Genomic DNA, 115,343 nt, shown 5'->3' on the forward strand with positions numbered 1-115,343 from the left:
TATGTAGCCGCGAGCAGTTGATTTTGCTCCTCAAAAATACGAATCCATGGTAATGCTGCATCCAATGGGTTTTGTCTAGATACAATGCCACGTCGACCATCTGATAATTTTAAGATAACACCATTTGGATAATGAACGACAGCTCTTTTTAACGCTTTTACGATGCGAGCATCATATAGCGTACCGGAGCCTGCCTCTACAATAGCTAGTCCTTGTGAAGGAAGCATTTTTTCACGATATACTCGATTCGTTGTAACCGCGTCAAAGACATCGGCAACGCCAATAATCTTGGCAAATGGATGAATTTCAAAATCAACTAATCCTCGTGGGTAGCCACTTCCGTCAATACGCTCATGATGTTGAAATGCACAATGAGCCACTAGCAATGATATAGAATGTAAATTGCGTAATAAATCAAAGCCATATCGGGCGTGCATTTTCATCGCTTCAAATTCTTCATTGGTTAGGCGACCTGGTTTTGTTAGGATATCTTTTGGTACCATTAGTTTACCTACATCATGTAGTAATGCACCAATCCCTACTAACCGTAAATCCTCAGCAGAGTAGCCGAGCTCTTTGGCAATGGCTATCGAGTATAGTGTCACTTGGAAGGAGTGTTGATATAAATACTCATCAAATAAATAAGCATCTGTTAATATCGTTAAAATTTCATCATTTCCAGTAACAGCAGAAAGTAGTTCATCTACAATCGAGACAATTGTTTTTGATTGTTGATCTAATATATAAGAGGCATTTACTGAATTTAAACCATCGATTGATTGAAATGAATCTTTAATTGTTGTAATGACTTTATTTCGCATCGCAGGTGGAACAGTTTCTTCTACCTCAATGCCCTCCGAAATATCATCGTCAATGTATAGGTAATGTGTATTTAACTGTTGAAGTCGCTGAATAATTCGGTCATTAATGATGACATCCTTCTTTAAAAGCGGATGCCCCGCCTCATTCCAAATGGTTCTGCCTAATACCATTCCTTCTTTTAATACATCGATTGAAATTAATCGCATGATTTCTTCCCCAATCTATTCTTTAAGCTAACACTATTACTTAAAGAAACTTTGACCATAATCTATCATAATGTTTCGTAAAAATTCTGGTAATATATATTGCTTCTTTGCATATTTGAAACTTGGATAAAAATATCCAAAAGTAAACAAATCTAATGTTACAAGTTTATAGATGTGATCATCATTTGCCAGCTTTCCATTAATTAATAACTGACGATTGTCGTTCATGGAAAAACCATATGTCAATATTTTTCCAAAAATCACACCTCTAAACCCTAATCCCTTTAATTCAATATAGGGCCATTCTTCATTCTTGGATTGCATATAAATTTCCTTCATTTCCGTAACGGATAATTCAATTGTACATAAATTAATAGGATGTGGAAAAATCCGATGTAAATCTAATGCAGTCACAGTTCCTTTTGGAAGGCCATCTAAAAATATTCCAGCATTAAACAAGGCACAGTCAGCACCACTTTTTTCTAAAATAGCATGTGCAAATAAATCAGATAGCTGTGAGTAGTGGAACCATTCCTTATTATAAGATTTCTTCGTCGTAAATACTGGCGTATCCAATATTCTAATTCCCTCATCCTCTAAGGATTGTACAAATTGCTGCTCGTTATGGATATTTGGCAAGTCCTTATTATGAATTAAAGTATCCTTTTTTTCAACAATTTTCCTCATTTTTTTATCGTATTCGATAACAAGATGTCCTGTATATTGTCCAAATTTACCTCCACCTGTCAATAAAACACCATTGACGCGTTTCCCTTCTGGCAAGACATGATGTGTATGTGAACCGAATATAACGTCAATTTCTGGACATTCCTCCGCTAATAGCTCATCTTCGGTTATCCCTAAATGTGATAGGCATAAAACAATATCAACCTCTTTACGTAGTTGATGGGCTAAACGAAGAAGTGTGCTGCGCGCTTCAACCATCTGCCAATTTAACGCCTCATAATACACTTCAAACATAGCCGTGGCTGCAATTATCCCTAGCTTCGTCCCCTTCTCCGTTGTAAGCACAACATAGGGCTTCAGCCAGGCTGGATTTCTCCCCTGATATGCATCAATATTACCTACAACAACATCAAAATTTGCATCATCGTATAAATGAAAAAGCTCATCATGAGACAATGTAATGCCCTCATTGTTCCCAATTGTCACTACATCGTATTCTGCTTCGTTGAGTAGTTGTACATTCCCCTTACCGATTGTCGCTTCGGTATAAATATTAGAGCGATCTAAATGATCCCCCACATCAAACAAATAACTCGTTTCCCCTATTCTCGCTAGACTGTTGCGCTTCTCTTTCACATAGCTTTGCATTCGTGGCCAATACTTAAAATGACTATGCAAATCATTTGTGTGAAAAATATGGATTTTTTCAAGCATTAAAGCCACCTCATTTTCATTAGCTAGTATAGCCGATTAAGCCAATATCCCTTCAACAATGGAACGAATTCCTAATAGTAATAAAATAATTCGAAGAACCATTACAAGCGTATCTGATTTAATTTTTTTATTTAACGCCGCACCTAGCTTCGCCCCAATAAACGCTCCTGGAATCACAGGAATTGTATAAAGCCAAGGAACATGCCCTAAATATACATGGCTTGCCGTATTAACAAGTGACGTTAAAAAGACTAAAAACATCGAAGTTGCTACTGCTACATGTGGTGGAAATAAGAACAATATAATCATAGCCGGCACAATCATTGAGCCTCCACCTATACCAAATAGTCCTGAGGCAAAGCCCACTCCGAATGTAAATAAAATCGCAAACCAAATCGGATATCCGTAGACAAAGGTTTTCCCTTCGGCATCAGTAAATTCTTGTTGCAGACCATTTTTCACAAACCATTTTACAGGCTTTAATTTGTCGCGTACAAGTAAAATAATCGATAAAATAATAAGCAAAATACCAAAGTATAAATTGAAGGATGGTAAATCTAATCCTTTATTAACCCATGCGCCCAAAATAGAGCCTGGAATACTGCCGATAAAAAATATATAGCCAGTTTTATAATCCACCGTTTTTGATTTCATATAACTTAATGTGGAGGCAAGTCCTGTAAAAATCATCATTACAACAGATAAACCAACTACTTTTTGTGGTGTTATATCTGGAATCATTCCAAGGTTTAAACCAATATATAAAGTTGCTGGCACTAATACCACGCCACCACCAAGCCCAACCAATGAGCCAAGGAGACCAGAAAATAATGCAATAATTATTAATAAAATAAACGCCATTATAATTCCCCTTCAAACATGTTTAATTGTTTAGGCGCTAACCCAACATCTTTAATATTCAAAATAGCCTGTAATTCCTTCGCGTTTTTCGCTGCATGATTACCTGAATTGTTATTAAATAATATAAAAAGGTCCTGCACCTCTGTCTCAAGCTTGAGAATTTGCTGTCCAAGCTGTTGCAATTCTTCTTTATTATAGTCATATAAAAAGCGCACTTTGCGCCAATTTTCTGCATTCCCTGTGTTGCGCCAACCATGTATATTTCGACCATGGATACGCACCAGCGCCTTATTGGCAGTCACTTTAGGATAAAAGGGAACCGATCCTATACCCGCCTGTGGCTCATCACAAATCGTATGAATAAATTGATGCTCTCGTAAAAAGTCCATTGTTTGTTGTACTACATTATCTCCATACCATGTTTGATTGCGAAACTCGATAGCCACTTCGAAATCCTTTAGTTGTTGACGAATATACAATAAATATTGAACATTTTTCGACTGACAATCAAACCAAGGTGGAAACTGAGCTAAAACCATTCCTAGTTTTCCAAAACGTTTAAATTCATGGGCACATTCAATAAAAGCATTGAACATATCATTCTTTGATTCAAAAGGAATATCTCCTCTCAAATGTCCCGTCATGCCTTGATAGGCCTTCACTACAAAACGAAAATTCTCCGGTGTATTCTCACACCATTTACAAACATTCTCTTTGGATGGTATGGCATAAAAGGAAGTATCTACTTCCACCGCTAAAAAATGACCTGTATAATCAAATAATTTATCCTTTGAAGTAGTCACTCCACTATAAAGTGAAGGGTGATCGCCCCATCCAGTTAATCCAACTACAATCATGTGACATCCTCCTCTATCTACAACATAATCATAGCATACAGTCTTCTCATACAATTAATTATCCTGTAAAAAATCTAGCTTTTCACAAAGAAAAAGCATGAGTCCTTATACGATTGAACTCATGCCAAACAAGTTATTTATCAAGATTTTGTTGGATTGCCTCTAAAAAAGTAATACGACTAAACGCTGGTCCACCTTCCATTAGTGGGTCCACAACATTAACAAATACTTGCTCATTTTTAAAAGCATTGATATTTTGGATAATTGGATTCTTTTTAAAATCTTCTAACGCATTAGGAGCATCCGCATTTTCATCGGTTGAAAACTGCAAAAATAAATAATCTGGATTCATATCCGCTAGTTGCTCAACAGAAATCGCTTCTTGTGATTTCGCCTTAGCTATTTCAGCAGGAACCTCTAAACCAAGCTCACCATATATAACAGGATTCAAAAATACTTCTTTTGGATAGACATAAGCTTGTCCTCCACGAATTCGAATGGCTGCTACTTTTTTGCCTTCTAGCTTTTCTGTTAAGCTAGATTTTGCTGCTTCAATATCCGCCTTGTATGTAGATAATATTTTTTCTGCCTCTGCTTGCTTGCCCGTTAATTCAGCTAATAAGTTAAAATTAGATTCCCAATTCGTAGAAATATGCGAAACTAAAATGGTCGGAGCGATTTTTTCTAATTTACTTTGTACTTCCTCTGGAAACTTTGTTGAGCCTAAAATCACATCTGGGTCTAATTCTAATATTTTTTCAAAGTTTGGCTTAATCTTCTCCCCAATCGATTCTGCCTTATCTGTAATAGCAGCGTACAACTCAGGGAATTTACCACCAACCGCAATTGCTCCTACTGGATGAACATCAAGAACAACCATATCTTCCATGGCCTCCATCGCACCCGTAACAACAATTCTTTCGACCTTTTCGGGCACTTCATAGCTTTCTCCAAGATAATCAATGGTTCTTGTCCCATTTTCATTGCCAGAATCATCTTGTGTTTGTGATACTTCCTCTTTCGTAGAATTTGTGGACGTATCTGTTTTCTTCTCTCCGCATGCAGCGAGGATTAGCATAAATACCGCTATCATACTAATAAATAGAAACTTGTTTCTCATGTACTCATCATTCTCCTTCTCTTAATTGATATTGATTCTCATTATCATTTTAGTATGTCTCATTATAAAAATCCACTATTATTGCAAATATATTAAGAAATTTTTTTCCATACAAAAAAAAACCCTTGCCACAATCATAGTTGTGACAAGGGTTAATTAATAAAATATTCGATAGAACCTTCCTTTTTCATAAAATTCAATTAGACCAAAGGGTTATAATAAAGGGCTTAATAAGTCCCTAACCTGATGATTGATAAAAGCTTTGAACTATTGCTTACTAAAGGGATAAGGCTTGCGGTGCTTCTTCTCCTTTTCTAAGCATTTATTCTCCCATCACAAAAAGCTTGAAAATAGATACTCCTAGAGCTTTAATTGAGTGCCCCTTAAATTTTATCGAAGGATATAAAAGCATCCTCTACTTCCTCATAGAAAACGTAAAAAAGGAGCAGATATTAGAATCTGCCCCTTTTATTTTAATTTTATCCGATAGAACCTTCCATCTCGAATTTGATAAGACGGTTCATTTCTACTGCATATTCCATTGGTAATTCTTTTGTGAATGGCTCGATGAAGCCCATTACGATCATTTCTGTCGCTTCTTCTTCAGAGATACCGCGAGACATTAAATAGAATAATTGTTCTTCAGATACTTTTGAAACTTTAGCTTCATGCTCTAAAGAAACGTTATCATTCAGAATTTCGTTGTATGGAATTGTATCAGAAGTTGATTGATTATCCATAATCAGCGTATCACATTCAATGTTGGCACGAGCACCGCTAGCTTTAGGACCGAAACGAACTTGTCCCATATACGTAACCTTACCACCTTGTTTAGCAATCGATTTAGAAACGATTGTAGAAGATGTGTTAGGTGCCATATGAATCATTTTTGCTCCAGCATGTTGATGTTGACCTTTACCTGCTAATGCAATAGATAATGTCATACCACGAGCACCTTCACCTTTTAGGATACATGCTGGGTATTTCATTGTTAATTTAGAACCAATGTTACCATCAATCCATTCCATTGTACCGTTCTCTTCAACAACTGTACGTTTCGTTACAAGATTGTATACGTTGTTTGCCCAGTTTTGAATTGTTGTATAACGGCAGTAGGCATCTTTACGAACAACAATTTCTACAACAGCTGAGTGTAAAGAGTTTGTTGTGTAAACAGGGGCTGTACAACCTTCAACATAGTGTACATGCGCGCCTTCATCCACAATAATTAGCGTACGTTCGAATTGCCCCATATTCTCAGAGTTAATGCGGAAGTAAGCTTGTAAAGGTGTTTCAACTTTAACACCTGGTGGTACATAAATAAATGATCCACCTGACCATACAGCTGAGTTCAATGCCGCAAATTTATTATCTGTGTATGGGATTACTTTACCCCAATATTGTTTGAAAATTTCTTCGTTTTCGCGTAATGCTGAGTCTGTATCTTTGAACACAATACCAAGATCTTCAAGGTCTTGCTTCATATTATGATAAACTACCTCTGACTCATATTGTGCAGATACACCCGCAAGATATTTTTGTTCTGCTTCCGGAATCCCTAATTTATCAAAAGTCGCTTTGATTTCGTCAGGTACTTCATCCCATGATTTTTGTGTAGCTTCTGATGGTTTTACATAGTACGTAATTTCATCAAAGTCTAAATCACCAAGATCGCCACCCCATTGTGGCATTGGTTTTGCATAGAATGTTTCAAGTGCTTTTAAGCGGTACTCCAGCATCCACTCTGGCTCTTGTTTCATATTTGAAATTTCACGGACGATTTCTTCAGTTAAACCACGTTTTGAACGGAAAATTGATACGTCCTTGTCATGGAAACCGTATTTGTAATCGCCGATATCAGGCATTTTTTTAGCCATCTTTTCTCCTCCGTTCATTGAGATGTATTGTTCGAGGTATTCGACCCTTGCCTTGAGTGAAAGTATGTCACTTTCACCCAGCCGACAAGGCAGTATGATTTATTTCACACCTTTTTCCATTGCTTTCCAAGCTAATGTTGCACATTTAATACGTGCAGGGAATTGTGAGACACCTTGCAGTGCTTCAACATCCTCTAGGTCATATTTATCGCTATACTCTTCACCCATCATCATTTTAGAAAAAATATCAGCAAGCTCTAAAGCTTCATCTACCTTTTTCCCTTTAATCAGTTGAGTCATCATAGAGGCAGAAGACATAGAAATTGAACAGCCTTCACCTTCAAATCTGGCATCCTCTACAACACCGTCAGTCACTTTTAATGTTAAGTGAATACGGTCTCCACATGTCGGATTGTTCATATCAATCGTTACAGCTTCACCTTCTAAAGCACCCTTATTACGAGGATTTTTATAGTGATCCATAATGACTGAACGATATAGTTGATCTAAATTATTAAAAGACATCGCCAAAATACTCCTTCGCAGAACGTAACCCTGCGACAAGACGGTCAATATCCTCCTCTGTATTATACAGATAGAAGCTTGCACGCGCTGTCGCTACTTGCTGAAGACATTTCATTAGTGGTTGTGCACAGTGATGACCAGCACGAACAGCAATACCATTCATATCAAGCACCGTTGCCACATCATGTGGATGGACATCATCTAAGTTAAATGTCACAAGTCCACAACGTTTCATTGGGTCACGTGGGCCGAAAATTTTTAAACCGTCAATTGTTTCAAGCTGATCCATTGCGTAGCCTACAAGCTTATGCTCATGCTCTGCAATATTATCTAACCCAATCTCAGTTAAGAAATCAATAGCGGCACCTAATCCTATTGCACCTGCAATAATAGGCGTTCCACCTTCAAATTTCCACGGTAATTCCTTCCACGTTGAATCATATAACCCTACAAAATCGATCATTTCGCCACCAAATTCAATTGGCTCCATCTTTTCAAGGTGTTCCTTTTTACCATATAGTACACCTATTCCAGTAGGACCGCACATTTTATGCCCAGAGAACCCTAAGAAATCTACATCCAAATCTTGCACATCGATTTTCATATGCGGAGCAGCTTGAGCTCCATCAGCCACCATAACAGCACCATTAGCATGTGCAATTTGGGCAATTTCTTTGATTGGATTAATAGTTCCAAGTACGTTTGATGCCATTGACACCGACACAATTTTTGTTTGAGGTGTGATCGTCGCACGTACTTTTTCTAAACTAATCGTTCCATCAGCTTCTAGCTCAATGTATTTCAATGTCGCCTTTTTTTCTTTGGCTAACTGTTGCCAAGGAATAATATTGGAGTGATGCTCCATTTGAGTAATGACGATTTCATCACCCTCAGCAACATTTGCACGTCCATAACTGGCTGCTACTGTATTTAAGGCTGTCGTTGTTCCACGAGTAAAAATAATTTCTTGTGTTGATTGAGCATTAATAAACTTACGAACCTTTTCACGTGCACCTTCATATTTATCTGTAGCACGGTTTCCTAATGTATGCACACCACGGTGAACATTGGAATTATCGAATTCGTAATAAGCTTTGATTGCTTCAATTACTTGAACAGGTTTTTGAGATGTCGCTGCACTATCAAGATACGCAAGTCTATGACCATTAACATCCTGATTTAAAATTGGGAAATAGCTTTTAATGTCTTTATTCATCATTAGCGAACTTTCCTTTCAATAACCTCCGTCAGTTGCTTTTGAACGCCCTCAATTGGTAATTGCGTAACAACTGGCGCAAGGAATCCATGGATAACAAGGCGCTCTGCTTCTGCTTTCGAGATACCACGGCTCATTAAATAGTAAAGCTGTAATGGATCTACTCGACCAACAGATGCTGCGTGTCCTGCTGTTACATCATCTTCATCAATTAATAAAATTGGGTTTGCATCCCCTCGAGCTTTTTCAGAAAGCATTAATACACGTGATTCTTGTTGTGCATCTGCTTTCGTTGCACCATGTTCGATATAGCCAATACCATTAAAGATAGATTGAGCTGCATCTTTCATGACACCATGTTTTAAGATATGCCCGTTTGAGTTTTTACCCCAGTGACGAACCTCTGTAGTGAAGTTAAGTTTTTGTTCTCCACGACCAACAACTACTGTTTTTGTATCTGCATGAGAACCGTCACCAATTAGATGAGTAATATTTTCTGAGATTGTATCTGAGTCATTCATTAAACCAAGAGCCCAATCTACTTTTGCGTCACGCGCTAAGCGTGCACGACGATTTACATATGTCGTAAAGCCTTTTGCAAGTACATCCACTGCTCCATATGTTACTTGCGCATTATCTTGGACAACTACTTCCGCAATAATATTTGCTTGGCCTTTTGCTTCTTCAACCGTTGAAATATATGTTTCCACATATGTTACAGCAGAATTTGCTTCTGCTACTACTAATACATGGTTGTATAATGATGCTTCAGCATTATCGTTTAAGAAAACAACTTGAAGTGGTTGCTCGATGACTACATTTTTTGGTACGTAAACAAATACGCCACCGTTAACAAGTGCTGTATGAAGCGCTGTTAACTTATGCTCATCCACTTTAACAGCTTCAGTCATAAAGTATTTTTGAACAAGCTCACCATGGTCACGAACTGCTGTAAAAATATCTGTAAAAATAACACCTTTATCAGCAAGCTCTTGTGATGTTTTAATGTAAGCTGGTGTATTATTGCGTTGAATATAAAGGTTTTCTTGCACTTCAAGGTCAATTAACCCTTTTGCTTCTTCAGGTAAAGCATCCAATGATGGAAATGCCTCACTATGAACTGTAAATGCTGGGAAGTTCATGAAATCCCATTTCGTAATATTAGTTCTATCTGGTTTTGGCAAATCTAAACCAGTTACTTTGTCTAGTGCTGCCGCGCGAAGCTCTGTAAACCAAGTTGGTTCACCATTTGCTTCTGAGAACGAGCGCACGTCCTGTACTGTTACAGGCAAGTTAAGTTCCACTGTCATGCTAGTTCGTCCTCCCTCTTATGCTTCTTGTTCTTCTGTTTCTTCTTCAATACCTAATTCTTTTTTGATCCAGTCATAACCTTCTGCTTCTAAGCGTTGTGCAAGCTCTGCACCACCTGATTTCACAACACGTCCTTGCATCATTACGTGTACATGGTCTGGTGTAATGTAGTTAAGAAGACGTTGATAGTGCGTAATCATTAAGCAGCCAAAGCCTTCACCGCGCATTGCGTTGATTCCTTTAGATACTACTTTAAGTGCATCAATATCAAGACCAGAGTCAATTTCGTCTAAAATAGCGATCGTTGGTTTAATCATCATTAATTGAAGAATTTCATTACGCTTTTTCTCACCGCCAGAGAAACCTTCATTTAAATAACGTTGTGCCATATCTTCGTTCATTTCTAGGAATTCCATGTTTTTATCTAATTCACGGATAAACTTCATTAATGAAATTTCATCGCCCTCTTCACGGCGAGCATTAATAGCTGAACGTAAGAAATCAGCATTTGTAACACCAGCAATTTCAGAAGGATATTGCATAGCTAGGAATAAACCAGCTTGAGCACGCTCGTCTACTTCCATCTCAAGTACATCTTCGCCATCAAGCTCAACAGTACCTGAAGTAACTTCATATTTAGGGTGACCCATAATAGCAGAAGCTAGTGTTGATTTACCAGTTCCGTTTGGTCCCATGATTGCATGAATTTCGTTTGTATTAATTGTAAGATTTACGCCTTTTAAAATCTCTTTCCCGTCGATAGCAACGTGAAGATCTTTAATAACTAAAGTTGACATGAAATTACCTCCATAGTGTTCAGTGAATGGGTCAACCATTCCTTAATTATCATCATTCTAATCTTAACTGAAAATCGTTCTCTATGCAAACCATTTCAATTACTTTCCTTCTACTCAAATAAAATCTTGAAAAATAAAGGCTTTGTAAGCATTTTCAGATTATTACTATTTGGAATAGATATTGAGAATAGACTTTCTTCATTTTCAATGAATTATCTCTAATTGAGAATTGATTTCATCTAGCTACATAGTGGAAACCTCATGAAAAGGGCTAATTGTAGAGGTTTTATGACAAATTTGCATAAACAACCATAACTATACTATAACCTATTTCATTAAAATGGAATCAATTAAAATGAAGATATTTTCAAGGCAATCTCTTTTACACCCAAAAAAATTCTATTATACAAGAATACTGAATACTTAAACTTTTTTCTGTATTTACAGTCACTTTTTATCTTCAATACTATATAATTGAGCTATAATCAATCTTATTTTTAGATTAATAGAGGTGAAATGTTAGTGGAGTTACGTCAATTACGCTATTTTGTGGAGGTTGCTGAACGCGAGCATATATCAGAGGCCGCTGAGCATCTTCACGTAGCTCAATCAGCCATTAGTCGGCAAATCGCAAATCTTGAAGATGAATTAGGTACTCCGTTATTTGAACGAGTGGGTCGTAATGTGAAATTAACCCCGATTGGGAAGACATTTCTTGAACATACCATTACAGCATTAAAGGCCATTGATTTTGCTGCCAAACAAGTAGAAGAATATCTTGATCCTGCTAAGGGCTCTATTAAGATTGGCTTTCCAACAAGCTTGGCTAGCTATGTACTTCCAACCGTTATCTCAGCCTTTAAACGAGAGCATCCAAATTTACAATTTCAGCTACGACAAGGATCTTACCGATTTTTAATTGATGCTGTCAAAAATCGAGAGTTAAACCTTGCCTTTTTAGGTCCGCTTCCTCCTAAAGATGAATCTATTGAGTCGACTATATTGTTTACAGAAAATATTGCAGCTCTTCTACCTGCCAATCATCCATTAGCGAAAAGAGAGAGTATCCAGCTCGCAGAATTGAGAAATGATCTATTTGTGTTATTTCCAGATGGCTATATATTACATAAAGTGGCAATGGATGCCTGTCGTGCTGCAGGATTTTTGCCTAATATTATTTCAGAGGGTGAAGATTTGGATGCACTTAAAGGCTTGGTAGCAGCTGGAATAGGCGTTAGTCTGTTACCAGAAAGTTCACTTTATGATTCTGCTGCTCGCTTTACTGTAAAGGTGCCCATCGAATCACCTTCCATCCCAAGGACGGTTGGCATTATTTCTCCAGTCAATCGAGAAATCGCTCCATCAGAAACCATTTTTTTAAATTTCGTCAAAGATTTCTTTTCACGTCTGTCCCAATTTCAATAAAAAATCGCCTTAACTGGCGATTTAAACTGTAGGCAAAAGCCATCGAGAAGTTCACTCTCGATAGCTTTTGTTGAAATTCTCTTTATTGGTGATTTTTTTGGGGAGACGAACGCTCTCCAGTTTCTTGCTCACTAATCCACTGTAATGTTTTGACACCTAATCCACCTGCACGCCACAACACTACATCATGATAGCTTTTCCTTTGGACATATTTGACCCATTTTTCAAGTGTTTCTTGGTCAGCATACCAAACCTCATGACTAACATTGCTAGAATCTGTATACGTAAAATAAACTGCTCCACTTGCTTTATCACGTTTTTTATTTGCGTTTGTTTCAGCTAATACTTTCTCAGCCTCAAGCTCCGTTAATGCAACTGTATTCCCTTGAGCTACCCAATCGAAACCACCTGTGGCAAAGGCGATGGCTAATTTTTGATTGGATTTTTTGATTTTTTTTATTAAATCATTGAGGAAGGTAAAAGTAGCTTTCGCACCTGGACCACTATGATAACCATGTACATTATAGGCCATTACAGTGTAGCTAGGCCCATTTGGTAGCTTCACATCAAACGGAAAGCTTGGCTCTAACACGACATGCAGTGTAACATTCTTTTTGGCAAGCTCTCGGTAAAGCTCCTTTAAAAATTGAACATATTTTGAAAGGTCTTCTTTAGCTATCTTTTCATAATCAATTTCGATGCCATCCGGTTGGTATTGATCAACTACCTGCAAAATATTATTGATATGCTTTTTTCTTGCTGCGGAATCCTGTAATAGCCTATGCAAAAGTGTACTATCCTTTTGAACAGATGAAGCATTATCTGTCACATAATCATTAATAAGCGTTAGGATCACATGATGTGATTCATTGTATTGATGCTGTGTCTGTTGCAACATATCGACTGCACTATCCGTTAACAACAATTCATCTTGATGATTAAAATATGCACCAAAAACGCGTATATCTTGTAATCCTTGTTGAGAATTTTGGACATCTTCTAAGGCTAATTGATTTTGCCATTCAGGTAACCACATAGATAAACGGAGCTTTGCTTTATCTTTCAATTCTTCCTTTGCTATAGCCGGTGGTTCTTTACTATTACTACAAGCAGTGATAAATATTAGGGCTATACAGATAAATAATATAAAATTTTTCACTTGTTTCAAATTTCACCCCAAATTAGAAGGTTTCTATAAAGAAATCCACGACATGATTAAACAATGTTGTACTTTTATACTTAACCTTCTCGAAATTCGTATATTGGTTTGTAAAAATGGTTTGATCTTTTCTATCTGTAATTAAAATATCTTCTATTAATGTATCGTATATATCATCTGCATACTGTTCATGGGACGTATCTTTATGACTAAACAACGCCCCAAATCCTATTTGTGATCCATGAAGGCTAGGATTAATTTGAATAGTTTCAGATAATACATTATCTACATCTATGTTTATTTTATCCTTATTTACTGCAATGTTAAATACTCTATTTTTTCTTAAGTTTCTTGGGTATTCTTCTTCAACAATCCGCGATCCCTTTTGGGTATCCTGATACGTATAGACGGTCGCCTTATTAAATGCATACTCCTCTTCATTCCACTTAATCTCATTCAACGGAAAACGAGCCTTTTCCACAATGTCTGAAGCTGGTAATTTTTCACTCACTACAAGCTCATTATCGATTAAGGCAATGCGTAAATAGCTATTTGTTTTATCATCATAATTTACGTAGAATGCTTGTTCACCCACAACATTCCCTTTAAATGTAAAACCTACATTATATTGTTGTGGCATTGTTTCCTTTAAAAGAATCCTACCTTCACTAGAAGGAGCAGATGTTAATGTGACCTTATTATTATCAAATTCTGCCGCCCCATTAATTGTATGCCATTTTTGGGCTAAAGCAGGATCTCCTATTTTAAACTCTACATTTTGATTACTAGCCTGTCTGATTTTCATCATTACATGATTGGTTGACCAATAGGGAGAAACTTGTAATCGATTCAAGTTATAAAGATCACTATCTCTATCATTATAGGCACTCAATTCTAAATTAAAGTGCATAAGAAACTTGTCTTTAATTTCCTTGTCATTGGCACTCTGCACCAGTGGGTCCATATTGTTATACAATGAATTAGCATGCATAATGGCATAGGCTTTGGGAACTTTCCCAAACTCTTGCTGATAGATATCCTGCATAAGCTTGTAATCTTTCTTAATTCGAATTTCCATCTCTTGTCGAGTTTCACTTGGAATCATATATTGATTACGAATAAAATCCATTAAATAATGGTTATAATATTCGATTGTTGTTTTATTTGGTATATTATTTTCATCAATCATACCTAAGGACTGCCCTTTATCATTAAAAATATTAATATAGGTTAGTCGGTACCCGTTAGAGCCTAATTCCCAATAGCCACTTTTCTCCATCAACTTCAAATCTTTTGGTTTTAAAAATTTTTGATCACGAGTATCCATTTTATTGGCATACGTAAACATCGTAGCCTTGTAATTTAATTTTTCCATAATATTTTGTGCGAAAATACTAGAATCCGTACGTCCATCCTCAAATGATAAGAACAATGCTTTTTCAGGTAATGGTTTGTTCTTTTGATAAAAATCCAATATATCCTTTTGTGTAATAGTTTGATAGCCTTGTTTTTCAAGCAATGTTAATTGTTCTTCTAAATTCTTCTTTGACACATATTTAGGGGAGTCATTTCTACTCACCCCAAAATAGGAAAGTGCAATAAATCCTTCTTTATTGTTTAACGGTACTGCCTCAGCAAATCTCTTGTCTGTCAGAAAAACGGCTTTAATTAACACGACTGCTAAAAAGAGAACAACGATTAATTGTATGATCGAGCGTATAATTTTCCTTCGATTTTTTTTAGCTGGCTGTAAAATTACATTTTTCTCTTTCATTCCTTCTCACCCATTTTTCTAATTTTCAACATTGAAAATCGGGATTTTCGTAATTTTTGCTTTTCCATTTTCTTTTCTTTTGCCAAAACGTCTTGTGGTGTTTCCCTTGTTCCCCATGTTGATTTCCAAAATGTTACCCATGCAACTGGCATTTGCCAGAGCAAAATAAATTCATAATACAGAACGAAGATAAACCCGAATAACCATAATTTACTTTTTCTAAAGAATAGATGAGCCAAACTCATTAGCATGGCCATTAAAAGTAAGCCTAATAAAAAGGTAGTCGGAAAAACGCCATACATGATTGGCACATAGATTAAGTTGTAGACGACGACAATGGGTGCTGCAATTGGCACAATTAAACCTATGATGAAGAAAAGGAACATGAAGGGTTCTTTTTTCCACATAAATAAAAATGCTCGTAAAGATTCTCTTAGCCAAGAACGTTTCCATCTCATTTGCTGAGATAAAAAAACCTTTGTATCAGAGGGGACAATCGTCGAACAAATAGCATTATCCTGATAACCTGTTCGATGAGTTTTCAAAATGTAGTTTGTCATACTACGATCATCACCAAATGTAGCAGGCTGCCCAAGAAATTTTTGATTGAGCCAAGCTGTTTCATTTTTTAAAATAAGTTCTTTTCGATAACAAGCTAAGGGTCCTGATAAGCAAGTCACCGTATCAAACCAAGATTCAGCCGCTTTCATTATACGAAAGGCAATATAATAACGCACTGTCTGTAGTTTGGTCAGGGCATTAGTAAATTTATTTTCTACCTCTGTCCGACCAGCTACACCACCCATTTTAGGATCTTGGAAAGGCTGTACTAAATTGCGAATTGCATGTGGCTCCAAAAAACTATCTGAATCCACAAAAACCACTAAGTCATGTTTGGCTTGATGAACACCTGCTACTAGCGCTTCACGTTTTCCACCATTTTGAGGAAGCTTAGAAAACTTTAAGCGATCCGTCGTTTTAAAACGCCCTCCCTCAAAATGAATAAGATCAATCATTTCCTTAGCTTTTTCCTCCGTCCCATCCGTAGAGCAATCATCCACGACAATCACTTCTAACTTATCTACAGGATAGTACTGATTAATACAGCTTGAAATCGTTCGGTGTATCCATTCTTCCTCGTTAAACACAGGGATAATTATGGATACACCTGGCTCATAGTGCGGGTTGATTGGTACATTTTTATAGAAAATACCAAATAGGTATCTACTTAATAGAAACGTTGCCGCAATAATACTATAAAGATATAAAAATTTATTAAACCTAAAATAAATAACACTTTCAGCTCTCATCAGCATGACAATAAGAGTGACGACCAATAAGAATAAACTCGCCATAAAAACAGAAATGCCCCACCGCTTTTTTACCATATATTCATTTAAGGGTTGGAGAAATTCACAAGCAAAGTAATACAGCGTTTGACCATCCACCTCTTTAGTAAAATGTCTGACCACCTTTGCCTTTAACTTTACTTTTGCCTCATATCCCTCGGGCATTGCGCCCCCTGGAATCGTAAAATTCATTTCTAAAATTTCATCTTTTAATAATTGTTGAGGCTGTTGAGAATATACAAGGATTCCCGTAACTGAAATATCTTCCGCATAGTATTTGTCTGAACTTCTTTTATGCCTTGCTCTTCTCACCAGTACTTCAAAATGAGTTTCATAGCGTAAGCTAAGCTGTTGGAGACGATAAATTTCATTGACATCTGTCGGATCAATTTCTTCTTTCTGATAAGATGCACCTCGACGATTGACAAGGTTCCGGACATTTTCGGGATCAGGAATATTTGATAGAATCCGACGGTCTGATCGCGGTACTGTTAAAACCTCTTTTTTCGTTTTTATCATTTATTCACATCCCTATTTGCATCTTCTTCAATCCAAGTTGACATTTTACTAAAGCTATAACCATCTTGTTGCAGCTTTTCAATAATTAATGGAAGTGCCTCAACTGTTTTAGTTCCATCTAAGATGTGCATGACAATAACCTTTCCTGGCGCTGCTCTAGATATGACCCGATCATAAATATCCTGAGCACTGTAATCTAAATTCCAGTCAAAAGAAGCAATGTCATACATGGCAATGGTTTGAATTCCTGTAGCAGTAATCACTTTAGCAGTTCGCTCATCCATGATTCCTTGTGCTGGTCTAAAATAAAGTAAAGGTGGTTCCTGTAACGCATAAGTGAGTGCCTTATGGGCCTTCACTAAATCATCCTGTATTTCCTCTGGCGTCATCTTAGTAACATCTAAATGGTAATAGGAGTGACTTGCTACTTCATGACCTTCCTCTTGTATTAACTTTGCTAATTGTGGATTTTTCTCCACCCCACTACCGATTAAGAAAAATGTACTTTTAATATTATATTTTTTTAAAACATCTAAAACATCTTTCACTTGCTGTTCATGTGCCCAGTCATCAAAGGTAATGGCAATTTCTTTTTTAGATGTCTCTTTTCGATAAAATAAATGTGGTTCGATATTTTCATAATTTAAGTTAGGTTTGATTGCATCATGACCTGCTATTTCTTCTAACGACTTTGTTAAATAACGCTCATCTAACAAATCATTTAAAGTAGTAATTGTGTAATCATGCTCTTTTGCTAATTGTGCTAGTAAAGGAATGGTATCTATAATGGCAGGATTAATATAAGTATTAAGATGAATAATAGAGCCTCTATCAATATATTTGTCAATATAATCAATCAATTCTTGGGCACTTTGCATTTTTCGATCAAGTGGATTAATAGATAATCCTATCACTGCATTCATATCCAGTGCAGCAGCCGCTAAGCGCATATTATCTGTAATATCACCGGAACGACTTCGAACATATTTCGGCTTATATCCTAAATGCTCCTCAAATATTTGATTCGTTAAATAAATCTCCTCATAGGTTTGATCATAGTCTAAAGCGGTGACATCTGGAAATGACAAGGTACCGTTTTGGACTTCATGGCCTCTTTTTAAAATGTCTTGAACAAGCTCCGGCTCCTGTGCCACTCGTAGCCCCTCTAAGAAGAAGGTAGCTTTCATATTAGATTCATCTAATTTCTTCAGTAGTAGCTCCATTGTTTGATTATCCGCAAAGCCATTAAACGTTAGAGCCACTTTTGGCTTAATAATATCGGCATGGCTGATTGAATCACTCATCGTACCATCAGATTCCTTAATCTCTATAGTAGAATCAATTGGTTGAATAGTTTTTTGAGGAGTGGATTGACATCCTGCTAAGAACATCAGGAGTAGAAGCCCACATATTTTTAGCTGTTTCATGACCCACGAACTCTCCTTATAACTTGTAATAATATTTATTCTTAAATAAAAAATGGGTATTACGTGTATCAAAAATTAATGACGCTTGTTGATCAATTAATGAATAATCAATGTTGGAATGGTTGGTTAAAATCAATACTGCATCTGCATCTTTAATAATTTTTTCTGTTAAAGGAACTGTATTGAATATGGATTGTTCTACTGGGAATGTTTGAATATAAGGGTCGATAATCTGTAATGAGCACTGATTATCTAGTAATTGTTGAATGACACGTAGTGCGGGAGATTCGCGTGAGTCATTTATTTCCGGCTTATACGTGACACCAATAATAACAATTTTTGCTTGGCGCAGCTCGGTATTTTGAATACGTAAGTACTGCTCAAGCCTCTCCACAACAAAGTTAGGCATCGAATCATTAATTTTATCTGCTGCTTCAATTAATGTTGCTGAGACACCATGCTGTTGACCCGCCCACAATAAATATTTAGGGTCCACAGGGATACAATGTCCACCGACTCCTGGGCCAGGTTTAAATGGCATAAATCCATAAGGCTTTGTTGAGGCGGCATCGATGACTTCCCAAATATCAATGTTCATTTTATTGCAAATTTGACTTAGCTCATTGACAAGAGCGATGTTGATTTGGCGAAACGTATTTTCCAATAATTTCTCCATTTCGGCAACTTTCGGACTTGTTACCGTATATACACTAGTATGAATGACTGTTTCATAAAAAACCTTTGAAACTTCCAAGCATGTGGAAGTGACACCGCCAACAACTTTGGGTGTATTAGAAACTGAAAAATTACTATTACCAGGATCCACTCGTTCTGGTGAATAGGCTAAAAATAAATCTTGACCAACAGCAAAGCCATGTTTTTGCAAAATAGGCTGAACAATTTCCTCTGTTGTCCCAGGATAGGTCGTACTTTCAAGAATGACTAGTGCATTTGCATTAATATGGCACCCAATATCGTGAGCTGCTTCTTCTATATAGGAAATATCAGGAGTACCATCCTCAGTTGTAGGGGTTGGCACACAAATGATGACAACATCAACAGATGCAAGTTTGGAAAAATCATAGGTTGCTTCAAATTGATGTTCCTTTAATAGTAGTTGTATATTTTCTTTCGGGATATCAGCTATATAGCTTTCACCGTTTTGCAACAGGGCGATTTTTTCTTGATTTTTATCAAAGCCTAAAACATGAAAACCTTTTTGAACAATTTCAATGGCAAATGGTAGACCTACATAGCCGAGGCCAATTACCCCAATTGTCGCTTTTTTTGTTTGAATTTTATTTAATAAAGCTGAGCTCATTGATTTCGTGTTTATGTTCATAACAATAACTCCTTTGGCTAAACTTTCATGTAATTTTTATCGCCATTTTTCCGTTTTCTATTCATTCTACTTATATATGCCGAATATTCTGCAACGTAATAGGTTATTTCTCATTGCCATTTTAACCAAACCCCTTTCATCTCCACATACTTAAGTATGATTTTTTTTGTCAAAATAGATGATTAAAATCTAAATTTCACAAAAAACTTTTCTAACAATTATATAGTACTACTTGCAACTAAACAATTTCTAAATAATTCCTTCATTCACGATAAAACACCTACTTTATTAGTATTTAGAACAAAAAAATTCATTATTTATTCAAATTTTTAGTAAATATATTCAGAGTCTTTTTATAGTGTAGATGAAAAAGATGCTAAGTAACACTGAATAATGTTAATAAATAGAAAATTAACATTTTTTTCTTTCTTGAAATCTCTAAAAAATCCCTCCAGCATTGGTTTTAACCGATACTGGAGGGATTAGGTAGAACAATACTTTGAAATATGTAGAATAGGCACTACATGAGCTGTTGTAAATAATTTACATAGCTATTTTTATTTCCTCGGAAATCGACAACCTGTAAATAGTCACTATCCGAAAGCAGTCAAAATTCAGTTAAACAGCTTCAAAGAAAAAGAGTACATAAGTAATTCACTACTTACGTACTCTTTTGTTTAGATTATTGAACAGGTACTACTGCACCTTTCCATTCTTCTAAGATAAAGTCTTGGATTTCTTTAGACGTTAATACTTCTAATAATGTTTTAATTTCTGGTCTTGATTCATCACCAGCACGTACTGCGATGATGTTTACGTATGGCGACTCTTTGTCTTCAAGAGAAATCGCATCTTCGATTGGGTTTAAGCCATTATCAATAGCAAAGTTAGAATTGATCAGCACTGCGTCCCCTTCGTCGTTTTCGTACATTTGTACAAGCATTTCTGGTGCAGTATTCGCATCAAATTTAAAGTTTTTAGGATTTTCTTCTATATCCTTAATTTCTGCTGCTGTTTTATCAATACCATCTTTTAATTTAATTAAGCCCTTAGCTTCTAATAATGACAGCATACGACCATGATCTGATACTGAATTAGAAAGTAAGATTGTTGCACCTTCAGGCAGTTCCTCTAAAGATTTATATTTTTTAGAATAAATACCGATTGGCTCAATATGAACACCACCAGCATTGACGAAGTCATAGCCATTGTCTTTAATTTGCAACTCTAAATACGGAATATGTTGGAAGTAATTTGCATCCAAATCTTTTGATTCTAAATCTTGGTTTGGTAGCACATAGTCTGTATATGTTTCTACTTTTAGGTCAATACCTTTCTCAGCTAAAATCGGTTTTGCTTTATCCAAAATTACTGCATGTGGTGTATTAGAAGCTCCCACTGTTAAAGTAACGTTTTCTTTACTATCTGTTTTATCACCAGATGCTGAATTTGCATCCTCTTTTTTATCAGTACCGCAAGCTGCTAAAGCTAGTACAAGTATTGATAAAAATAATCCTGCTAATAACTTTTTCATTTATGACACTCCTTTTATTTTGATAAAAATATGTTAGCGGCAAGAACCGGAATAACCTCAGTTTTATTAACGTTTATCAATTTTTTCTGTAATGAAATCACCAATCCATTGGATGATAAAGACTATTACTAAGATCAAAATAGTTGCCATTAATGTCACATCTTGGCGATTTCTTTGGAATCCGTCTAAGAAGGCTAAGTTTCCAAGACCCCCTGCACCGATTATTCCTGCCATTGCTGTATAACCGACAAGTGCTACAGCCGTAACTGTAATACCTGAAATAAGTGCTGGTAAGGATTCAGGGATCAGAACTTTCCAAATAATTGTGGCTGTTTTAGCCCCCATTGAACGAGCTGCTTCAATAACACCCTTATCAATTTCTCGTAACGCAATTAATACCATACGCGCATAGAACGGAGCTGCACCGATAATTAAAGCTGGTAAAGCAGCATTAGCTCCACGGATTGTACCTAGTAAAAACTTAGTGAATGGAATTAATAAAATAATTAACACGATAAATGGGATAGAACGGAATATGTTAACGAGCGACCCTGTTAAAAAGCTAACAATTTTATTAGCCCATAACTGATTCGGACTTGTTAAAAATAGGACGATCCCAATGGCTAACCCAAGAATAAATGTAATAACTGTAGAAATGGCCGTCATATATAATGTTTCATACGTAGCCTGCCACATGCTATCCCAGTCTACATTCGGAAAGAGATTAGTTAGCATCTGCAATCACCTCCGTTTGTACTTCCACTGTATTTAAATAGCTTAAGGCTTCAGTCACGTTTGCTTTGGACCCGTCAATTTGCACAATGAGGGTACCATATGCACCATTTTTCGTTTGTGAAATATTTCCGTGTACAATGCTTACTTCCACATCGAATTGCTTTACTAGATGTGAAATAACTGGCTGTTCTGTTTTTTCACCAACAAAAATCAATTTGACAAGTTGTCCAGTTGGATAATTTGCTTTGATTTGTTCTACTGTATCCTGTGTTTCCTTTGTATTTGTAATTTGAGCTACAAATTTCTTAGTAATGGCAGCCTGAGGAGCCTGGAAAACTTGCAATACTTCTCCACGCTCTACAATTTCGCCTGCCTCCATCACTGCTACACGATGACAAATCTTGCGAATGACATGCATTTCATGAGTAATGAGGACAATCGTTAACCCTAAACGTTCATTAATATCCACCAGTAAATCAAGAATGGCATCTGTTGTCTCAGGATCTAGTGCAGATGTTGCCTCATCACATAGTAAAACCTCTGGATTATTTGCTAATGCTCGTGCAATCCCTACACGTTGCTTTTGTCCACCAGACAGCTGCGATGGATATGCTTGCTCGCGACCCTCTAAGCCAACAAGTGCTATCAATTCCTTCACCCGTGCCTCACGTTGAGCTTTTGATACACCTGCAATTTCTAATGGGAAGGCAATGTTTTCTGCAACTGTTCGCGACCAAAGTAGGTTAAAATGTTGAAAAATCATACTAACCTTTTGTCTAGCTGCTCTAAGCTTTTGACCTTTAATCGATGAAAATTCTTGATTGTTCACCGTTACTGTTCCTGCTGTTGGTTTCTCTAAACCATTAAGTAAACGAATCATGGTACTTTTACCAGCGCCACTATAGCCGATAATGCCAAAAATTTCACCCTTATTAATAGTAAGGTTAACATCTTTGACTGCCGTTAATTCGCCATTTGCTGTTTTGTATTTCTTCGTTATATTTTGAAGCTGTATCATAGCGAATACTCCTTTTCTTATATAAAAAAACCCCTTCACTCATAGACAAGTAGAAGGGGTCACGTATTATACGTTGAACCGTTCTCTCATCTTTCAAAGAAAAATCTTTGGGTGATTTGGCACCTTTTCACTATGTGATGGTTGCCGGGCTTCATAGGGCACTTCCCTCCGCCGCTCTTCATAAGAGTTCGATATATTTAATGTTTTAGTAATATATTTGTTACTTTACCACGCTAATAAAGTTCAGTCAATTGATTTTTTTAACAATTCGTACAAAAATGGTACGGATTGAAAAGCATAAATCTTTTCTGTCACTTTGCCGCCATCACAAACAAGTAAACAAGGGACGCTTTCAATTTGATGTTCAATAGCAATTTGCTCCAAAAAATTAATATTTGCTTTCCCTAGTTTTAGGTGAGGTAATAGTTGTTCTACAATTGACATCATTTTCGATGCCACTGCACAAGTACCACACATCTGTGTATATAAATAAAACGCAGCTTTTTCTCCCGACTGTAAAGCCGTCTCCCACTGCTCTTTTGACCATTCTTCCATTTAGTTCACGCAACCTTACAAAATATATTCATTATGGATTGAGAAATGCGCACGCAGTAAAATCATTGCTAACACTTTTCTTGGTGTCGTTTCTACTTCCTTATATGTCGGCATTGTACGTAAATGCTCTGCTTCCGGATAATGTCTGTCCATTAAAGCGCGTAGCTTATCGCCTGAAGTATCAGCATCAAAAAAAGTAAATAGCTCGTAGCCCTCATAGGGGTCTATTAGCTCCTCTAATTGATGCACTCCAATTGTTCCATTCGTACATAGTATTGTAACATTCTCGTTCAAAATTGGCTCAATTTGTAGCTTATCTGAGCGTCCTTCTACTATCAAGCATTTCCCATCGAACATTACGCCACCTCCATTTAGACATACCCACTTATACATTATTATATAATAAAAAACGCCGGTAGTTTCCGACGTTTTTTTGATTATGGCTTGTCTTATTCTGCAGTCATCTCTTCGTATTGTTCTGCTGTCATAAGTTTATCAACTTCTGATGCATCAGCAGGCTCTACGACGATCATCCATGCTTTTTCATATGGTGATTCATTTACGAATTCTGGGCTATCTTCTAAATCTGCATTTACTTCCACTACAGTACCTGAGATTGGTGCATACAATTCAGAAACAGTTTTTACTGATTCTACGCTACCGAATGGATCATCTGTTTTGATTTCATCGCCAACTTGTGGAAGTTCAACGAAAACGATATCTCCTAATTCAGATTGTGCGAAGTGCGTAATACCGATACGTACTTTTCCATCTTCTACTTTTACCCATTCATGCTCTTCAGAGTAACGTAAGTCTTTCGGTGTGCTCATGCAAAAAACCCCTCCATAATTATGTAATATATTCACTTTCAGTGTGCCATACTTCTCCTATAAAAACAAGGATAAAAACGGTTATAACCAAGCTTGCTCAAAATCGGATTCTTTAAACCCTAAAGTTACTTTTTTTCCATCTGTTACGATGGGACGTTTTATTAACATACCATCCGTAGCAAGTAGCTCAAGCTGTTCTTCCTCAGTCATATCAGCTAGCTTGTCCTTCAAACCAAGGTCACGATACTTCATGCCAGAAGTATTAAAAAACTTCTTCAAAGGTAGTTCACTTGCTTGCCATAAAGCTGTTATTTCATCCTTTGTTGGTGGCTGCTCTACGATATGTACCTCTTCATAGGAAACGTCATGATCATTTAACCACTTTTGTGCTTTTTTACATGTTGTACATTTTGGATAATGGAAAAATTGAATCGTCATAAAAATGCTCCTCTGCTCTCTTTTTCTGTAGTATACCATCATAATCATTTAGAATGGTGGAACTTCGCTCATTTACGTAAGTCTATCCATCGGTTTTGTATTTTTATCCGTTACTTTCACAAATTTATCTGGAACAAAAAAAACTAGCTACCCATTTACGGATAGCTAGCGTTTTTCATACGATTAAACGATATATTTTTCTGCTTCAATTAATTTCACAGATGCTTCACGTTTCTTCGTAATTAGGTTGTATGGATTGTTACGCGTTAATTTCCGTAATGCAGATAAAGTCATACGTGCTGCATCACCATCTGCGGACGCAAGAATTGTATCTTTTGCTTCTTTTTCGATTTCAGCAAATGCTTCTTGGCAGAAAATTTGAGTGTATAGCAATTTTTGATGTGCTTTTTCAACGCCATCACGAGCAATCGCTTTTTCTGTACGTAATACAGCTGATTCCATTGCAAATAATTGATTAGCGATATTAGCAATATTCACTAAAACTTCTTGCTCTTGATCTAACTTCGCACCAAAGCGTTGTGCTGCTAAGCCTGCCGCTAATACAGCAATCTTCTTGGCATTTTTCACTAAGTATTTTTCCTGAGCTAGTGGCTCTGTACCGATATCCTCCGGCATTAACATCAGAAGCTCTTGCTGTAGATTTTGCGCAACATGTAATAATGGCAGCTCACCTTTTAGTGCCTTTTTCATAAATGTACCTGGTACAATCATGCGATTAATTTCATTTGTACCTTCAAAAATTCGATTAATACGAGAATCACGGTAAATACGCTCTACCTCATATTCAGCCATGAAGCCATAACCGCCGTGTAACTGTACCGCTTCATCTGCAATATAATCTAATGTTTCTGATCCAAATACTTTAGCAATTGAGCATTCAATCGCATACTCAGCGATAGCACCTGCAATCACTTTTCCTTCCTTTTGCTCCTCTGGACTTAGCTGGCTTAAACGATCTTCAAATAAACCAACAGTACGATAGTTTAATGATTCGGATGCATACAATTGAGAAGCCATCGTTGATAATTTTTCTTTTGTAAGGTTGAAGTCAGAAAGCTTTGTTTTAAATTGCTGACGTTGGTTTGTATATTGTACCGCTAACTCAAAAGCACGTTTTGATCCACCAATTGTTCCAACCCCAAGTTTATAGCGACCGATATTTAAAATATTGAAGGCAATGACATGCCCACGACCAATTTCGCCTAATAAATTTTCTACTGGCACTTCTGCATCTTCTAACACTAGTGTACGAGTAGATGAGGATTTAATCCCCATTTTCTTCTCTTCAGGACCCACTGAAACACCATTGAATGCACGTTCCACAATAAAGGCAGAGAACTTGTCGCCATCAATTTTAGCGTAAACAACAAATACATCTGCAAAGCCCGCATTTGTAATCCATTGCTTTTCACCATTTAAAATATAATGTGTGCCTGCATCGTTTAGTTTCGCAGTTGTTTTTGCCCCTAAAGCATCTGAGCCTGATCCCGGCTCTGTTAATGCATAAGCAGCAATTAATTCACCTGAAGCAAGCTTAGGTAAATATTTTTTCTTTTGATCTTCGTCACCGAATAGCACGATTGGTAATGAGCCAATTCCAACGTGTGCACCATGGGTGATGGAGAAACCACCTGCTACAGACATTTTTTCTGCAATTAATGCTGAAGAAACTTTATCTAAGCCTAGTCCTTCGTATTCTTCAGGAACATCTGCTCCTAGCAAGCCTAATTCACCAGCACTTTTAAGGAGACGTACTGAATGCTCAAATTCGTGGTGCTCTAAATTTTCAACTACAGGTAAAACTTCATTTGCTACATATTCTTCTGTTGTTTTGGCAATCATTTTATGCTCGTCAGTGAAATCTTCTGGTGTAAACACACGATCTAATTCCACATCTTCAATTAAAAATCCGCCGCCTTTAATGAAATCCGTTGTTTTTTCAGTCATATAAATTCCTCCCAATATATCTATTTTGATAGTCTAATCCCCTATTGAATGATGCCTCTTCCAAATCTGTGATATTTGCTAGAGGCTTAATCTTTATTCAGCATCTTCTCCAACCATATAGAGAAGATTTCTTACACTACAAACCTCTTGCTGAGTAAAGACAAACATATATAGAAAAGCTTGAAATATACATGCTCGGAGGCAACCGGAAACAGTACACCTCAAGCTGATCTAGTGAAAATTATAGAATTTCAAATACTCCAGCAGCCCCCATGCCGCCACCAATACACATAGTTACTACACCATATTTTTTGCCTTGACGCTTTAATTCATGAATAAGTTTTAGTGTTAAAATAGCACCCGTTGCACCAAGTGGATGTCCTAATGCGATAGCTCCACCATTCACATTGACCTTATCTTGGTCAATGCCTAAATGACGAACAACCTGTAAAGATTGGGATGCAAATGCTTCATTGATTTCCCATAGATCAATAGCATCTACTGATAAACCTGCTATTTCTAATGCTTTCGGTACCGCCACAATTGGACCAATTCCCATTACTTCAGGTGGTACACCACCTACTGCAAAGCCTAGGAATTTTGCCATTGGTGTTAAACCTTGCTTGACAGCCTCTTCACGATCCATCACCAATACAGCTGCTGCACCATCGGAAGTTTGAGAAGCGTTCCCTGCTGTCACACTCCCTTTCACATGGAAAGCTGGACGAAGTTTCGCTAAGCCTTCAACCGATGTACCAGGACGGACACCTTCATCCATGCTGAAAGTGAATTTTTTCACTTGTGGCTTATTGTTCTCGTCAACATAATGTTGTTCCACTTCTATTGGTACAATCTCATCATTAAATTTACCTTCTTTGATCGCCTTTTCAGCAAGTTCATGTGAGCGAACAGCAAAAGCATCTTGATCTTCTCGACTTACATTGTACTGTCGAGCTACTTCCTCAGCTGTATGCCCCATTCCCATATAATATTGTGGAGCTGTTTCAGCTAATGTTGGATTTAAGCGGGGTGTGTTCCCCACCATTGGCACCATACTCATTGACTCTACTCCACCAGCAAGAATGGCCTTTGAATGCCCTAGCATAATTCGTTCAGCTGCATAGGCAATCGCCTGTAGACCTGAAGAGCAAAATCTATTAATTGTTAGAGCCGGAGTTGTATCTGGTAATCCGGCAAGTGCACCGATACTACGAGCTACATTCATCCCTTGTTCTGCTTCTGGCATAGCACAGCCTAAAATTAGATCATCTATCGGTCCCTCATAGCCTGCTCTTTTTAATGTTTCTTTGACAACGGCAGCACCAAAGTCATCTGGTCTTACTGTTGCTAAAGAACCTTTTTTTGCTTTTCCAATTGGAGTTCGTGCTCCTGCTACAATAACGGCTTCACGCATCGTATAATCCCCCTTTGTTTCATGTGCAAGTTTTGTCTATTTCGTCCATTAGTTACGAAGTGGTTTCCCCTTTAACAGCATATGTTGCATTCTTTGCTGTGAAAGTGGATCAGCAACAAGGCTAAGGAATGCCTCACGCTCTAAGTTTAATAGATACTGTTCATCGACTAATGTGCCATATGGAACCTTACCACCCGCAATAACATAAGCTAGCTTTTTAGCAATTTTCAAATCATGCTTACTGATAAAGCCTGACTCATACATACCTTGCGCACCAATGAGTAATGTACCGTAGCCTGATGCACCAACCACAGGAACTTTTGTTGGCACAGGTGGTTGATAGCCTGCTTCGTAAAGTGCCAAAGCCGCTTGCTTCGCGTCATATAATTGATGATCTTGGTTAACAGAAATCCCATCTGCGAAGTTTAAGAAGTTATTTTCACGTGCTTCCTCACCAGATGTTGAAACCTTCGCCATCGCAATTGTTTCAAATACTTTATTTGCAATATGTTGATAGTCTATCTCAACACCATTTGGTAGGCCCTTTAGGAATTTTTGATAAAGCGCTTTATTACCTCCGCCGCCCGGAATTAACCCAACGCCTACTTCCACTAATCCCATATATGTTTCCATCGTTGCCTGGATATGTGCAGCAGGTAAACAAACCTCTGCACCGCCACCTAATGTCATCGCAAACGGTGCTGCCACAACTGGCTTACGTGAATATTTAATTTTTTGCATCGCATCTTGGAATGCCTTAATGACAAAATCTAGTTCAAAGATATTATCATCCTGCGCCTCGACTAAAATCATTCCTAGATTTGCTCCAACACAGAAGTTTTTCCCCTGGTTTCCAATAACTAAGCCCTTATAATTAGCTTCTACCTCGTCGATTGCAAAGTTGATCATTTGAATAATATCTAAACCAATAGCATTCGACTGGGAATGGAATTCTAATAATGCAACTCCATCACCTAAGTCTATTAAACTAGCACCTGTATTAGATTTAATTACGCCATGTTTTTTCTTATACCGTTTTAAATCAATTTCCTTTTCATTAGCAGGCACTTTGATATACTCCGAACCATTATAGTAAGCCAAGTCACCATCGATATCTGAATAGAAAGTTTCAAACCCATTTGCTAACATCTCTTTTACAAAGGCAGGTACTTCTCGACCTTCTGCCTCCATTTTTGTTACAGCTTCTTTCACGCCAATAGCATCCCAAATTTCAAATGGTCCTTGTTGCCAGCCAAAGCCCCATTTCATCGCATTATCAATAGCTACAATATCATCTGCAATTTCACCGTATAGCTGAGCAGAATAAATTAATGTAGGAGCAAATATTCCCCATAATAATTTACCTGTACGATCTTTTGCATATGTTAAAGTCTTCACTTTATTAGCCAATCCACGAGTTTGTTTCGCCATTTCAATGGAAGGTGTCTTTAATTTTTTCGCAGGACTGTAGGCCAAAGTTGTTGGGTCAATTTCATGAATCTCTTTTCCTTGCTTTATGAAGAAGCCTTGGCCTGATTTGGCACCGAGCCAACCATTCGTGACCATTTTTTGCAAAAATTCTGGGACAGCAAACACCTGCTGCTCCTCACCTGTTGTTTGATCGTATACATTTTTAGCTACATGAATAAATGTATCTAATCCAACAACATCGAGCGTACGGAACGTTGCCGATTTAGGACGGCCAATAAGCGGACCTGTCACGGAATCTACTTCCCCAACTGAGTAACCACCTTTTAGCATTTCCTGTAACGTGATGAGTAACCCATAAGTGCCGATGCGGTTAGCAATAAAGTTAGGTGTATCCTTTGCAAGCACAACGCCCTTACCAAGCACATCTTCACCAAATGTTTTCATGAAGCTTACTACTTCAGGTGCAGTTGTATTAGCTGGAATCACCTCTAATAGTTTTAAATAGCGAGGCGGGTTGAAAAAGTGTGTGCCAAGAAAATGCTTTTTAAAATCATCTGAGCGTCCTTCTGCCATCGCATTAATACTAATGCCAGAGGTATTTGAGCTAATAATTGTTCCAGGTGTACGAACAGCATCGATTTTTTCATACAGACTTTGTTTTATAGGTAAGTTTTCTACAACAACCTCAATAATCCAATCTACATCTTTTAGTTTCCCTAAATCATCCTCAAAATTGCCGACCGTTAGTAGTGATAAATTTTTCTTAGAAGTAAGTGGTGCTGGCTTTTGCTTTAATAACTTTTGCAAAGCTCCGTTTACAAGACGATTTCTTACAGCCGGGTGCTCTAAGGAAAGACCTTTTGCCTCTTCCTCATGCGTTAGTTCCTTCGGTGCAATATCTAATAGTAATGTTGGTATACCGATATTAGCTAAATGTGCTGCAATTCCAGAGCCCATCACCCCAGAACCTAGAACAGCAGCTTTTTTAATGTTATAAGTCACAAGCAATTCCCCCTTATTCTTCCATTGAATGAATAGCCATTCATTTTTTAGTCAAAAAAATATCAAGTGTACCTTAGTGGATTTTTGTCCCTCTGCTGAATGAATATTTACTAAATTCAATAAGCACAACTAAGGTTTATCTCCATTTCAAAACATTGCTAATGAATGAAGATAAAACTACTTTTCTGTTTTTAGTGTAGATTATTTTGTCTAATTTAGCAATCTTTTTTCAAGAATTATTTTTGCAATATACATCTTTTTTTGTCGTTTACGAGCTAAATGAAGACAATAAGTAGCGATGACTATAGCCAAACAGAAAACTTTCAGGATACGCGAAAAATGTGTAGAATGGTAAGCAAGGAGAGTGAATACTTAATGAAAACAATTACTACTGCAGAACAATTTAATGAATTAATCAATGGCAACCAAAAAGTACTAGTGAAATTTTACGCTGGCTGGTGCCCAGATTGTACACGTATGAACATGTTCATCGATCCAATCATTGAAGAGTATAACCAATTTGATTGGTATGAGCTAAACCGCGACGAGCTTCCAGAAATTGCAGACAAATATGATGTAATGGGCATCCCAAGTTTATTAATTTTCCAAAACGGTGAAAAGCTTGCTCACTTACACAGTGCCAATGCAAAAACACCTCAACAAGTAACGGAATTTTTATCTGCTCAATAATAACAATAATGAGAGCTGCATTTCTTCATGAAATGCAGCTCTTTTTGAAAGGAAATACCATTATGCGCCAACAATTGGGACTACACGGAAAATCACAATATGATGCATCGATTGCGCCAAACTATCGTAATTCTGCTTGTGGTCCTACTACAGTACACGTTATTTTAAATTATTTGAATGGGTCAGCTCCTTCAATTAATGAACTCTATAAACAGCTTGGTAGTACAAAAATTGGTTTATTCAAATGGCGATTGATTCGCAAATTACGCCAATTATATCCATCGTGGGATGTTCGTACTTGTTCATTAAAAGAAGCTTTGCAGGAAATTGATGCAGGGCGTCCAGTTGCTATGCGCTTTGATCGTTATTTTAGTTTTCGTTGGCGGGATCAAACCTCTACTTTCGCCTATCATTGGGTACCGCTAATTGGCTATGACATTAAAGATGATAAGCTATGGTTAATTTTTCATGATAACGGTACATCAAATTGTGATAGCCTCATTCGTCAGGCACTCTATCAAAACAACGAAAAAGTATTATCCTTCGTGAAAATGGTTCCTCACTAGAGCAAATATCGATTAGCCTACTATTTGCTCTCTATTCTTTTCCTTAAAAAAAAAAGCAGAGCATATGAATATACTCTGCGATGGTTGATTAAATAAGCGAATACAAAGAACGGGCATGCTTGGCAATAAGCGTGTAGCCTCTCTCTTCGATCTCTTTAAATATTTGCGGCTCATAGTTTGGTAATACAAGGCTTGAAAGGTCTGCTTCAATAGGTACATCGGTTTGAATCGTTGCGAGCTCATGCGATAATTTCAGCATATCTATATTGTCTTGGATTTTAGTTCGTTGACCTGGCTTTAATTCACCGAGCGACGCTAGTACACTATCAATCGAGCCATATGTTTGAATTAATGTGAGTGCTTGCTTCGGACCAATACCTTTAACGCCTGGATAACCATCACTTGTATCTCCCATAAAAGCTTTCACCTGTGCAAACTGCGCTGGCTCAATACTATATTCCTCTTTAAAACGTCCATGTGTATAAATATCATATTCTGTGTAGCCTTTTTTCATAAAAGCAATCTCTGTAGAGGGTCTTAAAAGTTGAAGTAAATCTTTATCCCCACTAATCACAGTAATATCAGCCTCGTCCTGCCATTTGCTAATCATAGAGCCAATTAAATCATCAGCCTCCATGCCCTTCACGCCAAAATTTTTCCAGCCCATTTGTAGGGATAAATTTTTTGCCATATCGAATTGAGGCAACATTTCCTCTGGTGGAGCTGGACGATTTGCTTTATAGCCATCAAATAAATCATTGCGGAATGTATGTGCCCCCATATCCCAGCAAACTGCCATATGTGTTGGCTTCATTAAAGATTGTGCAGTTAGTACATGTCGTACAAAGCCTTGTGCTCCATTCGTTGGTGTGCCATCCGCCAAGCGAATAAAGTGACCCATGGCAGCCGAAGCGAAAAATGAACGGAATAACAATGCCATACCGTCAACAATCAGTAGTTTTGGTTTTGTTGTCATCATAAATTTCCTCTCTATAACCGTACAAGTTTGTATAAATTTTTTATACCTATTGAATAGTATAGCAAACTTTCAACAATGAGCATTGTCAATACACGGCAATATGCTTACTTACACTGTCACTTTTCCTTTTTTTGAGATGCGATTGCGATGATCAAGCTGAATACCTGTTAGCCATTGTAAAAATGCCGTCACACCAATTTTAACGGTTTCTGGACGTAGCGTTCCTTCCTTAGGATCTGCATAAACAAAATCAATATGGCGAACCCCTTCATTTTCACCTATAAGTTTGAGGATATCGAATAATTCATAGGCTGTTAGACCGCCTGGTGTGGCAGCGGGGACATCTCGTGCAAACATAATATCAAGTGCATCTAGATCCACTGAAACATAAATTCGATCAACCTCATACATAAGCTGACGTAACATTTCACGTATTGTGAGCTGAATACCATCACGTCGCATTTGCTTTAATGTAATCATATGAATGCCCTGTTCTCTTGCATAATGAATCATTTCAGGGGAATTGAAAAAACCATGCAATCCGACATTATATATATGTCTCCCTTCCACAATCCCTGAGGCAATCAATTGATGGATCGGAGAATCTTGAGCCAGGCCAATTTCCTCTTGGTTTCTTGCATCTAAATGTGTGTCAATTTGAATGATGCCAATACGATCCTGCGGAAAGGCATTTTTTATTCCTTTTAATGAACATGCAGTAATAGCATGGTCTCCCCCAATCAAGCAAGTAAAGCTTTTTTGAAAAGCTATACTCAAATTTTCTGCTGCAGCCTCGATGGCAGATTCAGAAAGCATTCTATCTTGTTCATGAATCGCCACATCGCCAATATCAACGACTGATAGTGCGCGTAAATTTATTTGCTCATCTAAGTTATATGATTGAAAGCTAGGCCATACTTTACGAAACGCAGTTGGATATTGTGCTTTTGCAGATGCTTCTCCTGCATACGATAACAGAGCCCCATACACAACAATATCCACATCATTTGGGTTTGGATTTGTTTGCTGCTTAATCCATTGATGCATGGCCGATCCATTCTCTTGCTTCCATTGGCATTCCGGTTCTATAAACATATACATCTACCACCTTTATATCTTTTCTATTCAAGTTAAATTAACCTATATTTTCTCACATGCCCCTCAAATGTCCTATCCAATCTTCTCTCTATCTAATAGTACCATTCGTACATTCATCTTCGTCATTGTTTTTCTCTTTTCCTCTTTTCTTTTAAATTTTCTATTGGAAACATAAAAAAGCAAACTAGAAATCAGTTTGCTTCAAATTTCTCTATGAGTTGGCGCTTTGTTCAGTGAAGATTTCATTAGGCTACTTTTGTTGTTTGGAATGATTTTCACAAAGTTCAGCTACCTCATACATGGAATAGCTTTGAAAATTGTATTGACTGCGTAATTCTTGAAAATAAAGTAATAGCTCCTCTAACATGGCTAAATTTTTAGCTGTATTCTTCCCAAAATTATGAGGATGCCACCATAGATGGTAAAAGGCTTGGGCCTTTGCAGCCTCGAGCATGCTTTCCTTTATGCGTTTTACCTTTGAACCCTCGAATACGTGCAACGGACGAAAATAGGGTCTTAAAAAGGCACTTGAACGAATATTAATCAGTTGCTCGCCTCGCATTTCCTCCAATGTTGCCATATGATGGCCAGTAAGATTGATATAGCTATCTAGCCATTTTTTCGCTCCCAAAAGTCTGCCTTTTTTCGTAAACTTTTGAGCATCATACAATGGATGATTTTCAGTTCCTCTGTAACAAACATAGCCCGCTTCTACACATGCTTTAAAATAGTCAATATTCACTTGATTTCTTGGAAAAACAATGGACTTCATTGGCGAAATATAACCCTCGCTTATGGTCATTGTTGCGTCTAAATCTGCATAAAAGGCAGCTTCTGTTTGACCTTTTTCCAAGCAATAATAATGAGAAAAGGTATGGCTACCTATTTCCTGATGTGGTGTACGTTTAATCTCCTCTATTAAAGATTTACCAAAATGTAAGAGGTCCTCTTGTTCGTTTTCGCCTACTTTAGCTAGCTGGCTATGTGCTGCATAGCGCATATTTTCATACTTAACAGGGATACCTCGTAAATAATGAGCCATTTCAGCCTTAGATTCTGCAAACAATAGTCCGACTGTCGCCCAAGTTGCATGAATGTCATATTGCTCAAATAACGCAAGTATGCTGGGCAAGGCTTTCCGTACACCATATAGGTTTTTATTGTATTGTCCATATCGAAATACATCATGGACGCCCCAATTCAGCTCAAAATCTAATGAAATAACGAGACCCCCACCATTCATGTTGCTACTTCCTCCATTTTTGCACGCCTAGTAACAGTGCACGTATTTTTGATTGGGTAATGTAGCCTGAGTAAACATTGACAACCTGTCCACCAAAGCTTAGTTTGAAGGCACGTACATTTCGATTATCCGTTAATTCACCCATATCATATAAAACAAAACCTTGCTTCTTAAAATGAAGAAGATTATGCCAGATTAAAAAACGATTGGCATAGCGGTGTGGTCTCTTTAAATGTGGAGATATGGCTGACGCCGCACAAGTCGCTTCATAATAAGACATCGCTTTATTCCCATGTACAATATCCAGTCGATAGCATAATGTTTGTCCACAAATACTTTGAATTTCAGATAATAATAATGCTCCCTGTTTGTTGAGAAGCATGATCGTTTCCATTTGAGATTTACCAATACCCTCAAGCTTTTTTCTTTTAGCAAAATGATTATAAAATTGCTGAAAAGCTCGTAAGTTTTCGACGGAAGGTTCTTTATATAAAATAACTTGATAATATTCTTTATGTGCGCGTCGTAATATTTTACGATTTCCTTCAGAAAGTGCTAAATACAATGACAGCTCATGCCCTTGGAGATCAATATGAATTGTTTCACTTCTAACAAGCTTTCGACTTGGGACAAGGGAATTTGTATAGCCTATTACTTTCATGGATTTTCGAACATTGGCTGGCTTTTCTAGAAAATAAAAATGCTGCATCGCAATATTCCACCGCTTACTTTTAATGGACAGAATGAACATCGCCCCCACTCTCCGTATTTTTTTGTACATGTTGTCGCTCAAAACGAGCTACTTTATAATGTTTCATTCGAGTAATAGGTTTATAGCCTAGCTGTACTAAGCGCTTCCGTTTTCGCCATTGCCAAAAGCTTGCCGTTACCCACAATGTTTGTCCAGGTTTGATTTTTCTGAAATAGGCCGTTATAATATCGATTTGCTTGAACATATCATAGGCTAAAAAATAAGTTTGCTTCGGTAATGCTTCTACTATTTGCAGTGAATCGACACGCCAATTTGTAGCGTGTAATGCGAATGCTGGCTTATTTGTCTCTGCAAAGGAGTCCTTATAAACCGTGTACCCTTTATAATAGAGAGAAATGACTTCTTCCTGATCAAGTTGCATCGCTTCCTGAATAGTCATTTCCTCAAATAAGTTGCCCACAGGTTGCTGTGGTGACACATCCTCTGCTGGAGATAATTCATAGAGCTCCACTTGCTTCAAACGAATAAACCTATCTACGAATTGTTGTCCATATTCTAGCCAATCTTTAAGCTTTCCATACTTTACTAAATAGCGGAAACGTCCAAGTGTGTTACGCTTCCAGTCTACAAATCGTTGATTACTTTTTACGTATTCCTTAAGCCACTCCTTCAGTAGCAATGAACCTGTCACTAGCCTCGCACGTCTCGTACCGCTACTGGCAAGCATTCGTCTAGTAAAATCGATATTCGTACGCCAATCAAATTTATAAGGCTCATAGCCAATACTCATATCAAATAGGCGATAATTAGCAGCGAAAGTTCGCTGAATAGATTCCTGATTGACTATACGTCCCGGACCAAATACATTAAATGTCGGTTCGTGAGCCAGCGCATAGGTTACATAGCGTCCACGACAATAAAGTCCATATGTGAAAGCAATCCACTGATTTTCAAAGACAAGTGCATCGACCTCTACTTGGAGCGCCTCCCCATGAAGCATTGTTAAGCGCTCAAAAAAGTCTCTTTTCTTCCCTTTTGTAAAGTCACTCGTATCCAGTTTTTTTGCCCATCGTCGATCAAATAATCGAAACATTTGCCATAGCTCGTCCTGTGCGGGGACTCGCCTTGTTAATGCCCCTAGCTTTCGTAGCTTTCTTTCGCGCCGATCAACACCATGCATTTTTCGGCGTTGCTGGAAATGTTGGGGAAAGTCTACCTCGGAAAAAGCGAGATATGGAGTGACCACACGGAAGATACTTGTTCGTAACTGTCTTTCCACGAAATATTGTTCGAGGACTTTAGTAGACTCTTTACTTTCCAACAAGCCATGCAGTGAAAAAATTACGTGCCGATGTTTTTTTAGAAGCTCATCGAACACAAAGGTTGTTGTGTCCATTAACCATTCTTTTTTGGCAACAACCCCTGTATAATTGGCAATACTTTCACCCGCAAAGGTATACACCCTAATCCCCCATCGACTAGTCACCGTAAAGGGGAAAAAGGCCAAAATGATTCCTTTATGTTCCACAGCGAAGAGCTCTACTCGTTCTTTTCGCCCTACTATTTGCCACCAATTATAAAACCAAGCAAATTCAATAAATGGATTATCATTGTTCTCTTCCTCTAAAATACCATCCCAAATTTCCTTGTACCACATGAGCTCATCATCTGTTCTAATGCGTATTAATTGCAATTCAATCCCCTTTCTTTACGAGTTCTGAAACAGCTTGCTGATAGACCATTAATGTTTTTTGGTACATCGGAGTAAACGTAAAATGCTGTAAATAACGTCGTTCGCTCGCATTACCCATTTTTTTACTTAAGGTAGCATCCATTAATAAATAGTGAAGCCTCTGCTTCAATAATTCTTTATCCTCACGCTCCACTAAAAAACCATTGTCATGATCCACCACTAACTCTTTAACACCACCCACATTTGTTGCAACTATAGGGAGACCTATACACATCGCTTCAATAATAGAGATGGGCAAGCCCTCCCAATCTGACAACAAAACAAATACATCACTTTTCTCTAAATAGCTGTGTACGTCTAATTGATCACCCAAAAATGTTATGCGATCTGTTAAATTATGCTGTGCAACAAATTCTTCTAAAGCTGGCCGTAGAGAACCATCTCCAATCAATTGAAGCTGCCATGGAACATCTGTCAGTTCTGCTAACGCCTCCAGCAATAGATCCTGTCTTTTTGGCACTTCAAAACGAGCAACCATCATTATGACAGGCTGCTCCGTATATGTCTTTTCTGTTGATGAATTTCTATCTATTGGGGCAATACCATTATGAATAGTTAGCAGTTTATGAGCTGGAGCAACCTTTTTCATGAGTGCTAGCTCCCGATCATAATCAGATACCGTTATTATTTTTGTGGTGAATCGTTGAACCGATTTTTCCATTCGATAATAAAGCACCTGTTTCTTTTGAGGAACACCTTCTGTAAAGCTCCAACTATGTGCGGTAAAAACAGTCGGGATACGCAGTAAACTTCCCACTATACGACCTATCACACCTGCCTTGGACGAATGTGTGGCAACCACATCAGGTTGTATGCTTTTAATGACGGCTCTTAATTGCCAAAATGCTTGGAAATCCTTTGTTAGATGAATAGCACGTTGCATAGCTGGAATACGAATAACCGTAATTTTTTCCTCTTGTAAGCGCCAAAGGGATGGCTGATAGGAGCCTGTCACGACAGTCACTTCATGACCATCTCGCTTGAGCTGGATCGCTAATGCCTCCACATGCTTTTGCGCTCCACCGATTTTATCCATTCGTGTAATAAACTGAACAATTTTCAGTACGGCCACTCCCCATCATTTAATAGGCACCCGTTCTTGCTACTACTACATAAAGAGTTTTCAAAACAATTTGGATATCCATCCAAAAGGAGTAATGATCCACATATTCAATGTCATATGAAATTTTTTGTCCATGGGAAATATTAGAACGGCCGTTAATCTGGGCAAGACCTGTTAAACCTGGTTTTACCTCTAGTCTCCTGGCCTGTAAATTGTTATAGGCATTTGTAATGGTTGGAACCTCCGGACGAGGCCCCACAATGCTCATTTCTCCTTTTAATACATTTAACAGCTGAGGAATTTCATCAATACTTAGCTTTCGAAGGACAGCACCTACTTTGGTAATCCGTGTATCCTGTTCTACTTTAAAAAAATAGTCGTCTGGAATACCATCGGTACATATAGCTGGCATATTGACTGGAACTGCCTGTATACACATTGTGCGTAGCTTCCAAATAACAAAGCGGTGATGATCGAGGCCAGTTCGTATTTGTTTAAAAAAAATGGGGCGACCTGTTGAAATGAGTAAAATGAGGAATACAGCTAGCATTAGAGGGATTGTCATAAAAAGTAATAATAATGCCCCGATAATATCAAATATTCTTTTGCCATACTGACCATAGAATGTGAGATTCTTAGTTGTCGGAACGTGCACTTCACCATCCTTTGCATTTTTTTACTACTTAACACTATATATTCATTTTGAACATTTCTAGAACTATTTTAAGAAAAGTGCTTCTAGATGAAAAAAAGAGTTATACCAGCGGCACTTGCTGAATAACTCCATTTTTCTTATTATATGCACGCTCCTAAGATTTGGGCATCACATTCAATTACTACATTGCCTTTTAATGCTTTGCTAATCATACATGTTTGTTCCGCTTTTTGTGCGAAGCGAGCAATTTTTGTTTCAAGTTGTTCTGTTAAATTGGCAATTACTATTGTAGGCTTATGAACAATTTTTTCATAAGTAAACACACCATTTACTACACTGACATACCCTTCAGATTGCAGAGATAAATCGTGTACAGCCACTTCTGATCTTTCGAGAAGAGCAGCTAATGTAATTAAATAACAAGTCGCTGAAGCCCCTAATAACATTTCATCCGGATTTGTACCAATGCCTGGTCCATCCATCTCCTGAGGAATAGAAATTTGCGTTTTCAGATTGCTAGCATTGATAGCTCCCGTACCATTTCTTCCATCCGACCAAGTTAAGTCCATTGTAAATTTATGCTGAACCATTTTAAACCCTCCTTTACATATGTATGACTATGAAGAAAAATGCCCATTCTCCAAAGAAGACGAGCAGTTCTCCGTCAATAATGTTTAGCAAGACGCTTGAACGATAATAGCGCATCCACTTTCGATACTGCTGTCTATAACTCTACCACATTCTAAACGGTATGCTCGAAATAAGTGGATCGTTTTGAAATAGGAAAATTTTACTTCGCTAAACAAAAGATAACTATTATTTTACAAAAAACAATGTGACAAATTTTATGGTAGAATAGAATAAATAATTCTTTAGGAGATTTTAAAATGATTTTAACCAAGCAAGAAGCAATTCAGGCACTTAAAAAGAACAAATTTATCGGTTTTACTATTGCAACAGGTAATATTATTATGAAAAAGATGAATAAAACCGATTATAATATTTTTGTTTTTGAAGAAGGAAAAGAGAAGCCTTTACGTTATGTTGGCTCGATTATGAACGTTATGGCAACTATGAGTGATAAAGCATCGAATAAGGATTTTGTCATTGTAGAACAGCTTCCAACTCAAAATAACGTTGCTGAAACACAAGCATCAGAAAACGAAGTGACAGTCGAAGAGAAAGCTGTAGCATCAAAGGTAGAAGAAGTAGAAGTCGTTGATGAGACAGAAGAAGTTGTTGTAGCTGTTGATGAAACAGAAGAGAGTCGTGCTATTGCAGGCTATGAAGATCTATATAAAATGACGGTAAGTGGTCGCATTATTACGGTACGTGAAAATCGTCCATTAGCTCGTTGTAATGATGAATACGGCTTCCATATTGCACGACTTACAAAGGACGGAAAGGCTTCCAGTCATAATGTCTTTGAACTGTGGAAGCAAACATTCCCTGAATTAGAGCAAACTCAATTCAAAGGTGCTTTAAAAGCAAAATACGGGACAGGTTGTAAGCTAATCGATAAACCTGGTATCCATTTTTAATCTAATTCACTAAAATGTCTCAACAACAACCCTCAGTTGAAAACACTGAGGGTTTACTGTTTATAAATGAAATTCTTTTCGCCAATTGAACAACTTAACGATGTTAATTTGAGCCACTTTATGAAATCCAGCATGCATCAGCTTTCGTCGTCTGCGCCTCTCATACCATGGAACTAATGTACAGACGGATCGCCCTTCACTTTGCACTTCCACAACTATTGCCTCTAATAGCTGAGTGTCATATTCTCTGATGAAAGACATATTGGCGGATAGCTCATACGTATAGCCACTCTCCTCTTCGCGTGCTATTTGATCGTGCCTTCTATATACGATTTGATCTCCATCGCCAAAAAATTGATTTCCCTTATAAAAATGCGCTATATAAGCAGGCCGCTTATTCATTGTCATCATATCCTTCATTTGTAGCTCTTGAAAGGACCTATATCCTTGATCGTGTTTTTGCTCCGCGATATAGATGTCTACTATATAAATAGCTACGATTCGTTGAAGGGCTCCTTTTATTACTCGGAACCATTCTCTTATTCGAGCATGCTTTAGAAAATACAACAATTCCCCTAACCTGTCCCTCTTCCATTTCACAAGCTGGTGATTGTTTGTTAATTTCCCTTTTACTCGATCTCTTAATACCATCCATGACCGAATAAGGCGCTCAGTAGTGCCTTTCGTACTCATAATAAATTTTCGTGTAAAATCAATATCGGTATACCATTGAAACTTATAGGGCTCATAGCCACTACCAAAATCATAGTAACGGAAGCCTAAATCACGTGCCTTGAACATATTTTCCTTTTCTATTAAACTGCCGGGGCCAAACCTATTGAAATCAGGCTCATGACCCATAGCCTGACAAAAATTACGATCTCTACAGCATAAATCAATGGTAAAGCCAATCCAATGCCCTTCAAATTGCAAGCTATCAACCTCGACTCTAAATGCTTCATTAGAGACATCGGTCAAACGTTCATAAAACAATCGAGTCTGTGCTTCGGTAAATCTGCTTTTGTCCAATTTCTTGCGCCATCTTCGCTTAAAAAGCGTAAACATTTCTTGAAAATGACTGACGCCAACATCCTGAAAGTCAACGTGCCCAAGTAGTTTTAATTTCTTTTCATAACGCTTAATACTTTTAAACGTCTTACGATGCTTTTTCAAAAAATCATCAAGTGTCATTGATTGAAAATCTATAAATGACGTTACGGTTCGAAATATAGAATAAGGCATCTGGTATTCTATCGCATATTTCTCAAGCTCTTGGGAAGTATCTTTACTTTCAATTAGACCATGAAACACGAGCAAATAACGCTTGTATTTTTGCGTGAACACCTTCAATATATAATGAATAGCCCGCTCCAGCCATTGCTGCTCTGCTATCACTTCCATATAAGCCGCATACCCTTGTCCTAAAAAACCAAAGTGATGAATTTTACCGAATCCCACAGAATGAACTAACGGAAAAAATGCCACTGCCGTACCTTGATGTTCGACTATAAATATTTCTACATTATCATGTATACCAAGCGTTGCCCACCATGTCGTCACCCATTCGTATTCAATAAAAGGATTATTATTTTTTTCCCGTTCAAGTATATCTGACCAAGTACTTCGATAGGGCTCTAACGTTTTCATTGAAGTGATTATTTTATAATCTAGCAACGCACTGAATCGCTCCCTTTTTCGTTATCATCACCACTTATTCAGTAGCCACTATATTCCAAGCAAGCAAATATTAGAACAGTCCATCAACGTGAAACCCTCCCCATTCAATTGAATAGGAAGGGTTTCGTCCACACTATACCTTTAGAAGTGGTTCCTCTATTTTGTTTACAGCATTGGCCATATGTGTAGTCGCTACATAGCTAAGTGTCATGCCAGGTCCAATCGTTGCGCCTGGTCCAGGATAGGTTTCTCCCATAATAGACGCTGAGCAATTACCTGATGCATACAAGCCCTCTATTGGTTGACCATCCTTTTTCACAACACGAGCAAATTCATCCACTACTAATCCACCCTTTGTACCAATATCTCCAGGATAAAGACGCAAAGCATAAAATGGAGCTTTCTTGAACTCTGCTAAATTAGGGTTGGGTAATGTCGGGTCTCCGTAGTAATTATCATAAGCACTATCGCCCCGATAAAAATCATCATCATGCCCATTCTGTGCAAATATGTTAAAACGATCTACCGTTTCTACTAAGCTTTCTACTGGCACATTCATTTGCCTCGCAAGATCCTCAATCGTTTCGGCACTTTTCACGATCCCATGGTCATACCAGCTTTTCGGGAATGCTTGTCCGGGAAACAGACCTGTAAAAATATAACGGCTTTTAGCAGTAGCACCAATAAGAATCCATGAAGGTACAGCCTGTTTCGTCTCCTCCTGATGCTTGTACATTGTATCTACAAACTCATGATAAGGTGCTGCTTCATTGACAAAACGTTGCCCTGCACTATCTACAACCATCATATTTGGAACGCCCCGATCAGCCACAAGGAAGAATGGTTGTCCTTGTGGATCTATAACAGAAGGTGCTCCCCATACTTTATCCATTAAATCGAGGGTAGCTCCAATTTTCACACTAGGCTCAATGATATCCCCTGTTTGCCCCATAGGTGAAGAAGTCCACGCAGCATTAGTAGGAGCAGGCAAATATTTTTCACGCAGTGCCTGATTATGTGAAAAGCCACCTGATGACAAGACAACGCCTCGCTTTGCCTCTATCCGCTGCTCTTGTCCATCACGTTCAACTATCACACCAACAACTCTTCCATTATTCATGATGAAATCTATAAAAGCCGTTGATAACCAAAGCTCTCCATTTGCTTCGGCAAGTGATAATCGTAGACGTGCCACTAATGCTTCACCTAGCGCTACTAGTTTGCTCTTTGTTACCTTGGATTTCACTAAACGCATTCCTAATTTCAACGCAGTCGTTTTCCCTTTGAATGTTCGCGTAATCATATTGACCTTATGAAACTCGTAACTATTCATCGTAAAGCCTTTGGTGGATAGAGTTGCTCGACGCATATGATAGGCCAGTGAGCCCATTTTTGTTAAATCAAAAATAAGAGGTTCAATGGAGCGTCCCTGCGACAAACCGCCCAATTTTTCAGGATAATAATCGGAATAGCCTTTGGCATATCGGAAGCGCATATGATTCGTTTTATTGTATAAAAATCGCAACATTTCTGGCCCTCTTGTAATATAAGCTTCCTTTAACGCTTCAGGCACACGATCACCTATTGTGGAATCTAAATATTGGCGTGCAAGTTCATGTGTATCTGGGACACCTTCACCTTTAATAACATGATTATTGGGAATCCATAAGGCGCCACCAGAAATTGCAGAAGCACCACCGTAACGATCTGTTTTTTCAATCACTACTGATTTCAATCCTTGTAATTTTGCTGTTAAACCTGCTGTCAATCCCGCTGCTCCAGAGCCTACTACAACTACATCAAAACTTGCATCCCACTTCATTCAACCATTCCTCCCCTATGAGCTAAATCGATGAATATAATCTTCCTATTAAAAAGTATAGAATTAAACCAATTTTCAGTCAATTTAATATGTTCGCCATTTTCCTACATAAAGCTGGCATTCCATGTCAAGAAGTTTGCTACAAGCATATTCAACTTTACTTAGCATATATTTGGAAAAACGACTTTAAGTTTATGATGAGGCGGGGGATTTTACAGGTGAGTGCAATGATACTTGGTGGATTTCTATTTTTCAGTGTGAGCATTGGTGGCGCAATTGCCTGGATTTTCTCTAAGCTATTTCAACATACAACTCAAGGGCTGTCATTATTATGTGGAGGTTTTCTAGTAGGCTTACTCGTTCTAGATATCATTCCTTCTTCATTTCAAATCTATCAATCATTTGGAATTATACTAGGGATTTTTATTGGCTATTTCATTTTCCAACTATTAGATACTGTATTTCATGCTTCTCATGCGCAAAATCCCTCTGTCTCTCTACTAACCCTTGCCATGATTATTCATACCATACCGATTAGTCTTACTGTCGGCAATTTACTTGGCAATGCAGCACTAAGTATTTCTCTCACAGCCTCCATTATTCTTCACCATGTTCCTGAAGGTTTTGCCCTATCCACCGCACTCATTGCTCAAGGCGAAAGACTATGGAGACTTTTTATTTATTTCTTTATCTTTTCTATTTTTTTTAGTATTTTTATTTGGTTTGGGCAATATTGGGCCTTACCCGAAAAGGCACAGGGTATCTTAATGGGCATTTCTATAGGTTTGATTGCCACAGCCAGCATTTCTGAATTCATTTTGCATCAACTAAAGTATGTCTCGTTTAAATCATTTTTTATGTATCTCATTTTAGGCTATATGCTAAGCTATATTTTCCATACACTAGTTGAATAGGATACGAGTTGTAAAAGAAAAAATGACAAATAAAAAGCAATCCATCATCAAAAAGTGGATTGCTTTTTATTTTTATTCCTCGTCACTTAATTTCTTTAATGCAAGTGTAAGAATTTTTGAAAGCTTCTGCACGAATAAGATTTCCTTTCAGATTAAACTTACCATTCGTACCATTTAAAATGCCTAATTGCTGCAATATGCCAATAGCCTCTACTGTTTCCTTGTAACAGGTTTTTTTGGCTCAAACTTACTACCATCGAAAATATCAATTAAGCCATACTCTTCTAAAACTTGCCCATTTGGATTAAAAGTTGTGGCAGATGAGCCGTTAATAATATCCGCTTGATAGAGCAATTGAATAGAACTCTCCGCCCAATGTCCAATTGCATCCTTGAAATACCCACCTGGTTTTAACTCCACATCTGCACGGGCAAAAACTAGCAACATCATTTAAATCTGCGCACTAATTACATCCCATTTGTTTGCTGTATAGATTTCGCTCTTAAAGCCATTTCCAGTTTGGATAATTTTAATTTGAATTGCATTACCGATTCTCCTTTTGGATAAAGGTTTGTACCATCTTTATAAGATTGAAGAATTGCCTCTAGTGAAATTTTTACTTTATATTCGTATTCGTTGTGACGATTGTAACTTCATTATTTTCAAAGCCTACTTTAGATAGCAATACTATTATTGCTAAGACATGGACAGCTTAGTTGCTGTTCTTTTTTATTTCTACAGTTATGTTTAGTCGATATTGGGTACATACTTGAAAAGGAGGAATCCCACAAACTTTATATCATTATAATAATAGTAGCTATTATTTGATTTTCTATTACTTAAAGAAGTAGTATGGGATTGTAACGAAGGATTTTTTACATATCCACACTATTATATTAATGTAACAATTTCAAAGGAGGAATTTCGATGAATTATCAAAACATTACGGTCGCAGGTAGCGGCGTCTTAGGAAGTCAAATTGCTTATCAATCTGCTTTTAAAGGTTTTCAAGTAACCATTTACGATATTAACGACGAGGCGTTGAAAAATGCACAGGATCGCATTACAAAATTGAAACCACTTTATCAACAAGACTTAGGAGCTACACAAGAAGAAGTAGATGCTGCCTATGCTCGACTAACATTTAAAAGCGACTTAGCACAAGCTGTTGCCGATGCTGATCTTGTAATTGAAGCAATCCCTGAAGTTGTCCAAATTAAAACGGAATTTTATACGACCCTTGGCAAAGTAGCACCTGCAAAAACAATTTTTGCGACTAACTCCTCTACTTTATTACCTAGCCAATTTGCAGAAGCAACAGGCCGTCCTGAGAAGTTTTTAGCGCTACACTTTGCCAATACTATTTGGAAAAACAACACAGCTGAAATTATGAAACACCCAGGCACAGATATGAATGTATTCGATGAGGTTGTTGCATTTGCACGTGCAATCGGCATGGTTCCACTACCATTATATAAAGAGCAACCGGGCTATATTTTAAACTCCTTGCTCGTACCATTTTTAGATGCCGCTGAATCTTTATTAGTAAAAGAAGTGGCAGATCCAGAAACAATCGATAAAACATGGATGATCGGCACAGGCGCACCACTTGGCCCATTTGCCATCTTAGACATCGTTGGTATCAACACTGCTTATAATATTGTTGAAGCAAAAGCAACGGCTACTGGTGATGAAAACATGAAAAAGCTAGCCAACCTACTGAAAACAGAGTATATTGAAAAAGGTAAGCTTGGTCGTGCAACAGGAGAAGGATTCTACACATATCCAAACCCAAGCTTTGCTGAACCAGATTTCTTAAAAGGTTAATGAAGAAAGAGCAATTGTCCACAAACAAGGATAATTGCTCTTTTTTTTGGCTTATGTGAAGAAATCCCAAAAGCTAGGAGTATTGATGAATTCCTTAGTCGCAAGTTTTTCAATAATCTTTAATTTAATCTCCTGTTCCAAGTCTTCTCTTTCCTGATAGCTTGTCTGATGGAGACATTGTTTAATTTTAGGTGAAAAATTCTCAATGAATAGAAGTGACTCCTCATTATAGTTATTTTCCCTGTCCATCCGTTATCCCTCCTCTTTACGAAGCTTTTGTTGTAGTTTTTGTAATGCCTTTCGATGAAGATTCGATATATTTTGGGATGTTGTTTGTAATGCTTCAGCAATCGCCTTTATCGAATAATCTTTAATATAAATCATTTCTAAAATTTGAAGCTGCTTATCCGTTAAGCTCTTCAAGGATTGAAATAGCTCTTCATTTTCAACAGTATCTAGTAATCCTTCTTGAATGATTTCGTCCTTTCTCATCATCCCTGTCTCAAATAGTCCATCGTCTACAATTAATAAAAAACGGTCTTGCAGTCTTCTCCTTTTTTTATCAAAATCCAAGCTATAGAAATAAATTAAATTACTGACATATTTTATTTTTTGAACATTTATATAATGTAATTGAAACGTCTCATCAACCCTTTTCATATTACAATCGGTTGGATATAAAATCGCTTTTTCAACTAAATAAAGATTTTTAGCATTAGCCAAAAAGCTTTTGATAATTGGATTTTTTATCTGTTCCATATTCCTGTAAAAAAACTCTTCGATCTTGTAGTTATCGTTTTTCATCATCATCACTCCTATCTATCCGCCTTCTTGCTAAATAAAGTGACTATCATATATCTATTATAAACCAAAATAAGAACAAATGTTCCCGAAAATCAAATTCATATTGATTTTATTTAACTTAAAATCACTTTTACATACGTAAGACACAATATTGGTGGAGGAGGAAGATGTTATGCTAACACTCGAAAATATTCAAATGTGGATAAACCTAATTGGTAATTCAGGATTCCCAATTGCCATCACCATCTATCTCTTTGTGCGATTTGAAAAAAAAATCGAAAATTTAGAAGCTGTCATCATAAGAAGTTTAAATAAAAATGAGGAATAGTAAAAAAATACGGCAGCATCCTTTTAATGAATGCTGCCGTGTGATTTCGCATTGCTCGTGCATACAATATATGTAAAAATAAATATTTCTGTGATGGGAGGGGATTATGATTACTCACAATACAATGGTATCAGCCGATATAGCCATGACCATTTTTTTCATGCTAGGCATTACTTATAATTACTTTTATGATTCATTCCCCATTCAAATTGAATACTTGGGCAATCTTGTATTTTGGCTGATACTCCCATTATCAATCATTATTGTTGTGCTAAGCATATGGTTACTAAAAAAGAAAGTAAGCATGGTTAGCTCTTTATTAGCACTTTTTTTAGCGGTCATTACTATATTTATTTTATGGTTATATTGAAGTTCGCATACAAGCCTTTGAAGATTTGATTACTTCAAAGGCTTTACATATAGAACCATATAATCTTCATCAAAGCATTGCTGGTCTATTTTTAAAGCTCTCTTCTCTGTCCCAAATACTTGAAAACCTAATGATGTGTACAGTCCTTTTGCCGAATCATTAGAAGATACTACGGTTAAATTGATTTGCTCTACATCTGCTAATTGTTTTCCTTGATTGATTATTGCTTGCATTAAACGTTTACCTAAGCTAAGCCCTCGCTTTTTTGGAGACACATAAACGGCAAAAACACTCGCTTTATGCTTTAGCTTCATTTTGCTTTCCTGCACCAATGTAGCAACCCCAAACAATTCATCCTGATCAAATGCTCCAAAGGTAAAAGAACCTTGCGCTTCCAGTCTACTTGCAAACAACTCAAGCGTCATATCTTTTTCCTCTTCAAAGCTTGCACCAAATGCCTCAGGATTTGTTTGTAATCCCTCTAATCTTAATGTCCGATAAGACTCAGCATCTTGTGCTGTTAATAACCTAATTTCCATATATCTTCTCCCCCCATTTTTATTTATCGACTAACAACGTTTTGAAAACGGAAAAAAATTTCTAGAATAACATCCGTAAAAACTGTTCAAAATGCACGCCTGCCTCGCGAGGCACTTGCTCCTTGGAAGTCGCTTCAATAGCAGCCGCTAAAAACGTCTCTGCTAGCTTCATGGACTCCACTAAATCCTGCCCACGCATCATGCCGCCCATAATAACAGACGCAAATAAATCACCCGTGCCCGAGTAGCTTTCACCATTATAGTCACGAATACTATGGAAAGAACGGTTCGCATCGATAAACATATTCCCGACATAGCGCTTTCCCTCCACTACAGGTGGATTTAAGCCAGTAATAATGACATTTGCACCTGTGGTCAGTTGGAGCTGCTGCCCCGCTTCCTCTATTGCCTGAATATAATCTATTTCATGCTGATAGCTTTGCAACCTCTCAAACGACAAGCCTGTGAGCAAACAACATTCCGTAACATTAGGCGTAATAATATCTGCACACTTTACTAGCTCCTTCATCCGTTCCAGTAAGTCGCCCGTAAACATTTTATATACCTCACCATGATCGCCCATTACAGGATCAACTAGCAAGGTCGTATCCGTTGAGTGAAACACGCCTAAAAAACGGAAAATATTATCTATTTGCTCTTTACCTGTGACAAAGCCCGTGTGAATACCGTCAAAGCTAGCCCCAAGTTTGCTCCACTCATCCACAAAGTAGTCCATCTTTGAGGTTAAATCCTCACAATAAAAGCTGGAATACCCTGTTTGTGCCGTTAGAATGGCAGTTGGCAATGGCACAGCCTGCGCGCCCATCACAGATAATACAGGCATTGCAGCCGTTAGCGAGCATTTCCCAAAGGATGACATATCCTGAATTACAGCCACTTTTTTCATCATACATTCCACCTAACTCATCCTGATTATACTCACCTCATCGTATCACAATTAGAAAGATGCGAAAATATCCTCCAACTGACCTCTAACTATTTTATAAAATTGACACTTTTATAACAGTCAGTCCTTTGCTAAAGTAAAAATCATCAAAATATTCATCATAGTGAGGAAGATAAAGATGCAAAATATACAAAGATCATCTTATACAAGACCACGCACGAAAACATTTGATTTAGTCATTACAGCCATTTTAGCGGCACTTGTTTTCGTTGCTACCATGTTTATTAATCTTAAACTACCATTTGGTCAAGGTGGACTAATTCACTTAGGGACATCGATGCTGTTCATCTCAGCCATTTTATTTGGACCAAAAAAAGGAGCACTTGCGGGAGCCATCGGAATGGGCTTATTCGATATCGTAGGGGGCTGGTTAATTTGGGCACCCACTACTATTATTTCACGCGCATTACAGGGCTTTATCGTTGGTAAAATTGCCTGGTCAAAAGGATATAAAGGCGACCATATTGGTTTAAACATTTTAGGGGCTGTAGTATCCATGCCCGTAATGATTGCCGTCTATTACATTGGGCAAGCGATTATGTTCAATAGCTGGATTGCACCGTTAGCATCCATTCCTGGTGATGTTATTCAAAACATTGTTGGCCTAATTATCGCTATCCCCGTATGTGTCGTACTGAAAAAAACACCCTATTTCAAAAGGAATTTTTAATAAAAACACGCCATCTTGCTCCTTTATTTTGCAGCACGAATGGCGTGTTTTCTTTGCTTATAAATAGAAAAACAGGTGATTTTCAGGATAAAGTGAAATTCGTCTCGATCATTTTCATACTATATGGTGGAGGTGGTAAAAATGCCAAGAGTAAAATACCGTGATGCAGACGTTGCTTTAATGGCAAGGATGATGCGAGCTGAGGCTGAAGGTGAAGGACAGCAAGGTATGTTGTACGTGGGCAATGTGATTGTCAATCGAGCTGTCGCATCTTGCTTGGACTTCAATGATGTGAGAACTATCGAGCAAGTCATTTATCAAGTACAAGGGGGAAACTATTCGTTTGAAGCCGTTCAAAAAGGCAATATGTTTTACCAACGTGCAAGGGAAACGGAAAAAAGATTAGCCAAACAGAACTTAGACTTCTGGCGTCAGCACCCAGCCAAATACGCCCTTTGGTACTTCAACCCATATGCCCCATGTCCCCCAACATGGTACGGTCAACCATTTACAGGTCAATTTAAAAACCATTGCTTCTATGAACCTGCACCAGATACTTGTGAAAGTGTTTATATGGGGTAGCTCGTAAATTCTATTAGTTGGCATAGCGTTTTTTAATTTAATAACCACTCGACTAACTACTAGCAAGATTATGTCACTGTATGATACTGCAGGAAAAGAAATAAAAGGGAACATCTAAGGTCCAGATGTTCCCTCATACATTTACAGATAATATAGAGTAGTGACACTAAAAAAATAATTATTTAATCTTGGAAACTTGTTAATATTCCATCTTCAAAATAAAGGTATTGTCCATTTCCATACACCCATTGTTCATAAGTTCCATATTCTGTTACAGTTCTATTCACATCATAAGGTTCACCCCAAAGTGATGCTAATACTTCCTCGTAGGTCATTCCAAGCGAAGGATTACTCCCTCTAGCGCTTTCAATTTTTTCTTTTCTTTCTTTTTCTGCATTAGATATTCTTTCCATAGTAAATAAATTATTTCGGTATTCTCTTTCTATCCAATTCCAATCGTCTAGAGATATTGGTCCAAATGTTAATGGACTGGCATATGAGGTATTTGTAATTCCTGCTACTATTTCCTCTCTCATTCTCCCATGATATTCAGGGTCAACAGCTAGTGCTAAAGCTCCCGATGCCTCATAGGAATTCTGATCAGTTTGTAAATATTGAGCATACTTATACATCGCTGAAAAATCGGCATTATCTTCTAGCCCTTTTGCATGATCATATAATTCTTGTACTTTTTGGAAGTCATTATTTCTAACTGCTTGTTCCATTTCATCTAATCGTAACTCTTTTTCTTGTTCTACAAATTTTACAACTTTAGTCCAATCATCACGATTCAAGTTGATTCTCATTCTGTTATATTTCGAATCCAAGAATTCAAAATTTTTTTCTTGGATTAATTGGTCTACAAATTTAGTGCCTACTGCTCTTACTTTATCAGTTTCTGATTCTGATAAATCGATTGTTTCCATTTTAATTAAAAGGTCCTCATACTTTTTTTCTTTCAGAAGTGTTTCTAATGTTAAAATTTCTGCCTCAATTTTGCTTTCATTATCTTCTTTTACAGTTTTTTCACCACTACATGCTGATAAAATTAATAGCAATCCAATTCCGATAGTAAAATGTTTAACTTTTATCACTGTTAATAACTCCTTTTCGCTGTACTCAATATGTATAATTCATTTACTAAAAACTCATTTGTATAAAATGAGTAAAAAATATCCCTACTACTAATAAGTACAATGTCTAATTATTTCAAAATCCTAAATATTAAATACGTTACAAATTCCCATATATGTCGAACCAACAATACAGTTAAATTATACCAGGACTATTATAATAGCCCAAGTATGATTTACAAAAAGTATAAAAAAAGGGAATGACCTATATTAAGGTCTTCCCTCAAATTCGTATGCCCTAGTTTAGTAATGATATTGTTTTAATTACCTGTTCTCACAAACTTTTCTTTCAATAACAGTACTCCCATCAGGCCAATGGCGGAAAATACAACTGGGATGATAAATCCATAGTAGTACCCATCTCCTAAATAACCTGAATTCGATTGAAAATAATCCAACACATAGCCAAAAATAATTGGTAGTAATGCAGCGCTTAAAAAGCCTCCTGTATTCGCAAAACCAGAAACGATACCAGACTCAGTGATAGGAAAAGTTTGACGAACAGCCGCGAACGTTAAGGCACTTGCTCCATACCCAAAGCCGATGATGAAGAATAGTACGATGAGCCAGAAAATGGACGGTTGCCCTTTATACAAAAGAAAGGAAAACCAACTCAATAAAACAGCGATATGAACAACAATATATGGTCTTTTAATCGTTTCTAACCAACCTGCCAGCCAACTCGTTAAAGGAGCCCCGATAAGTGCTCCAATAAGACCAACCATAATTAGCTGACTCGCCTCTGACCGTGTCATCTCATACATATTGATTCCATAGGGCACAGCCCATGAACTGATAAAGCCAACATATCCCCCAACAACCCCGAAATGGCAAAAAAATAATGCCCAAGCTTGTCGATTTAAAAATATTCTTCGCAATAAAACAGACGTTTTTTCTCGTTGTACTACCTCAGGTTCAACTATCGCTTTTGCTGAAAAGATACGTTTCGTATTTTTAACAAGTACAAAATAAAGAAGAACACCACATACACATAATAAGAGTCCTGTTGAAAAAAATGAAATTCTCCAACCAAATAGAAAAATCAAAGTAGCAAAGGGCACCGTCGCCAATAAGAAACCTAGACTCCCTGTCATACCAGCAAAGCCTATTAAACGCACAAATTCCTTCTTCTGAAACCATTGTGCCAAAATAAGCACCATATTCACCCAAATAGTTGCATCGCCTACACCCGTAAGTATTCTAGAAAAAAATAGGATAAATTCATGTGTACCTAGACTATATAGAATCGTGCCTAGCCCTGTAAGGATGGCACCTATTATAAGAAAAAAGTTCGGCCCAAAGCGATCAGCTAAAACCCCCATCGGAATTTGTAAACTCGTATACACAAAAAACTGGATACTCGTCAATAGCCCAATCGTCGATGCCGTCACCCCAAAATCCCTCATCAATTGGTCTGTAATTAACCCCGGAGCAGTTCGTTGACTGGCCATTAACAAATACGTAAACAATACAGCAACAAACACAACCCATCTATACCTGTGATGTTGTTTGTTCAATAATCACTACTCCTATTAGTTTTTACTTTATGTATATGAATTGGTCGATGGGGGAAAGACCTGTTTCTTGTCGTAGTGTATACGCATGATTTTAAAGGATACCGAAAACGCACCCCGTCTACACTTTTGTCATGACTGGAGTGCGTTCATGCTCATCTATACTGCTGGCTGAGGCTGTGTTGTACTTACATGTACAGCAGGTTTACGATCTTTCCAAGGCATGGCTTCTTCTAACTGTCTACCAAGCTGTAATAATGTTAATTCATCTGCAAATTTACCTGTCATTTGTAGTCCAATTGGTAAACCTGATTGACTTTCTGCCAAAGGCAATGATAATGAAGGCTGCCCTGTAGCATTAAATAAATTTGTAAATGGCGCATAGGTGAATATTTGCTCCGTCCATTCAACAGCTGAAATGTTAGGATTATTCGCATTTAATTCGCCAATTTTAGCAGGCAATGTACCGATTGTTGGGCTCAATAAAATATCGTAGTCTTCAAAAAAGCCTGCTACTTGACGAGAAACAAGGGCATTGATATTAATGGCATCTAATAATTCGGATGCTTTTAAATTGCCACCATATTCATAGCATTTCCAAATGGCCGCTTCAATATTATCCGGAGAGACTGCTTTACCTGTCCCCTCTGCCGCACCCTTAATCATTTTATAAATATTGGCTGTCCAAATATCGACCGTAGCCTTTGTATATGTCGCTTGTTCATATTTCGGACGTGCTTCCACTACTTCATGCCCTAAGTCCTTTAAAACTTGAATGGTTTTATGAACAGCTTCTATACATTCTGGATCTACAAATGCGCCAGAATTCGTTTCAGTTGTCCATGCAATTTTTAAAGGGCGGACATTTTCATGAATTAATTGTCCATAAGGAGCATGAGTTACTTCTAATTTTGAATAGCTCCCTACATCTGGGCCTGCTACTTGATCCAGTAAAACCGCCACATCACGAATCGTACGGGTCACTGCAAATTCAATGGCAATCCCATTTAAAGGCTCGCTATTGAAGGGGCCAGTAGGAACTCGTCCACGCGTCGGCTTTAATCCAACTAACCCACTACAGGATGCGGGAATACGAATGGAACCGCCACCATCATTCGCATGAGCAATTGGTACAATACCACTTGCCACAGCGGCTGCTGACCCTCCACTCGAACCACCAGGGCTATGGTCTAAATTCCATGGATTCCGTGTAGCACCATAAATAACTGCTTCAGTCGCTGCATTATAACCAAATTCAGGCGTTGTCGTAGTCCCCGCTAAAATTAAACCGGCTTTTCTAAAACGCACCATTAACTCACTATCTACAGGTATTACTGTATTTTCGCCTATACGGCTCCCCATACTATGCGGGACGCCCTCCGCATGTAAGACAAGCTCTTTAATTAAAAACGGAACACCTGCAAATGGGGCATTTTTATCCACCTTTTCAATGGCTTTGTCCGCTTGCTCCTCTAACACACTGACTACTGCATTAATAGATGGATTTACTTTTTTGATTCCTTCTAACGCAAGATTTTTGAGCTCTTGTGGTGTTACCTCTTTTGATTTTACTAGTTCTGCTAAGCCTATTCCGTCATATGAAGCATACTCATGTAAATTCATATCATCACCTCATGTAGAATTAATCTTACAACCATAATGTACTGAATATTCTAAAATATTTATATTACCCAAAAGGATAATTGTTCTCAAAATAGAATATAAGTGCTTAATAGAGAAATGAGGTGTTTTCATGTTTTATGAAGGTGATGTAGAAAAAATTCTTAAGGCGAGTTATCATATTTCCAACTTGAATGTGAAACAAAGTAATGAGAGCTTTAAACATGAATTGTTACATACATTAAACCAACATCTCGGTTATCATCATATGTTATTTTGGGAACTGTCAAATAACGAATTAAAGACACCTGTACTTCTTAACATCGAGGTTCATACGATTAATGAATATTTACACCTATATAAAAATTTTGACCCACTACATCCTCAAAATATAGATACACAGCATGCCATTCAGTTGCTCAATAACAATAAAGCCATGTGCCTTCAAAAACAATCACATTATAAAGACGTATTTTTAAGAGAGAACCGTTATGAAGATGAAATGGCATTGTACTTAAAAGTAGACGATAGACATGTTGCTGTTATCGGCTTTTTAAGAAAAATAGGCGAGAAATTATTTAATGAAAAAGATGTTTTAATGTTAGTGTATTTGAAAAGAAATATAGAAAATATGTACGCCTTACATTTACATTCACAGCCCTCTATTCTGTTTGAAATGACGGCACGAGAAAGAGAAGTGCTGAATTTTGTTTCCAAGGGTCTGAAAAATGTAGAAATTGCCCAGCAATTAATCGTCAGTGAAAATACAATTAAAAAACATCTTCAAAACCTCTATCGAAAATTTCAAGTAACAAATCGCACCCAGCTACTAGCTAAATGTTTGAAATATATGGACCATGTTTAATGTCGAGAATATAGAACAAAAAAACACCAAAAGACCTAAACCATATGTAGAATTATAATGGATGGTGAAAAATCAACTACACTGGATGGTCTAAAAAATATTAAACCCTTTAATATAAGTCATGTGGGTAGCTGAACATCCCCACAGAGCTTTTTAGTAGGGAAACATATTTTGAAGCCGGAGATGATATATTTATGGACTATGCAAAATTAATAGACCACACATTACTTTCACCTAATACGACAGAAAAAGAAATCATTCAATTATGCCAAGAAGCAATACAATACGGCTTCGCATCTGTATGCGTGAATCCTACATGGGTAAGCTTATCTGCAGATCTATTACGTGAGTCAGATGTGAATATATGCACAGTAATAGGATTTCCTTTAGGTGCAAACACGACTGAAGCAAAAGTTTTTGAGACTTTAAATGCTATTGGTAATGGGGCTACAGAAATCGATGTAGTATTAAATATTGCAGAATTAAAAAATAACAAAAACAATATGCTAGTGGAAAAAGAAATTGCAATGGTGGTAAACGCTGCAAAAGGAAAAGCGCTAGTAAAAGTGATTATAGAAGCATGTCTATTAACGGATGAAGAAAAAATTCGTGCATGCGAATTATCCGTAAAAGCTGGCGCCGATTATCTTAAAACCTCCACAGGTTTTTCACTGCACGGCGCAACTGCTAAAGACGTTGCGATAATGAGACAAGCAGTCGGACCAAATGTTGGCGTAAAAGCATCAGGCGGTGTAAGTAACATGGAAGATATCCAATTAATGATAGATGCGGGAGCCTCAAGAATAGGCACTAGCTCGGCTGTAAAAATTTTTAGTTAAAATGTGAAAAAAACCGTCCAAATGGGCGGTTTTTCATCACTTAGCTGACTCGTCTCATTTTCAGATGAACTCACAATTTATCTGACCTCTTTCAAAAATTCTCTTAAGCCTTCAACGATTTCGTTTGCCTTAGTACGATATAAATAATGATCCCCATCAAATGTCACCACTTGCCCATAGACAGAATCTTTTATTTGCTTATGATGCTCGGGTACCCACCTGTCAGTGACTGGATGATCCGCTTGAATAAAGAATATAACAGGTAGATTTTTGGGGAATGACAAACTTTCAGCTGCTTTAAAATTTTCATACATCATTTCAGCCTCATTTAACTGAGTGGAATTATACATGTTCTTATGCTTAAGCATTCTCAACTGTTCCTTTGTTTTTTCATCATACGATAGTTCGGCGTATGGGTCATCACCTAGCTTCACCTGCAATCGAGCTAAACCCGATTGTTTAAGAAACTTTATAGTTCTAATGATGGAAGAACCAATCTTTTTCTCACTGATTGATGGAACACTGCTATCAAGCCCAACAAATGCACTCACTTCATTTGGATATGTATTCACATAATCCAGTCCATAAAGACCCGAAATCGAGTGGCCCATTAAAATATACTGTTCAATCTGAAGCTGCTGTAATGCTTCATGCACTTCACTAACTATATTTTTGGTACTCCGTTCCTTCTCGGTTGAATCACTTAATCCATAACCAAAGGGCTCCACGACAACAACTTTGTAAAATGGAGATAGTTCATCTACTAAAGGTTGAAAATCAAGCCCTGGTGCCGCCGTTCCATAACCAGGTAAAAGCACGACCGTTTCCTCGCCCTCGCCCTGAATGAAAAAATTCATATTTTTCCCATCTACTGTTACAGACTGACCATATGATTCTATTTTTCCTTGCTCTATTTTGTTGCAGACAATATTAACTACGAATACAATCAATAAAAAGAGTACTAGCGCTATCACTAAACCCGCTATGATTTTACCTATAATAGTTATCGTTTTTTTCATTCTATTTGCACGAGACTATAAAACCGCAAGTGCAGACCGCTTTAACTGCTCGTGCCACTCCTCCCTTTCATCATCAACTTCTTATCCGGCCACTTCCGCAAACCGTTTAGGATAGCTTACAAAATGAAGATGTCCTCCCTATGACAACAATATGAACGGAGTATGAACAAATTAAAAATGCTGGGGCGTGTGAAATCAATTAATGAGGAATAGATACCTGAAAAATAAACTCTACGATCAATTGAAAAAAACATAGGGAGATTTTAATCTTCCTATGTTTTCATTCATATTATTGATCTGCTTGTTCTTGCTTCTTTTTCAAATACTCTGCACGTATTTTCTCAAGTTGCTGCTTTTTATCAAATTGAGCAGGCTTGTGTTTTTCATGATACTTCGCCACAGCCGCCTTACCTTTAGTATCCAATTGATATTTCCCCATTTTGGTTCACCTACTTTTCCTGTCTTAAAGAAAATCTATTCAACAAATATAATATACCTTATTTTGCTCATGTATACATTTTTACTTTATTGATGTACCGCCTAACCATGCATATATCACCTTCATTTTCTGTAGCAACTGTATCCCCGTCTACAGCCTATTTTCCTTCAAAATAAAACTAACCAGTGAGAACCATCTATATAGTATCGAACGCTTAACAATACTCTAGTATGAATTAGAAAACGGCATTTCAACAGTATATTAATATGTTATGTAAACAGATGAGATTACAAAATCTTAGATATTATGAAAGATGTTTGTTAAAAAATCACATCATTTTCACACTAAAAATGTCAATCTATAAAAGATTGATGAATGAATAGACGTTTGCAGGACAATTAGCCTCATATAAAAAATAATTTCGATACCATTGAATTATGAAGATTACTGTCGAAATATACCTATATATAGTTGTGGGAGGAAGCAAATGATGAAGAAAAATTTACGGTTACGAAGCATCTCTGGGAAGTTAATGCTACTAATCACAATTATTATACTTGTAACAGTTGTGATTATCGGCTCAACAAGCTATTTGGTTGCCAAAGATCAGCTCTTAGAATCAGGTCAACGAGAACTCCAAAGCATTGTCAAAGGGGCCTATACTTCAATAGAATTGATTAATGAAGAAGTGGAAAATGGCAAAATAACACTAGAAGAAGGAAAAGAACAAGCCAGAATTATTCTAAATGGACCCGTCAATGAGATGGGAGAGTACGATTATCAAAAGTCCAATTTTACTTACAAAGAAAATGGCTATATATTAGCTTTTGACGAGGATTTAGTGTTACAACTCCATCCTTCTAAAATAGGTGGAGCTCCTGCCGATGACCTTAACAGAAGTAATCGTGAAATGATCATTGCAGGCGGCAAGTCCAAAAATGAATCAGATCGCTTTGTCATTTATTCTGATAAACAACCAGATGGTTCTTTTAAAGATAAAACAGCCTATACAGAATATTTTGAGCCTTGGGGTTGGACTATTGGAATTGCTGTCTTTCAAGATGAATTTTATGAAGGGTTAAACATTTTACAATATATTATTTTTGGTGCAACAGTCATACTTATTATTTTAAGCTCACTGGTGTTTTATTTAGGTATTCGGAAGAAATTAAATACTTTAAAAGAAGTAGCTGAAGCCGCAACAAAAATTGCTGATGGTCATATAATGGTTACCCATCTACCTGAATCAAATGACGAAATTGGACAACTTGCTACTGCTTTTAATAAAATGTCACAGCAATTACGCACGCTCGTCGAAAAGACTAAAAATACAAGTGAACATTTATTGGATTCAGCGACTAACTTATCAGCTGTTTCAGAAGAAACATCTGCTAGTAGTGACGAAGTTGGTAGAGCAATTACTGAAATTGCTACTGGTACACAGGAACAAGCCAATGATTTGGACAGCATAAACCAAACAGTAGAGCTATTATCAAGTTCTATAGAAACCACGGAAAAACAAAGTAAAGTTATGTACGACATTACAAAACATGCAGAAAAAATATCATCCGAGGGAATTGAAATAGTACAACAATTACAACAGTCCAATACTATTTCACTAGCAGCCTCACAAGAAGTCAGTGATGAAATTAAAAAATTAAATGATCAAATAAATCAAATCACACAGGTGATGGAAACCATTGAAACAATCGCAGAGCAAACCAATTTACTAGCTTTAAATGCGAGTATTGAAGCTGCAAGAGCAGGTGAATATGGTAGAGGATTCTCAGTGGTTGCCGATGAAATAAGAAAACTAGCAGAACAATCGAAAATGGCCACCCACCAAGTACAAGGAGTGGTTTCATCCATTGTTTCAGAAACGACTAAAACAGTTGAAACTGTAGAAGGAACAATGGAGACTGCTAAAAAGTTAAATGATGATGTAGTCCTAACACAAAGTAAATTCAATCAGATGTCTGATTCTGTTAAACAAATTGTAGAATCCATATTAGCCGTTAATAAAGAAATGGACGTGATGACATCCTATAATAAGTTGATGAGTGAAGGAATCGAAAGTGCGTCCAGCGTATCAGAACAAACGGCCGCTTCCGTACAGGAAATTGCTTCTTCCATCGATGAGCACATTAAAGCAATTACGGATGTAGCTCATGCTGCTGAAAAACTAACGGAATTAAATCGTGAATTAAATTCTTTAATGGAGCGATATACTATATAAAGGCTAGCGATGTTATGAACATTGAACATGGTCTAATCCGATAAGGATAACCGGTTTAAATACTTTACCATTACTGAAGGGATTCCAGAGTGTTTGGAGCTTTTGATGAAACATACACTAGATTGTTAAACAAAAGCATCGAATCAAATGATTCGATGCTTTTATTTTTTGGTAGGTTGACACGTCAATTTTTAAAAATGAAATCCATATTCTTTTGGTGTTGTTTAACACTGTGGCTCTCTTGTTGAAAAACAACTTTTTTATTAATAATACACTTTTTTATTGAATTACCTAAGAAGTGAATAATATTCAACTATAAAATTCTAAAAAGTATAAACTTTCCATAGAAAATTTATGCTTTAAGTCACATGGGTGTCCATGAAATCCAATAAGTTTGTATGATGATGGAGACGGCGGGAATCACACCAACTGTCTCGAAATGTTGTTAAATCAATGGTTGCGGGGGAAAGCTATTTTATTGACTATGATTTTGACTATATTCAATAAAAGTACATGTTTATTCGCTAACGGCTTACTATTAAGCTGTATTTATTTTCTCTAATACAGCTTAAATTACTACTCCTCTTTCTATTTATGTATAGGCCTTTCCTTCAATTTCTCTATATCGTTCTTCGTCACATCCATGGAATGCATCATTTCTAGCCCTACTGATATTCATCATCTCATTAAAATCTTCATCTTTTAAAATTTTGCAATTTTAATTTAACTCCATAGTTCCACCATTTAATTTTATCAATTGCATTTAGCTAAATTTAAACTCATTGCATGATTGATACTAAACAAATTTTTTTAATCTGTCTAATAGTATGATTATTATCATTAACACTAAAATCATTTTTTGATTTGATTTTGACATCAATATATTCTTTCAACTGATTTTTAAAGCTTTTCCTAATATACCTATACAGTAGTATGCTGCTTTCCGCTTAAAAATGAGAGTACCTGGCACCTTACTTATACCCAAAATATAAATTATCAATTTATTGTAATTTTTATAATTACATGTAAAATCAAACTGTAGAGTTTTCAAATCAACTCCTTTATCAAAAAAATTATGAGGTGATTTAATGTATGTAAATGCTGCTTTAGTGGGAAGAACAAAAGTTGGGAAAAGTAAATTCGCAGGCATGTTTGCAAAAAGTTGCGGATTACTGGAAATGATTTTTTCTAAAAAGGGTAAAGATACTACTGATTATAAAGTTGAGTATTCTTTGTGGAAAAAGGACATCAAAGTTTCTCCAAAAGTAACTATCAGGTATAAGGATGGAGAAGGAAAATATCAACATTTAGATATCGATTTAACAAAAGACAATGTAGAAGAGATATCTAGACAGATTGATATAATTCATAAAAAATATGGCATTCAAGAAATTTCAGTTTATGATGAGTTTAGTCCATTTGCATTAAAAGTTTTACCTGATAAATGTAACTTTTTAAGATTAATAGACACACGTGGCTTATCTGGAGAAAACTCTTTAGTAAATATTCCTCCGGTTGATTTATATTTTGTAATACTTGAAGATGCAAATGAAAATGAACTTATCGATTCTTTAAGCAAAATTAAACACTTACTTGTGGGCTCAGATGTTGTATATCTATATCGTGAAGGTACACGTATTGATAATGAGGCTGATTATAATGAAGCACAAGGAGATTTAAAGCCTGCCATTGATGATTATGAAAAAATTATTAATAATATCATAGAGGACAAAACCCTCATCTCTCTATCATCAATTTTCAAATTACAAAACAATGTAATAATGTACCCCTCACTGCCACCAAATAAGAAAATAACTGAAGAATTTTTAACGCAAGATCTACCTTTAAAATTATTTTCCAATGACTTAAAATCTATACTTTTAGATAAACTTGATAAAGAGAAAGTAATTCGAAAAGTTCAAAATTTAATAAAAGAAGATACCAAAGTTAAAGAATTGTTCGAAAAATTCATATTAAAAATAGTAAGTAATTTATTATCTACATACAAGTTTGAAAATGAAGACTATTTTACAAAACCAAAAGTAGATAGCTTAATTGGTCCTCGTAAAAAATGGAGAACTATTTCCAGAGATGGTTATAACATGGCTGACAATGTAGATAACGCAGAACGATATTTTAAAGATCGTTTATATAATGCTATGGCAACTATAATTGAAGAGTTTGAACGAGAAGGATTAAGTTATAATGAATTAAAAGAATTAGAATACATGTTTAACTATTTAACATTTGCCTTAACAGGAAGTTACACTATGATCGTTGGTGGTCATCATTCAGAGGACTATACCTTCCGAACAATGCAGGGTTACGAAGCTTTGTATAGCCACTTATCTGAAAATCTCTTCTCAACTAACAATTTTGCTAAGGCCTATGAAGAATTTTATAAAGACACAATTGGTATATATTCAAATTCTTGGCATTGTTTAGAAATTAGGAATTTAGAACATAATTCTTCATATTCAAAAGTCTTAAAAGAAATTCATGAGCTGCGTAAAATTCCTTTTCTAAATAACAGGAAAGTAGATTCAATAACTGAAGCATTAATTTTGAAAAAATTTATAGTCCAAATTATGGCCGCATATACATTACTATTTAAAAATTTTGTAGATATTCTAGATAAAAGATAATTAGAACATACGAATCATTTTTATATAGGCTTCTTTTCTATCACTAATAATAGAAAAGAAGCCTTTATTTGAGTTCAAATTACTTGCAAAACTCATGTTTATATCTCATATTCCAGTCTATTTTTTAAACAATATCCAAATTCATCCATACGAAAATATAATAAATACATATGACTTATAATATTTGATAAAATCTAACATCGATCTTACTCAATTTTAAAAGGAGTTTATTGGCATCTAAACATATTAAATTACTAAATTAATACACAAAGAATCAACATGAAAATACTTCCAAAGTTAGCCCGTATTCAAACAACACATATAAACACGCAGCACCACCCGATACTACAAAGGTAGGGGGTGCTCCCTGTCAAGTAGACAATGAAAATAATAAAAATACTTTATGAGGCTTGATCCTAGAATTTTAAAGGGCTCAAGCCTTTTACTTTTCTTGGTAACGTTCATTGTTGTAAAACGAAAAATATATCTCAATGGCTGTTAATAGTACAAAGTACGTATCATATTTTTTAAATAATATTTTTCTGTTTTAAGCGTACCCCTAAAAGCCTCAGTTGGTCCTTTATCAATGCATCTACCAACACGAGACATACTGTGGACCATCTTCGAATCTTCTATCATTTGCTGTGTTGTGGCAAAACTTATCTATGATAAAATTGTCCAATACTTACCCCTTATTCATTCGGCTCTTTTGCCTCATTTAATACCCTTTCCCATTCAAGTTCCAAATCTTTATTTAACGATTCAAAATCGATTCCTTTAGAGAGATAAATAGCTCTTTCTTCTTTAAATGCGGCAATTCCAAATCTAGTCCAAGCTACCATATTTAAACGACTCGCAAATAGTAATGCTACTCCCCCCGAACGAATCGCTGCATCTCCTGCATCTACCAAACATAATGCACCATGACCCACTACTAACATTCTTCGTAATTCAGGCTTATTCCCAATAGGTAGGGAATTTTTAAAGCTATTTTTATGATAAAACAGACTTTTTATAGACCACATTAATTTTATAAGTAATTCATTTATTACTACTGGAATTGCCATTGTTGCACCGAAACGTGCGTCATACCCTGCCTCAAAAACTTTAGTTGAGAACTCAGCAATTGTCTTATTATCACCGTTTACTTTTATTGACCCTAAATCACAAAGCTGAAAAAGGTTGTAGAAAGGAATAGGGATACCTGCTCCTCTTCTTCCCTCATCATGGCCTCTTGTACCACTCGAACCTGCAACATCTGACATTAGATGGCCTAACCAGTTTGCAAAGCCTGCGAATAATTTTGAAATCAAAGTGTTACCTTGTAGTTGGAATTTATTTGTCCCTTCTACTGGTTCAACACGAATAAATTTTCCATCTGAAATAAAACTAGCTTCTCCTGTAAATTGATCTAAAATAGAGAAAAATAATCCGATTATATCTGGAGAATGGCCCAGTGATTTCAAATGATGATTACTAGGATTCATGTTTAATGTTTCCCCACTTAAGTCCAAATCACTGGCATACCTTGCATCATAATTTACTTTAAAACGCCTTTCTAAATATCCTATAGCAGATGCTAGTCCGCTTGGCTCAGTACGAATATTTGCACCATTTGCCTTATCAAATCTAAAGACTGTTTTTGCAAATTTTGTTACTACATTATCAACTTGTCCATCTGTCCATTTACCAAGAACACTCGAACCAGGTGCCCCAACTAAATAAGCATCTATTAAGCCCGTTACAATTCCACAATATGATGCAATCATATAATCATACTTATCACATTTCCCTGTCTTAAACTTATAATCGTCCTTAATACGATTTAAAATATCTAACTGATGTTGCTGAGTTAAAAGGTTTTTCATTGGATCATCAGATAGACTCAGTTGATGATCCTTAATATAACTATTTACACGTTCAAAATATTCATCCCAAGTTCTTCCGCCTATAGCTTCTGATGATAGAGTATGGAGTTTTGTAGCAGAAAACTCTAATTCCTTTTGATTAAAAAATTCTTGGTCAAGAGTATCTATTTGTACTGTATCTAAAATATCTGTTCTTTCTAACTCATTTAATAGCTCTCTTAATTCAGCCATTTCTGTCTCTGCATTTTGAATTAAAGAATCTTGTCGATTAGATTCTTGATGTAATTCACCAACAACTTTCTTCATAGAATCTGATTGCATTTCCATTTCATGTAGCTGAAGTCTTTGAACTTGAAGGCTTCTTTCAATTTCTTTCAATTTCCGCACCTACTTTACGACTAATTTTAAATCTGAAGATTTAGATTTAATTTTAGTTAAAGCTTCCTTGTAAAGCTGCATTTCTGCCATTAGATTTGCAATTTTCAGCGCATTTTCTTCATAATTTTGTGAGAGTCTATTTAATTCCTCTGTAAAATAATTGATGTCATCAATTAATGCGTTGATCGTAGCTTGATGTATTTTAATTACTTCTTGAATCATTTTTTCTCTCTTAGAATTTATTTTTCGTTGCTTTCCACCTGTAAGATACTTAACGCCTGTATAAACTGCCACTCCTCCAACAATAAGAACTCCGATTCCTGTAACCATACTTGAAAAACCTAATAGTCCACCAAAACCAAAAGCAGCTAAACCAGATGTAATACCCGCTGCACTTAACCCTACTACACTACCACTGATATAAATAGCAGCAATAGGTACCCCAACCGCAACACTACTTGCAGTAAAATTTTTTATATTTTTTTCAAATTCTTTTTCTGAAATCTGTCCATCAATTAATTTTTCATCATTAATAATTACGGATTCAATAAAATCAATCTTTTCTTTTAAATTCCCAGATAAATTTAATAGACCACCTGCGTAAATTAAATTTTCATTATTACTCGCCTTTGATTTATCTCGAGAGCGGGTTAATCTAATAATATCTTTTAACAATGAATGTTTAACATTATCAATATTACCGTAAGGAGCTGTCATAACTGTCATCCGTATGGCTTCTTCAAAATCTGCATTATCAGATACAATAAACCTTTTAATCTCTTGTCTCATTTCTTGCTTAAAATTCAATTGTGTCATTAACCCTAAAATTTCTGCCAAAGGTGCAGATAAAAGATTCTCCATTACTTTTTTTTCATAAGCAACTAACGTTTTCAAATAATTAATTTGAACTTTTACATCCATTTCTTCTAAAGCTAAAATTCTATCTGTTGTACATTTAACAGATAATTCCTTCATTTTCTCATATCTACTTTTCATTTCATTTAAAAAAACTCTCGTTTCAGGAAGTTTAAATGTTGTACTCGACAAATTAACAGTCTTACCTAAACAAGTAACTGTCAACTTTTTATTTTCATTTGTTAATTCAATTCGCTCAATTTTTTCAAAAGGAATATGGATTGGGTTTGCTCCAAACTCTTTATAATATAAACTAGAAGTAGTAACTATAAATCCGTCATCCCCTTTACCGAACACTGTAGTGTCAACATATACACTAATCATATTTTCAAAAACGCCTGGGGAGATAGAAGTTAAAGCAACTTTAATTTTTTTTTCTGGGATACTATCTCTATAATATACCTTTCCCATACTATTAATTTGAGGTACATTTTTCTTAATATACTCAACTAATTTTCTTTCTTCTTCGTGCATCTCTAACACCTCTCAACAATAATAATCTATAACTATTTTACTACGGTTTGAAAACATCTATATTTTTCTTTAACTTAACAACCATATTATACAAATTATAACAACTATAAAGGTCAAAATATGTAGCTTATAAAAATTTACTTCCATAAATCCTTTAAATTTAGCCCATCAAATCATAATTTTTACATAATTTTTTAAATATTATATTTATATACAGTAAGCTAAGGATTTAAAAATAAACGCACATTCTCAGTGCCCATGACGAATAGGTGATTTGTATTTTTCGACCAAGGCATGTAATCTTGTAAGATCTCAGGCTGTTGTTGAATTGGTAAATTTGTTAGATCTGTTAATAGCTTCGAGGTACTGATAGTAATCAATGCCATTTGTTGTTTTGGCTGTTACCTTCAAACAGATGGTATTTGCTTTAGCACTGGATTCACAAACAGAAAATAGCCAGTTCTTGCGACGATCATGGTTGGGTAAACATTTAAATCAAGAGAATTGAGCAAAATAAAATCCTCGCGAAAAAGGAGTCTCCATTTCGCGAGGAGTGATATACTAAAAACACTGTTTTTTTCCAAAAATATAAACAGTACAAAAACAACTCCATATAAATTAAATTCCTTTTAAAACCATTGACTCCTTAAGATTAATAAATTCAAAGAAACTCATGAAATCTTCCTGTTTTTCATAACTAGCAATTAAACCACGATCTAAATACATGTTAAATTCTTCACACGATATTTCAGAAACATAGGTACAGTTATGACATGAAGCGCCATTTACATAATCTCTTCCCTGACCCTTTTCCATACCAATTTCATTACATATTGGATCAGATGAACACCATCTTGCACTTTCAATTGCTTTATTTAAAATTTCTGCAATTGATACAGTCTGTCCTAGTCTTACAAGTCCCCCCATTGTTCCTTCAGAATCACCCGTGGCAGTATAAATTAAAAATCCGTTCATATACTTGTCTTGATTTAGTCCAACATAAATACGCTCTTTTAAAGAACTTGAACTATACCCACAACTTAGTACAATTTCCTGAATAAACAAGTGAGATAGTGTATGTAATAACACATATCTTGGGGTTACGTCCTCTTTTACTTTGATTCCACTATTGTTTGCATTCCTTAGTCTTTCACTCAATTTACTAAATCGTTTGGAACCAAAAAACTTATCTTCCCAAGTGCTTAATAATTCATTATCAAATTCTATAAATATACCTTCACCATATACTTGGTAAGCAGGTAACCAACTATGCTTTTCAGGATGCCTAAATAATTTATGTTTCCCTTGTATAAGGATCTTATCTGGGTTAATTGAAAGTGCAGGAGGTTCTTTAATGCGACTAAATCCGTATAGAACACGAGTTTCAATCAACTTTGGTATTAGGTTCACTTGTGAAATCCCGAATTTATTTAATTGATTATCTCCATTCTTCGAATTGTAAGAAGGGACTATTTTTAACTTATCACTTGTGTCAAATGGTTCCTCTTTAGCTAAATAATCATACTCTACTAATTTTAAATTTAATGCTTCTTTATTATCTTCCTCAGTATGTGGCGAACTATATATATCAAGTGCCTTTTCTAGTAAAACAGTATCATATCCTTTGAGTTTATCTGGAAAATCAAATAAAAGTTCCTCGATAATTTCTTCTTTTGTATAAGATTTTTCTGTATATTTAATTATTTTTCTTTCAATACTCTGTTCACTATAGTGTTCAATTATTTTAGTGACCTCATATTGATCTACAAGAGGTATATAGATAGCATTTAACACTTGTGGATAATAAGCATTTGTCGCATTTTTTAATATTGGCTGTGGGATACATTCACAACCTTCATCATTTGGACTATTGCTCCCAAACCAAGGTTTTCGACCAGTACATTTATACTTTTTTCCTTTTTCAAGGTTTTCATAGAGTTTTTTCGAATCTCGAGTTGTTAAATGTTCTAGTTTTCTTTTGCTATTACAAGCTGTACATACTACTTGCATGGAACTAAGTGTTGCACCTCCTGTGGATAGAAATTTAAGTGGTCCTTTACAAACAGAATTTAAATCTTCATGTACCCATTGTTCCCAAGGAAAATCATCCAAATGTCCATTCTCACAGGCAACGATCAATGGTACTTGAATGAGCCTTGCAAATTTATTATTACAAGCAATACACAACAAGCGACTATCTTTACTAAAGTCTTTCTGTTTACTCATAACCCTACAATGTGAACAATAATAATAATTTGGGAATCTAAGCATCGGAATCTGAATATTTAAGTTTGATTCTTGTTCTCTCTGACGATTGTTAAAAGGCACTCGATAATCGGGCGGAATGCGAAATTCCTTAACCTTAAATATATTTTTTAAACGCTCTTCTTTAATCTGATATTCTTCAACTTGGATCTCATCATGAAACCAAAAATCTAATGCTCCAGGCATCATATTGATCCCATCACTATTCGTTGTAATTGCACCAACTCCATTTGGAGATATTAATTCTGAACGACGTAATGGAATTTCAGCTTCTTTAGGTCTAATCATGATTTATAACCTCCAAATCTTGTGAATTATAAATATTCGAAATTGTGCCCATGCAAGATGCATCTACATTCCGCAGAGATGTTAAAATTGGTAATGCGTTTTTTTTATAACTATTTGGAACATAGGAACCAAATGAATACATATAAAAATAATCATTACTTTTATAGTTTTGTTGCCATAAAGTACAACTATCACTTAATAACCGATTTTTAATTTCTTCAAATTTTTCTTCAAAGTAATTTAAGCTTGATGATGATGAATCAATATTAATCAAGCGATTTCTTATTTTTGAATACATATTATCAAAAAGATGTGTAAACTGTTTAATCGTAATTGGCGATTCACCTAAAGCCTCATCACCCAACTGTCTCAACCACCCAATCATTATCCCAGCTAATGCACGATCTATCGATGGCTCAGAAAATGGTGTAACACTTGTTGCTTCAACATGTTGATATAAACTTTGATGATACTCTTTAAAATGCTCAAAATGAGATTTATCTCGTGACATCGATAATTTATATAAAGTCATAACTAACCCAGGACGTTCAAACCAAGCACGACCTACCCTACCACTAACCTGAATGTATTGTGCTGTATTTTTAGGTTGTCCTACAATAGACATTAAAGACAATCGTTCAACATCAACTCCAACTTCAATAATATTTGAAGCCAAACACACATCAATCGCTTTTGGTTGATCAAACGGTGTTTTAAGTTCATTCAAAGCATTTGTGACCTGCCTATTCTCTAAACGTGAAGTTAATTCTTTAATCGTATTAATAAATCTTCCTTGTTCTTTAATATAATGCTTATTTCTAAATTGTAAGAAATAGTTTGACATATCAGTTTGGAATAACGTTAAACTTCCACCTAATTCTCTTATGCTGTTATAAAAGGCAAGTAAAGTCCAATATGCGTCAGGATTATCAAATTGTTTGACTATTTGTAAAACTGTAGTATACACTTTTACCTGCAATTGCTGGATCCCAATAAAATGACTGGCAATCCCTATATACTTCCTCCCTCTAGATGGTCGTAATTCTTTTGTTATTGGATCTTTCTCCATATGAACCTGTGCGAAGAAAGAATCTTTATGAGACAGACCTGGACTAGGAAACAACTTGATTTTATCCGTTTCGCGGTCAAAGAGAGCCTGAATCTGTTTTTTATAGCCTCTGACTGTCGCTGTCGCACAAATAATTTTAGGTCTACCTTTATCAGTTGTACGATAATCTGTACATAATTCTTCTATTATTGTTTCATATATTCCTACAGTTGAACCTAAAGGTCCTGAAATAAGATGTAACTCATCTTGAATAATTAATGAAGGTGGCGCAAGATATCGATCTCCATTTTTACCAATTCCAAAGATACTGCGGGCTTTAGGCTCCCAAGCAAGCATGGCAAATTTATCAACCGTACCAATGATAAAAGTAGGTGAGTTTTCATAAATCTGTTCATCCACTAAGTAGATTGGGAGCTTTTGGTGAAATGAACAATCTTTATTTGGGCAGTAGATAAAAAAATCACTTGTTCTTCTATTGCTTATACTTCTGTATCCAGTAACCTCATATTCCTTATTACCTTTTACTTTTGCTTTTTTCTCATAACGCGTCATTTCGCAACGACATAACGGGCAATGATTAATAAGAAACTCATATTTTTTATAGCCTGTAGTCTTCAAATTTTTTAATTGTTCTATCGCATCTTTAATTTTATTCGGTGTATTACTTTTCCCTACCCATAAACCAATTGAAATTTCCTTTTTGCCAAAAAGCTCTGTATGATTCATTCTAATTAAATCTAAAGCACAAATTAAACGTGCAGAACGTTGGAACTGATCGGCTGTTAATAATCGCAATGTATAACGCATCAATACCTCAGTTCCACAATCATCAGCATTTACTAATCGTCTATATAAAATAGTTGTGGCTGCAACCGCTAAATATGCCTCCGTTTTACCTCCCCCTGTAGGAAACCAAATTAAATCAGCTATTTCTCTTTCTTTAGTCGCTTCTTTAGGAAGTGAAGGTAATGACATCAGTAAAAAAGAAATTTGAAATGCACGCCAGTATCCTTTACGATTGTTAACATATTTATTTCGTAATTCTTCAACCGCTGGTAATTTTAAAATTGTTTCATCATCCAATTTGTAAAAAAGGTTGCCTTCTTCTATAATAGCTTGTTGAATAGAGCCACCTGATATTTGTTGAATAAACATTGCTAAATTTGCATATTGAAATGCCTTTAGAATTGATTCATCCTCTAATGCTAAAATCCCTTTTTTCATTCGGTTAAGAGCAAATTCACACTCCTCGAGATGTTTCTCAGCAATTACATGGAGATTTATGGGGTAATTGGCGATTTTACACCTTTGCGTACCAATCCATTTTTCATAACTAGATGTAATTTTCGATAACATCTGTTGAACATCTTGTAATGAGCCATCAACCATATCTAGCATTGATATCTTCAATTCCTGATCGTTTTCAACTTTTATATCCGGTGTGATATTTGTTATTTCATGTTCAGGAATAAAGGTTGTTTTAAGAAAACTTGCTTTATCATCCCAATTTACAGAACAACCGTGCCCTAATGCATATGTTTTCACATCATGGTAGAGTAAAGAATTGCTTAAATCCTCTTCTGATGATTTAGAACTTAGCATTAAGGAAGTAGGATATGGATCAAAACAGTCATTATTTTTATATGTAACCTTTAGACAACATTGAAACAGTGCATTTTTATATATCTGTGAACGTTCATTTGACAAGTTCGTTAAACTGACTGTAACAAAATACCCCTCTTTTTCGATACTTTCAATTTGTCTAAGATTAACTCTTAAGTCTAATAATAGTGTGTCATGCTTAAACTGTTGGCTATACATCAATTTTGATGAATGAAGTTGCAAGTCTGTGATAACATTTACTGCTTCTCGATTCCACCAAACGGTCTGGTAAGGATTGTACTTATTTTCTTCATCAATTAAGCGGACATTTACTTTTTTGTAAATACCTCCTGTTATTTCGAATGATAACTGGGATAATTGCTCTTTAGCTGATACATAAAATGTAAACGCCATACTAGAAGGAATCTCATCACTCATAGAATAGCTATTATCTTCAATCGTATCTTTTCTATTTGAACGATTAGCAATCTTTTCGATATCTTCTTCATTTACCAAAACTTCATCATTTTTTAAGGCATTTAATGGACTATCACTATCAGAATCATCTAAATCAACTAATTCTTGATTATAAGGCAATAATATACCTGCAGAATATTGAGTAATTGGAGAGTTTCCATTATGAATAATTTCATCTTTAGTTTGAATGTTATAATAAAATTTCTTCTGTTTATCTTTAGCACTTGAGTAATAAATATCTTTTATAGATTCATAATCAACATTAATACCAATCATTGTTTCTTCATCAATTTTGACAGGTCCTATTAATTCTTGCTTGAGCGCTTCTACTAAAATATCTCTATTACCTATATTTCCCTGTAATATGTCCATTTAAATAACCTCCTTATTATATAAATCTAAAGGTATACCAACCTGACTTATAGGAACTTGATATGTTTTATCAGATATTCTTTTCACTCTACATAATTTCACCTTTAAAAATTCCATATTTGGAATAGTAATATTAGAGATACCATCAATATCATCAAATATACTTGGATTAGAGTCTAAATAATCCCGTAGTTGCTTTCTGACAATACGACCTAACTGATTATGGTATTTTGATAGTCGTTTGCACGCATAAAAAAATTTATCTGCAGTTTTCTCTTTTTGTGTAATGTGTCTTAATAGTATTTTGAATTTCGTATTATCTTGTAATTTAAATGATTCCTTTTTTGTGAGACCTATAACTTGATACTCTTTAAGTTTAAGGTCTAACTTTTGATTTAAATGTTTTGTATATCGTTCAACACCATATCTTTCAATTTGTTTTTTCAAATAATCCTTTAATCGTGCTAAGATTTTCCTATCATTAAGAATCCCTTCTTTTTCAAAATAAAGATCCGCAATCTCTTTCCGATCATCCCAATTATAAAAATCAACTAATACAATGAATTCTCCTACAAAAATCTCATTTAAATGCTTTCTTTCAAAAATAAAATCATTTGTCACTACATCACACTTGGCTCTTTTGCCAATTTCCTCTAAGAGAACGTCATTACCTTCTAACTCAATTAATTTACATTCGACGAGTAAATCGTTATTTTCTGAAGTTTCTTTAGAAATCAAAATGGAAATAAAGGATTCTGGAATTGTTGGTTCTTCTAAGGTAAATATGTTGTTTGTTGTTTCTGTAATTTCATCTTCATTTAACATATACGTATTCTCAATTTGTTTGTGATTAACGAGAACGGGATTTGGTGTACCAATGACTCTTTCATGTTCGATCCAATTATCGAATTTTAGCTGTGAATAGTAACAACTGAATGTGATAAAGTAAAAATGGTTTGCATTAATATGTTGTAGAACATAATTTGAATATACTTTAGGTGAACCAATAAAGATAACATTATCGTAAGCCTTAACGTCCTTCACAAACTCAGTATAAGTTTTAAAATCAATGGATAATTGATTAAATAAAGAGGTAACTTTTTTAGCAAATTCACTATGTAAAGGTTTTTTAGTAATAACCACATAACGCATTGATGAGTACATTATGATTTCTCGTAAGGCTAATTCAAATGGATGGTAGGTAAGTTCATACACCTTCCAAAAATCTTTAACAAGCTCCCCTAACCGGGACGAATCACCTAAAAATTCCTTAAATTCTGTATTTATCCTTTCTATTAAATGCATAAAATAGTCTTCTGGAAATTGTTCATATAAAGGAATAATAGTTGTACTGTAAGAATACAATATATTCCTGATTTCATAATCTAGTAGAGCTATATTTTGATGTAGTATATTGCTATTTAGTATATTTTTAATTTGATATAGGTTCTTATTTATCCGATTTGTAACATTATCATTTATGCTAATCTGTGAAAATTTAGGTGTACGCAATATATATTGGTTATATATCTCAGAGAATTCCTCTAGTTTAGTCATTTTTTCACCACCCAAGTTCCCATTTCAATACCCTTAGGAATATTAGTAAATACAGCATCTTCTATAAGTTTGCTAGAACCATTATCATCCATTAAGTCTACTACCATTGATAATGCTTCAATCTCTGTTGGATTACTTTCAACAGAACTATAGAGTACAATACTCGAAAAACAATTTAATTCTTCATAAAAATTATAAAAGGCATCTAGTGAAGTATAAATAACAACTGTAGATCGGGGTAGACCATTTAAATCACCTTTATATTTACTTGAATAAATATCTGTCAAATAATAAGACTGTAGATGTAAAAATGGGCGCATTAATAACCAACTATAAATTTCTATATTATCAATTTTCTCTTGAGCCTCAAGTTTTAATTTTCTCTCATTACCAATTAATAGAATACGATGATTGTTCGACCTTGCTAAACTATCTAAATTTCTAATTGGATAATAATCTTTCAATATGTTAATAGTTTTATTTTTTAAAGTACGATTCCTTTTGTATATAACCTGTTCATTGGCAATCCTAATTTTGTTTTCCCAATTTTCACCCAACTTTGTTCTTGTTGAATACCTTTTTTTATCTTCAATAATAGGATACCCATTATCTGTAAAATCAATAAAAGTATGTGGTGTCTCAACCTGGTTAACTGATGGTTTATAATAAATTAATAATCCTGGTTTCAATTTACTTTTTAAATCATCAATTTCGGTTTCTCCACTTGGCTTACAATAAATTTGGTCAGCAGTTCCAAGACTTAAAAGGTGTGGAATATAACTAGTATAGGGTACTTTAATAATGGTATTATGTATAAGTTCATCTTCTAAAATTTCTTGGCCATACAAACGACCCAGCTTTAAAAAAAATTGAGCCCAATTAAGCGAGCCTGTTGTCATTTCTATATCTTTAAAAAACAAGGCTATCACTCCAATAAGATTAATATATACATTTTAACATCTTTTATAGAAACTGGGTCCAGCAATAAATTAATAAGTAAGTTTGAAAATATTTTATTTCAACTATAAAAGAAAAAACTCGCAAAAGTCGAAATACGTTTTGCGAGTTAGAAAGATTTTGAAAATATTATGTTGTGCACAAAATGTAAAGGTGTTTTAAAATTTTAAAAATCCCTAATCCAAAATCTTAAATTCACATTTATATGAGTATAATGTTTAGATTGGATTGAGAGTTTTTCTTATTAACCTTACGAGGTAAACATTGAACCTTGCTCCAAATGTAACAGATTAATTAACATTTAATATATCAAAACTTACTAGTTAATTTTTCTTATCATTTGATTAATAAAATCGAATCTTTCCTTACCAAGATAACATTGCATCGCTAAAAAAGTATTAATCTTATAAGCTTTAATATATCCTAAATCCATGTTCTCCTCAATACTGACTCTACCTACATACTTTATTGGATCGAGGTCACCTGAAGGAAAAAGAAAGGAATTTTCTACCGTTTCTAACTGTTTAATTCTTTGGTGCATTTTCGCATTAATATTCCTAAAAATAGTAAATCCATAAAAAAATTGTTTTACAATATCCGACCAACCAGGTAAATTAGTATCAATATCGTAATATTTCGCATCTAGGATATAGATTGTTTTTTCTTTTATAAAAATTATATCTGGTCTTTGAGACTGGACCTTTGCTGAGCTTTCAATTTCCCACTTAGTTTTCGGTATCAAAGACCTAAGTCCTTTATATTGATTTTTAAAGTTAAAACTACAAATTACTTCCCAAACATTATGAAAGTATGGTGTAACCATTATTTCTATTTTTTCAAATCTATCAAACTCAATTCCCGATAAAAAATCCCTTAGTATTTTAACAACTTTCATTTCTCTATCAACAAACGTACTGTTCAACTCTTTTGTTAAAAAGTTTATACCATAATTGATATCACATGGTAGTTCAAGAAATTCTTCAACATTTTCTAATGATAAATCAAATAACCATCCATATTTTTCTATACTCTTATTAACACAATAACGATATATTTGTAATAATAAGTGGTGGTGATCTATCATGTTTTTTTTAGAAACTGTATCATTATAAATAACAGATCCTTCAGAAAATATAGGCTGTTTTTTATTTATTGTCGCTGACCAGTCAATTCGTCCAGAATATGATGAGGATTCTATTCTAATTTCTTTCTTCAAGGGACCGTTTTCAATAAAATCCGAAATAATTAGATAAGAAGTATAATAACTCTCTTTATACTGCCCATCCTCACCACCAAGTAACTCCATTTCCTCAACATTTAAATTAGATTCCTGTTTATACTTTAGTAAGACTTGGAAAAGAACTTGCGCATGTTTTAATAAATCTTTTTCTTCACGTGGCACGTTATAATTTTTGGGGAAAATAATGATAAAAGTATTTTTATAAATTATAAAACCAGTTACTTTAAATTTTATTTTATTATTTTTAACGCTACATATTTCCCTATTAATAAGTTGAGTCACAAAGTCGTTAGGATAGTCATTGTCATACTCTTTATATTCAATTGCAATAATATAATTCGTTTTGTGTTTCACTTGAACACACCACCTGATTCTACTCAATTTTATTCTTCAATTAAGTCTTCCTCAGAAGAAATTTCATCACCTATTCTCACTTGTTGTTCTTGCTCTTCCATTTCCATTTGAATAATATCATCATGGATATTCAAAACATCCATACCATTGTTAAATCCTACGACAAGATCAGAATAAGTTTTTATCTCTGTACCAAAAAACTTTTCTCTGTTGTACCTTACTACATCATCCCACAGATAAATTAATAACTTAGACGAAATATTATTGTTATCAGCAATTTCTTCAGGACTAATAAAATATGGACCAATGAGACGGTCTTCGTTAATTCCTAAAGTTTTCAGCTTGTTATTTATACAAGAAATTATAAATTTCCAAGCATAACTTTCCCCTGTGTAAATGACAGGACTGTTTTCGTGTACAAATCCACTTTCCTTTATTTCCATATATTTGAATTTCCATCTTCGTTTAAAAGCAGAATCAAGCACATATACACCTTGATCAGCACTGTTCATTGTAGCAACGATATTCATATTGCTTGGGATATATAAACCTTCTTCAAAAGAAGACCTTACATCTTCAAGGGACATTAAGTAGTTATGTAAATCTTCACTTGGCCGGATACGATATTGACTACTTCCATCAAATTTTCTGTCGAGAAGTTGGAACATATCGCCAAATACTGCTGGTGCATTACCTCTATTTATCTCTTCAATTAGCAGTGTGTAACTAGAGGTAGGATTTCGAATAGATTCAATCAGTACACTGATAAAAGGGCCAGGAACATATTGATAATCAATTATCGGTTCTCCACGATGAAAACTCTCCCCATTTATCCTATGTATAGTTATATCAGTCTCTTTATATATCGGAACCGGTTTATAATTACCAACAAAATCGAAATATGAATACTCAGAGTGAAATACTATTCTAGTAGTATTAGTGTAATTTTCTTCTAAATACTTGCTTTTCCCAGTTCCTGGTGCACCATAAACTATCAAATTTTCAGAAGGTGTTTGAGTTACAGGGCTAAATCTCTGTTCACGTAAATTTAATGCACTATTCATAAGGTTAGAATTTGAGGCCAAATAATACACAATTTCTGCAACATACGCCTGACTCACATTAACAAGTTCAAGCAAGTTCAGTGTAGGTGAAACATAATAATCTCCCCTATCTACTGTTTTACTGCCGTACCACCAGTTATAATCCGTAATAAACCTACATAAATATTCGGCACTTTCTTGGTCGTCATCAAAATAATTATAAATTGCATCTTTTATATAAGGTGCGACATCATCAATGTTACTATATTCTTTTAACTCTTTAACATTATCCATAAATTTTTTTCTTGACATTCCATTAACATTGGATTCTGCGATTTGCTCTACAACGCTTTTATACTCTATCAATTCTGAAACAAATTCCACCGCAAATGTAGCTAAATAAAACCACTGGTTAGGACAGAATATTTTCATATTTGTACTTGTATGGATTTCTGCAGAATAATCAAAATATTGAATTGTTATATTTTTGGCTGCTAATACTTCTGAAAGACGTTCCTTAAATTCTCTATTAAGTTTAAAATCTTCATTTATAAATGTACTTCGGTAATTCTCTTTAGTGATTATCGCTAAATCATTTAAATCTCTAAGCATCTTTTTACCTCCCATAATAAGTATAAGGTAATTATATCTATTAATCAGCTATATTGACATACGAATATTCGTTTGGTAGAATCGTGTCAACAAGAGGACATTTAGACCTCTACAATACCCATAAAGAGGTGCTTTAATGGTTAATAATTTAGAGATAAAACAAAAACGAGAGAGACTTGGACTAACACAAAAGGAGTTTGCTGATGCACTTGGTTTGGGTAAATATGGTGATAGAACACTACGTAGATGGGAGAATGGAGAAAGTACACCTTCCGTTCTTGAGTTAGCTTCTATAATTAATTTTCCAGAAAAACCAAGATTCCCAAATCCTTCAATAACGGATGCAAAATTTTTAATGATAGATTTATTTGCAGGTATAGGTGGAATAAGATTAGCTTTTCAAAGTCAAGGAGGATATTGTTGCTTCACTTCAGAATGGGATAAGTTTGCAGCAAAAACTTACAGAGCAAATTTTGGCGATGAACCAAATGGTGATATTACCAAAATAAATGAAAAAGAAATTCCTGATCATAATATTCTATTAGCTGGATTTCCTTGCCAAGCTTTTTCACAAGCTGGATTAAAGCAAGGATTTGAAGATACGAGAGGTACTTTATTCTTTGATGTAGCTAGAATCATTGCAGAAAAACGTCCCGATGCATTTTTACTAGAAAACGTTAAAAATTTAAGAAATCATGACAAAGGAAGAACATTCACTAAAATAAAAGAAACACTAGAAGAACTAGACTATACATTTGAAGCCAAAGTGCTTCGTGCAGCCGATTTCGGTGTTCCTCAAAATCGTGAGCGAGTTTTCATGGTAGGTTTCAATAAAAGAATAGGTGGTGAACTTGTGCCTTTTAAATTTCCTGAGCCATTAAGTACACCAACACACTTAGGAGATATACTTTTCAAAAAAGTTGATGAAAAGTATACAATTTCTGATAAATTGTATGAAGGTCATCTACGAAGAAAAGAGATGCACAAGCAAAAAGGAAATGGATTTGGATTCTCTTTATTCGATGAAAATAGTATCTATACTAATACGTTAAGTGCTAGATATTATAAAGACGGAAGTGAAATACTCATAGATCAAGGTGAAAGGAAAAACCCAAGAAAACTCCATCCACATGAATGTAAAAGACTGCAAGGATTTCCTGAAGAGTTTGTCATTCCGGTTTCTGATACACAAGCATATAAACAGTTTGGAAATTCCGTTGCAGTACCAGTAGTAAAAGCAGTAGCTAAAGAAATGATAAAAGCAATGGATACAGTACAGTTTTTTACAGACTATAAAGCTAATCTATTAAAAGAAAAGACTTCTAAAAAAGAGTGCATTTATAATTAATGAACTTTTCTAATTAATTTTTAACCAAAGCTTAATATAAAGGCAAAGCAATATTAACTCATAATTTAGTAAAATCCTTAATGAAAAAGGTGAGTCGAATAGAGAATATAGTAATATATTATCAGCAGAAAAAAGATGAAATTAATAAGCAATCTATTGCCTTTATAAAAAGTTTAATTATACAATTAGAAAAACAATATGTTATTAAGGGAGTATTTATTGATCAATATAATGACAGAAGTGAATTTTATAATTTTATAAATACTTCCCCTAAAAATATTAGTGTTATTTTTATAAGTTTACCTTTAGATAAATTTGATCAAACCTTATTAGATGAAGTCGCTAAAGTAGGTAATTTATACATAACCTATAACTCCGAATACAATAATTTATAGTATCAAAAGGTAACTAGTCAACAAGTAAAATTAAAGGATAAATGTAGTACAATCCAGTATGGTTTTTCTTCGGAAAAAGTTGAAAATTCTATTCATCCAAATGTGATTGGTCACAGGAACTAGCTTTTTTCTGTTAGTGAAACTGAGACTAAAGCGAATACGATCTGTTTATGTTTGGTTGAAACAGTAAAAATAAATGGTATTGACTTTTATTTATTGACATTAATGACAGATTTGCCTAATTTACCGCTCCATCAGCAACCAGATGATCTAAAAATATCCAAGTGATATGTGCAAAATTACCGTTTATCTGAATTTTTCCCAGATAAACGGTCATTCGTTGTGCGTACAGAAAAGGTTGCTTTGTTATATATAGAACTTATTTAATACTTCCAATCATAATAGAAATGCAGATACTCATTAAAATCATGAACCTAAGTTACGCTTTTTGAAATCTTTTATCTTTAAAACCATTTTCGACTGTGAATTATCATTAAATATGGCTGGATCAACACCGCAAATTTCACCAAGCATTTTAGGAGTAAGATATAGCTGATATTGTTCCGCTAATTTCATAGGTATTTCATGCCCTTTTAAAATATTTTCATCCATCAATAATTCTAAAGATTGCTTAAATGCTACTGGTAATGTCATTTTTGTATCTAAATCAAACGGCTCTGGATTTCTCCATTTTCGATAGTGCATTTGTTTATATAATTTCATTTCCTGCTCTGGAGAAATTAAATTTAAGTCTTTAACCCGCTTTATCATAGCAGCCATTTATACATTCCATTTCTTCTTTAAATTGTAATAAGTTTCGACTTCATCTACAATTAACCCACTTAGTTCTTGTCCAAATGAGACACTTGGCATTAAAAAGGTAGAGGCAAATTTGTTTGCTTCATCCTCCATTACCTTATATTCATCTTTATCTAATTCTTGTGGGTTTAAAGGGGCTATACAAAAGTTTGTTAGCTATTTAGAAGGTTAAGTTTTTGACTTAGTTTTGACTAGAAATTGACTAGATTTGAATGAAAACAGGTGAAATTGGATGAAATTAAAAAAGTGCCAAAACCCTGTATTATCAAGGGTTTTGACACTCTGTGAAATCATTTGATTTCAGAAAATGGAGACGGCGGGAGTCGAACCCGCGTCCAGAAGCTCCAATACGCCTGCTTCTACGCGTGTAGTCTACCTATTTACAATTCGCGTTTCCTTATGCCGACACTTAGAACGGCAAGGATTGCAAACTTTAAAGCCGCGCTCATTTCAACTATTTTATCCACTAGGGAGTATTACATATTTACGAACTTGGTTCAAAGACCTGTCTACTATAAGTATATAATAATTAATTCAAATGTTGATTGCTACTAATTTGAAGTTTTTTCAACATTGCTATCATTGCAATAAATAATCCAAAGTGAATACTCGGAATCCATATCCCCTTTTTATATAAAGATATAAACACTATAGAAATTATTATTGATAAAATTACAAATCCCCATGACCATATATTATTCTTTATTTTCTTTTCTTGAATCAAGCTACCAACCAATAACACATAAAATAGGAAAAACACCAAATTAAATATCATTTGAAGTAAATAATATTTATCAAATAGAGACTCTACAGAGGATAAGGCAAAACCTAAAAATCCAATAATCAAAATAAAAGTTAATGAAATAAATGTCATAGTAGTTGACATAAACACATTACTAAATCTCGTCCTTAATATATAACCCACATTATCCACTATGTTATCAGTATTTACCATAACGATTGAGCTGTCTTGATTACGTTTAAGTCCTTCCAGTTCGATATTTAATAATTTGATTAATTCCTCCATTTCAACATCTTCAATAGTAGGAGTTATATTATGAAGTTTATCCCCTAATTTATATGAAACATATGGGAATGCATTTATTATTTTAAGTTTAAGTTGTTCAAATTTTTCTTCTGTTTTTAACAAATTTTGATATTTTATCAGCTCGAACTTTAGCTCTAACAAACTTTTCAAAGCTACATCTAATTGTTCTCTTTTTAAAGCTGATTCATCAGCAATTTTATTTTTAAATTCTTTAAAAAGTAAGATTGCTATCAACATTAATCCTAAATAAAATATTAAACTGAATTTATCTTCACCAAAAAGACTATTAATTGTATCAACTAACATTTCACCTAACTTGTCCATAAAAACTCCCTCTCACTTCCACTTTACCAATCCATATTTATTTCTCTATCCCAAGCCTCAAGTGCATACTCTAAATATTGCTCTAACTTATCGTCTGATTCCAGCGCTTCATTATAAGTCTCAAAATCCATAACTGTATATCTAATATCCAACCCAGATTCAATTATTTTCATCTTTCTAGACAATACAGGTGTATCTTTAATCCAAGTATGAAATTCATCAATAGTATTAATAATTTCTTCTAATGTTTCACTTTTAGACAATCTAGTATAAAAATGCCCATCACTTATATTTGTAGGTACATATCCTAAGCCTTCAATATAAACTAGCATATAATCTAATGACTTATCGAAACCTCCATGAGCAATAGGATTTCTATAGTTATTTTTAATACTTACGAGCGCATTATAGTAACTCTGAATTATTTTATCTTTTATATCAAAAATGATTTTAAATTTGTCTTGCCATGTTAATTCAATAAAATCTTTTAAAGATACCTCGCTTTTTTGAAATGCAAATAAGAGGACTAATACATGTTCTTGAAAACTAAAATATGCCTCCAACATTGCCGTGGTATTATAGAAGCCTTCTGTAGACAACCTTTGTCTTCTATTAATTAGATTACTCTCCGATTTTATACCCTCTTTAGAATAACTCTCTATGGCCTTACTCTTAAAATACTTGTATCTACTAAACAAGCGATATGAACTGTTTTTAATTATTACTTGTCCAGAATCAACACTTTTTTCCAAGGGCTTTTCTAAAAGATTGTCCGCTATCTTACCTAAATTCCATAATGTTCGCATTAGGCTCTTTAAAAAATCAGAATCATTACTATCTGTATAAATGTATGTACCAAATTTCCTTATTGAATAACAACATTCAATTTCTTTATATCTGAAATGAATTTCACAAAATACTTTTTCCATTTCTTTAAAATGTGATTCGCATTTTAGTAAATCTACTAATAAAAAGACCATTAAATGTTGAGGAGGAACTTTGTAACCAATCGCTTCTAGTTCATTACTTTTAAATCTATATATACAATTATTAAAATTCACATTGCTCTTTGAAATCTCTCGAGCAGCCATATCTAAATACTTTATTCTTTCATTGCCTTCTTCAATAAACCTTTCTCTCCAATCTACACTCATTTAGTTACCTCCTAAATAGACAATTAGAAATTTTTACATACAGTCTACTTTTCAATTTTATTTACAAAAGGTATGTAGAGAAATCCTTCTGAAATAATATTTTGAACTGTTCCACTAGACGCCCTTGTATTAAATTTCATCTTTGGTGAAATGCTTACCATATTTTTATTATAAAGATTAGTAAATCTAATTTTTAATACTCCCTCTTTATCGAACAACTCTTCATTATATGGTATTTCGATACCGAAACATTTACCAGTCTCTATATATTTATTATCTTTCTTTAAATACTTAAACTCTAACTTCGTACATTCACGCTTTGAATCAATACATAGTACAACCTCATTAATTCTTATATGTGGAGAAGCGTCATTTAAAATAATAAGCTTATTTGGAGCATTTTCTTCCATTCTCGAAATAGAGGTTACATGAAACCATGGTTGTACAGAATATTGTTGACTTTCTTCTGCCTGCTTCGAGTTAGTTAAGCTTATTTTAACAGTAAGTAAAGCTATAATACTTGCAACCGCAGACGAAATTGCCCCTACAGCTCCCCAATTGACGTTAGAAAACCAATCTAACCAATCCATTATTTCATCTCCTTTTAAACTGTGCTCTTAGTTGGTCTATAGTAACAAATTCTCCATCTAATTTTTTATGTAACATAGCATGGCAATTCGGACATACAGGAACTAAATCCCTCTTATAATTTACCTTATATGAACCGCCTACTTCATGCAGAGGGATAATATGATGAACATGAATAAACCCTTTACCAATCTCTCCATAAACCTCTTCAAAGTTCATATTACAAACAGCACAGTTTAAACCATGCTCTTCAATACATTTCTGCCTCGCAACGGAGCTACGTTCATATTTATTAACGGTGATTGTTCGTCTATGTCCTTCTTCTAAATCATTACCAACTTCTTCTGGAAAGACACCTTCCGAATAATAATCATTAAAATTGCTCTCTAAATACGCTTCGAGTTGCTCCCTTACTTTTATTGGACCTTGTGGCGCAGCTTTTAAACCATTCTCCTTTAATTCGTAAAGTGAAAGCTTCTCACTATCTACACGTTCAATTAATCTCAATCGAGCATATTTTCCCGATAAAGAGTTTTCATATTCCTCTATATCATACCAATACTTTTTATCATCTGTTATCTCATCTGATGAAATTTCAACCTTTTCTACAATGGTTTTAAACATAACCTTCATATATGGCTTAGTAGCGTATATATAGACAGTATCTCCTACTTCATAGTTTGCTTTTTGACGCCAGTCTATATATCCAAATTCATCAAAAGCTCCTACATGGTTGTACATTTTACCATTTGCAGATATTAACCACTTCATAAAATAACACCACCCATTTTTGTACTATTATACCATTTTCAAAATTAATAATAAGGAACTATGTGTCACAAATATTGAAATATAATCCAAGAATAACTCATTAGCAGCTACTACCTAGCTTAGTTTACGGAACAGACAGGGAATCAATGGTACTCATTGCTCTCACTTTCCTTTATAGAGGGTACCCCGTGATTAATGAACGCTTGAAGCACTTTTAAGACGAGGTATCTCTTGTGAGATACGGGAGATTTTTTTGTGAATATCTAGGTTCCTCCACTAAAACTAGCTTTTTACTTAGCCGCGCCTTCTCTACCTGTCTAATAGCAAAATAATTTACTGTATCAATTCAATAAATACACTAATAACCTCTACCACAATACGTTAATTCATTGCATTAACGTTCTTATAATAACCATAGATACAAGAACAGGAGGCGTTGTATATGGAGAAGCTATTAACCGTTAAAGAGGTTAGCGAGCTATTCGGAGTTACACAAACAACGGTGCGAAGATGGGTTATGGAGGATACTATTCCAAGCTATTTAATCGGAGGAGCAAGGCGATTTTCGTACTATGAGGTTATTAATCACGTTAAAAAAGGAGCGAAGAAAGTATGAATTACACTTTAGAGCAGACAGGACGAGTTCTTTCTCGTTTAAAAATGGGAGTGTCTACACAATCAGCTAAAAAGCTCGTAGACAATGGTAAATTAAAGCGCGTTCAAAGACCTCATTACTGCCCAAACACAGCGGACCCATTCGTAGTATGCGTTGACAGCTTGCAAAACTACCTCATTAACGAAGTAGGGTTAAATGCTAATGTCGTTTACGAAGCGGTATATGGTACAGGAGGCAATCAATAATGGTAACAGTAGAACAAGCAATTAAAGTTTTAGAATTTGAGGGTTTTGATAGCTCAATGTTAAATAGAGCTATCAAAGCCGGAATAATTGAAACAGTAAGCTATAAAGGTTTTTATAGTGCATACAGGTATGCTCTTGTTAAAGATTCGTTCATTGACTATCTGTATAAGATTGGACTTCCCGAACGGAAAATAGATAATATTTCCGATAATATCCCAACCGTTAGTTAACAAACTCTACCTGCTCGGTACTATAACTATGAAAGGTTTATATATACAGCCGCCACTTTTAAAGTGTAGCGGCTATTACTTTACTATTTAGGAGGAATTACATATGAGTATTGTAGAATCAATGCGGGCATTAGACGGTAAACGGATTGTAGATGAGAACGGAGAAGTCTTCGACGCTAGAAGTGTATTTGAAGATATTCTTCAAGAACAAGCTCAAAAAGCTCAAAGGCAACGTGAAGGTCTCAAAAGAAAAGAAACTAAAAATTACATACCTCCAGAATATGGAGGACTAACTGAATTTATAGGCTGTTTTAGAAATAGTATGAAAGATATTGTTCTCGACCTTTCGCCAATGGAATGTGGTGTTTTAATTACTATTCTAATTAAAATGAAGAAAGGTAAAAATGGTTTACTAATTAGTGGTGGTAAACCTATGAATAATAAAGATATTGGAGAACATATCGGAAAAGGTCGTACAAAAACGAATGAATACCTTACTAAGTTTGTTTCATTAGGTATTTTGGAAGAAGTAGAAAATGAAGAGGATAAAAGGGTAAAGAATTATCGTGTAAACCCTCATTATCACATTATGGGTAAATTCCCCGATTCTACAGAGGAAAATCGTTTCATAAAACTTTATAGAAATAAACTTGTAGAGATGATTGACGGTCTAGAATTATCAGAACTAGTGTTTATTTATAAGTTACTCCCTATTTGTCATCATGCCACTTTCGAACTCGTACATAATCCTACAGCTCGTTATACCTCTCCTGTGATAGAATCGGAGGAAACTATCCAAAATGCTAGCCTAGAATACTTTAATATAGAGGAATTAGCAGACTTTACGAACATGAAACTATCTAGCGTTAAAAGACTGATAAATTCATTATCTCAAAAAGGCTTTCTAATGGTGTCTAAATGTAGTGGTATTGATTCATACACGTTACACCCTCATATTGTTTTCCCAAAAGGAACAAAAACTTATAAACGTATTCAAGACATCTTAGACCGCTTCGAAAACTTTAGGAAAGAAAAGTTACGTAGAAGTAAAACAAAGGTCTCGTAATGTATCAATTCTTAAAAATTTTTGTGCAAAAAACCGAACATATCTGTGCAATTTTGCGCAAAAAACCGAACATATTAAAAAGGTTATAAACGTATATATAACAGCGTTCACAGCCTTTTTTAAGGTAAATCTACTCTTATATATCTGTCTTTATATTAAGTATTCTGTATTTCAATTAGAGACTAGAATTTATTAAAAATAAGATTATGTTTGAGAAACTCCGCTTCGCTCCGTATCTCAAACATAATATAATCTCTAACAAATTCAGTAAGACCAGCTACGCTGGTCTTATTATAAGGGAAAGTAAAATAAAGTATCTTTAGTAAAATCTCTTTACTAGAAAAATAATAAGGAAAGTCTGCTCCCCTTCCTTTTAATCCTCTTTACCCTTTATACATAAGGAGTAAAGTTTCTAGGTCAATATCAATACCACAATTAGTTAATTTAGATGCTCTTCCATTAAAAAGTAATTCTAAAATAGCTTCTGATTCTAAATCTATTGCGTGATGAATTAAACGATGACAGTTGGGACATAAAGCTACAATATTAGCGTGTACATCTAAACTTGCATTCGGATATTTATATTGGTACTTCATTGGAACAATATGGTGTGCTTCTACATATGGCTTTTTATACTTTTTAGAAATAAAAGTATCATGTGCTTCATCAACTTCACATTTAAACTTGGCTTCTAAAATAGCCTCTGCTGCAATTTTAGGGTTTCTTCCATACCCACATTTTCTCTCTCTTATCTTGTCAGAATAAGCTGGTGTCTTCACTTCATCTACTATTAGTAAGTCAGTCTCTTCATTTAATGACTGATTTAAATCTTCATCTACTTCATCTAAATACAATGAATCATTTTCAAACTCTTCTCTATCAATTCCATTCTTTAAGTGAGTAATAATTTTTTTCAAGTTTTCAATATCACCGCGAGAAGACTCTTGTACAATTAATTTTTCTAGATGCTCAATTCCTTCTTGCAATGAAATGTCTTTGAAAATACCGCGGAACATAGCTTTATTATTAGCATTTTTCCCCTTAATTCCATAATAATAAAGAATATTTGCAGACATTCTACCTTTAGTAGAACCATCTATTTTGCCTAGAACTTCTTTATCTAACTCTCTATGGTCTTTATCAAAGAATAAATGCTGATAAATTACTTCTTCAACTTTCTTTAAACCGAATTGCTTTACCTCTCTATCTCGACCAGAACTATCTTTTAATAACGGTAAAGAAAAATTCAATAAATCTGTCATAAAATATATACACCACCACTACTAAGAATTAATACCTATTATATTATAAAAACTCTCTCAAATCTTTCGCCACTTCTTCAACATCAAGCTCTAGATACTGTGTTGTAACCGCTAAATCGCTATGTCCTAGCGCTTTACTTATTAAGGCTATACTAGCTCCCTTCTCTAGTAAACTCTTCGCGTATGTGCGGCGAATCGCGTGTGCATTAATATTCTCTAAACCGAACCGCTTCGAATACTTACTTAATTGCTTAGAAATAGCACAGTTAGACGATTTACTGTTATTCATAGGTGTACCATTTTGAGTGATAAATACATGGCGGTTGTCTGTACCAAAATGAGCGCGGATACCATTGTTTAATTTAATAAGCAGCTTTAACATTTCCGCTAGTTCTGTATCAATAGGGAGCTTTAAAAACTTGTGATTCTTTAGCGTAGAGCCATCTAAGTTTAAGCATAGGTTTTCAAAGTCTATATGACGTTCTCTAAGCTCTCCTAACGTTCGTATCCTAATACCTGTCTTGTACATTAATTTAATCGCGGCGGCGTCTCTAAAGCCTATAAAAGTAGTTTGGTCTATTAGTTGCAGGAGCTTATCTATATCAGACTCCCGCGCTCCCTTCTTTACTTCCTTATCAATCTTAATTTGAATATTGCTCCAGAAGCGGTCTTTTAACCAACCGTTATTGTAGAACTTACTTAGCACAGCTTTAATGGACTTTAAGCGTATTAGTTTAGTCGCAGGAGTAACCTGTAAAACATCTAAATAGTGATAGAGCTTATCTAAATCAATTTCCTCCACTACTACGATTCCACAAACCTCTACAAACTGCTTAAAGATGTACTCATAGCTTTCAATTGTGCGCGGTCTATTCCCTGCTATACGCATTTGTTTAAAGACTGTTTCAAGTGCAACGCTAATGTGCGTACCTTCTCTTTCTACCGCTTTATCACTTGATAGCAATACTACTTCACTATTTACCGCGAATATACCGTGTTTTCGCTTCCTATTAGACATAAAAAAAACCTCCTAATATGTTTTATTAGAAGGTCTTTGAATAAGCTTAAAATATGTAATTTCCTTAGGGATAAGAAAAGGGATATTGCACAAGAGTTCAACTCTCGTTCAATATCCCTAGTCCTATAAACGCTGATATATCAACGTTTTACGTTAAAATTTTATGGAGACGGCGGGAGTCGAACCCGCGTCCAAAGACTCCAATACTTCAGCTTCTACGCGTGTAGTTTGCCTATTTACGATTCGCGTAACATTATGCCGACAAACAGGCGTCCTGTACGCTAACCTGGAAATCTCTTGCCGATGACTCAGGTGGCACCATCGACCGTATCCCACTAAAGTTGGGCCCCACGTTCTCTACATGGGCGATAGAGAGGCAGAGCGCTTACGAGCTTACGCTGCGAAAGCTAAGTTTTGTTGTTTGCCAGTTATTATATAACTGTCGTTGATGACGGAGCCGAGCCCTCCGACGCGCGACTAAAGCTTGAACCATCCCTGTCGAATCCGTAACGTCCCCTTGATATATGAACCGAAGCGGTTAGGCCTCGTTCAAACAAAGAGCTAGAATTGCTTCTAGTACGGTGGGAGCTTAAAAGTACGCTTCCATGAAATCTGGCAATCAGTAATACATATTATAAAACAAAATCTGCGATAGTTCAAGTGTCCCGCTATAATAGGAAAAATTGGCTTGGGTAGAAATGCTATCCGTCACTTCCGAGATTCTATCCGCCACGCGCCGCACACTCCAACCAAAAGCAAAAAGCCCACCAACCATGTAGTGAGCTTTCTCCCAATCTATTAATATTGATTTTTGGATTTGAAGGTGCGTTCCATTTCGCGTTTGGCTTCTTTTTTGCGCATGTCGTTACGTTTATCGTAGTCTTTTTTCCCTTTGCCGACGCCGATTAAGAGCTTGGCATAGCCGTCCTTGATGTACATTTTCAATGGGACAATTGTGTAGCCGTCACGTTTAACGGCACCAACTAGCTCGCCGATTTGCTTTTTATGGAGAAGCAATTTGCGGGCGCGTAGTGGGTCGTGATTGAAACGGTTACCTTGATCGAAGGGGCTGACATGCATATTGCTAATCCATGCTTCGCCATTGGTAATTCGGACGTAGGAGTCTTTTAGTTGGGCCTTTCCTGCACGAATGGATTTGATTTCTGTACCGGTTAGGACCATGCCTGCTTCGATTGTCTCTTCAATAAAGTAATCATGTCCAGCTTTTTTGTTTTGTGCTAATACTTTTCCTGAACCTTTTGCCATATGATTCACCCTCTACTTAAAGGTTGAGCTTGAGCGAAAGTATCCTTTCTGAGGACACTTTCGCACATGCTTATTTACGTTTTGATTTTTTCTTTTTGTTTTTCTTTGCAATGCCTTCATAGAATTTTTGCTTTTGTTTCACGCGTTTTTTAGGACCTGGGCTGCTTGAGTCATCTTTGCGACGTCCACGTGGATCACGGTCACCTTCACGGCGTTCACCGCGTTTAGTACCACGACTTCCACTTTCTTCTTCTTGGTGACTGCTTCTACGGCTGCCACCACGCCCGCCTTTTTCGTCGTCGCTACGTGTGCTTCTGCGACTGCGTTCACCTTTATTGTCGTTATAATTTTTACGTGCATGAATAACAGTCGGCGCGGCTTTGCGTGTTCGTCCATATGAAGTTACCATTCCAACGATTTCAAAGTCAATGGATGACTCCTCAATAATGACATTGGCAACACGGACTGTTACTTCATCACCAATACGGAATTGACGATTTGTACGTTCACCGATCATGATCATTTGACGATCATCGAAACGGTAGTAATCATCTGTCATATTGCTAATATGGACAAGTCCTTCAATCGTGTTTGGCAACTCCACGAAAATACCGAAGTTGGTAATGGATGACACGATTCCTTCAAATTCTTCGCCAATTTTATCAGACATATATTGTGCCTTTTTCAAAGCATCTGTATCACGTTCTGCATCTACCGCACGGCGTTCACGCTCGGATGTGTGGTCAGCAATTTCATCCATTGCCATCCCCCACTGTGCGACCGTTTCTCGAGAAGTATCCTTATTAATTAAATACGTACGAATTAATCGGTGTACAATTAAGTCCGGATAACGGCGAATTGGTGATGTGAAGTGTGTATAGAAATCAGTTGATAGGCCAAAGTGACCTAGGCTTTCTGGGTAATATTTTGCCTGTTGCATCGAGCGTAGCAGCATCGTTGAAATAACAGGCTCCTCTGGCATACCTTCAATCGCTTTCAGAACATCCTGTAATGCTTTAGGATGCACGGTATTGCCTGTACCTTTAATTAAAATACCGAAGTTCGTAACAAATTCAAAGAAGCGTTGAAGCTTTTCTGGTTTTGGATCTTCGTGAATACGGTATAGGAACGGTACATTCATCCAGTGGAAGTGCTCCGCTACCGTTTCATTGGCAGCTAGCATGAAATCTTCAATTAGCTTCTCCGCTACTGTACGTTCACGTAGCTCAATGTCAACTGGCCAACCTTCCTCATTCACGATGACTTTAGATTCTTTAAAGTCAAAGTCAATGGCACCTCGAGATTCACGTTTACGACGTAAAATGCCAGATAGCTCTGCCATATTTTTAAACATCGGAACAAGTGGCTCATAGCGTTTGATTAACGCTTCATCTTGCTCCTCTAAAATTTTGTAGACATCATTATACGTCATACGTTCAGTCGTTTTAATCACACTTTGGAAAATTTCATGTGAAATAACATTTCCATTCGCATCGATAATCATTTCACAGGATAGTGTTAAACGGTCAACCTGTGGATTTAATGAACAAATGCCGTTTGATAGTCGATGCGGAATCATCGGGATAACACGATCTGTTAAATAAACACTTGTTGCACGGTCATAGGCTTCAAGATCGATGACAGAGCCTTGCGTTACATAATAACTAACGTCTGCGATATGTACGCCAAGCTTATAAGTACCATCCACATTTTTTGTTACGGTTACTGCGTCATCCAAGTCCTTTGCGTCAGCCCCATCGATGGTTACAATCGTTTCATGACGTAAATCACGACGACCTACTAAATCAGCCTCTGTAATATCATCTGGCACACGTTGTGCAGCAGAGATGACTTCGTCTGGGAATTCAGGCGGTATATCGTGCTTATATAGGATCGATAAAATATCCACGCCTGGATCATTTTTATGCCCTAAAATTTTTGTAATATAGCCTGTAGCAGATTTTAAATCTTCAGGCCATGTAGCTACTTCAACCACAACTTTATGTCCATCAACAGCGCCTAATGTATCCCCTTTTGCGATAAAGATATCCATTGGCAGCTTTTTATCGTCTAAGACAACAAAACCAAAGCCACGGTTAGCTTGGAATGTGCCGACAAAGCTTGTTTGACCACGTTCAACGACCTTAGTTACCGTCCCCTCACGGCGATCACCAAATGATTCTTTTAACACACGAATAAGAACGATATCTCCATTTATAGCGCCATTAATTTCATGCGGTGGGATGAACACATCATCCATGCCCTCAACATCAGGTGCTACAAAGCCGAAGCCCTTCGCGTGACCGATAAATTTACCTCTTAGTAAATTCATACGTTCTGGTAGGCCATAACGATTGGAGCGAGAACGCACAACTAAGCCCTGTCCTTCCATACGAACTAATGTTTTGACAAGCTCCTTAAATTCTTCCGCATCTTCAAAGCCGAATTCATCCTCGATTTCACCGACAGTTAATGGTTTGTAATCATCTTGGCCGAAAAAAACGAGTAACCGACTTTGTAGTGTATCTTTTTGGTCTTTCATACATATTCCCTCCTTCATGAGAAAATCCTATTTATAATTTTATTGTGCCCAATTTAGGCTTTCTAAAAAGCGATAAATGTCTTCATGTAATTGATCTTTTTCTTGATCTAACGTAATAACATGTTTTGAGTTTTCATACCACTTAATATGCTTATCAAGTGACTCAGTTTGATTATATATAATGTTGGCAGATTCTGTCTCTATTACCTCATCATTTGTAGCCTGAACGACAAAAATAGGGGCATAAATCATGTCGATTTCTTGACGAGTACGTACAATAAATTCACGTAGCTCTTGGAGAGACGGCATGCCTTTTTCAGCAATGAGTGCTACTTCTGTTTCGATTTGTTCCTCCTGTTTACCTTGGAACTTTTTATAGTCTTTAGCATATTTCAAAACACCCTCAAACATGACGTCTGTAGTACGCATAGTCATAGGTGCACACATCGTAACAATTCCTTTAACAGGGTTGTTTAAGGCAACGTTTAATGCCATCACACCACCTAATGAAAGGCCGGCAACAGCAATTTCTTCATAGCCAGCATCCTGTAACTGTTTATAGGCGGCCAAGACATCTTGCCACCAGTCTGCTGGACCTGTTGTGATTAGTTCTTCTGGTTCCACACCGTGACCTTTATAGTGAGGTGCTAAAGTAGTATACCCTTTTTTCTCTAAAAATCTACCAAGCATGCGGACGTCTGCCGAGCTACCTGTAAAGCCATGTAGTAATAAAACGGCACGGGGTCCTGCTTGAAAGAAAAATGGCTGTGATAATGATTTATTCATGGTAAGCACTCCTTCATCCTAAAACGCTCATATATACTATACCCATTATAGCCCTCTCGATGATGCCTCGAGCACAACATTTGGCTATAACGTTACATTTCAATTTTTACTCCATCGAGAAAATTTTCCATTTGGTTATGATAAAAGAAAACGCCCAACCAATGTGGTTAGGCGATATATCTTCAACTATTAGATTTTTGTAATAGCGATTGCTAAAATAAAGAATAGTATAGCTAACACAATTGTTGCACGGTGAAGGATTAAATCCATACCACGCGCTTTTTGCTTTCCAAATAGTTGCTCAGCTCCACCCGAGATGGCACCTGATAAGCCTGCACTTTTACTAGATTGAAGTAATACCACCACGATCAACGCTAATGATACGATAACTAATGAAACTAATACTACTGTATGCATTCACTGCACCTCCCGAACTTTGAAACATCACAACAGACTACATTATAACAAAAAAAGGTTGCCGTGACAAACTTAGCTTTCTGTTTAGTAGGAATTTTTCCTCTTCACGTACATCTATTTGCCGGATTATACGACTATTTGTGGATAACACCTCCTCTAATTTTAGATTATAATGGAAAAAATGATATTTTATTGGAGGATTTATGTATTGAACAAAAAATTAGCACTGCTTTTATTATGCTGCACCATTCCCTTTTTTACAGCATGCTCAAAGGCAATCGACATCCTACTACAAGATGAAGAGGATGTCACAATGACAACAACTTTAACAGAAGAACCAAATGAAACAAATACTGATATAAAAATACCAGAAAACAAAGCATTATCTGCCTCATTTTCACCTACCGATTTATTTTCAACCACTTTATTTAAGGATGATCCGGCTTTACTACAATTTGCAAAAAAAGTGGAGAAGCAGGTTGCTCAATTTGAAGAGCACTTTGAGGTTTCTTATACAGGGAAGCTGGATTTTGAGGATTTTGAAGTACAGCTCAATGATTTAAATAACCTGATTACCTTCGTTGACCCTTATACAGCTGGTTATTTTTTATATTATGAATGGGTAGCTTGGGAAACCGATAATGGCTATTTAGTAGAATTGTCCATACAATATTTAACCGATGACAAGAAGGAAAAAAAGGTAGACCAATATGTGGAGGCGTTCGTGAATCAATATATTACCAAAGACATGACAGACTTTGATCGTGCGAAAGTCATTAATGATTATGTTGTCCAGCTAGCCACATATACGGAACAGGGCTCTACTGAAGGTCAATCCGTTTTCGAATTAATTAATGAAGAAACTGCAGTATGTCAGGCTTATGCTTTACTTACTTACCGTCTATTAGTACCATCTGATCTCGATGCGAAATACGTCTATGGCTATAGTGAAGATCAGCTACACGCCTGGAATCTAGTCCAGGTTAATGGCAATTGGTATCATCTTGATACAACTTGGAATGACGTTGCCCCTACCGAGCCTTTTACAATTTCCTACGAATATTTTTTGGTCAATGATGAAAAACTAAGCCAAGATCATTTATGGGCCAATGAAAACTATTTTGCCGCTACTAGTAACGAATATGATTTTATGCATGATATGTGGTATGCCAATACAGTAGATAGTGTAATCTATTATAACAGCATGAGCGATAGTACAGTTTATTCCTATGACTTAACGACAAATGAAAATAAGCAAATTACTGCAACTGCCTGCTATTATTTAGTGACTGACCAACAATCTATTTATTGTAGTGACTATGATAATGCAGGCTATTTAACAAAAATAAATGTCCAGGACGGTTCCGAGGAGGTATTATTCGAAGACGAGGTACTGAACTTGAACATTCAAGATGGTATTTTGTATTACGAAACGCTTGACGGTTCCAAGCATCAACAAAATTTGTAATCCTACATTGAATCTGTGTGCGGATTCCACACAGATTCTATCTCCCTCTCCTTCAGTTGGCCAACCACAGCACTATCTCTTCACATTTACAGTATTACCATATTTTATTAACAAGTTTTTAACGGTAGCTTTACACCCTTCCTTTACACTTACAGTTGATCATTCACCTAAAGGAGGAAAATCATGAAATACGCAAAAAAATGGGCTTCATTACTATTAGCAAGTGCAGTGACTTTATCCGCAGTTAGTATTCCACAGCAAGATGTACAAGCAGCTGAAGTAAAAAAACCAACAAATGTCATTATGCTGGTGATGGATGGGAGCAGTAATAATGCTGTAACACTTTCCCGTTGGTATAAAGGGGAAAGTTTAGCAATGGATGAAATTTTATCGGGTGCGATGCGCACATATTCTGCTGAATCTGCCATTACAGACTCTGCCCCTGCCGCTACTGCGTTAGCGACGGGACATAAATCGAATGATAAATATGTAGGGGTTCTCCCATCTGAGATTAATTCACCTGGATTAGCGCAAATAGATAAGAAGGATGCCTTTAGACCTGTAGCCAATGTATTAGAAGGTGCTAAACAGCAAGGGAAAGCTACTGGCTTGATTTCTACCTCTGAAATTCAACATGCGACGCCTGCCGGTTTCTCAGTACATGCTAACAATAGGAGCCAATATGGAGATATTGCTGAACAGCAGGTTTATCAAAATATTGACGTTGTCTTAGGTGGAGGTTTAGAATCACTTACACCAGGTACATCTAAAAATGCCCGCAAGGACGGCGAGGATTTAATTAAAGTATTGAAAAATAATCAATATGATTTAGTGCATACTCGTGATGAGTTATTAAATAGTCCCTCATCAAAAATTTGGGGAAGCTTTGCACCAAGTGCCTTGGCGTATGATTTAGATCGTGCCAAAACTAGGGAATCTGAGCCTACACTTGCTGAAATGACGAATAAAGCAATCAACACGCTTAAAAAGGATAAGGATGGCTTCTTCCTTTTTGTTGAAGGTAGTAAGGTAGACTGGGCTGCACATGCCAATGACACAATCGGTATAATAAGCGATATTTTGTCGTTTGATGATGCCGTAAAAGAAGCCATTGATTTCGCGAAGGAAGATGGGAATACATTAGTCATCGCAGTCACAGACCATGGAAATAGCGGAATTACGATGGGGAACGCCAATACTACTAGTACCTATTCAAGCATTCCTGTTTCAGCTTATATTGATCCATTAAAAAAAGCTTCCATGACCGTAGAAGGAGCTTTAAGCCAACTAAAAGAAGACCGTTCCAACATAGTGGAGGTTTCTGCTCTGTATGGATTAGATCCATTAACGAAGGACGAGCTTTCTACATTAAAATCAGTGAAAGATGTCGGTAGTGAAATGGTAAAAATGCTTGCAAAACGTGCGAACATTGGTTATACGACGGGTGGTCATACGGGTGAAGATGTCTTTCTTTATTCATTTGGCCCTTCTAAATTAACTGGACTAGTTGAAAACACGGATTTAGCTCATTCAATGGCACAATTTATGGGCTTCGACCTTAAGTCACTGACAGATGATTTGTATGTGCCTGCGACAAAGGCATTTACAGAGAAAGGCTTTACAACAAAAATAGATCTATCCGATAAAGAAAACCCAACTTTCGTTGCTCAAAAGGCGGATGTAACAGTGAAAATTCCTGTTAATAAAAACACAATGATTTATGAACAAACTTCAACGAACACAGAAAAAACCCACACATTCAATACCATTAATGTTTACAATGGCTCTGAATTTTATGTTTCTAAAAAAGTTATAGATGCCGTGAAATAAAAATAAGGGCACGAACATAAGTTGAGATTATTCCCTTATGTTCGTGCCCTTTTTACATAAAAATAGCCATCAAACAGTTTGTAACTCTTGTACATTCCCCCAGAACCTTAAATTTACCTTAAATTAATCTTATGATTTAATGAATTCACCTTAATCCAGCAACATTTTTCTCCACATTCCGTCAAATCAGTGTTAAAAACATAAGGTAAGGATTTTTAACTAGTAAATTAGTATTTTTTGAAAGTTTAATCCTATACTTTTTTCATTGGAGGTGGACAAATGGAATCCATCAAAAATAATGAGTATCTACGCTTTATCGGATTCACGTTATTTTATTTGATCGTTTTGGTGCTGTTGTTTCTAATACATGGCTTTCATGATATGAACGCTGGACCATTTATATATACGGAATTTTAAATAAAGGAGTTTTACTGATGTTAAGTATTTTAGCAGCTATTGAACGTGTGGCCATCCAACAGCCACAAAAAACTGCTTATCAAACCTACAATGCCTCCTTAACATATGGTGAGCTTTGGCATTATTCGGATTGTCTAGCCGATTATATCATGGCACATCATTTGCAGAGACAGCAGCCCATTGTCGTTTATGGACATATGTCCCCTTTACAGATTGTTGCCTTTTTGGGTGCAGTAAAGGCGGGACACCCATATGTACCCGTTGACTCGTCAACACCGTCTGAAAGATTACAGTTAATTTTAGAGGCATCGAAAGCTTGTCTAGTATTCACTACAGAACCATTACAGATGCTAACAAACATACCTGTAGTAACAGTGAGTGATGTGTTAGACTCACCCTCCCTCCAAGACAGTCCAGCATCAACAAGCTGGGTGCAGCAGGAGGAGATTCATTATATCATTTACACTTCTGGCTCGACTGGACAGCCAAAGGGCGTCCAAATAACTGCCAATAATTTAGCTCATTTCGTTACTTGGATGCAGGAGCATTTTCCAATACAGGAATCAGGCGTATTTTTAAATCAAGCTCCCTATTCTTTTGACTTATCCGTCATGGATCTCTATCCAGCTCTTGTAGGAGGGCATACGCTTTACGCAATTACACAACAAGAAATTGCCAACCCTCGAGCTTTATTTGACTCATTAGCGTTGTCCAATACTCGTGTTTGGACGTCTACCCCTTCCTTTGCCAAGATGTGCTTAATGAACAAGGAATGGGAGCAAAAGCTCATGCCTGCATTAGATACCTTTTTATTCTGCGGTGAAGTTTTACCAGTACCTGTCATTAAAGAGCTCATGCAACGTTTTCCACAGGCCACAATCTATAATTTATATGGACCTACTGAAACGACTGTCGCTGTATCCTATGTAAAGGTAACGAAAGCATTAATAGAACAATTTGAGCAATTACCGATTGCTCCTATTTCTGAGCCAAATGTTTCTTTATTAGATGATGGAGAAATTGTTATTTCGGGGCCAACTGTCAGTGCAGGTTATTTAGGAGCACCCGAGTTAACAGCTAAAGCCTTTCCAACTGTAGCTGGTCATCGCATCTATCAATCCGGAGATATGGGCTATGAGCAAGATGGGTATTTGTTCTTTTTAGGTCGCAAGGATTTCCAAGTAAAACTACATGGTTATCGCTTAGAGATCGAGGAGATTGAGAAACAAATTAGTAACCTACCACCTGTTTCAAGCTGTGTAGTAGTTCCTGTCTACAAAGATAAAGAAATTGTTTCTCTAAATGCTCATATCGTTTTACGTGAGCCTTTAGCGGACTCTGCTTTTAAAATGACGAAGCAGCTGAAGACCCTATTATCGGAGTATTTACCTGCCTATATGATACCTAGAACGTTTAAATATATGGACGCTTTACCGCTAAATCCAAATGGTAAAGTCGATCGTAAAGGATTGGCGGTTATGGAAACAGTATGACGCCTTATGGAAATATAGCATTCTTTCTCATTATTGGACTATTATTGCTACCTACCATTCTATTAGGTTTACGTGGCAAGTCTGCGAAGCATTATAATTTATTAGTTTCGTTGATTGTTTTAGCCCTTATCTTTGGACACTCATTGAACGGATCCATTTCGTTAATATTGTTTACGGTCTTTCAAATAGTCCTTATTACGACCTATCAACGCTATCGACAACAGCAAAATAATGGACCTGTTTTTGTCATGGCTGTGCTCCTGTCGATTTTGCCGCTTGTGCTAGTGAAGATTTTGCCTATCCTTGGTCTACATCATTTATTCGGCTTCCTAGGTGTGTCCTACATTACATTTAAAGCGGTGCAAATGATTTTAGAAACACGCGACGGCTTAATGAAGGAAAAAGTCTCTATCGTCGAACTGGCCTATTTTTTACTGTTCTTTCCTACAGTATCGTCGGGTCCTATCGATCGTTGGCGCCGTTTTACGAAGGATTTTCATTCGGTTCCCTCTTCGGAAGACTATCAAAAGCTGTTACTAAGTGGCATTAACTATATCTTTGTGGGCTTTTTATATAAATTTATATTGGCTTATTTAATCTACAACTACACACTTATTTATTTGCCAAACCATACGTATAACTATTTGACACCTTTCCAAGGACAGCTGGCGTATATGTATATGTATAGCTTTTACTTATTCTTTGACTTTGCAGGCTATAGTGCATTCGCAGTAGGTGTAAGCCGAATAATGGGCATTCAAACACCTATTAACTTTAACCGTCCATTTGCCAGTCGCAATATTAAAGACTTTTGGAATCGTTGGCATATGAGTCTTTCCTTCTGGTTTAGAGATTATGTTTATATGCGCTTTGTCCTTTGGATGACGAAGAAAAAATGGCTGAAAAATAAATTCGCCATTTCATATATAGGGTTCTTTTTACTCTTCTTTTTAATGGGCATTTGGCATGGCCTCGAATGGCATTTTGTCGTTTACGGCCTCTATCATGCCTTATTAATTATTAGCTTCGATAAATTCGAACGCTGGAATAAAAAGCATAAGCTTTGGCCAAAAAATAAATGGACGCATGCCATTGGTGTATTTATCACGTTCAATGCCGTATGTTTTGGCTTCTATATCTTTTCAGGAAAATTATTTTAACTAAAGGCTTTCTACAAATAAAGCCTGTTCAATAAAGGAGAATTATTAATGGATAAACAACAAGTTTTAGAAATGCTAGTGGAGTTATGTGAAGATGAAATTATTGTAGAAAACCCAGATATCGATCTATTCGAGGAAGGTCTTCTCGATTCTTTTGGTACCATTAATTTATTGGTAGAAATTGAAAATCGCTTTAATATTTCTGTACCTATTACTGATTTTAATCGTGAAGAATGGAACACGCCGAATCGTATTGCAGGGAAATTAGCTGAAAGACAATGATAAAAAAAGGCTTTCTATCACTATTTATTGCCTTAGCCCTGTTTTCCGGCTTTGTCTTCTTTCCAAATTCTTGGATCAAAGCATGGATATCAGAAGATGATGTGGAGCAAGCCAAAACAAATATGTCTCCACTCGTTTTTCAAGGCACGTATTTACAGGAGCGAATGTTACAGGAACCTACTTCCATGCCTTTATACGGTTCCTCTGAATTAAATCGATTTGACCCGTTTCACCCTTATAATTATGCCCGAGCAACAGATGCCCCGTATACGACATTTATGATTGGTCGTGGTGGGATGCAGTCCATTACGCATTTCTTAAATTTTGCGGCGCAAGAGAAAAATTTAGAGGGCAAAAAATTAGTCTTTATTATTTCACCCCAATGGTTTACGGAAAAAGGCATGGGTGAATTCCATTTTTCACCGAATTATTCTATGTTACATGCCTATGACTTAGCGTTTAATCGTGACATGGATGCTAATCTCCGTAAACAGGCTATGGAACGCCTGTTAGAATTTGATACTGTTGAGCGAGATCGTCTCTTAAAAACGATGTATCAATATCAAATGTCTAATGGCAAAAAACATCCTGTTACAGGACGTATGGCTATGGTAGCGGGCCGCTTTCACAAGGAATTACTAGAAAAAAAGGATCTCTACTATTCGCTATTCCCTCGCAAGGGGCATTCATTAAAAAATAATGATAAGCTCGTTGCGGACCAAAGCTTTGAACAGCAAATAAAGCATGCTGAAGCCTATGGGGAGAAACGTGTCTCCAATGAATATATGATTGAAAATAGAGCTTACAAGCGACTGGTTAACGCTAATTTTTCAAAGTTTAAGAATATGCGCAAGCATGAAGATTATACGGAATCTCCTGAGTACAAGGATTTTCAGTTAGTTATGGATGTGTTAAAGGATGCTGGTGCTAAGCCATTATTCGTCTCTATTCCCGTTAACGGCTATTGGTATGATTATAATGGCTATCCTAAAGAACGTCGTCAACAATATTATGAGAAGATGGCACAACTATTAAAGGATGCCAATGTCGACTATGTTGATTTTACAGACCATGAGTACGATCCTTATTTTATAATGGATACGATTCATATTGGCTGGAAGGGCTGGGTTTATTTAGACCAGAATATGGATAAATACTGGGCACAGTAATAATTTAATAGTAAGTGGAGAGTCAGTCTGAAGTGTTAGCTCACTACAGACTGACCTTTTTTATGTTCATTAACTTTCCTCTTCATTAAATGAGAAAAGTCTAAGTTCCTCAGAATCATTGGAAAATTGGATGACCCTTTCAAACTGCAAGCCAATTCTTTCGAGTAACTTAGCTGACGCATGATTATCTTGGGTAGTAATAGCCACAATTCGATTAAATCCTAGTGTATCTAGACCATAGGCTAAAACGGCTGATGCTGCTTCATAGGCGTATCCCTTTCCCCAATAATTAGGGAGAAACGCGAATCCAATATCTACATCCTCTAAAGTATCCCTTTTGACGAAACCGCATATTCCAATCGGGGTTTGATCTTCCTTTTTTTCCACTACATATAGGCAGAATCCGAATTGCTCATACATACGTATTGCACCATTTTCTATATAATTAGCCGCCTCCTCTACGGTCTTCACACCGCGGTCACCGATAAATTGTATCCATGAGGGATCATTCACTAGCTCAAGAATAAATGGCGCATCATCCGTTGTTTGTAAGCGCAGTATAAGTCGTTCTGTTTCAAGAATGTACATTGTCACTCTGCTCTCCTTTCGTCTGGAGCTTACTGTCAAATTTACTGCTCTCCCATTCAGACGCTAAAATAGAATATTGATATTCATCCACCCATTGCCCTTTTGACATATAGTTTTGTAAGAAATGACCTTCACGTCTCATCCCTACACGTTCAAGTACGGCAATAGATTTGTTATTTCTTACATCCGCAAAAGCAATGACTTTATGTTTCTTGAATGAGTGGGAAAGATAATTTATTAACGCGCAAACCGCTTCCTTTGCATATCCCTTCCCTTGATGTTTCGGAGAAAGGGTAAATCCAATTTCTACAATGCGTGGTTCACTTAAAGGCGTGTGAAGTGCGCAATCTCCAATAAGCTCATTCGTTTCCTTCAAAGCAATGGCGAATTGGTACCATGGGCTGATGAGGAACATGGTTTATTTGGTGATGCACGAACGTTTTTGCTTCGTGATACTGATAATTCTCCCACGATTGATATTTAGCAATTTCAGGATCAGCTCGATATGCATAAAAGCTCTCAATATCATCCGTCTGAAATTTTCTTAAATGAAGACGATCTGTTCCAGCAAATACTTCCATATTTTTCTCCATAGTATTTTCCCTTTCATAACTTTCTTTCATACATATTATTATAATCATATTAAACGATGGATGCTTTGTTCATTTTTCATGAACACATCCATCCCAATCATTACATCCATAAAAAAATCGCCCCAAAAGTATGTTTAACTTTTGGGACGATATACATATCAGTCGCTTATTTTAAGTTATAGAATGATTTTAAACCAAGGTACTCAGCTGTTGAACCAAGTTGATCTTCGATGCGAAGAAGTTGGTTGTATTTAGCTACACGGTCTGTACGTGATGGCGCACCCGTTTTAATTTGGCCTGCATTTGTTGCTACGGCGATATCAGCAATTGTTGCATCCTCTGATTCACCAGAGCGGTGAGAGATAACTGCTGTGTAGCCTGCACGTTTTGCCATTTCGATCGCTTCAAATGTTTCTGTTAATGTACCGATTTGGTTCACTTTGATAAGGATTGAATTTCCTACTCCTTGCTCAATGCCTGCAGATAATTTTTTTGTATTTGTAACAAATAGGTCATCACCTACTAATTGAACACGACTACCAATACGTTCAGTTAATAGCTTGTGTCCAGCCCAGTCATTTTCATCTAAGCCGTCTTCAATTGAAATGATTGGGTATTTGTTTGTTAACTCTTCGTACCAATCAACCATCTCTTCTGAAGTTTTGACAACACCTTCACCATCTAAGTGGTATTTACCATCTTCTTTATTGAAAAGCTCTGATGAAGCTACATCCATTGCAAGCTTCACTTCTTCACCTGGTTTGTAGCCTGCTTTTTCAATCGCTTCTAAAATGACTGTAATCGCTTCTTCGTTAGAGCCAAGGTTTGGTGCGAAACCACCTTCGTCACCTACTGCTGTATTATAGCCTTTAGCTTTTAGTACTGCCTTCAGGTGGTGGAAAATTTCAGCACCAATACGTAGTGCATGGCGGAAAGATTCTGCACCGACAGGCATAACCATAAATTCTTGAATATCTACATTGTTATCTGCGTGTGCTCCACCATTTAAAATGTTCATCATTGGTACCGGTAATTGTTTAGAATTAAACCCACCAAGATATTGATAAAGAGGTACATCTAAATAATCTGCCGCAGCATGTGCAACTGCCATGGATACACCTAGAATTGCGTTAGCACCTAGCTTGCCTTTATTTTCTGTGCCATCTAGCTCCATTAAAGCTTTGTCAATAACAACTTGGTCAAGAACAGAATAGTTACCTTCTAATTCTTGTGCAATAATTGTGTTAACATTTTCAACTGCTTTTAATACACCTTTGCCTAGGTAACGAGAGTTGTCACCATCGCGTAATTCTACAGCTTCGTATTCACCTGTTGATGCACCTGATGGTACGATTGAGCGTCCGAAAGCGCCCGACTCTGTAAATACTTCAACCTCTACTGTTGGGTTCCCACGTGAATCTAAAACTTCGCGAGCATAAACTTGTGTAATAAATGGCATAATTAATTCTCCTCTTTTTCAATTAATGATTGACCTGTCATTTCAGTAGGCTGTGACACCTGTAATAATTCTAACATGGTTGGAGCCAAATCGGCTAAAATACCACCATTTCTTAAAACAACATTTGTTTTTGTCACAATTACTGGAACAGGATTTGTTGTATGAGCTGTCATAGGCTCCCCTGCTAGTGTTATCACTTCATCAGAGTTCCCATGGTCAGCTGTAATAATAGCTGCACCACCTTTTGCAAGAAGCGCATCTACTACTTTCCCTAAGCATTCATCCACTACTTCAATGGCTTTAATTGTTGGTTCAAGCATTCCACTATGACCTACCATATCAGGGTTGGCAAAGTTAAGAAGAATACCATCAAATTTTTCAGCCTCAATTTCTGCAAGTAAGGCTTCTGTCACTTCATAGGCAGACATTTCAGGTTTTAAATCGTATGTGGCAACCTTTGGGGATGCGATTAAAATACGTTCTTCACCTAAGAATTTTTCCTCACGTCCACCACTCATAAAGAAAGTAACATGTGGATATTTTTCGGTTTCGGCAATGCGTAGCTGTGTTTTACCATTCATCGCTAACACTTCACCGATCGTATTTTTCAAGTTGTCATTTTCATAAGCAACCTGTGCATTAACTTCATCACTATAATGAGTAAATGACACAAATTTTAAGTTTTTTGGATGCTTGGCAGATACTGCAAAACCATCAAAGCCTTCATTTGTGAATACTTTTGACAACTGTATAGCACGGTCAGGACGGAAGTTAAAGAAAATAACTGCATCGTTATCACTAATCGTTGCCACTGGCTCTCCATGCTCTTGAATGCTAAATGGAATGACAAATTCATCTGTCACTTCACGCTCATAGGATGCTGCTACACCACTTTTTGCACTTTCCGCTGTTTGACCAACGCCATCTACTAGTACATTATAAGTAAGCGCGACACGATCCCATCGCTTATCGCGGTCCATTGCATAGTAACGACCGTGAATAGATGCAAATTGACCTACTCCCATTTCAGTCATTTGTTTTTCTGTTTCTTCAATATAGGCTAAAGCTGTTGTAGGCCCAACATCTCGACCATCTAAGAAGCCATGAACGAAAACGTCCGTTAAATCTTGCTGTTTTGCAAGCTTTAATAGAGCAAACATGTGCTCATAATGACTATGAACACCACCATCTGATAAAAGCCCCATAATATGCAGCTTAGAATTATGTGCTTTCACATGTGCCACAGCATCTAAAAATGCTTGATTTGTAAAGAAGTCCCCTTCACGTATCGATTTATTTAAGCGCGTTAAGCTTTGATAAACAATACGACCAGCACCAATGTTTAAATGACCCACCTCGGAATTACCCATTTGTCCTTCTGGTAGCCCAACGGCCTCTCCAGATGCTGTTAATGTAGCGTGTGGGAATTGGCTCCAATATCGATCAAAATTTGGCTTATTAGCCTGTGCTACTGCATTTCCGAATGCTTCATCACGAAATGCAAAGCCATCTAATATAATTAATGCTACTGGCTTTTTAGGCATTTGCTGCCGCCTCCAATAATGTTAAATAAGTTTCTGGTTGTAAGCTTGCTCCACCAACTAATGCTCCATCAATATGCTCTTTTGTTAAAAGCTCATGAATGTTGTCAGGCTTAACGCTGCCACCATATTGGATGCGAACTGCATTAGCCGTTTCAACATCAAATAATTCCTCAACGACCGAACGAATCGCTCCGCAAACTTGATTGGCATCATCGGCAGTAGCCGTTTTACCTGTACCGATTGCCCAAATTGGTTCATAGGCAATGACCATGTGCTCTACTTGCTGCGCTTCAAATCCAGCAAGTGCCGCTTTAATTTGGCCCGCAACCTTTTGTTCTGTTGTTCCCGATTCTCGTTCCTCTAGCGTTTCACCACAGCAAATAATCGGTACAATATTATGTGCAAGCGCTGCTGCTACTTTTTTATTAATAGCTTCATCTGTTTCATTGTAGTACTCGCGACGTTCTGAGTGTCCTAATATGACATAGTCCACGTCCACACTTGCTAGCTGTGCAGGACTAATTTCACCAGTAAAGGCCCCTTCATTTTCATAGTGCATCGTTTGGGCACCAATAGCTAGCTCCGATTCACTAGCAACTTGCACAAGTGTAGGTAGGTAAAGTGCTGGTGCGCAAATTACAGCGTCTACTTTCTCATTAGAAGGAAGTTTATCCTGTACGGCATCTACAAATTGTATAGCTTCTTCAAATGTCTTAAACATTTTCCAGTTACCTGCAATAATTGGTTTACGCATCGTCTTGCCTCCGATTTTTTATTTGGCTTATTTATCGTTTAGTGCAACAATTCCTGGAAGCTCTTTACCTTCCATTAGCTCTAGTGAAGCACCGCCACCTGTAGAAATGTGATCCATTTTATTAGCTACTTCAAACTTTTCAACTGCCGCCGCAGAGTCACCACCACCGATTACTGTATAACCGGATGTAGTTGCCATTGCGTCAGCCACTGTTTTTGTACCATTCGCAAATTTATCCATTTCAAAGACACCCATTGGTCCATTCCAAATGATTAATTTAGAATTTTTAATGACCTCTGCATAGTGAGCAGCTGTTTTTGGCCCAATGTCTAGTCCCATCCAATCGGCAGGTATACCGTCTACATCCACAACTTTTGTTTCCGCATCTTGTGAAAATTCATTAGCCACTACCGCATCAATTGGCATATGTAATTGCACGCCTTTTGCTTTCGCTTTTTCAATAAATGATTTTGCTAGCTCAATTTTATCTTCTTCTAATAAAGATTTCCCAATATCGTAGCCTTGTGCCTTAATGAACGTGAATGATAATCCACCACCAATAATTAAGTGGTCTACTTTTTCTAATAAACTTTCAATTACACCAATTTTATCTTTAACTTTGGCACCACCGATAATCGCTGTAAATGGATGTTCAGGATTCGATAGCGCTTTACCAAGTACATCTAATTCCGTTTGCATAAGGAAACCTGATACTGCAGGAATATGCTTGGCGATTCCTTCTGTAGAAGCATGTGCACGGTGAGCTGCACCGAAAGCATCATTGACATAAATATCTGCTAGCTGAGAAAATTGCTGTGCTAAAGCTGGATCATTTTTTTCTTCGCCTGCATGGAAACGAACGTTTTCAAGAAGTAAAATGTCTCCATTCTGCATGCTCGCAACAGCTTCTTCCACTGCTAGCCCAATGGATTCATCTAGCTTCGTAACTGGTTTGCTCATTAGCTCCGCTAAGCGAATACCAACTGCTGTTAGACGCATGTCCTCTTTTACTTCACCTTTTGGACGACCTAAATGAGAAGCTAAAATGACTTTTGCCCCTTGCTCTACTAAATATTCAATTGTTGGAATAGCTGCTCGAATACGTGTTTCATCTGTAATGGCCCCATCCGCCATTGGAACATTAAAATCAACACGTACAAAAACGCGTTTACCTTTTACATCAATATCTTTCATTGTCTTCTTATTTAACATGAAGAAACTCCCTTCAAAGTTGTTTTAGTCTTACACCCTTGTGTTTTACCCATCTTGGCTCCACACCATGCTTCCTAAATCGAAAAGTCATCTTGGTACTTTTTCGGGGTCACCATCTAGTATGCATATGATTCTCCAACTTTTGATAATGGACCCTAATACTTGTTTTTATAGTAGCAAAAATACCCTTTTATGTCTTGCAAACACCATGTATCAATTACGCCTTAGTGTTGGAGCCCTAACAAAATCTGTGACATCCACCGAGCTATTGATGTAGTTGGTGGTGTTTGGACACCCACTCCCACTCCATTAAAGAGAGCCATTTGTGTATTCATCACATCACCTAAAGAGGTGGGCGTTTCCTGCTGAATTTAGACAAAAAGGGAGTAAGGGTTATCCCTTACTCCCAATACCCTTGTATATTATATCTATTCGATATTATAAAGGCTATACTTTTTGTGCATAAAAAGCAGTATTATGTCACACTTTTTACTCAAAATGTTGAAATATGATACTTATTTATTGTTTAACCCTTGTTCAGCAATGTATAAAGCTAAGTCCATTAAGCGAGTAGAGTAACCAATTTCATTATCGTACCAAGCTAGAACCTTCACCATTTTGTTTTCTAATACCATTGTTGAAAGACCATCAACAGTAGAAGAATGGTGGTTACCGTTATAATCAATAGAAACTAATGGTAGTTCATTGTAGTCTAAAATGCCTTTTAATTCATTTTCAGATGCTTCTTTTAATACCGCATTAATTGCTTCTTTCGTTACATCTGCTTTTAATTCTACAACTAAGTCCACACATGATACGTTAGGTGTTGGTACACGCATAGAGAAGCCATCTAATTTACCTTTTAATTGTGGTAATACTTTAGAAACGGCTACCGCTGCCCCAGTTGTTGTTGGAATCATAGATACCGCTCCTGCACGCGCACGACGTGGATCAGAGTGTGGGAAGTCTAAGATTCGTTGATCGTTTGTATAAGAGTGGATTGTTGTCATCATACCGCGTTCAATGCCAAATTTCTCATCAAGTACTTTCGCTACAGGCGCAAGACAGTTTGTTGTACAAGAAGCATTTGAGATAACATCATCTGTTGCTGGGTTATAGTCTGTATGGTTAACACCCATCACAAATGTAGGCATTGCTCCTTTTGCTGGTGCAGAAAGGATTGCTTTTTTAGCTCCTGCTTCAATATGCTTACCTACTTCTTCCACTGAACGGAAATGACCAGTACATTCAAGAACTACGTCTACACCTAATTCACCCCATGGTAATTGTGAAGGATCTTTTTCAGCATATACTTTTATACGTTGACCATTCACTACGAAAGAATCTTCATCTGCATTGACTTCAGCATCATAGATACCGTGGACTGAATCATATTTCAATAAGTGTGCAAGCTGACCTGCGTCTGTTAAGTCGTTTACAGCTACTACTTCAAATTCATTTTGCTTCATTGCCTCACGAAATACTAAACGTCCAATACGTCCAAATCCATTAATTGCTAATTTTAATGCCATTGTTAATTCCTCCAATAATGTGTAATGTCTGCCTCCATTGAAATAGAGACGTTAAATTGCTTTTATGCTCATTCAAAAAGTGCTTCAACACTTTTTGAGATCGAGTGACATGGTAATGCTCACACCCATCATTCAAGATGGCTGTCAGAAGATAATGTAGCAGCAATGGCTTTTGCAGCTGCTTCATCTGTAATAAAAATCGTTTGCTTTGGCGCTACTTTAAAATAAGAAAGCATCGCATTGACCTTTTGTTTTCCTGCTGCCACAGCAATAACTTGCTGGCTATTTTTTACCTGTTCAAGCTGAATGCCAATCGTGCGGATACGATGTACGATTTCACCATCGGCATTAAAGTAATAGCCAAATGCCTCACTTACCGCACCCTTCTCCTCAAGAATTCGCAAATCCTCAGAAGATGAATTACGTCGAATCGCCATTTCCTCTGCCGATCCAATGCCATGGATCACACAATCTGCTCGATCATAAAATGCCATCATTTCAGTTACCATAGGCTCAGTTAACATAGCTTGATAAGCTTGCTCACTTAAATGCTCAGGTAAAAATAACGTACGGTATTGTTCCTCCATCTGCATGGCAAATGTTGCAACAAGCGTATTAGCTTGCATTTGCATTTCATGACCAATTCCTCCACGTGCAGCAACAAATGTAATATCTTTTTGTCCATCTAATGGATGTAAAAATTGAGCTAGCGAGGCAACTGATTTTCCACCAGTGACCGCTACAACTTGTTCATCAAATGCAGTAGACATAAATTGCAATGCTGCTTCCTTGCCAAGCATGGTTAGGATTGTATTGTCTTCACTATAATCACCTGGTACAACAACAACATGTTGTATACCAAAATGGTTTTCAAGCAATTTTGCAAGCTGGGTTAAACCAGACCATTCATAAACGATGGCTCTCAGTTTTTCAATCACTTCTTCACCATCATCTGTACATACCATACCCGACTTTTGTGAATCTAATAACCCTTGTTCACGTAAAATGTCAGTTTCTTTACGAATTTCTCTCTCTGTCATTTTCAAAGAATCTGCGAGTGTTCGACGCCCGATAGGTTGCATGAGTTGAACGGCTTGCAAAATACGATATCTAGATTGCAGAAGCGGATACATTTCAGGAAGTAGCCTTTGCTGTGCCTCTGGAATAGTGAACATATTTATCTACTCCCTTGTTAATAGAGGTGGGTTGTATTTCATCCCACTATATTATTTTGTGTCCCACTTATGATTTTATTATAATACGCATATTTGGAAAGCGCAAGTAATTGTATAGTTTTGGATTAAAAAAAGCCCCGTAGCTTAGTAAATAGCTACGAGACTTTGATTTGCTTATTTTGTGAAAGATAAAATTGCGTTTTTCTTGAATCCTTCTAAAGCTTTTGTTGCTTCATTTTTATTTGTAAATTCAAAAATACGAACGTCCTTTTTTTCAAATACTGTAATAACCCACATTGTAAAATCTCCCTTCACATCGCTTTTGTAATATAACAACCACTAGAACTTGTGATACTTTTCATTATCTGTTTTATAACAACGTCTTACTTGATACCTATTCTACTCTGATTTTTATAAAATAAAAGTCTAATGTGAAGGTCTTCACAAACTGTTCAAATTCAAACCGCTTTCATTGAACAATTTGTGAATTGTATGAATGACAACTAACAATAGAGCGATTTTCGCCGTTAATATCTTTTTAAAGACCTGTAACTTAACTGCCCAAGTACTCCATCAATGTGGCATAATCCAAATTGCCGTATTGGATAACGACCCCATCCTTTTCTACTACAGGTATCATTAACATATATTTTTCGTGTATGCGATCATCCTCTTCAATATTAACTATCTCAATATCGAACGCTACATCTTCCTGTACAAGCTTTAATGTATGTAAGCCCTCTACACATAATGGACAATTAGCTCGACTAAAAAATTGAACAATCATGGATGGCACCTCCTGTTTCTATTTTAAACGAAGTGTTTTTGCTTTCGTTTTTTCATGGTTGAACTTTAACAATGAATCTAACAAGATGACAATGATAGTTACAATGATTGTAAACTATGTGGTGGATTGATTCAAAAACTTACTAAAAACATGAAAGGCATTGAGTGCGAATAACAAGCGCATCAATGCCTTTTGGTTATTATGTTATTTTAAATGATGATCAAGGAATTTCAACATGGCATTATAGAATTCGATTCTGTTTTCTTCATTCGCGAAGCCATGGCCCTCATTATCCTTTAACATATACTCTACGTCTACACCTCTAGCACGTAAAGCTTCTACAATTTGGTCGGATTCCGCTTTGTTGACACGTGGATCATTTGCGCCTTGTGCAACAAATAAAGGTGTTTTAATTTTATCTGCATGGAACACCGGAGAAACCGCTGTTAATAATTCTTTATCTTTCTCTGGATGGCCTACTCGTTCATAAAACAGTTCTCTCATAGTTTCCCAGTATGGTGGAATTGTATCTAATAGTGTGAAAATATTAGATACACCTACATAATCAACTGCTGCTGCATATAAATCTGGTGTATACGTAATACCAGCTAGTGTTGCATAACCACCAAATGAAGCACCGTAAATACCGATACGTTTAGGATCAGCAATACCTTGGTCAATCGCCCATTGAACGCCATCCGTTATATCATCTTGAATTTTCAAGCCCCATTGCTTATTACCAGCTTGCAGGAATTCCTTCCCATACCCAGTCGAGGAACGGAAGTTTACTTGCAACACTGCATAGCCACGATTTGCTAATAGCTGTACTTCTGGATTAAAGCCCCACATATCGCGAGCCCACGGTCCACCATGTGGGTTTACAATAAGAGGAAGATCTTTAGCATTTTTATTTTTCGGCAACGTTAAATAACCATTTATAATTAATCCATCACGACTCTTATAAGAAATAGGATGCATTTCTGCAAGTTCTTCAGCTTTTAACCAAGGACTTAAAGTCGCTAATTCTGTTAATTCATCTGTTGTTGAATCATAGTAATAATATTTTCCATAGATGGTGTCACTCGAAACGCTCACAATAAATTTTGTCATTTCTTTATTGTAATCATTTATACCAAATTCGCTTTCATGTACACCAAGCTTGTTTTGAATTTGACGAAATAACTTTTCAAAGTCCTGATCAAAGAATTGATAATGAATTTTGTCTGTAGCATAAGCACCATATAATAATTTATCTTTTTCAGCATTATACAATACACCGGAAACATCGACTTCATCATTGGACATGATTACTTCTTCATTTCCTTGTAAATCATATTTTACTACTTCGACTTTATCTCGACCTTTATTGGATGTAGCATAGATAAACTTATTGTCCTTTGAGAAAGCTAGCGGCATGACTTCATCCCCAGCGCCCATTTTAATAAATGGTCTGAATTCATCCTTTTCTGAATCTCGATAAAGGACAGCACCTTCCACTCCATCAGTAGCCACAGCTACACGTACATTGCCATTACGATCTGCTAACCAGTTCGTAATATTACCAGGATTTTTGGCAACATGAGTCGTATTCCCCGTCTTTACATTTAGCTTGTACACATCAAAAACGGTAGCATCCTCTTTGTTCATCATAATAAGAATTTCGTCTTTCACACCTTGTAAGCTATCCAATATCCCTACAGTCACGTTAGGATAAGGTGTTAAATCTTTTTCCACAGAACCGTTAAATGTTGTAGAATAAATATGGAAGTTTTCATCTCCACCTTTATCTTTCAAATAAAGTAAAGCATCATCCTTCCAGAAAAAACCTGCAATATCTCGATCCTTTGAATTTGAAACACGAACAGGCTCACTATTATCATTCATTTTTTTCACGAAAACATTCGAGCGGTTCTCCCATGCAGAAGCAAATGTAATATAATTACCATCTGGGGACAGTTCGTAACCAAAATTTCCTGGATTTTTCATAAAATCTTCCACGGAAATTTCTTTTACCCCTTCATTATTGGAACCATTTTTTATATGTTTAACATTGTTAAGGAGTTTACTAGCATCTTGTTTCGTCATAAACTCAGTACTTGAGGACACTCCATTAAAGAAACCAAGCTTATTGGCTTTCTCTAAATACTCTGTCAGTGACGTTTCTTTTTCTTCTTTATCAACAGCTCTGACTAAAATCCGAGCTGCTTGATCACGTTTAATAGTAGCGCTTAAATCTGAAATCTCCCCAGCCTTTACCCATTGATCTTTAAACTTTTGACGCATTGAATCGGAGCCATGCTGGAATGTTAAAGCTGTTACTGCTAAATCTAGAAACTCCTGGGCTGAAAGATGTTCCTCTTGTGCTAATACAACCTTTGTTTCATTGGCAGCATGTACTTCCTGCAATGTTGCAGGAATAACCGTAGCAGTTGTTAAAATAATGGCTAATGATGCAGTTAAAAATCTTTTTTTCAAAATGATTCCTCCCTAT

General features: G+C 36.1%; 102 protein-coding genes, 1 other RNA gene, 1 pseudogene and 1 riboswitch (1 of these 105 running past the window's edge). Of the genes and pseudogenes, 27 read left to right on the forward strand and 77 right to left on the reverse strand.

The features are described 5' to 3' along the window. The 10 genes from MKY88_RS19165 to sufC all read right to left on the reverse strand — a co-directional run. Nucleotides 1-1,028, reverse strand: the 5' portion of a protein-coding gene (locus tag MKY88_RS19165) for an HD-GYP domain-containing protein (RefSeq protein ID WP_069482479.1). 82 nt of this gene lie to the left of the window's left edge; the window shows 1,028 of its 1,110 coding nt (coding positions 1-1,028); the start codon lies at nt 1,026-1,028; the stop codon falls past the left edge of the window. A gap of 36 nt (nt 1,029-1,064) precedes the next feature. After that, entirely contained in the window at nt 1,065-2,429 is a 1,365-nt protein-coding gene (locus tag MKY88_RS19170; protein ID WP_328201137.1) for a bifunctional metallophosphatase/5'-nucleotidase, read from the reverse strand. Nucleotides 2,430-2,465: 36 nt separating this feature from the next. Further along, entirely contained in the window at nt 2,466-3,290 is an 825-nt protein-coding gene (locus MKY88_RS19175) for a sulfite exporter TauE/SafE family protein (RefSeq protein ID WP_069482481.1), read from the reverse strand. After that, nucleotides 3,290-4,147: a DUF72 domain-containing protein gene (locus tag MKY88_RS19180; protein WP_340814444.1), complete on the reverse strand. Its 858-nt coding sequence runs from the start codon at nt 4,145-4,147 to the stop codon at nt 3,290-3,292. The genes MKY88_RS19175 and MKY88_RS19180 overlap by 1 nt, the downstream gene beginning before the upstream one ends. 133 nt (nt 4,148-4,280) lie before the next feature. Next, nucleotides 4,281-5,267: an ABC transporter substrate-binding protein gene (locus MKY88_RS19185; RefSeq protein ID WP_340814446.1), complete on the reverse strand. Its 987-nt coding sequence runs from the start codon at nt 5,265-5,267 to the stop codon at nt 4,281-4,283. Between the two features lie 479 nt (nt 5,268-5,746). Beyond that, a complete protein-coding gene (gene sufB, locus MKY88_RS19190) occupies nt 5,747-7,144 on the reverse strand; it encodes a Fe-S cluster assembly protein SufB (protein WP_069482499.1) in 1,398 nt (465 codons plus the stop codon). A 99-nt stretch (nt 7,145-7,243) separates the two neighbouring features. Next, nucleotides 7,244-7,669, reverse strand: coding sequence for a Fe-S cluster assembly sulfur transfer protein SufU (gene sufU, locus MKY88_RS19195; RefSeq protein WP_069482500.1), 426 nt, complete (start codon nt 7,667-7,669; stop codon nt 7,244-7,246). After that, nucleotides 7,659-8,888 carry a cysteine desulfurase gene (locus MKY88_RS19200; RefSeq protein ID WP_069482501.1) on the reverse strand — a complete coding sequence of 410 codons (1,230 nt, stop codon included), beginning with the start codon at nt 8,886-8,888 and terminating at the stop codon, nt 7,659-7,661. The genes sufU and MKY88_RS19200 overlap by 11 nt, the downstream gene beginning before the upstream one ends. Next, a complete protein-coding gene (sufD, locus tag MKY88_RS19205; RefSeq protein WP_193832958.1) occupies nt 8,888-10,195 on the reverse strand; it encodes a Fe-S cluster assembly protein SufD in 1,308 nt (435 codons plus the stop codon). The genes MKY88_RS19200 and sufD overlap by 1 nt, the downstream gene beginning before the upstream one ends. Nucleotides 10,196-10,213: 18 nt before the next feature. After that, nucleotides 10,214-10,993 carry a Fe-S cluster assembly ATPase SufC gene (sufC, locus tag MKY88_RS19210; RefSeq protein ID WP_004228249.1) on the reverse strand — a complete coding sequence of 260 codons (780 nt, stop codon included), beginning with the start codon at nt 10,991-10,993 and terminating at the stop codon, nt 10,214-10,216. A 522-nt stretch (nt 10,994-11,515) separates the two neighbouring features. On the opposite strand from sufC, the gene MKY88_RS19215 reads away from it, so the two are divergent. After that, entirely contained in the window at nt 11,516-12,418 is a 903-nt protein-coding gene (locus tag MKY88_RS19215) for a LysR family transcriptional regulator (protein ID WP_069482503.1), read from the forward strand. Between the two features lie 82 nt (nt 12,419-12,500). Here the strand turns inward: MKY88_RS19215 and MKY88_RS19220 are convergent, their stop codons facing one another. The 15 genes from MKY88_RS19220 to MKY88_RS19290 all read right to left on the reverse strand — a co-directional run bounded on the left by MKY88_RS19220 (nt 12,501) and on the right by MKY88_RS19290 (nt 30,913). After that, entirely contained in the window at nt 12,501-13,577 is a 1,077-nt protein-coding gene (locus MKY88_RS19220; RefSeq protein WP_328201419.1) for a glycosyl hydrolase family 18 protein, read from the reverse strand. 22 nt (nt 13,578-13,599) lie between these two features. Continuing rightward, the gene (locus tag MKY88_RS19225; protein ID WP_328201143.1) at nt 13,600-15,351 is read right to left on the reverse strand and encodes a polysaccharide deacetylase family protein; all 1,752 of its coding nucleotides are present in this window, start codon (nt 15,349-15,351) and stop codon (nt 13,600-13,602) included. Continuing rightward, the gene (locus tag MKY88_RS19230) at nt 15,348-17,219 is read right to left on the reverse strand and encodes a glycosyltransferase family 2 protein (RefSeq protein WP_193832962.1); all 1,872 of its coding nucleotides are present in this window, start codon (nt 17,217-17,219) and stop codon (nt 15,348-15,350) included. Before MKY88_RS19230 ends, MKY88_RS19225 begins: the two co-directional genes overlap by 4 nt. Then, the gene (locus MKY88_RS19235) at nt 17,216-18,646 is read right to left on the reverse strand and encodes a polysaccharide deacetylase family protein (RefSeq protein ID WP_254664323.1); all 1,431 of its coding nucleotides are present in this window, start codon (nt 18,644-18,646) and stop codon (nt 17,216-17,218) included. Before MKY88_RS19235 ends, MKY88_RS19230 begins: the two co-directional genes overlap by 4 nt. Nucleotides 18,647-18,662: 16 nt before the next feature. Beyond that, nucleotides 18,663-19,988 (reverse strand): nucleotide sugar dehydrogenase, encoded by a 1,326-nt coding sequence (locus MKY88_RS19240; protein WP_340814451.1) that lies wholly within the window; start codon nt 19,986-19,988, stop codon nt 18,663-18,665. 682 nt (nt 19,989-20,670) lie between these two features. Beyond that, nucleotides 20,671-21,522: a MetQ/NlpA family ABC transporter substrate-binding protein gene (locus tag MKY88_RS19245; RefSeq protein WP_340814453.1), complete on the reverse strand. Its 852-nt coding sequence runs from the start codon at nt 21,520-21,522 to the stop codon at nt 20,671-20,673. A gap of 66 nt (nt 21,523-21,588) precedes the next feature. Beyond that, nucleotides 21,589-22,257, reverse strand: coding sequence for a methionine ABC transporter permease (locus MKY88_RS19250; RefSeq protein ID WP_340814454.1), 669 nt, complete (start codon nt 22,255-22,257; stop codon nt 21,589-21,591). Then, a complete protein-coding gene (locus MKY88_RS19255; RefSeq protein WP_193832964.1) occupies nt 22,247-23,275 on the reverse strand; it encodes a methionine ABC transporter ATP-binding protein in 1,029 nt (342 codons plus the stop codon). The genes MKY88_RS19250 and MKY88_RS19255 overlap by 11 nt, the downstream gene beginning before the upstream one ends. 83 nt (nt 23,276-23,358) lie before the next feature. Continuing rightward, a riboswitch (SAM riboswitch) is annotated at nt 23,359-23,462 on the reverse strand. A 56-nt stretch (nt 23,463-23,518) separates the two neighbouring features. Beyond that, on the reverse strand, nt 23,519-23,830 hold the full coding sequence (locus tag MKY88_RS19260) for a thioredoxin family protein (protein ID WP_340814456.1): 312 nt from the start codon (nt 23,828-23,830) through the stop codon (nt 23,519-23,521). Between the two features lie 15 nt (nt 23,831-23,845). Next, nucleotides 23,846-24,187 carry a hypothetical protein gene (locus MKY88_RS19265; RefSeq protein WP_031417716.1) on the reverse strand — a complete coding sequence of 114 codons (342 nt, stop codon included), beginning with the start codon at nt 24,185-24,187 and terminating at the stop codon, nt 23,846-23,848. Between the two features lie 92 nt (nt 24,188-24,279). After that, nucleotides 24,280-24,660, reverse strand: a complete 381-nt coding sequence (gene gcvH, locus MKY88_RS19270; RefSeq protein WP_025116632.1) for a glycine cleavage system protein GcvH — start codon at nt 24,658-24,660, stop codon at nt 24,280-24,282. A gap of 81 nt (nt 24,661-24,741) precedes the next feature. Next, the gene (locus MKY88_RS19275; protein ID WP_036145544.1) at nt 24,742-25,098 is read right to left on the reverse strand and encodes an arsenate reductase family protein; all 357 of its coding nucleotides are present in this window, start codon (nt 25,096-25,098) and stop codon (nt 24,742-24,744) included. 183 nt (nt 25,099-25,281) lie between these two features. After that, nucleotides 25,282-27,066 (reverse strand): acyl-CoA dehydrogenase family protein, encoded by a 1,785-nt coding sequence (locus tag MKY88_RS19280; RefSeq protein ID WP_328201155.1) that lies wholly within the window; start codon nt 27,064-27,066, stop codon nt 25,282-25,284. A 241-nt stretch (nt 27,067-27,307) separates the two neighbouring features. Beyond that, the gene (locus MKY88_RS19285; protein ID WP_008179961.1) at nt 27,308-28,480 is read right to left on the reverse strand and encodes an acetyl-CoA C-acetyltransferase; all 1,173 of its coding nucleotides are present in this window, start codon (nt 28,478-28,480) and stop codon (nt 27,308-27,310) included. 48 nt (nt 28,481-28,528) lie between these two features. After that, nucleotides 28,529-30,913, reverse strand: a complete 2,385-nt coding sequence (locus tag MKY88_RS19290) for a 3-hydroxyacyl-CoA dehydrogenase/enoyl-CoA hydratase family protein (protein ID WP_340814457.1) — start codon at nt 30,911-30,913, stop codon at nt 28,529-28,531. 348 nt (nt 30,914-31,261) lie between these two features. On the opposite strand from MKY88_RS19290, the gene MKY88_RS19295 reads away from it, so the two are divergent. Further along, nucleotides 31,262-31,603, forward strand: a complete 342-nt coding sequence (locus MKY88_RS19295) for a thioredoxin family protein (RefSeq protein WP_386835390.1) — start codon at nt 31,262-31,264, stop codon at nt 31,601-31,603. 62 nt (nt 31,604-31,665) lie between these two features. Then, nucleotides 31,666-32,169, forward strand: coding sequence for a C39 family peptidase (locus tag MKY88_RS19300; protein ID WP_193832966.1), 504 nt, complete (start codon nt 31,666-31,668; stop codon nt 32,167-32,169). A gap of 88 nt (nt 32,170-32,257) precedes the next feature. Here MKY88_RS19300 and MKY88_RS19305 read toward each other — a convergent pair whose 3' ends face one another. From MKY88_RS19305 to MKY88_RS19340, 8 genes are all read right to left on the reverse strand, one after another. Next, nucleotides 32,258-33,145 carry a 5'-3' exonuclease gene (locus MKY88_RS19305; RefSeq protein WP_340814848.1) on the reverse strand — a complete coding sequence of 296 codons (888 nt, stop codon included), beginning with the start codon at nt 33,143-33,145 and terminating at the stop codon, nt 32,258-32,260. Between the two features lie 111 nt (nt 33,146-33,256). Further along, entirely contained in the window at nt 33,257-34,249 is a 993-nt protein-coding gene (locus MKY88_RS19310) for an agmatinase family protein (protein ID WP_309138041.1), read from the reverse strand. 247 nt (nt 34,250-34,496) lie between these two features. Further along, nucleotides 34,497-35,489: a polysaccharide deacetylase family protein gene (locus MKY88_RS19315; protein WP_340814460.1), complete on the reverse strand. Its 993-nt coding sequence runs from the start codon at nt 35,487-35,489 to the stop codon at nt 34,497-34,499. 4 nt (nt 35,490-35,493) lie between these two features. Continuing rightward, complete coding sequence (locus tag MKY88_RS19320) at nt 35,494-36,240, reverse strand: hypothetical protein (RefSeq protein ID WP_232540679.1); 747 nt, start codon at nt 36,238-36,240, stop codon at nt 35,494-35,496. Then, a complete protein-coding gene (locus tag MKY88_RS19325; protein WP_328201169.1) occupies nt 36,221-37,894 on the reverse strand; it encodes a GNAT family N-acetyltransferase in 1,674 nt (557 codons plus the stop codon). The genes MKY88_RS19320 and MKY88_RS19325 overlap by 20 nt, the downstream gene beginning before the upstream one ends. A gap of 1 nt (nt 37,895) precedes the next feature. Further along, entirely contained in the window at nt 37,896-39,026 is a 1,131-nt protein-coding gene (locus MKY88_RS19330; RefSeq protein WP_328201171.1) for a glycosyltransferase family 4 protein, read from the reverse strand. Nucleotides 39,027-39,036: 10 nt separating this feature from the next. Beyond that, entirely contained in the window at nt 39,037-39,672 is a 636-nt protein-coding gene (locus MKY88_RS19335) for a sugar transferase (protein ID WP_328201174.1), read from the reverse strand. A gap of 140 nt (nt 39,673-39,812) precedes the next feature. Next, nucleotides 39,813-40,262 (reverse strand): SACOL1771 family peroxiredoxin, encoded by a 450-nt coding sequence (locus tag MKY88_RS19340; RefSeq protein ID WP_069482516.1) that lies wholly within the window; start codon nt 40,260-40,262, stop codon nt 39,813-39,815. Between the two features lie 297 nt (nt 40,263-40,559). On the opposite strand from MKY88_RS19340, the gene MKY88_RS19345 reads away from it, so the two are divergent. Beyond that, a complete protein-coding gene (locus MKY88_RS19345) occupies nt 40,560-41,213 on the forward strand; it encodes a 3-ketosteroid-delta-1-dehydrogenase (protein ID WP_258270268.1) in 654 nt (217 codons plus the stop codon). Nucleotides 41,214-41,273: 60 nt separating this feature from the next. Here MKY88_RS19345 and MKY88_RS19350 read toward each other — a convergent pair whose 3' ends face one another. Further along, nucleotides 41,274-42,887, reverse strand: coding sequence for a GNAT family N-acetyltransferase (locus MKY88_RS19350; protein ID WP_340814463.1), 1,614 nt, complete (start codon nt 42,885-42,887; stop codon nt 41,274-41,276). Nucleotides 42,888-43,023: 136 nt separating this feature from the next. Beyond that, nucleotides 43,024-44,712 carry an FAD-dependent oxidoreductase gene (locus MKY88_RS19355; RefSeq protein WP_340814464.1) on the reverse strand — a complete coding sequence of 563 codons (1,689 nt, stop codon included), beginning with the start codon at nt 44,710-44,712 and terminating at the stop codon, nt 43,024-43,026. Between the two features lie 227 nt (nt 44,713-44,939). On the opposite strand from MKY88_RS19355, the gene MKY88_RS19360 reads away from it, so the two are divergent. Further along, nucleotides 44,940-45,626 carry a ZIP family metal transporter gene (locus tag MKY88_RS19360; protein ID WP_232540775.1) on the forward strand — a complete coding sequence of 229 codons (687 nt, stop codon included), beginning with the start codon at nt 44,940-44,942 and terminating at the stop codon, nt 45,624-45,626. Between the two features lie 210 nt (nt 45,627-45,836). Here MKY88_RS19360 and MKY88_RS19365 read toward each other — a convergent pair whose 3' ends face one another. Further along, a complete protein-coding gene (locus tag MKY88_RS19365; protein ID WP_340814466.1) occupies nt 45,837-46,076 on the reverse strand; it encodes an S-layer homology domain-containing protein in 240 nt (79 codons plus the stop codon). A gap of 477 nt (nt 46,077-46,553) precedes the next feature. On the opposite strand from MKY88_RS19365, the gene MKY88_RS19370 reads away from it, so the two are divergent. Next, nucleotides 46,554-47,453, forward strand: coding sequence for a 3-hydroxyacyl-CoA dehydrogenase (locus MKY88_RS19370; RefSeq protein ID WP_193832975.1), 900 nt, complete (start codon nt 46,554-46,556; stop codon nt 47,451-47,453). A gap of 51 nt (nt 47,454-47,504) precedes the next feature. On the opposite strand, the gene MKY88_RS19375 is transcribed toward MKY88_RS19370, so the two are convergent. Together MKY88_RS19375 and MKY88_RS19380 are read right to left on the reverse strand one after the other, a co-directional pair. Beyond that, entirely contained in the window at nt 47,505-47,702 is a 198-nt protein-coding gene (locus MKY88_RS19375) for a hypothetical protein (RefSeq protein WP_008179990.1), read from the reverse strand. 3 nt (nt 47,703-47,705) lie between these two features. Next, entirely contained in the window at nt 47,706-48,263 is a 558-nt protein-coding gene (locus MKY88_RS19380) for a sigma-70 family RNA polymerase sigma factor (RefSeq protein ID WP_083244738.1), read from the reverse strand. A gap of 166 nt (nt 48,264-48,429) precedes the next feature. Here MKY88_RS19380 and MKY88_RS19385 point away from each other — a divergent pair, with 166 nt between their 5' ends. Together MKY88_RS19385 and MKY88_RS19390 are read left to right on the forward strand one after the other, a co-directional pair. Next, nucleotides 48,430-48,585, forward strand: a complete 156-nt coding sequence (locus tag MKY88_RS19385) for a YvrJ family protein (protein WP_083244739.1) — start codon at nt 48,430-48,432, stop codon at nt 48,583-48,585. 106 nt (nt 48,586-48,691) lie between these two features. Then, entirely contained in the window at nt 48,692-48,955 is a 264-nt protein-coding gene (locus tag MKY88_RS19390) for a hypothetical protein (RefSeq protein WP_291754677.1), read from the forward strand. 29 nt (nt 48,956-48,984) lie between these two features. Here the strand turns inward: MKY88_RS19390 and MKY88_RS19395 are convergent, their stop codons facing one another. Together MKY88_RS19395 and MKY88_RS19400 are read right to left on the reverse strand one after the other, a co-directional pair. Then, nucleotides 48,985-49,494 (reverse strand): GNAT family N-acetyltransferase, encoded by a 510-nt coding sequence (locus MKY88_RS19395; protein ID WP_069482524.1) that lies wholly within the window; start codon nt 49,492-49,494, stop codon nt 48,985-48,987. Between the two features lie 61 nt (nt 49,495-49,555). Further along, the gene (locus MKY88_RS19400; RefSeq protein ID WP_340814469.1) at nt 49,556-50,404 is read right to left on the reverse strand and encodes a pyridoxamine kinase; all 849 of its coding nucleotides are present in this window, start codon (nt 50,402-50,404) and stop codon (nt 49,556-49,558) included. Between the two features lie 175 nt (nt 50,405-50,579). Here MKY88_RS19400 and MKY88_RS19405 point away from each other — a divergent pair, with 175 nt between their 5' ends. Then, complete coding sequence (locus MKY88_RS19405) at nt 50,580-51,131, forward strand: ECF transporter S component (protein ID WP_069482526.1); 552 nt, start codon at nt 50,580-50,582, stop codon at nt 51,129-51,131. Nucleotides 51,132-51,272: 141 nt separating this feature from the next. Further along, on the forward strand, nt 51,273-51,713 hold the full coding sequence (locus MKY88_RS19410; RefSeq protein ID WP_025116607.1) for a cell wall hydrolase: 441 nt from the start codon (nt 51,273-51,275) through the stop codon (nt 51,711-51,713). 182 nt (nt 51,714-51,895) lie between these two features. Here the strand turns inward: MKY88_RS19410 and MKY88_RS19415 are convergent, their stop codons facing one another. From MKY88_RS19415 to MKY88_RS19425, 3 genes are all read right to left on the reverse strand, one after another. Beyond that, nucleotides 51,896-52,807, reverse strand: coding sequence for a hypothetical protein (locus MKY88_RS19415; protein WP_340814471.1), 912 nt, complete (start codon nt 52,805-52,807; stop codon nt 51,896-51,898). 299 nt (nt 52,808-53,106) lie between these two features. Beyond that, nucleotides 53,107-54,363 carry an MFS transporter gene (locus MKY88_RS19420; RefSeq protein WP_340814472.1) on the reverse strand — a complete coding sequence of 419 codons (1,257 nt, stop codon included), beginning with the start codon at nt 54,361-54,363 and terminating at the stop codon, nt 53,107-53,109. A 156-nt stretch (nt 54,364-54,519) separates the two neighbouring features. Then, nucleotides 54,520-55,983 carry an amidase gene (locus MKY88_RS19425; RefSeq protein ID WP_340814474.1) on the reverse strand — a complete coding sequence of 488 codons (1,464 nt, stop codon included), beginning with the start codon at nt 55,981-55,983 and terminating at the stop codon, nt 54,520-54,522. Nucleotides 55,984-56,113: 130 nt separating this feature from the next. Here MKY88_RS19425 and MKY88_RS19430 point away from each other — a divergent pair, with 130 nt between their 5' ends. Beyond that, nucleotides 56,114-56,845 carry a response regulator transcription factor gene (locus tag MKY88_RS19430; RefSeq protein WP_340814475.1) on the forward strand — a complete coding sequence of 244 codons (732 nt, stop codon included), beginning with the start codon at nt 56,114-56,116 and terminating at the stop codon, nt 56,843-56,845. Nucleotides 56,846-57,039: 194 nt separating this feature from the next. Then, nucleotides 57,040-57,684 carry a deoxyribose-phosphate aldolase gene (gene deoC, locus MKY88_RS19435; RefSeq protein ID WP_069482532.1) on the forward strand — a complete coding sequence of 215 codons (645 nt, stop codon included), beginning with the start codon at nt 57,040-57,042 and terminating at the stop codon, nt 57,682-57,684. Nucleotides 57,685-57,761: 77 nt separating this feature from the next. On the opposite strand, the gene MKY88_RS19440 is transcribed toward deoC, so the two are convergent. Continuing rightward, nucleotides 57,762-58,703 (reverse strand): alpha/beta fold hydrolase, encoded by a 942-nt coding sequence (locus MKY88_RS19440; RefSeq protein ID WP_340814476.1) that lies wholly within the window; start codon nt 58,701-58,703, stop codon nt 57,762-57,764. 289 nt (nt 58,704-58,992) lie between these two features. Next, entirely contained in the window at nt 58,993-59,142 is a 150-nt protein-coding gene (locus tag MKY88_RS19445) for a hypothetical protein (protein WP_025116598.1), read from the reverse strand. Between the two features lie 487 nt (nt 59,143-59,629). On the opposite strand from MKY88_RS19445, the gene MKY88_RS19450 reads away from it, so the two are divergent. Together MKY88_RS19450 and MKY88_RS19455 are read left to right on the forward strand one after the other, a co-directional pair. Further along, entirely contained in the window at nt 59,630-61,378 is a 1,749-nt protein-coding gene (locus MKY88_RS19450; RefSeq protein WP_340814478.1) for a methyl-accepting chemotaxis protein, read from the forward strand. Between the two features lie 1,088 nt (nt 61,379-62,466). Then, nucleotides 62,467-64,023 (forward strand): hypothetical protein, encoded by a 1,557-nt coding sequence (locus MKY88_RS19455; RefSeq protein ID WP_340814479.1) that lies wholly within the window; start codon nt 62,467-62,469, stop codon nt 64,021-64,023. A 692-nt stretch (nt 64,024-64,715) separates the two neighbouring features. Here the strand turns inward: MKY88_RS19455 and MKY88_RS19460 are convergent. The 8 genes from MKY88_RS19460 to MKY88_RS19495 all read right to left on the reverse strand — a co-directional run bounded on the left by MKY88_RS19460 (nt 64,716) and on the right by MKY88_RS19495 (nt 79,494). Then, entirely contained in the window at nt 64,716-66,278 is a 1,563-nt protein-coding gene (locus MKY88_RS19460) for a hypothetical protein (RefSeq protein WP_340814480.1), read from the reverse strand. Continuing rightward, the gene (locus tag MKY88_RS19465) at nt 66,279-67,658 is read right to left on the reverse strand and encodes a hypothetical protein (protein ID WP_340814482.1); all 1,380 of its coding nucleotides are present in this window, start codon (nt 67,656-67,658) and stop codon (nt 66,279-66,281) included. A 618-nt stretch (nt 67,659-68,276) separates the two neighbouring features. Next, nucleotides 68,277-70,211, reverse strand: a complete 1,935-nt coding sequence (locus MKY88_RS19470; protein WP_340814483.1) for a DUF1998 domain-containing protein — start codon at nt 70,209-70,211, stop codon at nt 68,277-68,279. After that, nucleotides 70,204-73,731, reverse strand: coding sequence for a helicase-related protein (locus tag MKY88_RS19475; RefSeq protein ID WP_340814484.1), 3,528 nt, complete (start codon nt 73,729-73,731; stop codon nt 70,204-70,206). Before MKY88_RS19475 ends, MKY88_RS19470 begins: the two co-directional genes overlap by 8 nt. Next, the gene (locus MKY88_RS19480) at nt 73,732-75,288 is read right to left on the reverse strand and encodes a hypothetical protein (protein WP_340814485.1); all 1,557 of its coding nucleotides are present in this window, start codon (nt 75,286-75,288) and stop codon (nt 73,732-73,734) included. Next, the gene (locus tag MKY88_RS19485) at nt 75,285-76,208 is read right to left on the reverse strand and encodes a hypothetical protein (RefSeq protein ID WP_340814486.1); all 924 of its coding nucleotides are present in this window, start codon (nt 76,206-76,208) and stop codon (nt 75,285-75,287) included. The genes MKY88_RS19480 and MKY88_RS19485 overlap by 4 nt, the downstream gene beginning before the upstream one ends. Nucleotides 76,209-76,564: 356 nt before the next feature. Beyond that, nucleotides 76,565-77,839 (reverse strand): LlaJI family restriction endonuclease, encoded by a 1,275-nt coding sequence (locus tag MKY88_RS19490; protein ID WP_340814487.1) that lies wholly within the window; start codon nt 77,837-77,839, stop codon nt 76,565-76,567. Between the two features lie 29 nt (nt 77,840-77,868). After that, on the reverse strand, nt 77,869-79,494 hold the full coding sequence (locus MKY88_RS19495; RefSeq protein WP_340814489.1) for an AAA family ATPase: 1,626 nt from the start codon (nt 79,492-79,494) through the stop codon (nt 77,869-77,871). 136 nt (nt 79,495-79,630) lie between these two features. On the opposite strand from MKY88_RS19495, the gene dcm reads away from it, so the two are divergent. Continuing rightward, nucleotides 79,631-80,842, forward strand: coding sequence for a DNA (cytosine-5-)-methyltransferase (dcm, locus tag MKY88_RS19500; RefSeq protein WP_340814491.1), 1,212 nt, complete (start codon nt 79,631-79,633; stop codon nt 80,840-80,842). 80 nt (nt 80,843-80,922) lie between these two features. Next, complete coding sequence (locus tag MKY88_RS19505) at nt 80,923-81,237, forward strand: hypothetical protein (RefSeq protein WP_340814492.1); 315 nt, start codon at nt 80,923-80,925, stop codon at nt 81,235-81,237. A 426-nt stretch (nt 81,238-81,663) separates the two neighbouring features. Here MKY88_RS19505 and MKY88_RS19510 read toward each other — a convergent pair whose 3' ends face one another. The 6 genes from MKY88_RS19510 to MKY88_RS19535 form a co-directional block, all read right to left on the reverse strand. Next, the gene (locus tag MKY88_RS19510) at nt 81,664-82,017 is read right to left on the reverse strand and encodes a hypothetical protein (protein ID WP_340814493.1); all 354 of its coding nucleotides are present in this window, start codon (nt 82,015-82,017) and stop codon (nt 81,664-81,666) included. Beyond that, nucleotides 82,018-82,197: an ImmA/IrrE family metallo-endopeptidase gene (locus tag MKY88_RS19515; RefSeq protein WP_340814849.1), complete on the reverse strand. Its 180-nt coding sequence runs from the start codon at nt 82,195-82,197 to the stop codon at nt 82,018-82,020. 388 nt (nt 82,198-82,585) lie between these two features. Next, nucleotides 82,586-83,428, reverse strand: coding sequence for a hypothetical protein (locus tag MKY88_RS19520; RefSeq protein WP_340814494.1), 843 nt, complete (start codon nt 83,426-83,428; stop codon nt 82,586-82,588). Between the two features lie 23 nt (nt 83,429-83,451). Next, nucleotides 83,452-84,582: a hypothetical protein gene (locus tag MKY88_RS19525; RefSeq protein WP_340814495.1), complete on the reverse strand. Its 1,131-nt coding sequence runs from the start codon at nt 84,580-84,582 to the stop codon at nt 83,452-83,454. A 44-nt stretch (nt 84,583-84,626) separates the two neighbouring features. Continuing rightward, complete coding sequence (locus tag MKY88_RS19530; protein WP_340814497.1) at nt 84,627-85,172, reverse strand: hypothetical protein; 546 nt, start codon at nt 85,170-85,172, stop codon at nt 84,627-84,629. Between the two features lie 4 nt (nt 85,173-85,176). After that, the gene (locus tag MKY88_RS19535; protein ID WP_340814499.1) at nt 85,177-85,941 is read right to left on the reverse strand and encodes an HNH endonuclease; all 765 of its coding nucleotides are present in this window, start codon (nt 85,939-85,941) and stop codon (nt 85,177-85,179) included. Nucleotides 85,942-86,383: 442 nt separating this feature from the next. On the opposite strand from MKY88_RS19535, the gene MKY88_RS19540 reads away from it, so the two are divergent. The 4 genes from MKY88_RS19540 to MKY88_RS19555 all read left to right on the forward strand — a co-directional run bounded on the left by MKY88_RS19540 (nt 86,384) and on the right by MKY88_RS19555 (nt 88,098). Beyond that, nucleotides 86,384-86,557 carry a helix-turn-helix domain-containing protein gene (locus MKY88_RS19540; RefSeq protein ID WP_340814500.1) on the forward strand — a complete coding sequence of 58 codons (174 nt, stop codon included), beginning with the start codon at nt 86,384-86,386 and terminating at the stop codon, nt 86,555-86,557. After that, nucleotides 86,554-86,802, forward strand: coding sequence for a hypothetical protein (locus MKY88_RS19545; protein WP_340814501.1), 249 nt, complete (start codon nt 86,554-86,556; stop codon nt 86,800-86,802). The genes MKY88_RS19540 and MKY88_RS19545 overlap by 4 nt, the downstream gene beginning before the upstream one ends. Beyond that, nucleotides 86,802-87,032, forward strand: a complete 231-nt coding sequence (locus MKY88_RS19550) for a hypothetical protein (RefSeq protein ID WP_340814502.1) — start codon at nt 86,802-86,804, stop codon at nt 87,030-87,032. Before MKY88_RS19545 ends, MKY88_RS19550 begins: the two co-directional genes overlap by 1 nt. Nucleotides 87,033-87,135: 103 nt before the next feature. After that, on the forward strand, nt 87,136-88,098 hold the full coding sequence (locus MKY88_RS19555; RefSeq protein WP_340814503.1) for a hypothetical protein: 963 nt from the start codon (nt 87,136-87,138) through the stop codon (nt 88,096-88,098). A 383-nt stretch (nt 88,099-88,481) separates the two neighbouring features. Here MKY88_RS19555 and MKY88_RS19560 read toward each other — a convergent pair whose 3' ends face one another. The 7 genes from MKY88_RS19560 to secG form a co-directional block, all read right to left on the reverse strand. Then, nucleotides 88,482-89,360 (reverse strand): HNH endonuclease, encoded by an 879-nt coding sequence (locus tag MKY88_RS19560; RefSeq protein ID WP_340814504.1) that lies wholly within the window; start codon nt 89,358-89,360, stop codon nt 88,482-88,484. Between the two features lie 43 nt (nt 89,361-89,403). Then, complete coding sequence (locus MKY88_RS19565; RefSeq protein ID WP_340814505.1) at nt 89,404-90,378, reverse strand: tyrosine-type recombinase/integrase; 975 nt, start codon at nt 90,376-90,378, stop codon at nt 89,404-89,406. A gap of 161 nt (nt 90,379-90,539) precedes the next feature. Continuing rightward, nucleotides 90,540-90,895: a transfer-messenger RNA gene (ssrA, locus tag MKY88_RS19570) on the reverse strand. A 281-nt stretch (nt 90,896-91,176) separates the two neighbouring features. Further along, nucleotides 91,177-91,644, reverse strand: a complete 468-nt coding sequence (gene smpB / locus MKY88_RS19575; protein ID WP_025116583.1) for an SsrA-binding protein SmpB — start codon at nt 91,642-91,644, stop codon at nt 91,177-91,179. 70 nt (nt 91,645-91,714) lie between these two features. Next, the gene (gene rnr / locus MKY88_RS19580; protein WP_340814506.1) at nt 91,715-94,186 is read right to left on the reverse strand and encodes a ribonuclease R; all 2,472 of its coding nucleotides are present in this window, start codon (nt 94,184-94,186) and stop codon (nt 91,715-91,717) included. 39 nt (nt 94,187-94,225) lie between these two features. Further along, nucleotides 94,226-94,972: an alpha/beta hydrolase gene (locus MKY88_RS19585; protein ID WP_340814507.1), complete on the reverse strand. Its 747-nt coding sequence runs from the start codon at nt 94,970-94,972 to the stop codon at nt 94,226-94,228. A gap of 189 nt (nt 94,973-95,161) precedes the next feature. Beyond that, nucleotides 95,162-95,389, reverse strand: a complete 228-nt coding sequence (gene secG, locus MKY88_RS19590) for a preprotein translocase subunit SecG (RefSeq protein WP_008173196.1) — start codon at nt 95,387-95,389, stop codon at nt 95,162-95,164. A 208-nt stretch (nt 95,390-95,597) separates the two neighbouring features. Between secG and MKY88_RS19595 the strand changes: the two genes are divergently transcribed. From MKY88_RS19595 to dltD, 7 genes are all read left to right on the forward strand, one after another. Beyond that, nucleotides 95,598-96,857, forward strand: coding sequence for a DUF5050 domain-containing protein (locus MKY88_RS19595; protein WP_340814508.1), 1,260 nt, complete (start codon nt 95,598-95,600; stop codon nt 96,855-96,857). Nucleotides 96,858-97,040: 183 nt separating this feature from the next. Then, complete coding sequence (locus tag MKY88_RS19600) at nt 97,041-98,687, forward strand: alkaline phosphatase (protein ID WP_340814509.1); 1,647 nt, start codon at nt 97,041-97,043, stop codon at nt 98,685-98,687. A 279-nt stretch (nt 98,688-98,966) separates the two neighbouring features. Next, nucleotides 98,967-99,104 carry a teichoic acid D-Ala incorporation-associated protein DltX gene (locus MKY88_RS19605; RefSeq protein WP_025116578.1) on the forward strand — a complete coding sequence of 46 codons (138 nt, stop codon included), beginning with the start codon at nt 98,967-98,969 and terminating at the stop codon, nt 99,102-99,104. 17 nt (nt 99,105-99,121) lie between these two features. Beyond that, nucleotides 99,122-100,597: a D-alanine--poly(phosphoribitol) ligase subunit DltA gene (dltA, locus tag MKY88_RS19610; RefSeq protein ID WP_340814510.1), complete on the forward strand. Its 1,476-nt coding sequence runs from the start codon at nt 99,122-99,124 to the stop codon at nt 100,595-100,597. Beyond that, entirely contained in the window at nt 100,594-101,757 is a 1,164-nt protein-coding gene (dltB, locus tag MKY88_RS19615; protein ID WP_340814511.1) for a D-alanyl-lipoteichoic acid biosynthesis protein DltB, read from the forward strand. Before dltA ends, dltB begins: the two co-directional genes overlap by 4 nt. Nucleotides 101,758-101,805: 48 nt before the next feature. Next, the gene (dltC, locus tag MKY88_RS19620) at nt 101,806-102,039 is read left to right on the forward strand and encodes a D-alanine--poly(phosphoribitol) ligase subunit 2 (protein ID WP_012292252.1); all 234 of its coding nucleotides are present in this window, start codon (nt 101,806-101,808) and stop codon (nt 102,037-102,039) included. After that, complete coding sequence (gene dltD / locus MKY88_RS19625) at nt 102,036-103,208, forward strand: D-alanyl-lipoteichoic acid biosynthesis protein DltD (protein WP_340814515.1); 1,173 nt, start codon at nt 102,036-102,038, stop codon at nt 103,206-103,208. The genes dltC and dltD overlap by 4 nt, the downstream gene beginning before the upstream one ends. A gap of 69 nt (nt 103,209-103,277) precedes the next feature. On the opposite strand, the gene MKY88_RS19630 is transcribed toward dltD, so the two are convergent. From MKY88_RS19630 to MKY88_RS19680, 11 genes and pseudogenes are all read right to left on the reverse strand, one after another. After that, nucleotides 103,278-103,796 carry a GNAT family N-acetyltransferase gene (locus tag MKY88_RS19630; protein WP_193833757.1) on the reverse strand — a complete coding sequence of 173 codons (519 nt, stop codon included), beginning with the start codon at nt 103,794-103,796 and terminating at the stop codon, nt 103,278-103,280. Continuing rightward, nucleotides 103,783-104,389 (reverse strand): annotated as a pseudogene (locus MKY88_RS19635) (GNAT family N-acetyltransferase). Before MKY88_RS19635 ends, MKY88_RS19630 begins: the two are co-directional and overlap by 14 nt. 166 nt (nt 104,390-104,555) lie before the next feature. Further along, the gene (gene eno / locus MKY88_RS19640) at nt 104,556-105,848 is read right to left on the reverse strand and encodes a phosphopyruvate hydratase (RefSeq protein WP_193833016.1); all 1,293 of its coding nucleotides are present in this window, start codon (nt 105,846-105,848) and stop codon (nt 104,556-104,558) included. A gap of 2 nt (nt 105,849-105,850) precedes the next feature. After that, nucleotides 105,851-107,392, reverse strand: a complete 1,542-nt coding sequence (gene gpmI / locus MKY88_RS19645) for a 2,3-bisphosphoglycerate-independent phosphoglycerate mutase (protein WP_340814516.1) — start codon at nt 107,390-107,392, stop codon at nt 105,851-105,853. Then, complete coding sequence (tpiA, locus tag MKY88_RS19650) at nt 107,385-108,146, reverse strand: triose-phosphate isomerase (protein WP_340814517.1); 762 nt, start codon at nt 108,144-108,146, stop codon at nt 107,385-107,387. Before tpiA ends, gpmI begins: the two co-directional genes overlap by 8 nt. Before the next feature lie 27 nt (nt 108,147-108,173). Then, nucleotides 108,174-109,358: a phosphoglycerate kinase gene (locus MKY88_RS19655; protein ID WP_258270307.1), complete on the reverse strand. Its 1,185-nt coding sequence runs from the start codon at nt 109,356-109,358 to the stop codon at nt 108,174-108,176. Nucleotides 109,359-109,873: 515 nt separating this feature from the next. Continuing rightward, the gene (gap, locus tag MKY88_RS19660; protein WP_008173218.1) at nt 109,874-110,890 is read right to left on the reverse strand and encodes a type I glyceraldehyde-3-phosphate dehydrogenase; all 1,017 of its coding nucleotides are present in this window, start codon (nt 110,888-110,890) and stop codon (nt 109,874-109,876) included. Nucleotides 110,891-111,018: 128 nt separating this feature from the next. Next, nucleotides 111,019-112,065, reverse strand: coding sequence for a sugar-binding transcriptional regulator (locus MKY88_RS19665; protein ID WP_340814518.1), 1,047 nt, complete (start codon nt 112,063-112,065; stop codon nt 111,019-111,021). Between the two features lie 174 nt (nt 112,066-112,239). Then, entirely contained in the window at nt 112,240-112,362 is a 123-nt protein-coding gene (locus MKY88_RS19670) for a hypothetical protein (protein ID WP_255250346.1), read from the reverse strand. A gap of 256 nt (nt 112,363-112,618) precedes the next feature. Continuing rightward, nucleotides 112,619-112,852: a glutaredoxin family protein gene (locus MKY88_RS19675; protein ID WP_069482564.1), complete on the reverse strand. Its 234-nt coding sequence runs from the start codon at nt 112,850-112,852 to the stop codon at nt 112,619-112,621. A 204-nt stretch (nt 112,853-113,056) separates the two neighbouring features. After that, nucleotides 113,057-115,327: a S9 family peptidase gene (locus tag MKY88_RS19680; RefSeq protein ID WP_258270309.1), complete on the reverse strand. Its 2,271-nt coding sequence runs from the start codon at nt 115,325-115,327 to the stop codon at nt 113,057-113,059. Between the last annotated feature and the right edge of the window lie 16 nt (nt 115,328-115,343).

This window comes from Lysinibacillus sp. FSL R7-0073 (genome assembly GCF_038009065.1).
Classification (GTDB): domain Bacteria; phylum Bacillota; class Bacilli; order Bacillales_A; family Planococcaceae; genus Lysinibacillus; species Lysinibacillus fusiformis.

Excerpts from the sequence above, each read along its gene's own strand:
- MKY88_RS19170 (WP_328201137.1), bottom strand. The coding sequence starts at position 2,429 with ATGCTTGAAAAAATCCATATTTTTCACACAAATGATTTGCATAGTCAT.
- MKY88_RS19175 (WP_069482481.1), bottom strand. The coding sequence starts at position 3,290 with ATGGCGTTTATTTTATTAATAATTATTGCATTATTTTCTGGTCTCCTT.
- MKY88_RS19180 (WP_340814444.1), bottom strand. The coding sequence starts at position 4,147 with ATGATTGTAGTTGGATTAACTGGATGGGGCGATCACCCTTCACTTTAT.
- MKY88_RS19185 (WP_340814446.1), bottom strand. The coding sequence starts at position 5,267 with ATGAGAAACAAGTTTCTATTTATTAGTATGATAGCGGTATTTATGCTA.
- sufB (WP_069482499.1), bottom strand. The coding sequence starts at position 7,144 with ATGGCTAAAAAAATGCCTGATATCGGCGATTACAAATACGGTTTCCAT.
- sufU (WP_069482500.1), bottom strand. The coding sequence starts at position 7,669 with ATGTCTTTTAATAATTTAGATCAACTATATCGTTCAGTCATTATGGAT.
- MKY88_RS19200 (WP_069482501.1), bottom strand. The coding sequence starts at position 8,888 with ATGATGAATAAAGACATTAAAAGCTATTTCCCAATTTTAAATCAGGAT.
- sufD (WP_193832958.1), bottom strand. The coding sequence starts at position 10,195 with ATGACAGTGGAACTTAACTTGCCTGTAACAGTACAGGACGTGCGCTCG.
- sufC (WP_004228249.1), bottom strand. The coding sequence starts at position 10,993 with ATGTCAACTTTAGTTATTAAAGATCTTCACGTTGCTATCGACGGGAAA.
- MKY88_RS19225 (WP_328201143.1), bottom strand. The coding sequence starts at position 15,351 with ATGAAAGAGAAAAATGTAATTTTACAGCCAGCTAAAAAAAATCGAAGG.
- MKY88_RS19230 (WP_193832962.1), bottom strand. The coding sequence starts at position 17,219 with ATGATAAAAACGAAAAAAGAGGTTTTAACAGTACCGCGATCAGACCGT.
- MKY88_RS19235 (WP_254664323.1), bottom strand. The coding sequence starts at position 18,646 with ATGAAACAGCTAAAAATATGTGGGCTTCTACTCCTGATGTTCTTAGCA.
- MKY88_RS19240 (WP_340814451.1), bottom strand. The coding sequence starts at position 19,988 with ATGAACATAAACACGAAATCAATGAGCTCAGCTTTATTAAATAAAATT.
- MKY88_RS19245 (WP_340814453.1), bottom strand. The coding sequence starts at position 21,522 with ATGAAAAAGTTATTAGCAGGATTATTTTTATCAATACTTGTACTAGCT.
- MKY88_RS19250 (WP_340814454.1), bottom strand. The coding sequence starts at position 22,257 with ATGCTAACTAATCTCTTTCCGAATGTAGACTGGGATAGCATGTGGCAG.
- MKY88_RS19255 (WP_193832964.1), bottom strand. The coding sequence starts at position 23,275 with ATGATACAGCTTCAAAATATAACGAAGAAATACAAAACAGCAAATGGC.
- MKY88_RS19260 (WP_340814456.1), bottom strand. The coding sequence starts at position 23,830 with ATGGAAGAATGGTCAAAAGAGCAGTGGGAGACGGCTTTACAGTCGGGA.
- MKY88_RS19265 (WP_031417716.1), bottom strand. The coding sequence starts at position 24,187 with ATGTTCGATGGGAAATGCTTGATAGTAGAAGGACGCTCAGATAAGCTA.
- gcvH (WP_025116632.1), bottom strand. The coding sequence starts at position 24,660 with ATGAGCACACCGAAAGACTTACGTTACTCTGAAGAGCATGAATGGGTA.
- MKY88_RS19275 (WP_036145544.1), bottom strand. The coding sequence starts at position 25,098 with ATGACGATTCAATTTTTCCATTATCCAAAATGTACAACATGTAAAAAA.
- MKY88_RS19280 (WP_328201155.1), bottom strand. The coding sequence starts at position 27,066 with ATGACTGAAAAAACAACGGATTTCATTAAAGGCGGCGGATTTTTAATT.
- MKY88_RS19285 (WP_008179961.1), bottom strand. The coding sequence starts at position 28,480 with ATGCGTGAAGCCGTTATTGTAGCAGGAGCACGAACTCCAATTGGAAAA.
- MKY88_RS19295 (WP_386835390.1), top strand. The coding sequence starts at position 31,262 with ATGGTAAGCAAGGAGAGTGAATACTTAATGAAAACAATTACTACTGCA.
- MKY88_RS19300 (WP_193832966.1), top strand. The coding sequence starts at position 31,666 with ATGCGCCAACAATTGGGACTACACGGAAAATCACAATATGATGCATCG.
- MKY88_RS19305 (WP_340814848.1), bottom strand. The coding sequence starts at position 33,145 with ATGACAACAAAACCAAAACTACTGATTGTTGACGGTATGGCATTGTTA.
- MKY88_RS19310 (WP_309138041.1), bottom strand. The coding sequence starts at position 34,249 with ATGTATATGTTTATAGAACCGGAATGCCAATGGAAGCAAGAGAATGGA.
- MKY88_RS19315 (WP_340814460.1), bottom strand. The coding sequence starts at position 35,489 with ATGAATGGTGGGGGTCTCGTTATTTCATTAGATTTTGAGCTGAATTGG.
- MKY88_RS19320 (WP_232540679.1), bottom strand. The coding sequence starts at position 36,240 with ATGTTCATTCTGTCCATTAAAAGTAAGCGGTGGAATATTGCGATGCAG.
- MKY88_RS19340 (WP_069482516.1), bottom strand. The coding sequence starts at position 40,262 with ATGGTTCAGCATAAATTTACAATGGACTTAACTTGGTCGGATGGAAGA.
- MKY88_RS19345 (WP_258270268.1), top strand. The coding sequence starts at position 40,560 with ATGATTTTAACCAAGCAAGAAGCAATTCAGGCACTTAAAAAGAACAAA.
- MKY88_RS19355 (WP_340814464.1), bottom strand. The coding sequence starts at position 44,712 with ATGAAGTGGGATGCAAGTTTTGATGTAGTTGTAGTAGGCTCTGGAGCA.
- MKY88_RS19360 (WP_232540775.1), top strand. The coding sequence starts at position 44,940 with ATGATACTTGGTGGATTTCTATTTTTCAGTGTGAGCATTGGTGGCGCA.
- MKY88_RS19365 (WP_340814466.1), bottom strand. The coding sequence starts at position 46,076 with ATGATGTTGCTAGTTTTTGCCCGTGCAGATGTGGAGTTAAAACCAGGT.
- MKY88_RS19370 (WP_193832975.1), top strand. The coding sequence starts at position 46,554 with ATGAATTATCAAAACATTACGGTCGCAGGTAGCGGCGTCTTAGGAAGT.
- MKY88_RS19375 (WP_008179990.1), bottom strand. The coding sequence starts at position 47,702 with ATGGACAGGGAAAATAACTATAATGAGGAGTCACTTCTATTCATTGAG.
- MKY88_RS19380 (WP_083244738.1), bottom strand. The coding sequence starts at position 48,263 with ATGATGATGAAAAACGATAACTACAAGATCGAAGAGTTTTTTTACAGG.
- MKY88_RS19385 (WP_083244739.1), top strand. The coding sequence starts at position 48,430 with ATGCTAACACTCGAAAATATTCAAATGTGGATAAACCTAATTGGTAAT.
- MKY88_RS19390 (WP_291754677.1), top strand. The coding sequence starts at position 48,692 with ATGATTACTCACAATACAATGGTATCAGCCGATATAGCCATGACCATT.
- MKY88_RS19395 (WP_069482524.1), bottom strand. The coding sequence starts at position 49,494 with ATGGAAATTAGGTTATTAACAGCACAAGATGCTGAGTCTTATCGGACA.
- MKY88_RS19400 (WP_340814469.1), bottom strand. The coding sequence starts at position 50,404 with ATGATGAAAAAAGTGGCTGTAATTCAGGATATGTCATCCTTTGGGAAA.
- MKY88_RS19405 (WP_069482526.1), top strand. The coding sequence starts at position 50,580 with ATGCAAAATATACAAAGATCATCTTATACAAGACCACGCACGAAAACA.
- MKY88_RS19410 (WP_025116607.1), top strand. The coding sequence starts at position 51,273 with ATGCCAAGAGTAAAATACCGTGATGCAGACGTTGCTTTAATGGCAAGG.
- MKY88_RS19425 (WP_340814474.1), bottom strand. The coding sequence starts at position 55,983 with ATGAATTTACATGAGTATGCTTCATATGACGGAATAGGCTTAGCAGAA.
- MKY88_RS19430 (WP_340814475.1), top strand. The coding sequence starts at position 56,114 with ATGTTTTATGAAGGTGATGTAGAAAAAATTCTTAAGGCGAGTTATCAT.
- deoC (WP_069482532.1), top strand. The coding sequence starts at position 57,040 with ATGGACTATGCAAAATTAATAGACCACACATTACTTTCACCTAATACG.
- MKY88_RS19440 (WP_340814476.1), bottom strand. The coding sequence starts at position 58,703 with ATGAAAAAAACGATAACTATTATAGGTAAAATCATAGCGGGTTTAGTG.
- MKY88_RS19445 (WP_025116598.1), bottom strand. The coding sequence starts at position 59,142 with ATGGGGAAATATCAATTGGATACTAAAGGTAAGGCGGCTGTGGCGAAG.
- MKY88_RS19450 (WP_340814478.1), top strand. The coding sequence starts at position 59,630 with ATGATGAAGAAAAATTTACGGTTACGAAGCATCTCTGGGAAGTTAATG.
- MKY88_RS19455 (WP_340814479.1), top strand. The coding sequence starts at position 62,467 with ATGTATGTAAATGCTGCTTTAGTGGGAAGAACAAAAGTTGGGAAAAGT.
- MKY88_RS19465 (WP_340814482.1), bottom strand. The coding sequence starts at position 67,658 with ATGCACGAAGAAGAAAGAAAATTAGTTGAGTATATTAAGAAAAATGTA.
- MKY88_RS19470 (WP_340814483.1), bottom strand. The coding sequence starts at position 70,211 with ATGATTAGACCTAAAGAAGCTGAAATTCCATTACGTCGTTCAGAATTA.
- MKY88_RS19475 (WP_340814484.1), bottom strand. The coding sequence starts at position 73,731 with ATGGACATATTACAGGGAAATATAGGTAATAGAGATATTTTAGTAGAA.
- MKY88_RS19480 (WP_340814485.1), bottom strand. The coding sequence starts at position 75,288 with ATGACTAAACTAGAGGAATTCTCTGAGATATATAACCAATATATATTG.
- MKY88_RS19495 (WP_340814489.1), bottom strand. The coding sequence starts at position 79,494 with ATGCTTAGAGATTTAAATGATTTAGCGATAATCACTAAAGAGAATTAC.
- dcm (WP_340814491.1), top strand. The coding sequence starts at position 79,631 with ATGGTTAATAATTTAGAGATAAAACAAAAACGAGAGAGACTTGGACTA.
- MKY88_RS19505 (WP_340814492.1), top strand. The coding sequence starts at position 80,923 with ATGAAAAAGGTGAGTCGAATAGAGAATATAGTAATATATTATCAGCAG.
- MKY88_RS19510 (WP_340814493.1), bottom strand. The coding sequence starts at position 82,017 with ATGGCTGCTATGATAAAGCGGGTTAAAGACTTAAATTTAATTTCTCCA.
- MKY88_RS19520 (WP_340814494.1), bottom strand. The coding sequence starts at position 83,428 with ATGGACAAGTTAGGTGAAATGTTAGTTGATACAATTAATAGTCTTTTT.
- MKY88_RS19525 (WP_340814495.1), bottom strand. The coding sequence starts at position 84,582 with ATGAGTGTAGATTGGAGAGAAAGGTTTATTGAAGAAGGCAATGAAAGA.
- MKY88_RS19530 (WP_340814497.1), bottom strand. The coding sequence starts at position 85,172 with ATGGATTGGTTAGATTGGTTTTCTAACGTCAATTGGGGAGCTGTAGGG.
- MKY88_RS19535 (WP_340814499.1), bottom strand. The coding sequence starts at position 85,941 with ATGAAGTGGTTAATATCTGCAAATGGTAAAATGTACAACCATGTAGGA.
- MKY88_RS19540 (WP_340814500.1), top strand. The coding sequence starts at position 86,384 with ATGGAGAAGCTATTAACCGTTAAAGAGGTTAGCGAGCTATTCGGAGTT.
- MKY88_RS19545 (WP_340814501.1), top strand. The coding sequence starts at position 86,554 with ATGAATTACACTTTAGAGCAGACAGGACGAGTTCTTTCTCGTTTAAAA.
- MKY88_RS19550 (WP_340814502.1), top strand. The coding sequence starts at position 86,802 with ATGGTAACAGTAGAACAAGCAATTAAAGTTTTAGAATTTGAGGGTTTT.
- MKY88_RS19555 (WP_340814503.1), top strand. The coding sequence starts at position 87,136 with ATGAGTATTGTAGAATCAATGCGGGCATTAGACGGTAAACGGATTGTA.
- MKY88_RS19560 (WP_340814504.1), bottom strand. The coding sequence starts at position 89,360 with ATGACAGATTTATTGAATTTTTCTTTACCGTTATTAAAAGATAGTTCT.
- MKY88_RS19565 (WP_340814505.1), bottom strand. The coding sequence starts at position 90,378 with ATGTCTAATAGGAAGCGAAAACACGGTATATTCGCGGTAAATAGTGAA.
- smpB (WP_025116583.1), bottom strand. The coding sequence starts at position 91,644 with ATGGCAAAAGGTTCAGGAAAAGTATTAGCACAAAACAAAAAAGCTGGA.
- rnr (WP_340814506.1), bottom strand. The coding sequence starts at position 94,186 with ATGAAAGACCAAAAAGATACACTACAAAGTCGGTTACTCGTTTTTTTC.
- MKY88_RS19585 (WP_340814507.1), bottom strand. The coding sequence starts at position 94,972 with ATGAATAAATCATTATCACAGCCATTTTTCTTTCAAGCAGGACCCCGT.
- secG (WP_008173196.1), bottom strand. The coding sequence starts at position 95,389 with ATGCATACAGTAGTATTAGTTTCATTAGTTATCGTATCATTAGCGTTG.
- MKY88_RS19600 (WP_340814509.1), top strand. The coding sequence starts at position 97,041 with ATGAAATACGCAAAAAAATGGGCTTCATTACTATTAGCAAGTGCAGTG.
- MKY88_RS19605 (WP_025116578.1), top strand. The coding sequence starts at position 98,967 with ATGGAATCCATCAAAAATAATGAGTATCTACGCTTTATCGGATTCACG.
- dltA (WP_340814510.1), top strand. The coding sequence starts at position 99,122 with ATGTTAAGTATTTTAGCAGCTATTGAACGTGTGGCCATCCAACAGCCA.
- dltB (WP_340814511.1), top strand. The coding sequence starts at position 100,594 with ATGACGCCTTATGGAAATATAGCATTCTTTCTCATTATTGGACTATTA.
- dltC (WP_012292252.1), top strand. The coding sequence starts at position 101,806 with ATGGATAAACAACAAGTTTTAGAAATGCTAGTGGAGTTATGTGAAGAT.
- dltD (WP_340814515.1), top strand. The coding sequence starts at position 102,036 with ATGATAAAAAAAGGCTTTCTATCACTATTTATTGCCTTAGCCCTGTTT.
- MKY88_RS19630 (WP_193833757.1), bottom strand. The coding sequence starts at position 103,796 with ATGTACATTCTTGAAACAGAACGACTTATACTGCGCTTACAAACAACG.
- eno (WP_193833016.1), bottom strand. The coding sequence starts at position 105,848 with ATGCCATTTATTACACAAGTTTATGCTCGCGAAGTTTTAGATTCACGT.
- gpmI (WP_340814516.1), bottom strand. The coding sequence starts at position 107,392 with ATGCCTAAAAAGCCAGTAGCATTAATTATATTAGATGGCTTTGCATTT.
- tpiA (WP_340814517.1), bottom strand. The coding sequence starts at position 108,146 with ATGCGTAAACCAATTATTGCAGGTAACTGGAAAATGTTTAAGACATTT.
- MKY88_RS19655 (WP_258270307.1), bottom strand. The coding sequence starts at position 109,358 with ATGTTAAATAAGAAGACAATGAAAGATATTGATGTAAAAGGTAAACGC.
- gap (WP_008173218.1), bottom strand. The coding sequence starts at position 110,890 with ATGGCATTAAAATTAGCAATTAATGGATTTGGACGTATTGGACGTTTA.
- MKY88_RS19665 (WP_340814518.1), bottom strand. The coding sequence starts at position 112,065 with ATGTTCACTATTCCAGAGGCACAGCAAAGGCTACTTCCTGAAATGTAT.
- MKY88_RS19670 (WP_255250346.1), bottom strand. The coding sequence starts at position 112,362 with ATGTGGGTTATTACAGTATTTGAAAAAAAGGACGTTCGTATTTTTGAA.
- MKY88_RS19675 (WP_069482564.1), bottom strand. The coding sequence starts at position 112,852 with ATGATTGTTCAATTTTTTAGTCGAGCTAATTGTCCATTATGTGTAGAG.